The sequence below is a fragment of the Fodinicurvata sediminis DSM 21159 genome, assembly GCF_000420625.1.
Taxonomy (GTDB): domain Bacteria; phylum Pseudomonadota; class Alphaproteobacteria; order Kiloniellales; family DSM-21159; genus Fodinicurvata; species Fodinicurvata sediminis.
In genome coordinates this window covers 115,144-230,486 of record NZ_ATVH01000011.1, presented here as the reverse complement: position 1 = coordinate 230,486, position 115,343 = coordinate 115,144, and the positions used below count along the sequence as shown (strand labels likewise).

The window sequence follows — 115,343 nt, the reverse complement described above, 5'->3', positions numbered from 1 at the left end:
GCTTCAAGGACGAGTTGGATGATCTGGCGTTTTCGGAGCTAAACCCCGATGCACGAAACTCCATCATCGCCCGGCTTGAATACCTGAAAAGCTCGGATGATGACGTAACGGACAAGGTTGTAGAGGAGTTGGTTCAAGTCCTGAAGGATGAGAGCCTTGATGCCGGGGTTTTCGGGCGCGTGAAGGCGCCTTATTCAATCTGGCGAAAGATGCAGCATCGAAATGTCGGCTTCGAGCAACTGGCCGATATCGTGGCATTTCGCATCGTCGTTCAATCTGTTGGCGAGTGCTATCAAGCCCTCGGTGCGTTACATGGGCGCTATCCGGTCGTACCTGGGCGTTTTAAGGATTATATTTCCACCCCGAAGCCAAACGGCTATCAATCGCTTCATACTTCATTGATCGGTCCCTTGCGCCAACGCATTGAAGTCCAGATTCGCACGCAGGCCATGAATGATGTGGCCGAATTTGGTGTGGCTGCGCACTGGCGTTACAAACAAGCCCCCGATGCCCCGGAACTGCCGATGGAAGGACGCAAGTTCCGATGGATCCGCGAACTGCTGGATATTCTGGAGCACGCTTCCAATCCGGAAGAATTTCTCGAGCATACCAAGCTCGAAATGTATCAGGATCAGGTTTTCTGCTTTACGCCCAAGGGAGATCTGATTGCCTTGCCGAAGGGCGCAACACCCATTGATTTTGCCTATGCCGTGCATTCGGAGGTTGGCAACAGCTGTGTTGGGGCACACGTCAACGGCCGGATGGTTCCACTCCGCACAATCCTGGAGAATGGCGACCAGGTGGATATCGTTACATCCAAAGCCCAGAGTCCTTCACCGGATTGGGAGAGCTTTGTCGTCACCGGAAAGGCTAAGGCTGCGATTCGGCGTTTCATACGCCAGGAACAGCGCCAGCAGTTTATTAACCTTGGCAAGGAATTACTGGACCGTACCTTCCGCCAGGAAGGCTATACCCTGACGGAAAAAGGGGTGGCAGGCGTCCTGAAGAAACTCAAGGCCGACCAGGTCGCCGATGTCTATGCGGCCGTCGGCCAGGGAAATATCACGGCACGCGAAGTACTGGTCTCGGTCTTCCCCGGAGCGAAAGAAGAAGAAAAACCCAACAAGGTCGTTCCGATCAACCGGGCGCGTCGCGGAAAATCCGGTGATCACTCTATCCCGATCAAGGGGTTGATTCCGGGTATGGCGGTTCATTTTGCCCACTGTTGCCATCCGCTGCCCGGAGATCGGATCGTTGGAATCGTTACCACCGGCAAAGGTGTGACCGTTCACACGATTGACTGTGAGACCCTGCAAGCTTTCCACGACAGCCCGGAACGGTGGGTGGATATCAGCTGGGAGTATGATTCCAGCGAGGAGGGCTTCACAGGAAGATTGCATCTTATTGTGGCAAATGAGCCAGGAGCGTTGGGTTCGCTTTCGACCGTTATCGGTAAGAGCAAGGGAAATATCACGAATCTGAAGATTGTAAGTCGCTCCACCGATTTCTTTGAGATGTTGATTGATCTTGAGGTCAGCGATGTAAAACATCTGACGAACATAATTGCCGCTCTTAGAACAATGCCCGCCATTTCCTCCGTCGAGCGGGCGCGCGGATAGGCCACCGTGAAATAGACCGAAGCCAATTGTTTCGTCGTTATCATGTAAATCTCTAATGCTCTTCCGTCCTCGTTCTCCAATGCCATTACTGCAGCGACTGCGCAGCGCCATCTGGCCGCGACGCAGTTGGAAACGTTCTGCGCGCTATGTAGGGCACAGGTTGGGGCGCATTCCTTCGACGCCCTACAGCATTGCCGCGGGCTTTGCATCGGGTGCAGCGATTTCATTCACCCCGCTATTGGGCCTGCACTTCCTGGGGGGCGGCCTTATCGCACTCATCCTCCGGGGAAACCTGCTGGCTTCAGCGATCGGAACAGTTGTCGGAAACCCCTGGACTTTTCCCATCATTTGGGCCTGGACCTTCTCACTTGGTCGTTGGCTTCTGGGAGAGGCTGACATGATCGAGACGCTCCCACAGCATATCTCGATGAACTACATCTTTGACCATCCAAGCCAGGTCCTGCTTCCAATGATGGTCGGAAGCCTTCCCACAGCCCTTTTTATCTGGTTTTTTTGTTTCTGGTTTGTTCGCAGACTTGTCTCAGGCTACCAGAAGGCGAGACGCAAACGCTTGGAGAGAGGCCTGGCCAAAGCAGAAGCCAGCAAGATGGCAACCAGCAAGAAGGAAAAATCCCAATGAATTCGGTCAAGGCTTCGGGAAAGCCCAGGCTTGGGGTTAACATCGATCATGTGGCGACACTCAGGAATGCGCGTGGCGGTCTTCACCCGGATCCCGTGGATGCGGCCCGGGTTGTCGAGAAGTCTGGCGCTGATGGAATCACTGCCCATCTGCGGGAGGACCGCCGGCATATCCGCGATCGAGACATCACGCGGCTCAGTGAAGAAATTCAATTGCCTTTGAATTTCGAGATGGCAGCCACTCGTGAAATGCTCGAAATCGCCTTGGAGGTTTCGCCACACGCCTGCTGCCTTGTACCGGAAAAGCGCGAAGAGGTGACCACCGAAGGCGGTTTGGATGTCGCCTCCCAGATATTACAGTTGAAGGACTATATCTCCACGCTCTCGCAAGCGGGTATCCGTGTGTCCCTCTTCATTGATCCGGAAGCGTTGCAGGTGAAGGCGGCAGCGGAAGTGAAGGCACCGGTTGTCGAACTGCACACGGGGGCTTACTGCGAGGCTGTCTTTTCAGAAGGATTTGAGAGCACTGCTTCTAAACGGGAATTTGAACGCTTGAGGACTTCGGCAGACTTGGCAGCAGGCCTTGGACTCGAATGTCATGCCGGTCATGGTCTGAATTTCGATACAGCAAAGGCTGTTGCCGGGATTGTGCCCTTTGTTGAATTCAATATTGGTCATTTCCTTATTGGTCAGTCAGTTTTCGATGGCTTGCCAAGCGTCGTGCAAAAAATGCATGTCGCATTGGAAGAGGGCAGACATATTGTGCTGGCGGGAGGAGGATCTTGATCCTTGGCATAGGAAACGATCTACTGGATATAAGGCGGCTGGAAAAAACTCTGGCCCGTTTCGAAGAACGATTCACCCAGCGCGTCTTTACGGAAACAGAACGCAGGAAATCTGACCGCAGAGCTGAGCGGGCCGCCAGCTATGCAAAAAGATTCGCCGCCAAAGAAGCTGCCGCGAAAGCGCTGGGAACTGGTGTTCCCCGGAAAGGTGTCCATTGGCAGCACATTGGTGTGGTGAACGAGCCCAGTGGCAGACCCACACTGGATTTGAAAGGCGGTGCAGAAAAGCGCCTGATTGACATGACACCCCCGGGTATGACTCCACAGATTCATATCACGATCACCGATGATTATCCGTGGGCCCAGGCCTTGGTAATTATCTCCGCAGTTCCCACAGAGGATGACTAGCGCTATACCCTCGCGTTGTTAACAAGATTTCTAGGTGGGTGGGCCAAGGATGAATTCGACCATGACAAAAAAGAAAAGTGAAAGCGGGGGAATTGGCGAAACGCTAAGAACCGTTCTTTATGCCATTCTCATCGCACTTGTATTGCGGACCTTTGCCTATGAACCCTTCTCCATACCGTCCGGGTCGATGCTGCCCACACTGATGGTCGGAGACTATCTTTTCGTCTCCAAGTTTTCCTACGGCTACAGTCGTCATTCTTTTCCGATGAGCCTGGCCCCGATTGATGGAAGGGTATTTGCCAGTCAACCCGAACGGGGGGATGTCGCTGTCTTCAAGCTGCCCTCAGACAACAGTACCGATTACATCAAACGGATCATCGGCTTGCCTGGTGACAGGATACAAGTTGAGGAGGGGGTGCTGCAGATCAACGGAGATCCTGTTGAACGCGAGAAGCTTGGAGAAGGTATGGTACGAAGCGGTGGCTATCCCATACGAATTTCGGAGTATCTCGAAACACTGCCCAATGGCGTTACCCATCAAATCTGGGAACGCGGGGACGACGAGCTGTTTGACAACACTCCAGTCTTTACTGTCCCGGAAGACCACTTCTTTGCCATGGGTGACAACCGCGACAGCAGCCAGGACAGCCGCTCGCAGAATGTCGGTTTCATACCGGAGGAAAACCTGGTCGGCCGCGCTGAATTCATTTTCTTCTCGAACAATGGAGCAGCCCGCTTCTGGGAGATCTGGAAATGGCCCTCCGCCATACGCTTTGATCGCATTTTCCAGGCCATTGACTGAAACTCCGGAGTCCCCCGTGCATGCCCGCGATCTCGGCCAAGCGCATATCGGACCTTCTCGAACATGAGTTCTCTCAGCCGGAACTCCTGCAGGAGGCATTGACGCATTCAAGCCGTGGAGAAAACCGTTCCTATGAGCGTCTGGAGTTTCTGGGGGACCGAGTGTTGGCACTGGTTGTCTGTGAAATGCTGTTGCAGCGCTTTCCGAAAGAGCCTGAAGGCATGCTTGCCCGCCGCCTGGCAGCCTTGGTCAAGCAGGAGACCCTTCACAAGGTCGCATCCAACTGGCATCTGGAAGAACATGTCATTCTTTCAGGCGGGGAAGAGGACAGCGGTGGACGTCAGAATCCTGCCATCCTGGCGGATGTCTGTGAGGCCCTTTTGGGCGCGCTTTATCTTGATGGAGGCCTGGAGGCCGCCCGGCGCGTGATCGAGCGTGACTGGAAAGACCTTCTGAAGGCCGATATCAGCCCGCCACAGGACAACAAGACACGTCTGCAGGAATGGGCCCAGGCACGTGGTTACCCCTTGCCGGTCTATCGGGAGGTTGCCCGCAGTGGCCCGGCACACGATCCAGTCTTCACCATCGAGGTGGAGGTCGAGGGGTTGGGATCCGGGCAGGGCGAAGGACGATCGAAGCGCGTGGCTGAACAATCCGCGGCTAAGCAATTGCTGTCGCACCTGGAAGGGTAATCGACATGACAGAGAACTGTGGCTTGGTTGCCCTTGTCGGGCCGCCGAATGCTGGAAAATCAACTTTGATCAATCAGGCCGTGGGCGCCAAGGTTTCAATCGTCACACACAAGGCCCAGACAACGCGCACACGTGTTCGCGGTGTTGCCCTCAAGGGGGACTGTCAGATCGTGTTTGTTGATACGCCAGGCATATTCTCCTCCCCCAAGAGACGACTGGAGCGATCCATGGTTCAGGCAGCCTGGGATGCGGTTCAGGACTGTGACTTGGTGCTGTTCCTGCATGATTCCAATCGTGGACCTGATGATGCACGAACCCTGCATGTGCTGGAAAGACTGAAGCACAGCCGCACCCCATGTGCGCTTGTTCTCAACAAGATCGATTCCGTTCGGCGTGAAACGTTGCTTGGCCTGGCGGCCAAACTGAACGAGGCCGCAGCATTCGAGCAAACGTTCATGATTTCTGCCAAAAAAGGAGATGGTGTAACGGATGTCCTCGACTGGCTTTGCGAAAGGCTACCAGAAGGCCCCTGGTTGTATCCGGAGGATCAGCTTTCCGATCTTTCCGACCGATTGATGGCGGCAGAAGTGACGCGCGAAAAGCTTTTCCTGAACCTGCATGAGGAACTGCCCTATTCGCTAACGGTTGAAACCGAGAGTTGGGAGGTCTTCAACAACGGGGATATTCGTATTGAACAGACCATCTACGTCGAGCGAGATGCCCAGAAACGCATAGCGCTCGGTGCTCAGGGGGCAACCATTCGCAAGGTCAGGGCACAGGCACAACAGGAATTGGAAGCCTTGCTGGAGACCAAGGTTCACCTGTTCCTTTTTGTAAAGGTGCGTGAGCGTTGGGTGGACGACCCTTCCCGATACCGCGACTGGGGTCTTGATTACGATATCTGAGTTTCCTGTGTTCCAGGTGTTTGCCGCTTTTCAAAGCCGCCCTGCTGTCCCATTCTTTCATCATGATTGAATGGCAGGACAGAGGTATTGTTCTTGCGGTCAAACCGCATGGGGAAACGGCTGCTGTCGTGAATTTACTGTGTGAAGAGCATGGGCGTCACGCGGGCTTGGTGGCTGGTGGGCAGGGTCGGCGCATGACCCCCGTCCTCCAAGCGGGAAATCTGGTCCAAGTCAGTTGGCGGGCACGCCTGCCGGATCATCTTGGGCATTTCTCGCTTGAGCTCGAGCGTGGCTATGCTGCGCGCCTCATGGAAAATCCGGAAAGCCTGGTCGCTCTTCAATCCGCCGTGACCCTCTGCGATTATGCCCTGCCTGAACGTCAGGCGCATACGGCCATTTTCCACGGCTCGCTTGCGTTGATCGAAGCCCTGGACGGCGACTACTGGGGCGAAGTCTACATCAAATGGGAGCTGCTTCTTCTCAGTGAGCTGGGGTTTGGCCTGGATCTGGAGCGGTGTGCAGCAGGTGGCAGCAACGATCATCTTGCCTACGTGAGTCCGCGTAGTGGCCGTGCCGTCTCGCTCTCGGCTGGAGAGCCGTACCGACACAAGCTTCTTCCTCTTCCGGGATTTCTTTCCGGACGGGGAAAAGGGGGGCCGACTGAGATACGTGAAGGGCTGGAGATGACAGGTTATTTCCTGGAAAAGAACGTCTTTGCACCACGTGATCGCCCTCTGCCAGAAATTCGCACAAGGCTGGCGCAGCACTTTTCATCACGAGCCGCTTGAACTAGCCTGCCAAGCATCTAACGAGCTTATCCTGGACAAGAAAAAACGGATGTCTCAGTTGCACGCCATAGTGGTTGGCGCCGGCATAGTCGGTGTCTGCAGCGCTCTTCAGCTTCAGCGCAAGGGGATTCGCGTTACCTTGATGGAACGTGACGAGCCGGGGGCAGGGGCCTCTTATGGCAATGCCAGCGTACTGGCGAGTGAATCCGTCATTCCCATTTCCATGCCTGGAATGACGCGAAAGGTTCCAGGCATGCTATTGGATCCCATGGGCCCCTTGCGCATTCGCTGGTCGTATCTTCCCCGACTTGCTCCCTGGCTGTGGCGCTTTGTGATGGCTGGGCGGAAGACGGAGGCCGAGCGCATTACAAATGACCTGGCCAGGATTCTGGATGGATGCATCGAGGACTTCCGGCCTTTGCTGAAAGCGGCAGATGCAGAAAACCTTCTTGTGGAACGAGGTTGGATCGGCGCTTACCTTTCAGATTCCGCACTTGAGAACGCCCTCTATGCAACTGAACTGCAGAAGCGGAACGGCGTCTCTGTCAAGAAGATGAGCACAAGCGAACTCAGGGAGCTGGAACCGGCCTTGTCCCGGAATATAGCAGGGGGATACTACTATCCGGGCGTCGCGCATGTCGTTGACAGCCACAAACTGACAGTTCGCCTCGCAGAGCACTTTCTTGCCTCTGGCGGCACACTGCTCAAAGAATCGGCGAAAGACCTTCTCAAGGACCACAAGGGGACTGTCTATGCCGTCGCAACAGATAGTGACGAACATTCATGTGATGCACTCGTGATTGCCGCAGGTGCCTGGTCGCGCGACCTGGTCAGGAAGGCTGGTGTGAGGCTGCCACTGGATACCGAGCGTGGATACCATTACACGATCAAGCAGCCAGGAATCACCTTGTCCCGTCCCGTCTATGTGCCGGAGACAGGGTTGGCCTGCACCCCACTTGATGAGAGCATACGCCTTGCGGGCACAGTGGAATTTGGCGGGCTCAAGGCGTCACCTGACTGGAAGCGCGCAGAGGTGTTGGCGTCCCGAGGCAAGGAACTTTTCCCGGAACTTGATACGAATCATGGTTCTTCCTGGATGGGTTTTCGGCCATCGATGCCCGATTCGCTTCCTGTCATCGGCCCGGCGACCCCTGCGTCGAATGCCTACCTGGCATTCGGACATGGACATTTGGGCCTTACCCTTGCAGCCCGGACCGGGCGCATGATTTCCGAGATGATCTGCGGGGAGCCGGTATGTGTCGATCCCTATCCCTACCGCAGCATGCGATTCTGATTTCCACTTCTTGTCGTCTGAACCAGGCACGCCTACCATATGTGGCCTGCTAAGAAGAGGGGCCAATGACTTCTACCTCGTCCACAGAAAATTCCAACGTTTCCGATGTCCGCCTGGTGGATGCGCTGTCCGAGCGTTATCTTTCCTATGCACTGTCGACGATCATGTCGCGGTCCTTGCCGGATGTCCGGGATGGATTGAAACCCGTTCACAGACGCCTGTTGCATGCCATGCAACTTCTGCGTCTCGACCCGGAGCATGGCTACAAGAAGGCCGCTCGCGTCGTCGGTGATGTGATGGGTAAATTCCACCCGCACGGAGATCAGGCAATCTATGATGCGATGGTGCGCCTGGCCCAGGGGTTTTCGTTGCGCTATCCCCTGGTCGATGGGCAGGGCAACTTCGGCAATATCGACGGCGATAATGCAGCCGCCATGCGTTACACGGAAGCGCGACTGACGTCCGTGGCGATGCGTCTGCTGGAGGGTATCGATGAAGATGCCGTTGATTTTCGCCCGACCTACGATGGTGAAGCCCAGGAACCAGTGGTCCTACCGGCGGCCTTTCCAAACCTGCTGGCCAATGGCGCACAAGGCATTGCGGTTGGTATGGCCACGGCAATCCCACCCCACAATGTTTCAGAGATATGCAGCGCTCTTCGTCATCTCATTGCGCACCCTGACGCCGAAGTCGCCAAGCTTGTCGAATATCTTCCCGCTCCGGATTTTCCAACCGGAGGCATTCTTGTTGAAAGCCCGGACAGCATTCTTGAAAGCTATTCCACGGGACGTGGCTCCTTTCGGTTGCGTGCTCGCTGGGAGACGGAGTCCTTGAAGGGGGGGACATATCAGATCGTTGTCACGGAAATCCCCTATCAGGTGCCGAAAGCACGGCTGGTCGAGAAGATCGCGGATCTTCTGGCGGCCAGAAAACTCACTCAGTTGGCCGATGTTCGCGATGAATCCGATGAGAACGTACGCCTGGTTCTCGAGCCGCGCAGCCGGAATGTGGACCCGCAGGTCTTGATGGAATCTCTGTTCCGGCAAACGGACCTTGAGACCCGAGTCTCGCTCAACATGAACGTTCTGGATGCAGATAACACGCCGCGTGTCATGAACCTTCGCGAGGTTTTGCAAGCTTTTCTCGCGCATCGTGAAACTGTTCTCTTAAGGCGGACACGCAATCGTCTGGAACAGATTTCAAGACGCCTCGAGGTTCTCTCCGGCTATCTTATCGCTTTCCTGAATCTCGATGAGGTTATTCGCATCATTCGCGAGGAGGATGACCCCAAAGCGGAGCTGGTGCGTACCTTTGAACTTAGCGATACGCAGGCCGATGCTATCCTGAACATGCGGCTGCGCTCGTTACGTCGCCTCGAGGAAATGGAACTCAGGCGTGAACATGAGAGGCTCATTGAAGAACAGGCCGAATTGAACCGTCTCCTAGAGGACAGCCAGAAGCGCTGGAAGGTCATAGACAACCAGATTTACGAGCTTCAGGAAGAGTTCTCGACCGACACACCATTGGGACGGCGCCAAACTGAAATTGGCGAAGCCCCGGCTGCGGTGATTATCCCTCTCGAGGCAGTGATAGATAAGGAGCCAGTCACCGTACTCCTCTCCGAGAAGGGCTGGATACGAGCTCTCAAAGGACATCACGACGACCTTTCAGAGACACGTTACAAGGATGGAGACCGTGGGAAACATGCCCTTAAGGCCTATACCACGGACAAGATCCTGCTTTTCGCAACCAATGGTCGTTTCTATACACTGGGAGCAGACAAGCTGCCAGGAGGGCGCGGCTTCGGGGAACCCCTTCGTCTGAGCATCGATTTACCCAACGATCAGGATATCGTGGCCTTGAAGGTTTACAGCCCATCCGGCCAGATATTGCTGGCATCCGATGATGGCCGTGGCTTCGCTGTTTCCGAGGATGATGTGGTGGCCCAGACCAAGAACGGAAAACAGGTTCTCAACCCCGCCAAGGGCGCCGAGGCTTCGGTTTGCCGTCCAATTATGGACAGCGATGATTCCGTTGCCGTCATAGGGGAAAACCGCAAGCTCTTGATATTCCCGCGCAACGAGTTACCAGAAATGGCGCGTGGCCGCGGCGTCATTCTACAGCGCTACAAGGATGGTGGCCTGTCTGATATCAAGACTTTCCGGCTAGTGGATGGATTGACCTGGGCGGCTGGCCCCGGGCGCGTTCGCACGGAGAACAACCTGATGGAATGGCAGGGCAAGCGTGGGCAGTCGGGCCGCCTAGCTCCACGTGGTTTTTCAAGCTCCAACAGATTTGACTGATATCCAGGCATGACTTCAATGTAGCGAATGGCCTCAGCAGCAGGACAAGTCACATGCAACGCCGTGTCTTCCTGAAGAATAGCCTGCTTGGCGGCAGTGCTGCGGCACTCGGCGCCAGCATGACAGCTTTGCCGCGTCCGGCGATATCCGGAAACCGCAAGCAACTGCGCATGCAGACGGCTTGGCCGAAAGAAGCAAAAGGGCCGGGTGCTGGTGCTCTATACTTTTCAGAGTACGTGACGCTTCTATCGGAAGGACAACTTAGCGTTGAGCTTTACTGGGATACTCCGGAGCGCTCCGCCTTCGATGCCATGAATGATGTCCAGTCTGGTGAAATGGATATGGGGCATAGCGCGCCTTACTATTGGAAAGGCGCTCTTCCGGCTGCCGACTTCCTGTCTGGGATCCCATTTGGCTTCACATCCATGGAAATGGATGCCTGGTTGCAATTCGGTGGTGGGCAGGAACTTGCCGACCGAGCCTATCGAGATGTTGGGTGCAAATTCCTGGCGTGTGGTTCTTCGGGTCAGCAAATGGCGGGATGGTTCAGCCACTCAGTTTCGGAAATTTCCAGCCTATCCGACCTGCGTATCCGTATGCCAGGTTTGGGGGGCGAGGTATGCAAAGCAGCTGGTGCAAGTGTCGTGCTGCTTCCCGGTAGCGAGATTCCCAAGGCAATCGACTCCGGTGTCATTGATGCCGTCTCATGGATGGGGCCTTATGCTGATGACAGCCTTGGCTTGGCTCAAAGCGGCTGGTCTTATGGTTACCCTGGCTGGCAATCTCCATCCGTTCTACTCGATGCCTTTATCAGCCTCGATTTGTGGGGGCGCCTGAATTCGACAGAGCGAACCGTGTTGCAGACTGCAGCAAGACTTTCGCATCAAAAGACTCAAGCTGAATTCCAGGCCCACAATCACACTGCGCTCAAACGCATCATCGAAGAGCAGGGAATTGAACTCTTTGCATTCAGCGATCAGACGTTATCCGCTTTGGCTGATCTTTCGGGAGAAGTCATGAATGACCTTGCGGTCGCGGATTCCTTCAGTAACGAAGTTTTTCAGAGCATACTGCGCTTCCGGCAGAGCCTGCATGGCTGGTCGAAATACACGGATCTGGCAATGCTGCAAGCGCGACAATTGAAGTACAGTTTTCCTTCAGCCCAAGAAGATCAGTAAGGCTACAGGCGCTCCAAGTCTATCCAGCCATCCGTGCTCAAGGCTTCGATCGGACGGAAGTCCGTTTTGTATGCCATCTTCCGCGACTGCGCGATCCAATATCCCAGATAAAGGTAGGGAAGCCCTCGTTTCAGGGCTTCCTCGATCAGCAGCAGGATAAAATAGCGGCCAAGACTGCGCTTTTCGTCTTCGGGTGTGAAAAAGCTGTAAACGGCAGAAAGTCCATCATCGAGCACATCCATAAGGCAGGCGCCACGCAATTCACCGTTGGCATAACGAAGCTCCAGGACCTCGGTGCGAATGTTTGTGTCCTCGATCATGGCCCGGTAATCCCTGAAGGTCATCTCGGCCATTTCGCCGTCATGATGCCGGGTATTTAGATAGCGAGAAAAAAGCCTGTACTGCTCTCTTGTGGCCATGGCGGGGCGGAACATTGCTTCCAGGTCCGCATTCTTCCTGCGAATGCGTCTTTGCGACTTGCTTGGCGCAAAGCGCTCCACAGCAATCCTGACAGGCACGCATGCATTACAGCCCCTGCAGGCAGGGCGATAGGCATAGTGATGACTGCGCCGGAACCCTGCCTGGGAAAGGCGTGAGTGATGAGATCGCGCATTTCGCCCATGCAGATCCGTCAAGAGCTTGCGTTCGTAGCGTCCCGGAAGATAAGGGCAGGGCGCTTCAGCCGTCACCATGAAATGAAGTTCAGGGCGCGTTGTTTCCCTTGTACTCTCATTCACCGGTACAGCGGACAACTCTGGGGCAGGAGGGGACTCATGCGGCATTATTAGCTCACTCCATCGAGCATCTGCCAGCCCTTCAGGAAAGGAAGGCGTGGCCCCATTGCATGGCATCTAGCTGAAGAAATCCGCCGAGAGCTTGTTGCCAACGGAAATGATCCTTTGCTGCGTCCAGTCAAGAAACTCGTGCAATCCTCTGGACATGATGACGTCCACGCTGCTGTTATTCAGTACGGCACGCAGTTCATCCAGTTCATCAAGGGCATTTGCGCCGCCTTTCAGTTGAAACTTTTGCCTCAATTCCGTCAACTGGCTTTCGAACTGGCTTATGGAAGCATGTACGGAACGCGGAAAGGCATCGTTGAACAACAGGAAAGCGACAACATTCGGTACAGCAAAACCTGTCGGGTGAACGCGTCTGAAGGCATGGTAACCGGCAGCCGAACGCAGCAGAGCGTTCCACTGGCTGACATCGAGTGCCGAGCCGACGTCATGGAGGCTCGGCAAAAGCATGTGGTATTTTACATCCAGAAGACGCGTGGTCTGATCTGCGCGCTCGATCATGCGGCCTAGCTGGTAGAAATACCAACTTTCATCACGATAGAACGTTCCTTCCGTAATTCCCGTATGGGCCTGGCATTCCTGGCGTACCTGCATGCACAACCGAGAAAGACGGCCTTCTCTCAAGTCTTCTTCGCGTGTGCCCCGGATCCAGTTGCTGAATACATTCATATGAACCCACATCTCTGTGGAGATCAGGGGGCGCAGCGTACGGGCATTCTCACGTGCCGACTGTACAGCAGAGACAAGCGAGGAGGGATTGCGATTTTCCAGAACGTAGAAACGCAGCACATTCTCATCACCATAATCATCATAAACTTTGTCAAATCTATTGTTATCATTATATAATTCGACAATAGAGCGCCAATTCTGGCCACCTCGGCTGTCACGGCTGTAGGTTTCGTTGACATCGAGAATGCGCGCAAGATTCTCAGCGCGTTCAATATATCGCCCCATCCAGTAAATGCAGGCTGCCTGGCGCGAGAGAAGGGCCGTCATCGTCTCTATCCTTGGGATGAGCGAAGAACCCAAGTGTCCTTGGATCCTCCGCCCTGACTGGAATTGACAATAATCGAACCAGGACGAAGGGCGACACGGGTCAGTCCGCCGGGCAGGACCCAGGTTTCCTTGCCCGTAACTGCAAAGGGCCTAAGGTCAACGTGCCTTGGCATGATCCCATCATCCGAAAGGGTCGGGCAGACAGATAGATTGATCATGGGTTGGCTGATGTAATTGTCAGGCTTTTCAAGCAAGCTTGCGCGGCAGCTTTCCAGTTCTTCCCGAGATGCCTTGGGGCCAACCGTAATACCGTACCCTCCTGCCTCACCCACAGGCTTGACCACAAGTTCATCCAGATGGTCCAGGGTATACTGCAATCCTTCAGCTTCGCGACAGATGTGGGTTTCGACATTATCGAGGATGGGGTCTTCATCCAGATAGTAACGGATAATTCGCGGCATGTAGGCATATACGGCCTTGTCGTCTGCGACACCTGTGCCAACTGCATTGGCCAACGTTACATTTCCCCTTGCATAAGCCTCCATCAGCCCCGCACAGCCAAGAAGTGATTCAGAGTTGAAGGCCAGGGGGTCGAGAAAGTCGTCATTGAGGCGGCGGTAGATGACATCAACAGGGACAAGGCCCCTGATGGTTTTCATGAAGACCCGACTGTTCTCCACAACCAGATCCCGGCCTTCAACAAGGGAAACACCCATTTCGCGGGCCAGGAATATATGCTCAAAGTAAGCTGAATTGTAACTGCCCGGGGACAGAAGAACCACATGGGGGTGCGGGGCATGGGCAGGTGCCACTTCGACCAGGGCTTCATGAAGTTTCTGGCCATAGTTGGAGACAGGCTCTATCCCCGTACCCTCCATGAGATCGGGAAAGGCCCTTTGCATGAGGTGGCGATTCTCGACAACGTAGGACACTCCAGAGGGGGTCCGGGCGTTATCTTCAAGCACTCTGAAATGGCCATCGTCTCCACGCACGATATCTATGCCACTGACATGAACATAGGTGCCGTGGGGCACTTGCAGGCCACGCATCTCTGGCCGGTAATTAGGATTACCGACAATCAGTTCGTTGGGAACGATCCCGTCCTTGAGGATCTTTCCTTCATGGTAGATATCGTGCAGGAAATGGTTGATGGCGCGGACACGCTGGGTGACGCCGGATTCAATTTTTTGCCAGTCTGCAGCGTCGATGACTCTCGGCAACACATCAAATGGCAGTATCCGGTCTATGACATCCCTTTGTGTATAGACGGTGAATGTGATTCCCAGATTGTAAAGTTCTCGCTCCGCGTCCTGGGAACGCTGTCGAAGTCTTTCCGGATCAAGCTTCGACAGGCGTTCTATGATCGCCTGCGTATCAGGGCGCAAACCCTTCTGGCTGTTACCAAAAAGTTCGCAATAGAAATCGTTTGACTGATAGTCGGAAAACAGATTTTCCAGATTTTTATTCACCAGTGTGCTCACAGGACGATCGGAATGTTCTCATATCCAGTATGCCCCATCACCACAGAGTACGTAACCTGAATTCTATTCAAATGCCCGGATCATATGTTGCCTGGCGGAGTGCGCCGCACCACGACAAGGCTCGAAAAGAAGTCATGCATCAGGCGACGACGTTCATTGAAGAACGCAACGATCAGTATGATCCAACTGGTTACACCGATGCTGAGGTAGAACAGTGCGGTCATGACAAATGCCTGAATGTAATCCGGGGAACTTCCATCCTCGATATTCCGCACCTCCAGCCCCAACAGCCGCATTCCCGGTGTGGCACCATAAGCGCCTATGGTCAGGGTGTGATAGGCAAGGGGCAGTATCGCAATCCCTACGGCAACGAGCGGCATCAAGAGCCCAAGGGAAAGAATCCCAATGATCCATAGCACCATCCCCACCAGTCCCGTGAGTAAGGCCAGGAAGACAACGTCCATGAAATAACCCAGAACCCTTAGCAGAACGACGGATTCATAGAAACTGGGATCGCGTGCATTGAAATCCTTACCGTTTCGATTCCAACTGGCATCTTGCGTTGAAAGTGTAAGTGAGTTTTCCGGCATCTGCCCTTCCATCACGGTTCAATTTCACAAGATATCGGTATGGAAGATTTAATTTGCCAGTAGGGAAGGTGCAGGCAGTGGGGTATTGCGTGAATCGCTTTGCCGGCTTTCTTCGGTACCAGAGGGGGAGGACTCTCCAGAAGTGGGGCTATCTAGGCTATCGACCGCAACATTGGGCTTGTCCTGCTGCAATTCTCTGCCAGCCGCTTCTTCGATATCTGTGTCGTTTATGTCTTCCGGAACTGCAGCTGTGGTTCCATCGTCCTGCTTCAAGAGCACGATGGAAATGCGACGATTGCGCGGAGCTGTTGTGTTCTGGAGGTCAAGCGGTTCGGTATCGGCTTTCCCGACAACGTTTTCCACACGGCCTGCCGCCAGGCCGGCTTCGATCATGGCACGCCGGCTGGCGTTGGCACGATCACTGGAGAGTTCCCAGTTTCCGTAATCGTTTCCATTCTTATAGGGGGTGGAATCCGTGTGACCTGAGATCGAGATCCTGTTTGGAAGATTGCCTATGGCAGAGCTGACCATGTCCAACAAGCGAACCGTGTGCTCATGAGGTCGTGCGCTACCAGAAGGGAACATATCTGTGCCGTGCTGGTCGATCAACTGGATCCTGAGGCCCTCATCTGTCTGGTCGACCAGAAGGTTGTCCTTCAAGCCGGCCAGTTCGGGACGTTCCGCGATCTCGTTCATCAGTTCATCCCTGGCAGCGTGGAAGGCTTTCGCATCCTGCTCGGCACGTTGTTGCTTCAATGCCTTATCAGCTTCCGACAGGGTTTCCTGGTCCAGGGGTGAAGAGCCTGCACCCGAGCCATCGGACCCATTTGAGGTCTGCTGATCCTGGTCAGCTGCGGCGCCTCCTTCGATACGTGTCTCACGGGACGGCAGTCCTGTTCCAAACCCCATGGGGCTGCGATCATCCCGTGCAGCGCCATCTGCCGTGATCGTCTCCCCTCCGAGAATTCCATTGGAACCGCTCGAAGAATCAGTGGAGAAGGTGGTTGGGGTAAAGTAGTCCGCGATTCCTTCCTTCTGTTCTTCCGAGGTGCTGCTGATCAGCCACAGCAGTAGGAAGAACGCCATCATGGCCGTCACGAAGTCGGCATAGGCAACCTTCCAGGCGCCGCCATGATGCCCGTGCCCATGTCCGTTCTTCTTCTTCTTGATCAGAATTGGACGCTGGTTATCGCTATCCGCCATTCACGCCTTATCCAAATAATCCGCGGGGACCCGGGTGCTGAATAGCCTATCCCGAGACCCTGCGGACTTTTACAGATTGACGGTTAATAAGGCGTTACAGCCGTTTGACCTGGATGGGTGTGTTTACTGTCCAGCTCGTAGCTGCACGAACGCCTGTTCCAGGTCCTGGACCAGATCAGCCGCATCTTCCAGGCCGGCATGAAGCCGAAGGGTCGGACCGCGCCCGTTCCAGCTAGTGGCAGTTCGGTAATCGCTGGGATTTGTGGGAATGGCAAGGCTTTCGTATCCTCCCCATGAGTATCCCATGCCGAAGAGTTCAAGGCTGTTCAGGAAGGCTCCAACTGATTCGTCGCTCACCGGCTGGAGCTCCACTGCGAACAAACCACTGGCTCCCAGAAAATCACGCTTCCAGATTTTGTGTCCTGGGTCATCGGGCAATGCAGGATAGAACAGGCGTGAAACTTCCTGACGCTGAGACAGCCAATTGCAGAGCGCCAGCGCATTCTTCTGGTGGCGTTCCAGTCGAACGCTTAGTGTGCGTAAACCTCGCAGGGCAAGGTAGATATCATCCGGTCCACAGGCATAGCCAAGCAGGTCGGCTTGGCGTTGTGCAGCAGCTGTCGTTTCGTCGTTGGTGAGCACCAGCCCCAACATGGCATCGGAATGGCCGACGATATACTTGGTTCCAGCATGAACTGAAATATCAACACCATGGGCAAACGACTTGAAATACATGGGTGTTGCCCAGGTATTGTCGAGTATCACCTTCGCGCCATGCGCATGTGCCACTTCACTGATGGCGGGTATGTCCTGCATCTCGAAAGTCAGCGATCCTGGCGCTTCCGTATAAACCACACGTGTCTCGGGACGTAGCTTCCTTCGCAGGTCATCAAGATCGAGGGGGGCGTAGTAGTCCGTTTCCACGCCGAAACGTTTCAGGAAACCTTCGCAAAATCCCCGGGTCGGCGCATAGACACTGTCGGCCACCAGCAGGTGATCGCCAGCTTTAACCTGGGACAGGATCGAAACCACAACGGCTGCCAATCCGGAGGGCACGCAAAGGGCTGCATGCGCTCCCTCAAGTTCGGCGACCGATTCCTGAAGCGCAACATGTGTTTGCGTACCCCCGCGCCCGTAGTGAATCCAGTTCGGGTCGGAGCGATTCTGCGTAGCCTCCTTCATCTGTTCGACACTGTCGAAGAGTATCGTCGAGGCATGCACGACCGGTACATTCACAGCATGCCCGCCTTTGACCGTCGGTCGACGCCCGAGATGCGCCAATTGGGTATCGAATTTCATGCTGCTGTTTGAAGAAGCGCGATCTGTCTTGCTCAATGATATGTTCCGTATCTGTCGTGAAGCGGCATCAAGAAGCCGTGGATACCGCGGGTTTATGTCTGGTGATCATGTCCCGGGCATCGTGCCTTATATGATTGCGGCTCATTTCCTCTTCGAGGCGTTCATGGGTCACGATGCCTTTGTCCAGGCATTCAGCCAGGAGGGTGAAGAAGAAAGCTTCCTGCTTGGGGTCCGGGTGCCGGCGATACTGTCCGTGGTAAGGAGATAGACCCAGCACCTGTGTGCGAATGGACTGGACCCAGCTTTTTGGCTTGAGAAGCTGGAAGCGGCGGTTGGCCGAGACAAAGTCGACAGGAAGCCCTGTTTTCCAAGGCTGTGTCTGGCGCTTCGTGTTGTGGAGAAGCTTCGTATTGTCATCAAGGTGGTCCAGATCGTTCCAGCAGTTTTCAAGCAAACCTATGGTCGAGCGGTCCTCCTTGTGAAGGCAAATCCAGTCGGCATAGTCCAGCTCATAGTCGAACAGCTTCTGGAACTGATCCTCCGCTTTCCAATGGGTCAATTTTGCGCACTCCATCAGCATGACACTGGTGGCCATGCATTCCTGAGCGCCAGAGCGTTTCCCGGATCTTGTCCTGCAGAATATCGCCTTGCCCTGCATGTCCCTTTGCAGGAGTTCGTTGATATCACCCACGGCAAATATATCGGGGTCGATGACAACGGCTCGGCCTTCATAGTTCATAAGTTCCGGTGGAGTGAAACGGAGGGGTGTGAAGGATTGCAGGTCATCCATTCGCCAGACGCGCGACCCACCATTCCTCAAAAAAGGCTGCCCTTCCTTCTGTGTCAGAAAAGGAAAGTCCTCTGTCGAGATAATCCTGACATCGAATGCCTCCGGATTTCGCGAATTCCGCTTGAGAGAATACTGCGAAACCAACGCTCCGACCATCTGCTTGGGGTTGGTATGAATGAAAACACAGGCCTTTGACGACATGTGCGATGTCCCTTCTTCCTTGTTGGAAACTGGATAGCAAATGCGTGTGCCGTCCGCAAAGAAAACCCCCGGAACAAGGCTCCGGTCGAAGGGAGTTAGCGGCTGAACAGCTTCTTTATGGCTGCGGCAGCCCGGTCAAGATCCTGGTCAACGAAAGAGGGAGGCTCGACGAAGGACGTGCCCAGCATCACCGCGCGTCCCTGGCGTACCAGGCGATCATGTAGGTCAGGCAAGCGGCGTGGATAACCGATCAGCCCTCGGTCACTTAGGAATTCCCCCAGCCAGCGCCATGCTTCACGTCCATGCAGGAGGTCCGTCATTCTCTCGTAAAGTGAGACAATTGGGCTGCGGCGGTAGGGCAGGGGATAGATGGCAAGCGGGCGTCCAAGCCGGGCAACCTCAACCATCATGGAAATACTGTCGCCGGTCACCACGAACCTGTCGGCACAGGCCAGTAGACCAAAATAGGGATTGTCACCCCGGCCGTCCTCCCATCGATACAGTCTTGCATTCGAAGGAAGTCTGTGCGCCAGAGTGTCACCGACTACACGCGGTGTTCGGCGACTCGTCGTAATGTAAATCGTACCGTTCGACAGGTCTGGCGTCTGGGAAAGTTTCTGCAAGAACTCTTCAGTGGCCTCTCCATCAAACCGGAATGGGCGCGTCTGTCCGCCAACCAATACAGCTGTGAGGGGGCGTGGAAGTGCATCCATCACACCACTCCAGCCCTGCTTGCCCTGCTCGAGGCGTTCCATGTCAGCACGCATGAGTGGCAGGTCCAGAGTCAGGACATTCGATCGGTCCGGCAGTCTGTATTGGGGTGTACCCACCACCAGATCGAATTCGTCAAAATATTTCTTGGGACGTCCCACAATGACGACCTTTGTTCGTCCGCCCGACTGTCGCTTGATCCAGAGCGCTGCCATTGATGGACGCCGGCCAATGGTCAGCACCAGATCAGGCCAGGGAGGCTCAAGTTTGTCTGATGCCTGCCTGTCCAGATGATACAGGGAAGGGCGGAAACGGGGTTTGCCGTATATATACTGTGAACGAAACCGAAGGTTTCGTCTTTCAACAGGCCAACCCAATGCTCTCGCCAGAATTTCGACCTGCGCGTTATCGCCGAGCTTGTCACCTATAACCAGCCAGACACGTGGCGCAGCCCTCTCTGCATTGCTGCTGGCAGAAGTGTTCATGAAAAGTCCCCTGCCGTTTCGACCGCGCTGATTCTGGTTATAAGAAGCATTTTATATTTCATTTGATAAAAATATGATCAAAACTATAGTTTGTATTGAACGAAACGTTACACGCCGAAGCTCGAACCTGTTCACTGTTCGCAAAAGAACATAAAAGCCGGGGGCATATGAAGAAAGCCGTTCTTTTCGTGCTGGGAACCAGACCGGAAGCCATCAAATTGGCCCCCGTCATCAGAGCCCTGAAAGAACAGAACCTGGCAGACATTACGGTACGTGTCTGCAGCACAGGCCAGCACCGTGAAATGCTGGCCCCTGTTTTGGAACTCTTTGACATTCGTCCAGACTACGATCTGGACATCATGCGGAAAGATCAAAGCCCCGCACGCTCACTTGCAAGAGCGATCAAGGCATTGGACGTAGTGTTGAACGAAGACAGACCTGATCATGTGGTTGTTCAGGGCGATACCACCTCCAGCCTCGCCGGGGCGCTGGCCGCCTTCTACAATCGAATTCCTGTTTCCCATGTAGAGGCCGGGCTTCGAACGGGGAACCTTGCCGCGCCTTTCCCGGAGGAGGGGAATCGGCAGATTATCTCCAGGGTTACGGACTTGCATTTTGCCCCTACGGCTCAGAATCGACGGGCACTGATTGAGGAAGGTGTCAACGCTCAAAGGATTCACGTTACCGGAAATCCGGTTATCGATTCCCTGCTACAGCTGGAACAGCACTGGCGTAGATCACCGGCCGTCAAGCTTGACCTGGCCCGCGATCTGCAAGCACGACTTGGTCAGCACCCGGATCACCCCTTCATTCTGGTAACCGGCCATCGCCGCGAGAACATGGGGCAGGGTTTTCGCAATCTGGCGCAGGCCTTGAATCGGATTGCTGTGCACCACCCCAAAATTCCGATCCTCTTTCCCTGGCACCCTAACCCGCGGGTAAGGGCAGATCTTAGCGAAGAACTTGAGATCTGGCCTAGCATCAAGCTTTGTTCACCATTGCCTTACACGGATTTCGTTTACACCCTGAGCCGTGCTTCAATTGTGTTGACCGACAGTGGTGGTGTTCAGGAAGAGGCACCGGCCTTTGCTAAGCCTGTCCTGGTCTTGCGTGAGACGACGGAAAGGCAGGAAGCGGTTGAGGCCGGAACGGTCAAACTTGTAGGCACGCGACCTGAGACCATCCTGGCTGAAGTCAACAAGCTTCTGCAGCAACCGGACTACTACCGAAGCATGGCGAAGGCGGCCAACCCTTATGGTGATGGAAAGGCTGCGGTTCGTATCGCTGACATAATCCAACAGAGCTTCGGGCCTGTCCAGGGAGAAGCAGCCCTGGTTGGCTGAGCCAGCATGGCAAACCGCTCAAACCAGCTTCAATGTACTGCCTATTCGAAAAGCACCTGATTGTCGCTACTATGGGCAACCAGAACTGTCTGTGAGTGTGATTGCGGAAAGCCATGACTTCGGAAAATCAATCAGCAACTCTGCCCGGTCTTTTCGAGCAAGAAAGAGCGGTGGACGAAATATACAACTTTGCCCAGGATTCTACTTTGTTGCGCAATTTCGTGGGCAACCAGGACCACCAGATTATAGCCCTCATAGAACAAATCACGGAGCAGGCGCCGTTTCGAAGAATGAGCACGCCTGGCGGTCGGCAAATGTCTGTGGAAATGAGCAATTGCGGACATTTCGGATGGGTCACAGACAGGAAAGGATATCGTTACTCCGCTAAGGACCCCCAGAGTGAAAGCCCGTGGCCCGCTATGCCAACAGGCTTTCAGGAATTGGCGACGGCGGCGGCCAGAAAGGCAGGCTTCGAAGGCTTCCATCCTGATTCCTGTCTGATCAACCGTTACCAGCCAGGTGCTCGCCTGGGACTTCATCAGGACCGGGATGAAAGAGATTTCTCCGCACCCATCGTGTCGGTTTCCCTGGGCCTTCCGGCCATATTCCTGTTTGGCGGTGCAAAACGCAGCGAGAAACAGACACGCATTCCGCTGGAACATGGCGATGTTCTGGTCTGGGGTGGGACCTCTCGCCTGAACCATCATGGCATACAGCCTTTGGAGGAGGGTCGGCATTCCCTCTTGGGGGCATGCCGCATCAACCTGACATTTCGAAAAGCCAGCTAGAGCTGACCGGATCAACGTGCAAAGTGGATCTTGTTGAAGGGCCTGCGGAATTCGGAAACATCCTTGGCGACGGTCTTGACCGGACGCCGTTGTGCCAGGATATCGGCGATGAAATCAGCCAACTGCGGCATATCCCGTTCCTTCATTCCCCAGCGTACAATCTCGGGACTACCAAGGCGAAGTCCATTCATGTCTCCGGGCAGGGCTTCTATGGGCAACCCGATACCGCAGGTCAGAATATTGCCTTTCCTCAACTGTCTTGCAGCCGTCTGGCCGCCTCCCAGACTGGCTGCTTCAAGCGCAAACTGCTGTGATCTCGTGATACCTTTCTCCAACCCGAAGACAGGCAGGTTGCGCTCTGCCAGAGCGCGGGCCAAGGCTTCTGCTACCCTAACCATGGTTGCAGCATAGGCGCGGCCGTGATCTCTCCAGTCCAGGAGTGTCATGGCCAACGCTGCTGACTTGGCTGCATCGAAATTTGCTGTAAGTCCGGGGAAGGCTATGGAATCGAGTTTTCTTGCCAATTCACTTTCGTTCGTCAGGACCATCCCGGCCGGGGGACCAGCCAAGGATTTGTAGGTGCTCATTGTCATGACATGAGCTCCCTCCTGCAGTGGCTGTTGCCAGGCGCGTCCCGCAATCATGCCGGACATATGTGCCGCATCAAACAGGACCCATGCATCCACTTCATCAGCAATTGCACGGATTTCAGAGATTGGGTGGGGAAAAAGGTTCAGGCTGCTTCCAATCGTAATGACCTTCGGATTGACCTGCCGGGCCAGGCCTCTCAGTCCATCAAGATCCACAGTGTAGTTCCGGGCGTCCACCGGGGCGGGATGCGTCACGACGCCATAAAGTCCAGCCGATCCGTCCTTGTGATGTGTGACATGCCCGCCCAGCATCTCTGGAGATGCAATGATAGTGTCACCCGGCTGAGCCATGGCCATGAAGGCATAGAGATTGGCCATCGCCCCTGAAGGCACGCGAATCTCGGCATAGCGGGCTTCGAAAATCTGACTTGCCAATTCCGCGGCCATGACCTCGATCTTCTCGACGGCCTCAAGTCCCATCTCGTACTTGTCACCCGGGTACCCAAGGGAGGGGCGGGCTCCCAGTCCTTGCGACAGCAACGCCTCGGCCCTCGGATTCATGGCATTGGTGGCTGGATTGAGGTTTATGCATTCCGCTTCATGTATGATTCGATTCTGGCGCACCAGCGCATGCAGCTCCGCCTCAAGAGAATCGCTCGTTCTTTCCCCAAAATCCTTTGCAAGGACCTGTATGTAGTCTTCACAATCTTCAGGAACCCAAGGGCGTCTTTCCAGCATCTGCCACATTTCCTTTTCCAAAACCCGATTGCTGGATAGTGAAGCCAGCCTTCACTGCAAATTCAATCAATGATTTATCCACGAATCGGGATAGCATTCAGGAAAGATATTTCTTTCAAGGGGAAGCGGCGTCATGGCCAAAAGGGACACCGACATAGCGCGCGCAGAAAGATTCTGCAGCAGCCTGGGACTGCGTAAACCAATCCTGCTGGCACCGATGGCCGGAGCCTGTCCACCCCAACTCTCGGCAGCCGTTGCCGATGCCGGAGGGTTGGGGGCCTGCGGCGCCCTACTGATGCAACCCGACGCCATACAGAAGTGGGCCGCCAATTTCCGCTCACGCAGCAATGGTGGTTTTCAGATGAATCTCTGGATACCCGATCCCCCACCGGTGAGGAACAGTGTTCATGAAGCAGCAATCTGTCGTTTTCTGTCCGAGTGGGGGCCGGACGTAGAACCTGAGGCAATCGAGATCGCTGCACCGGACTTTTCAGAACAATGCGAGGCCATGCTGGAAGCCGGCCCCACAGTCATCTCCTCCATCATGGGGCTTTATCCACCGGAGTTTGTGCGTCGAATGAAGGAGAGGGGCATTCGCTGGTTTGCAACCGTGACCACTGTTGCCGAGGCAAAAGCGGCGGAAGAAGCCGGCGCGGATGCGCTTGTTGCTCAGGGCATGGAGGCAGGCGGACACCGTGGTGCATTCCAGGCGGATTCTGCCGAGACGGCCATGATCGGACTGTTCTCTCTGCTACCAGCCGTGGTCGATGCCGTGGAAGTACCTGTCATTGCCACTGGCGGCATAGCGGACGCACGCGGTGTTGCCGCGGCCCTACTGCTTGGAGCTTCCGCCGTCCAGATCGGTACGAGTTTTCTGCGAACTCCGGAAGCGGCATTGCCTTCTGGCTGGAGCGAGGGGATCGGCCAGGCCAACCCCGAGGACACCCGGCTGACAAGGGCTTTCTCCGGTCGGGCAGGGCGCAGCCTGGTCAACGACTACCTGCGCGCAGCCCACGCTCCAGATGCTCCGGAACCTGCGCCCTATCCAGTCCAGCGCAGCCTTACCCAGGCCATGCGCAGCCAAGCGGCAAAAAGCAATGATCCTTCTCGAATGCAGAGCTGGGCCGGGCAATCAGCGCGCCTGGCACAGGCATGTCCAGCAGCGGATATAGCTGACGCTTTATGGAATCAGGCTGAGGAAATTCTTTCCTGATATCTCGTTTCAAGGAATGAATTTTGAATGGAGAGACTGGGCTCCAACACTTTCTGGTGGCGAGACCAGGTTGTACTGTCTGGCACGTGGTCTGCAGGAAATGATTGTCACTTGCGTATGACTGACCATGTCAGTTGCGTGCCGCAAACAGCACCAGAAGACCCGCCGCCATTACACCAGCCAGCACCAGCCACGCTTCATTGGTTGCCATCGTGAGAGCGGCAGCTTCGACGAGGGGCTGGGCCATGGCAATATCTTGCGAGGATGGTGCCCCTCCTGACGGCGGAAGCAGATCGAGCGGTACGCCAACGAATTTTGCTGTCTCGACGTCACCTGCCATTAGCTTGCGTCCAAATGCATCGGCATGATGTGGCGTGCGCTGCCATAAAATTGTATCCGTCATCGCGATACCGATGGCACCACCGAGATTGCGCATCAGATTGAACAGTGCACTGCCATCGGGAACTCGAGCCATATCAAGTTTTCCCAGAGCCAATCGTGTCGGCGGTATGAGGCACAACATGATGCCAATGCCACGGACGACCTGTGGCCAGAACATCTCTTCATAATCGGTTGTGGGTGTTTGCCAACCGCTCATGGCGAGTCCCGCCGAGAAGATCGCGAGGCCAGCCGCTGTTAAAAGCCGCGCATCCACCCGCAGTTCGAGTTGGACAACTGCAGGGGCGGTGATGAGCTGTGAGATACCTGTCACCATCATCACCAGCCCGATCGCCAGGGGATCATGATGCCGTACGAGGCCAAGGAACATCGCCATCAGATAGACGGCCGAGAACAGCCCGATTCCGAACAGGAAACTTATTACGCTCGCAACGGCAAAGTTCCGCTCTCCAAAAAGTTGCAAATTAACGACGGGATCGCCAGAGCGTAGCGATCGTACCAGGAACCCGAGGCTCGCGAGCAGGAAGATGACTGCAAGTGGTAGTGCTGGAGCCGTCAACCAGCCCTGTTGCGGCCCTTCCTTAAGTGTGATTTCAAGAGCCGTCAGCCCGATGGCGAGGCAGCCAACGGCAATCCAGTCGATCCGCCACACCACGCCCCAGCAGCCGCGCTCGCGCGGTGCCAGGAACGCGACCACCACCACCGCCAGCACACCGGGCCCAACGTTCACGAGGAACAGCCACATCCAGCTGTAAGTCTCTGTAATGTAGCCGCCAATTGTCGGTCCAAGGGTCGGTGCCAGAACCGCCATGGCGCCCGCAATCGTGGTCGCTGCTCCCTGGCTGGATTTTGGAAACATGAGGAAGACAGAAGAGAACACCAGCGGAATCAGGCAACCGCCTGCGAAGCCCTGTACGATGCGTGCAGCCACCAGGCTCTCGAAACCCGTTGCGAGCGCACAGGCACTCGAGGCGAGCGTGAAAGTCGAGAGCGCGATCAGGAACAACCCCCTGAGCGACAAGGCGCGCGTCAGCAACCCGGTCAACGGGATGGCGATCACCTCGGCAATGAGATAAGCTGTCTGCACCCAGCTCATCCGATTATCTGGGATATCGAGGGCCTGGGCAATTGCTGGAAGCGATGTCACCACGATCTGGATATCGAGGATTGCCATGAACATGCCCAGGCACATGGCAAGAAAACAGATCCAGACAGCCAAGCCGGCAGGCGGAGCGGCACTTTCTGTCGGCGTAGACGGGTCAGTCATCGGTGCATTTCCGCTTCGGCCAACGCCAGCGTCTCGGCGCGAATGCGAACCCAAAGCACTGCCGCATTAAGTACGGTAAAGGCAATTGCGATCAAGGGGTGGCCGAGCGCCATCGGCAGCGCGATCACCTCGGCTATCACAATCAAGTAATTGGGATGGTTGACAAAGCGATAGGGGCCGCGACGCACCCGCGCCTCGCCCGGCACAACGATAATCCGAGTTGTCCAGCGTTCTCCAAGTGTCGAGATGACCCACACCCGCAACCCTTGCAGCACACCAAACACAGCCAGCCATACCAGATTGACGGGCGCACTGGCAGCCATGATCCACAACGCCGACAGCCATGCCGCATGCAGGATAACGATTGCCGGGTAATGACCGGGCGACTTCTCGATGCCACCACGTGCGAGCAGGCAGGCTGTATTACGGTTAGCAAGTGCAAGTTCAGCGAGGCGCTGTAGTGTGACAGCAGCCAGAACGACTGTGGCGAAAGTCATCATCGGCCTCTCAGGACCGGACGGTGACGGGGACGGTAACAGCGCTGAATCCAGGCCCCAGTGCTGACATCAGGTTGAGGCCGGCACTCGAAGGTTTTGCCAACAAGCGATCGAGGACGAACAAGACAGTCGGCGCGGACATGTTTCCATGGTCGCGAAGTACGTCGCGCTCAAGATCAAGCGAACCCGGCTCGATGCTAAGCGCAGCCTCCAGTGCCTTCAGCACTTTCATCCCACCAGGGTGGAAGCCGAAGCGAGCAATGTCCTGGCGTGTCAAAGACAATCGATCCAGGGAGTTATGCAAAACGTAGGAAAATTGATTCCGTACGAACGACGGAATGTCGCGATCAAACACAACTTCAAGTCCTTCGCTAGTGACGTCCCAGCCCATGATATGAAGCGTCTCAGGCCATGTGTAATGACACCCTGACCCCACGATGTGCCGGTCATCCGGCCGCGCTTCAGTGAGCACTGCAGCGGCCGCGCCATCTGAGAAAAGGGCTGTGGCAACAATGTTTGCCTTGGTCAGTGTGTCCTTGCGAAATGACAGTGTGCAGAGTTCTACGGCAACGACCAGAATGCATCCACCAGGATTGGCACGAGCCAATTGAACGCCTAGCGACAAACCGCTGAGGCCTCCTGCACACCCCAGTCCGAAAACGGGTATTCGAAGGACGTCTGGCCTGAATCCGAGTTCGACAGCAACCTGTGCTTCCAGTGTCGGAGTGGATATCCCTGTCGAACTCACCGTTATGATGGCATCAACATCAGCAGCCGTGATGTCCGCGGCTGCCAAGGCGTTGCTGGCAGCCTGAGCGAAAAGCTGGCTTGCAACATTGACGTAGGCTGCATTCCGCTCATCCCACCCATGCGATTCAAGATACCAGTCGAGCGGCATCGCGATCGGCCGGCTATCAATCCCCGCATTGGCAAACACCGGTGAAAAACGATCGAAGTCTGGGAATCGGTTTTCAAAAATGTCGCGCGCCAGAGTGAAGGCGTCGGATTGCAACAGCCGGTGCTGGGGCAGGGCCGTGCCAAGCCCTATCAGGGCAATATCAACCATTCCGAAGGGCCCCTGAGCTTATCGGCAGATAGCTGACAGTCTATTCTGATCACATGGTTTACGCATCAGGTGACTTGGGAGTGCCCAGAATGCCTCGGCGAATATGTGTAACCCATGTCTCGGGTATCAAATGTAAACCATCTGTCCAGAACGGACCTCAGGCAAGTGGCGGAGGGGGTGGGATTCGAACCCACGAGGGGCGTTCACCCCTGCCGGTTTTCAAGACCGGTGCAATCGACCACTCTGCCACCCCTCCGGCACCACCTTTCTAAGCAGCTCACCCCAGTTCGACAAGAGTATCGAACGGTGAGGAAAGATGTTTCCTATCCTGTACGTTTTGCTGCGGCTTCGTCGGCAAACTGCATGATACGAGAGTTGGGCAGTAAGATGCTTACAATGGTCCCTTTGCCCGGGGTCGTATCGATCTTCAGTTCACCATCATGCAGCTCGACGAGCTTCTGCGCCAGGGGCAAGCCAAGACCTGTGCCTTCAAATTTGCGGCTCAGTGAACTGTCCAGCTGGGTAAAGGGGGCGAGGGCATCTTCGACCTCCGCCGGTTCCATACCAACTCCCGTATCCTGAACATAGAGACAAAGATCTCCGTTAGCCTGCCGATAGGCGCCAACTTCGACCCGCCCTTCGGCCTCGGTAAATTTGATCGCGTTGGACAGCAGGTTCAGGATGACCTGACGCAGACGCAGCACGTCACCATCGATCAGGGGCAATGAATCCTCAATCTGAACAGTTAGATCAACGCCGCCACTTTGTGCTCGGTCCGACATCAATCGCACCACAGCCCGTATCAGGCGTTCGAGATCTACCGGTGCATGATCAAGCTCAATCTTTCCTGATTCAGCTTTCGCCACATCCAGGACATCATTGATCAAGGCCAGCAGATGCTGGCCGCTGTCATTTATGTCCGCCGCATATTCCCGATAGCGCGCATTGCCCAGAGCTCCGAACGTTTCGTTACGCAGCAACTCGGAAAAACCGATAATGGCGTTCAGCGGTGTACGCAGTTCATGGCTCATGGTCGCAAGGAATTCCGTCTTGCTGCGGTTGGCGCGCTCAGCCACATCCCTGGCCTGCGCCAGTTCTGTAGTCCGCTCAGCCACGCGTGCCCGGATCAGGGCATTCTGCTGTAGAAGTACGCCGATCAAGAGAGAGATAAGAAGGCTGAGCAGGGATCCTGTAGCAGAAATAACCCAACCGAGTTCTTCGCGTACCTGTTTTTCGAATTCGGGCAGCATATCCCAGCGAAAGCGCAAACTGGCTTGCCCATGAACCAACCCGTAATCGAAAGTTGCGATTGTATCCTGAGGTGGCGCCTCCGGCCCCTCGAGCAGATTGTTTTGAACGGATGTTCCCTGTGCATTGCCCCGCTGCTCCAGCCTGAAATCCAGCCCTTCCGGTGCTGCATTCTTGAGGTTATCGAACAGGTTCGAGATATCCAGCAGGCCAACCAGAACGCCCTCCGCGCCTCCGTTCTGAACAGGTAGAGTCATGATGCTCCACCAGCGCTCGCTATGGCGAAAAATGCGGCTCATCACGGCTTCGCCTTTTCCGCTCAATGCCTGATAGATGGCACTGCGCACATGCTCCTCGCTGGCCAGATCGGTACCACGCAGAAAGATGCTGGGAATGCCCGTCGTCATAGTGATAACGGCATGCTGTCGTTTGCGCGGGGCGCCTTTGGCTGGATTCAGGAAGGAAATAAGCTCGAAACCCAGTTTCTCTTCCAGTTCACGCCGCGCCCCCAAAGTGACGATCTCGGCAAAGGCAAGATTATCAAAGCCATACGCCAATTCGCCACGGTTCAAGCTGTGCTCAAGCCTCGCGAACTCTGCAATCGTAACGTCATCTGAAGCATTGAACAGTGAAGAGGTGGCTATGAGAAAGCTTTCCGCTTGTATCAGGGTCTGATCCACCAGTGCCACAAGCCGAGAAGCTTCTCTATCCGCCCTGGATTTCCACTGTTGTTCAACGGCTTCTTCAACCCGGCCCCCAATGAAGAAGGACAAGGCCGTGCCGAGGATAAAAAGTGAAAAGGCGGAGAGCCACAGTAGCCCCCGCTTGCGGTTGTGCGAAACGATCATGCCCAGACTTTAACGCAAAAAACTTATCAATCCTTACCTAAATCAAGGTTTATCACTGAGAATACCGCAGTTTCAGCGAATGCAGCGTTGCCAGGAATCCAGCTTTCATGGCACTAAGAAGGGGCAGTTCATTCAGGCAGGGGTTCCATGATCAATCTTGTTCCGCAGTTGCGACCACTTATTTTGTTTTCCTTCCTTGCCATGGTTGGGGGAGGCTGCAGTGCGTCTGCCGTTGATGAACAGTCACGGGGCCAGACAGCGGCAACGTCAACAAGTACGTCGTCACTCGCAACCGCTATGGATCCCTCATTCAAGGAGTGGGTCGCCGAACTGCGCGACCAGGCGTTGGATGAGGGCATTTCCCCGAACACCTTTGATCGGGCTTTCGAGCGTGTCCGTCCATTGGACAGAGTGATAGAGCTTGACCGCAGCCAGCCGGAGTTCACTCTGAGTTTCTGGCGATACATGTCCAATGCCGTGAATGACCGACGTATCGAACAAGGACGCGAACTCCTGCAGCAACACCGCCCACTGTTACAGAGAGTCGAGCAACGCTATGGCGTACAGCCACGTTTCCTGGTGGCATTCTGGGGCCTGGAAACCAACTATGGCGGGACATTCGGCAATTTTCCGGTCATTTCCGCCCTGGCAACCCTTGCTTATGACGAGCGTCGCAGTGCGTTCTTCCGCGAAGAACTCATGCATGCCTTGAAAATTCTGGATTCCGGGGACATCAGCCCCGAGCGCATGGAAGGATCCTGGGCCGGAGCCATGGGGCACCTGCAATTCATGCCTTCCACCTATACAGCCTACGCTACGGATGCGGATGGCGACAGTCGACGGGACATCTGGGGCAGCATGCCGGATGTTTTCGCTTCGGCCGCCAACTTCCTGAGCTCCATAGGTTGGCGTGGTGACGAAACCTGGGGGCAGGAGGTTCGTCTTCCAGCAGATTTCGACTGGTCTCTGGTTTCCATAGAAACCATGCCCGAAACACTAAAGACGATCGACGAATGGAAAGCTATTGGGCTACGCGGAGCCGATGGGGCAACCTTGCCGGTCGATAATCGTGAGGCTGCCGTGATTCTGCCGGCGGGAAGCGATGGCCCAGCCTTTCTCGTCTATCACAATTATACGCGTATCCTTCAATGGAACCGCTCCATCCTATATGCTGTTGCCGTGGGCTACCTGGCAGACAAGCTGGTTGGTGGGCCAGACCTGACTGTATCTGCCCCCCAGGAGGATGTGCGCCTGAGCGTTGATCAGGTGGAAGAAATACAGTCTCGGCTTGGACGGCTTGGCTTCAATGCTGGGCCTGCGGATGGCAAGGTCGGGCCCATGACCCGCAATGCAATTCGGGAATACCAGAAAAGCCGTGACATACCCGCAGATGCCTTTCCCAGCAGGAAGCTATTGCGGCAAATCCGCTCTGAGGAATGAAGTGATCGGTTTGGTGTATTCTATGCAAGAATGTACTTACTCTGCCTCCACTGAGAGGTGAATCGGGGGATTTCGAGGATGTCATACAAACGCTTGCCTCTTGCTTTTCTGGTTCTGGGCACCGTCGGGCTGATTGCGGCAGGGTGCTCCGAAGTCCAGATGGCTGCACACACCGCCAAATCTGTTCGAGACGGTGGTGGTTCCGGGCAAATCGGATCATACAAGGTTGGTCAGCCTTATCAGATCAGTGGTGTCTGGTATCACCCGACGGTGGACTACGAATACAACGAGACCGGGATTGCCTCCTGGTACGGTCCCGGGTTTCATGGCAAGGCCACAGCTAATGGCGAGCAGTATGACCAGAATTCACTTACGGCTGCGCACCCGACCCTGCCGCTTCCCAGTATGGTACGGGTGACCAACCTTGAGAACGGGCGCTCCCTCAAGCTGCGAATCAACGACCGCGGCCCATTTGCCAATAATCGCATCATCGACATATCAAAACGCGGCGCCCAGCTCCTGGGCTTTGAAAAACAGGGAACAGCAAAGGTTCGCATCACCGTTCTGGAAAATGAAAGTCGTCAACTCGCCGCAGCAGCACAGGGGAAGAAGGCACCTGAGCCCGTTGTCCAGCAGGCTGTTTATAGGCCTGAGGATCTTCAGCCAACCAAACAGCAGGTGGCGGCTGCTCCGGTGTCGCGTGTCAGCACTGAGCGTCTTTCCTCGTCTTCAAACCAGGAGGAAGCGCCCGAGCCGGATGGAATCGTTTCCCAGGAATCTGTCAGCTCCAGCGATCTTTACATTCAGGCAGGTTCATTCACCGAGTACACCAACGCCACACGCCTGGCAGATCGTTTGTCGACCCACGGGGACGTGCGTATAGCGCCCGTTTCAGTCGATGGCCGTGATTTCTATCGCGTGCAGATTGGACCTGTCGCTTCGGTGGGGGATGCGGACGGCCTTTTGGAGAACCTGATTTCCAATGGTTACAAGCAATCCCACGTCGTTGTTCAGTAGGTCACATTTCAGACTGTTTTTGTGAGTAGGCTTTCCGTTCCGATGGGAACAGAAGCCAAAGAGGAATAATTGATGCCAGCCTTGCCTCGGTATACCGCTCTCATATCCGGACTCTTTCTGCTTTCATTCGTCATTGCGCCCTTGGCAAAGGCGTTTGAAACGGAAGCACGTGAGGCCATTCTCCTGGATCATGAAACCGGCAGCGTCCTTTTCGAAAAGCAGGCTGACAAGGCGATGCCACCAGCGTCCATGAGCAAGATCATGACGGCTTACATGGTCTTTGGTCGACTGGAGGAGGGACGCCTTTCCATGAATGACACACTGCCCGTCAGTGAAAAGGCCTGGCGGAAAGGTGGCTCCAAGATGTTCGTCGAAGTGGGCGAAGAGGTCGCGGTCCGGGACTTGCTGCGCGGCGTTATCGTCCAATCCGGGAATGACGCCTGTATCGTTCTCGCCGAAGGCATTTCAGGCAGCGAGGAGGCTTTCGCGCGTGAAATGACCGAAGTGGGCCGGGAAATAGGACTGCAGAACAGCACTTTTGCCAATGCAACCGGGTGGCCCCATCCTGATCATCGCATGTCAGCACGTGACTTGGCCACTCTTGCAAGCCACATCATCGAGGAATATCCCCAGTACTATGAAATCTATTCGGAAACGGAGTTCACTTGGAACGACATCCGTCAGGGAAACCGTAATCCGTTGCTTTACAGGAATATCGGTGCGGATGGGCTGAAAACAGGACACACAGAAGAAGCCGGCTACGGCCTGACGGCTTCGGCTGTACAGGATGGTCGCCGTCTGATCATGGTGGTGACTGGCCTGGACAGTGTGAACCAGCGCGCCGAAGAGGCCAGCCGCTTGCTGTCCTGGGGATTTCGCGAGTTCGAAAACTTCAATCTGGCGGAGAAGGACGAGCCTATCGATGAGGCCGCTGTATGGCTGGGTGCCGAGGCGACGGTCCCCCTGGTTGCCGAAGACGAACTCGTTGTAACCTTGCCGCATGCGGCCCGAGATGAACTGGAGGCCCGCATCGTATATGAAGGCCCTGTGCCTGCGCCGATAGAAAAGGGCCAGATGATTGGAACCCTGATATTGTCCGCACCGGGCATGCCGGAACAGGAAATACCGCTGCTTGCCGCAAAGGATGTGGACAAGGCCGGCTTGTTTGGGCGCCTCTTTGCCGCGGGGAAATATCTTGTCCTTGGAAATCCGTAGAATTTTATGGAGCAGGGGCGGTTCATATCGATTGAAGGCGGCGAGGGTGCAGGCAAGTCAACACAGATCCAGGCACTCAGCCAGAAGCTCGACAGCCTGGGATTGGCCGTCAAGTGCACACGCGAGCCTGGCGGCAGTGCAGGAGCCGAGGAAATCAGGCGACTGCTTGTTGAAGGCCTGGCCGGACGCTGGGATGCCACCAGTGAAGCTCTTCTGGTCCTGGCGGCGCGAAGGGATCACTTAACCAAGACTGTCTGGCCAGCCATGGAAGAGGGAACCTGGGTCATCTGCGACCGTTTCCTTGATTCCACTTATGCCTACCAGGGGTACGGTCACGGGCTGCCCCTGGACAGTCTGGACCAACTACATGCATTTACGCTGGGAGCATTCCGGCCGGATTTGACGATTCTGATCGATCTCCCGATCGAAGATGGCCTCAGGCGGGCCCACAGCCGTCAGGATCGGGAAACCCGTTTCGAAAGCCTGGAGCGGGCGTTTCACGAGCGGGTGCGCCATGGATTCCTGGAGAGAGCTCAGCAGGATCCGGCGCGCTTCATCGTTCTTGACGGCTCTCAATCACTTGAGCAGGTCTCCGATCAGATGATTCAGGCTGTCCTGTCCAGGTTCGAACTGTTTGTTGAAGAATGAAAAAAGGCAGCAGCACGCCAGACAAGGAAGAGGCGGAAGCCCTTCATCCACGCAACACGAACGCTCTGTTGGGTCAGGAAACAGCGGAGGATACCTTTTGCAAAGCCATGGAAAGTGGAAGGCTCCCTCATGCCTGGTTGATCTCCGGCCCGAGAGGAGTCGGCAAGGCAACCCTTGCCTATAGGGTCGTCAGGTATCTCTTTGAGGAAGACAACACCGAGGACGCGGGCTTGTTTGGAGGGGGCGTGGAACCAGGCGCTCAAGCGTCAACCGGATTGGAGTTTCCAGAAGACAGTCCAGTGTTCAAGCAGATTGCCTCGGGAAGTTTCCCCGACCTTCGTGTGCTGGAACGCCGTCCGGACAAGGATGGACGAATCAAGCGTGATATTCCGGTGGATGAAGTCCGCCAACTTGGGGCATTCCTGCACATGACGGCAACGAATGGAAGTTGGCGCGCCGCCATCCTGGATCCGGTAGACGAACTTGGGCAGCAAGGGGCGAATGCCTTGCTGAAGAGCCTGGAAGAGCCGCCGGAGAAGACGCTGCTTCTGCTGATCAGCCATAACCCCGGTCGCCTGTTGCCGACCATTCGTTCCCGTTGCCGACAGCTCTCCCTGCCGCCGCTTGAGGCCACGGTTGTCGAGCAGCTTCTGGAACGCCATCTGCCAGATCTGCATAAGGACGAACGAATCCTGCTGACTTACCTGTCCGAAGGCAGTATCGGTCGCGCCCTCGACCTGAATCAGGCTGGAGGTGCCGATCTCTATATCCAGATGGTTGAGATGATGGGTCAACTTCCCGCCTTGGATAGCCACAAGCTTCACGCGATCGGGGACAACCTGGCAAGGGACAGCCAGGGTATCCTGTTCCGGACCATGAGCGAACTTATGCTCTGGTGGCTGGGGCAACTCGTCAGGCTAAGGGCAACAAGAAGTACGCCTATCGGTATCCTGGAAGGGGAAGGTGAGATCATGCAGCACCTTTCCTCGAGACGCGAACTTGCGGACTGGATGAGGCTATGGGAAAACCTCACCCAGCTCTTTCAGCAAACCGAGCAGGCAAGCCTGGATCGCAAGCAGGCTTTCATAACGGCTTTTGGACGCCTGCAGGGCATGGCAGCCTGAAACATGTTTTGGGCTGAACGTTTGAGTTCGTGCTTTAGCCAGTCGGGAGTCGACAAGAAGAAATGACGCGTGATCAGGATCGCTACTACGTCACTACACCTATCTATTACGTGAACGATGTTCCTCACATCGGGCATGCCTATACAACGCTGGCCTGCGACGTCCTGGCCCGTTTCATGCGCCTCGATGGACGAGAGGTCCACTTCCTGACCGGCACTGATGAGCATGGCCAGAAGGTCGAGAAATCGGCACGCAAGGCCGGCGTGGAACCCCAGAAGTTCACGGATGATGTCAGCGAGAACTTCCGCGCCCTTGCGCGCCAGATGAACTATTCGAATGATGATTTTATCCGTACGACGGAATCCCGCCACAAGGAAGCCGTGCAGGCTATCTGGAAGGCCCTTGTCTACTCCGGCGACATCTACCTTGGCAGCTATTCGGGATGGTACGCCGTCCGGGATGAGGCCTTCTACAATGAAGACGAACTGACGCGGGACGAGGAAGGGCGCATGATCGCGCCTTCAGGCGCAGAAGCCGAATGGCTGGAAGAACCTTCCTATTTCTTTCGTCTGTCGCGCTGGCAAGAGCCACTGCTGAAGTTTTATGAAGAGAACCCTGATTTCATCGGCCCGGAGAGCCGCCGAAATGAAGTCATGTCCTTCGTAAGGGGCGGCTTGCGCGATCTTTCAGTAAGCCGGACGACCTTCAACTGGGGAATAACTGTGCCGGACGATCCCGATCATGTGGTCTACGTTTGGCTGGATGCCCTGACCAACTACATCACGGCCGTCGGTTATCCGGATACCGACTGCGAGTCCTTCCGGAAATTCTGGCCCGCCGACGTTCATATGGTGGGCAAGGATATCCTGCGCTTCCATGCCGTTTACTGGCCGGCTTTCCTGATGGCGGCCGATCTGCCCTTGCCGCGCCGCATCTACGCACATGGCTGGTTGATGAATCGCGGGGAAAAGATGTCAAAATCGCTGGGAAATGTCCTGCGGCCACAGGATATGGTCGAGCGTTATGGCCTGGATCCCGTGCGCTATTACCTGTTGCGTGAAGTTCCTTTTGGCTCTGATGGCTACATCAGCCACGAGACCATGGTGGCCCGCCTAAACGGAGACTTGGCCAACGATCTCGGAAACCTGGCGCAGCGTGTCCTGTCCATGATCCACAAGAATTGCGATGCGTCCGTGCCGACCCCCGGTGAATATCAATCGTCAGATCGTATCTTATTGGACAAGGCGGCTGGTGTCCTGCAGACGGTCCGGCAGGAATTTTCGCAACAAACCTTCCACCGAGGTCTCGAGGCCATATGGCAAATCGTGGGTGATGCCAATCGATACGTTGACGAGCAAGCTCCCTGGGTGCTGCGCAAGACCGATCCTGAGCGCATGGGAACCGTGCTCTACGTGCTTGCGGATACAATTCGCCGACTGGGACTGATGATCCAGCCCGTCATGCCGGATGCCATGAGCCGTCTCCTGGATCAGTTGAATGTCTCTGGAGAGCAACGCAGCTTTGCTTACATGGAAGCAAGCCTGCAGCCAGGGGAAGTGCTGCCCAAACCGGAAGGCATCTTTCCGCGTTATGTTGATTCTGAAGAAAGCCAGAAAACAACCTGATATGCTTGTAGATTCACATTGCCACTTGGATTACCTGGAACACGATGGCGCAGCGCTGGACGATATCGTTGCCCGTGCGCATGCAAATGGTGTCGAGCGCCTGGTAACCATCTGTACGAAGCTTTCCGAGTTTGACCGGGTACTTGGGATCGCACGGCGCTATCCCGGTATCTACTGCTCGGTTGGTGTTCATCCCCATGAAGCCGGCCAAGAGGGCGTAGAACATGCCGATCGCCTGCTTGCGTTAACAGACGATCCCAAGGTGGTCGGAATTGGCGAAACAGGACTGGACTACTACTACGAAAACAGCCCGCGCAAGGCACAACAGGTATCCTTTCGCGCCCACATCGCAGCTGCACGTGAAAGCGGCTTGCCCTTGATCGTCCATGCCCGCGATGCAGATGACGATACAATCGCCATCCTGCGCGAAGAGCACAAGGCCGGTGCCTTTCCCGGTGTGATTCACTGCTTTACGGCTGGACCTGCGCTTGCAGAAGCTGCATTGGATATTGGCTTCTATATCTCCCTTGCCGGTATCGTGACCTTCAAGAAAGCGGAGAATCTGCGTGAGACTGTTCGCAATGTTCCCATAGACAGTCTTCTTGTCGAAACGGATTCGCCTTTCCTGGCACCGATTCCCAAACGCGGAAAGAGAAATGAACCTTCCTATGTGGTTCACACGGCGGAGAAACTCGCTGAAATCAAGGATATGACACCCGAAGACTTGGCAAGGCGCACCACCGAGAATTTCGATTGCCTCTTCAGTAAGGCATCTACCAGAGAGGCCAGTCCTTCCGCATGAAGGTGAAGATTCTTGGGTGTGGCGGCTCAGGTGGCGTCCCTCTGGCGACTGGCAAGCCAGGAGGGGATTGGCGTTCCTGCAGCCCGGACAATCCCCGGAACAGGCGCCGCCGCTGTTCGGTGCATCTCGAAACCGGGCAGGGGACGGGCATATTGATCGATACGGCGCCCGATCTCCGTGCCCAGGTACTCAGTGAAGGCGTTCAACGGATCGACATGGTGCTCTTCACGCATGATCATGCCGATCACACACATGGCCTCGATGACCTGCGGGCCTTCGCCTATGGTCGGGAACATCCTATCCCGGCCTACATGTCACGTGACACACATGAAAGCCTGACACCAAAATTCTCCTACGCTTTTGAATCCACACACACAAATAGCCGTCTTTACCCGGCAATGCTTTCGGACAGAGTCTTTGACTACGGTGAGTTCGAGGCAGAAGGAATCCCGATCACGGCAATCCGGCAGTCACACGGAAATATCGAGACGACGGGCTTTCGAATCGGCAAGTTTGCCTATTCCACCGATGTGGTAGATTTCCAGGATAAAGAACTGGAAAAACTGAAAGGTATCGATGTCTGGATTGTTGACAGCCTGCGCCAGGAACCGCATCCAACCCATGCCCATTTCGAAAAGACACTGGAATGGATCAGGCAGATACGGCCACGACAGGCCGTACTGACCCACATGAATCACACGATGGATTATGAGCGCGTGAAACAGCTTTGTCCCGAGGGAGTGGAGCCAGCCTATGACGGCATGGTTCTTCAGTGTGACGGGTGACAGCTGGAGCGCTCAACGACATTGAGGCACTGGAGCCGCCATCCAGTCCGAACTGGCACTTTGCAGGTCCTCAAGGACTTCGGGAAGATATCAGGGGTAGCACTGTTCCAACCTACGGACTTGATGCCCATACGCTTCGGGACAGTTTCAGGACCATCGTTCTCGGAAAGCCACGGACACTCTGTTTATATAGCGCCAACAGCAATGACGAAGCCGACGTTTACGAACAGAGAACCATGTTGTTCGGCTTCAAGGATATTATCCAGGTCTGGAATGTGCAGGTGAATGAGAATCCCGTCTCATGCAGTCTTGTGATCTTCAGCCGTTCCGTTACTGGACACTATGATTTCGGAGTTAACCGAAGGCGCGTGCGCAACTGGTTGTCCGAACTGCACAGGGCACTAGCCTAAGGAAAACTGTGATGAAAGTATTTTCCATAATATACATTATGCGAAAAATATATGATGGCATGCGCAGCGTTTATCTCGACATGAGAATGCCCCTCTTCGTTATGCTCCTCGTTCTGTGCAGCACGCAATTCCAAAGCACTTCTGCGCAAGACAGCCTTTCACTACCCGGAATCATAGGCAGCGATAATCGTGTTCCAATCGACAGCTCGGCTTGGCCCTGGACGTCCATAGGGCGTGTCAATCGAACCGTTGGCGGCTTTTGCACAGGTACCCTGGTAGCCCCGCGTCATGTGCTGACGGCCGCACATTGCATGTTCGATTCCAGGAACGGTCGTCCATTGGCACCGGAAGAGGTTCATTTCGTCGCCGGCTACAAGAGAGATAATTATGTCGCCCACTCCAAGGCAAATCGCATTCACCTTGCGGACGGTTTCCAGTATGGAAACTCGGACGGAGATACGCTTTCCAATGATTGGGCACTAATAGAGCTGCGAGAAGACATCCCGCTTCGCCCATTGTCTTTTCACGAATTCACGCGTGAAGGACAGAACCTTCGGCTGCCGGCAAATCCGTCCATTCTGAGAGCCGGATACAGTCAGGACCGAGCCCATCTCCTCGCCGCTCATAGTGGATGTTCCGTTGAAGGCACGGCCGAGAGTGGACGTATCCTCCTTCATAACTGCGACGCGACTCGCGGAGATTCCGGTTCTGCCCTTTTGTTGAAGTCGCAGGAGGGCGATTACAGGATCCTGGGTGTCAGCGTGGCGGTGCGCCAGTATGGAAACCAGAGTTATGGCGTTGCGGTCCCTTCCCTCAATTTCAGTGAAGAGTTGAGTGCCAGGGGGCTGTTGCCCTGAATGACCGCCATGACTGGAAGAAAGGTGTTCACGTGAACCGCAACTCACCCCCCTATTCGTGTCATAAGTCGAACATAGAGCGGCTTCTTCAAGTCATGGCAGAACTACGGAATCCCGATACTGGATGTCCCTGGGATCTGCAGCAGACATTCAAGACCATCGCCCCCTATACACTCGAAGAAACCTATGAGGTGATCGAGGCCATAGAAAACAACGATATGATCGCCCTGAAAGAGGAACTGGGCGATCTGCTGTTCCAGGTGGTGTTTCATGCGCGCATGGCCGAAGAAACCGATCACTTCACATTCGACGATGTTGCGAGAACGATTGCGGACAAGATGCTTGCGCGTCACCCCCATGTTTTCAGCCCAGAGGAAAACGGCATGGGCAATTCCCCTTCCTTGGATCAAAACTGGGAAGCGATGAAAGCTGCTGAACGACAGGAGAAGGGGCAACTGGAACTCTTCGATGATATTCCAAAGGCCTTACCGGCCCTTGTTCGTGCCCGGAAAGTGCAATCGCGCGCAGCTCGCACCGGTTTTGACTGGCCAGAACTTCAACCAGTTCTTGATAAGATAATAGAGGAATGTCATGAACTTAAGGATGAAATTTCTTGTGATTCCTCAAGAGAGCGTATCGAAGAAGAGGCAGGCGATTTGCTGTTTTCTGTCGTCAATCTGGCACGACATCTGAAAGTCGATCCGGAAAGCACGCTGAATCGAGCCACTGCGAAATTCCAGAAACGTTTTCTTGCAATGGCTGCTCTTCTGGAATCACAAGGCGTCGATCTTTGGGAGACCCCCCTCGGTACCATGGAAGCGGCCTGGCAAAACATAAAGAAACAGTCCTGAAGTCACCCTCGACAAGCTCGAGCACATCCAAATCATCTGTATGGATAGCGAAGAATGTATCAAAGACATAACGCCCGGAATCTCGTTGCCTTCATTACTGGCGCCACAGCCGGCTTTGGAGAGGCAATTGCACGCCGCTTGGTGGCTGAAGGCGCCAAAGTCGTCATCACGGGACGCCGGCAGGAGCGCCTCGATTCCCTGAAGGAGGAGCTTGGTGACCAGGCCTGCGCCCTGCCCCTCGATGTTCGCGATGAAGCCTCGGTGCAGGCTGCCGTTACAGCCCTGCCCCAGGAATTCTTCCGCATCAATCTGCTGGTCAACAATGCCGGCCTTGCACAGGGCGGAGAATCTGCCCAGGACGCAGAGTTGAAGAACTGGCAGACAATGGTGGAAACAAACGTTACAGGCTTGTTGCAGATCACACACGCCTTGCTGCCCGGAATGACCGAACGCAACGAAGGACATATCATAAACATCGGCTCCGTTGCAGGGAATTACCCAGCCCCTCGAGGAAATGTCTATGCTGCAACCAAGGCCTTTGCCAATCATTTCTCGCTGACTTTGCGCGCGGATCTTGGGGGAACGGACCTGAGGGTTACCTCCATCGAACCCGGCATGGCCGAGACAGAATTCTCGAAAGTCCGCTTCAAGGGCGATGAAGATAAGGCTCGAGCCACATACGAAGGTTTGAAGGTGCTCAGTGCGGAAGACATCGCCGAAGCCGTCTTCTGGTCCGCAACCCTGCCGCCGCACATGAACATCAACCGTATAGAAGTCATGCCCACGGCACAGTCGTTCAATAACTTTGCCCTCTATCCATCCAGCCAATAACACTGGATGCACAGTATCTATCCGGAAGAAAGCAGACTGTCTTTCAGACTGTTCCAGCTTGATTGATCCGAAGCCAGCAGAAGTGGGCCCGGGTCGGTTTCGCCGATATCATAGGCCTTTCCAGTCGGCAGGTGCCGGGCATGCCCGCCCAGTTCTTGGTAGACTAGGACGCCAGGCGCATGATCCCAAGGCTTTGTTCTGGTGAAAAGGGAAAAACTGCTATTGCCCTTCGCCAGCCTGATATACTCATGGCCAGCACACCGCAGGCTTTTCAGGGTTTTCAGTTTCGCGCGGTTTCTTTCAAAACGCCGGCGCAATTCCGCATTTCCATGGTGTCCGAAGTGCAGACTTCCAATCAAATTCTGGGGGTTTGAAACTGGCTTCAGGGCTGGGAGCTGCATCCCATTGATCCAGGCCCCCTTGCCAGCCTGTGCCTGCAGCAGGACATCCTGGACCGGTGCATAAATCCAAGAGGACTGCAAAGCTCCCTGATCGGCAAGCGCAACCATCACGGCAAAGCACTCATTGCCCCGGGCGAAGTTCGACGTGCCATCAACAGGGTCGATGATCCAGACAGGCTTCTGAGTAGACAGCTCGTCCAAACCCTCCGGTTTTCGCTCCGTTGCCTCTTCTCCGACCACGACCGAGCCTGGCAAGAGCGAGACCAGCCGATCGGAGAGGAAATCCTCCACTTCCTCATCGGCAATCGTCACCAGGTCGCCTTTCACCTTTTCACGAATATCCTCCTCCCGAAGCTTGCGAAACCTGGGCAGGATCAACTCTGCAGCCGCCTGCCGCACGAGTGTCGTTACCTTGTCTGGATCGGAAAGAGACATAAGAACCGTTTTCGTGTGAGCTGTCCAAAAGAAACAGAGCCGCAGGATAACTCCTGCGGCTCTGCATAACCAACGGGTGCTGTGAGAAAAGGCTTAGAAGCCCATGCCCATGTCACCCATGCCGCCCATTCCGGGAGCACCGCCGGCAGCGGCACCGCCGCTGTTATCCTTGGATTCCGGCTTCTCGGCAATCATGGCTTCGGTTGTGACCATCAGGCCAGCGATGGAAGCTGCATCCTGCAGGGCCGTGCGCACGACCTTGGTCGGGTCGATGATGCCGGCCTTCACCAGGTCGGTGTATTCACCCTTGTAGGCATCGAAACCGTAGTTCTGATCCTTGCTTTCAAGAAGCTTCCCGGCGACCACGGCGCCATCAACGCCGGCGTTCTCGGCAATCTGACGAACCGGACCCTGCAGGGCCTTGCGGACGATGTCCACGCCGACCTTCTGGTCATCGTTGGCCACCTTGACCTTGTCGAGGGCCTTTGTGGAGTGAAGAAGCGCGACACCGCCACCCGGGACAATGCCTTCTTCGACGGCTGCGCGCGTGGCGTGCAGGGCGTCGTCGACGCGATCCTTCTTCTCCTTCACCTCGGTTTCCGTAGCACCGCCGACGCGGATCACGGCAACGCCTCCGGCCAGCTTCGCCAGGCGTTCCTGCAGCTTTTCACGGTCGTAGTCCGAAGATGTTTCCTCGATCTGCGCCTTGATCTGATTGACGCGGGCTTCGATCTGCTTCTTCTTGCCGACACCATCGACGATGGTGGTTTCGTCCTTGGTGATGGACACGCGCTTGGCGCTGCCCAGCATGTCCAGGTTCACGTTCTCGAGCTTGATGCCCACATCCTCGGAGACAACCTGTCCGTCGGTCAGGACGGCGATGTCTTCGAGCATGGCCTTGCGACGATCGCCAAAGCCCGGTGCCTTGACGGCCGCGACCTTTAGGCCGCCGCGCAGCTTGTTGACCACCAGAGTGGCCAGGGCTTCGCCCTCGACGTCCTCGGCAATGATCAGCAGCGGTCGGCTGGACTGAACCACCGATTCGAGGATCGGAAGCATGGCCTGCAAGTTGGAGAGCTTCTTCTCCAGAATGAGAATGTAGGGGTTCTCCAGCTCGCAGAACATCTTCTCGGAGTTGGTGACGAAATAGGGCGAGAGATAGCCGCGATCAAACTGCATGCCCTCGACGACCTCGAGCTCGGTCTCGAGCGACTTGGCTTCCTCGACCGTGATGACGCCTTCGTTGCCAACCTTCTGCATGGCCTCGGCGATCATGTCGCCGATTTCCTTGTCGCCGTTAGCCGATATGGTGCCAACCTGGGCAATCTCGCTGGAGGCGGAAATCTTGTTGGACTGCTTGCGCAGGCTTTCGACAACGGCCTTCACGGCCTCGTCAATGCCACGCTTCAGGTCCATTGGATTCATGCCCGCGGCCACGGCCTTGGAACCTTCACGCAGGATCGATTGCGCCAGGACTGTCGCTGTCGTGGTACCGTCACCGGCCGTGTCGTTGGTCTTGCTGGCGACCTCACGGACCAGCTGGGCGCCCATGTTCTCGAACTTGTCGGAAAGTTCGATTTCCTTGGCCACGGAAACACCGTCCTTGGTGCTGCGCGGTGAGCCGAAGGACTTGTCGAGGACCACATTACGGCCCTTCGGGCCAAGGGTCACCTTGACCGCATCGGCCAGGGTATCAACGCCGCGCATCATGCGCTGACGTGCATCACCGCCGAATTTCAGATCTTTGGCTGCCATTCTCGGTTTCTCCTTGAGACTTGTTGGTACTGATTATCTGTGTTGGATGCGATTCTTCGGGTGGGCGGTCAGCTCATGACGCCCATGATGTCGTTTTCCCGCATGATCAGCACATCCTTGCCGTCAACCTTGACTTCCGTACCGGACCATTTGCCATAGAGCACGGTATCGCCTTCCTTGACATCAAGCGGGACAGCCTTGCCGTCATCGCCACGGGCACCAGGCCCGACCGCGACTACCTTGCCCTGCATCGGCTTTTCCTTCGCCGTATCGGGAATAATGATCCCGCCTACGGTTTTCTCTTCCTGGTCTAGCGGCTCGACGACGACGCGGTCATGCAGCGGCCGAAATTTCATCTGCTTTTCTCCTCGTTAAGGATTTGTGGTGACGACGGTTACCTAATGAATGAAAGCTTTAAGCACTCATCCGCATAGAGTGCTAACAAATCCGGCATACTATTCAGACCCAAGGGTGAGTCAACCGTCACAGAAGACTTTAGAAACCCCTTGTGTCAGGCCCTGTAGGCCTTCAGGCGAGCAGCGTTTGCCGGATCAAGTGACACGCGGATATGTGCTTTGCTTTCGTCATCATGACGGGACACGACCCTCCCATGCTCATAGCACCAAGCCAAGGTCGCACCGTCCTTCAGATCTATTGCGAGAGATAAGAGCTCATCCTGCTCACGCAACCTTTGTTCTATAATTTCCTGAAGAAAATCTGTGCCCTCCCCCGTCACGGCCGAGACCATGACTTGGCCAGGCCCACGATCGGCCAGGGCTTGCCAGCTTTCGCGTTGCTCCTGGTCCAACAGGTCGATCTTGTTGAAAACCTCGATCAGGGGCTTGGCGTCTGGGGCATCCTCTCCAGTAACCCCCAGGTCGTGCAGCACCTGAAGGACACTCTGCTTATGTAATTCCGTTTCAGGGTGGGAGACATCACGCACATGCAGAATGACATCAGCAGCCACCACTTCTTCCAGCGTGGCCCGGAATGCCGCGACAAGATCGGTCGGCAAGTCGGTTATGAAGCCAACCGTATCCGACAGTATGGCCTCCAGCCCGGATGGCAGTTGTATTCCACGCATGGTGGGGTCAAGCGTGGCGAACAACTGATCTTCCGCTTTGACTTCAGCCGAGGCCAATCGATTGAAAAGCGTCGATTTCCCGGCATTTGTATAGCCGACAAGCGCAATCACCGGATAGGGAACGCGCTGACGTGCAGAACGGTGCAGCGATCGCGTACGGCGCACCTGCTGGAGCGCTTTCTTCAAGCGAACGATTTGCTCATCCAGCATACGCCGATCGAGTTCGATCTGGCGCTCGCCAGGCCCGCCCATGAAACCGGCCCCACCCCTTTGCCGTTCCAGGTGTGTCCAGGATCGTACAAGGCGTGATCGCTGGTAATTGAGCGCCGCCAACTGTACTTGCAGTCGCCCTTCCTTCGTGCGGGCACGCGCTCCGAAGATTTCCAGGATCAGTCCGGTTCTATCGATGACCTTGCAATCCAGCTCGCGCTCCAGGTTGCGCTGCTGGACAGGGGTCAGAGATGAATCGACAACGACGACAACGGCGTGTGTTTCCTGCACTGTATCGCGCAGTCGTTCTATGACACCCATGCCCAGCAGCGTGGCTGGTCTGGGCTTGTCCAGACGAATCACTTCCGCGTGCGCCACCTGAAGGTTGATCGCGGCCGCCAGGCCCACTGCTTCCTCCAGGCGCGCATCTGCATGGCTCTGCGCCATGCCAGACTTCTTCTCGACAGGATGGACAACAAGGCAAGTTTCACCCTCAATCACCCTGTCTTTCGCGGGGCCGCTTTCCTCTTTACGTACCCTTTCTGTCAAACGCGTTCCTTGTCAGGCTTCCTCGCCGCTTTCCTCGGCTTCCTTTTCAGCTGGTTCAAACAGCTGTAGTGGGCCGCTCGGCATGATTGTTGAGATGGCATGCTTGTATACAAGCTGGGAATGCGCGTCGCGGCGCAACAACACACAGAAGTTATCAAACCAGGTAACGATCCCCTGCAGCTTCACGCCATTTACCAGGAAGACTGTGACCGGAATCTTGTTCTTTCGGATGCTGTTCAGGAAAACATCCTGCACATTCTGGGACTTCTCGCCGGCCATTGGTATTTCCCCCTTTCCTTAGGTCAATTGATTTTCTTTCACGGGGTTTGCTGCTTATATCTGTCAGCGCTGTCAACGCATCGTTTACCAGATAATGGTCATTCGCGATATGGCAGAAACACCTCCGGAAATCGCCGCGTAAGTCCCTAGATAGGGATTTATTCCAGCAGCGCCAATAGACAGCGGTAATCAGAAACATGAAAGTGGGGTTCAGCCTGAGGGAATTCTCCCTCGGCCGGAGGCTCCGGGCGCAGGAGAATCCCCATGCAGCCTGCATTCCCGGCGCAAAGCAGATCCACATCGGTGTCCCCGATGAACCAGACATCCCTTCCCGGAGAGATTCCGGAGCCTTCCAGCGCCATCTGGACGGGATCGATGGCCGGCTTGTCCCTTTCCGCGTCCGTTGCCCCAATGACCTTCGAGAAAAAGGGGGACCAGCCGAGGTGCTCGACTTCACGACGCAGCAAGGGGCCTGATTTGTTGCTGACAATACCCAGGTAAAGTGCGCGCCCGTGAAGATCTGCCAACAGATCTGTTGCACCTTCTATCGCTGTCAGCTGCTCCAGGTGCTGCGCCTTGAAGGCATCATAGAAGACATCCAGCGCTTCATCGGAATGCGCGCCAAAAAGACCTGGAAATGCCTCACGTGCAGAGACACGCACGTTCTGTCGCACTTCCTCCAATGACCATGGCGGCAGACCAAAGTTTTCAAAGGTCACATGCAGTGCAGCGTGAATGGTCGGCCACGTATCGACAAGCGTATTGTCCCAATCAAAGAGCAACGCCCGTGGTAGGTTCTGATCTCCAGCCATGCCTCAGGCACTGGTGATGTGATTCAGATAGGCTTCGCGGAGATTCAAGGTCACGGAACCGGGCTTGCCGTTTGCGACAGAGCGTTCATCTATCCGCGTGATGGGTGTTATGTGATTCGTGCTGGACGTCAAGAAGGCTTCGCGTGCTTCATAGGCCTCTTCAAGCGTGAATGGACGCTCTTCGAACTTCACCCCTGTTTCCCCTGCCACATCAAGAACCCCTAACCGGGTAATGCCGTTGAGGATGTCATGATTGGCCTTGCGCGTAACGAGGACACCGTCTTTGGTCACGATCCAGGCATTGGTGGAAGAGCCTTCCGTTACCGTTCCATCTTCCTCCACCATCCAGGCCTCGAACGCCCCTTCTTCAACGGCAGCCTGCTTCGCCATGCAATTCGGAAGCAGGGAAATCGACTTGATATCGCGGCGGCGCCAGCGGATATCCGGCACGCTCTTGACCGACACGCCTTCCTCGAGAACCTTGGCGCCTTGAGGCTTCGTCTGCTTGGCGGTCACGACGAGCGCAGGTTTCACGTTTTTCGGGTACTTGTGATCCCTGGGAGCTACCCCTCGTGTGACCTGCATGTAAACGAAACCATTGGTCAGGCGGTTGCGCTCGATGACCTTTGCACAAACGAGCTGGAGTGCACGGCGGCTCATGGGCATGGGAATGTCCAGCTCCGAGAGCGAATACTCCAGACGGTCCAGATGGCGCTCCTCATCGACCAGTTTTCCGGATAAGACGGGCACCACTTCGTAAACGCCGTCGGCAAACTGATAGCCACGATCTTCGATATGCACGAAGGCATCGTTGTGTGGCACGTACTGACCGTTGACATAGGCTGTGCGAGGCATGGCTTTTCTATCCCAGATACAACTTCTGTGGTTCCCCGGAGGGCTCAGAAGAATTCGAGCTTCACGGAGAAGAGACGTTCAACCTTCTTCACGGCGGCCGGCTTGGCAAAGAGCACGACGAGGTCGCCTGCTTTTATGACCGTCTTGCCCCGCGGAATGATGACTTCTTTATTGCGTAAGATGGCACCAATCACAACACCATCCGGAAGCGGCGCATCGCGCAAAGCTTGATTTGTCAGCGCCGAGGTCTCCAGAACCTCGGCTTCCAGAACTTCACCGACACCGTCGGAAAGCGAATAGGCCGAGCGAATCCGGCCCCGGCGAACATGCTGAAGAATCGTGGACACCGTGATGGCACGCGGACTGACAATGGTGTCGATACCAAGACCGCTGACCAACTGGTTATAAGAGCTGGAATTGATCAGCGTTATGGCCCGGTGGCAGCCCTGTTTCTTGGCCAGAAGTGAGGCCAGAATATTGACCTCGTCCTCGTTCGAAACGGCAATCACGGTTTCCGCTGTGCTGATATTGCTTTCGTTCAGTATGTCCAGCTCCACGGCATCGCCGTGGATGACGACAGAACGGGAGAGGCTTTGCGCAACGCGTTCTGCCCTGCCCTTGTCGATTTCAATCAGCTTCAACTGTACCTGACGGTGCTTGTCCTCAACACGCTGAGCCAGGTTCAGGCCGATATTGCCGCCACCGATCAGGACGACACGCCGCGCTTCCTTTTCTTCATATCCAAAACTCATCATTGCCCGGTCGAGATGGTCATTATGGCAGACGAAGTAGACATCGTCGCCGGGCTGAAGCTGATCGTCGCCTCCCGCCACAATCACGCTGCCATTGCGATGAATCGCCAGAATCAGAATATGCAGTTCCGGGAAGAGTTCGGTCAGCTGGCGCAACGGCGTATTGATGATCGGCGTTTCATCGCGCACATGGACACCAATCAGACTGATTTTGTCCTTCAGCATGGAAAGTGCGTCGAAGGCGCCGGGAACTCTCAAACGCCGCTCAATGGCCTTGGCCACCTCAAGCTCCGGCGAAATGATGACATCGATTGGCAGATTGTCCGTCGAAAACAGGTCCGACCAGACAGGGTTCAGGTAGCTCTGGTGCCTGATGCGGGCAATCTTCGTCGGAATCTCGAACAGGGAATGGCCGATCTGGCAGGCCACCATGTTCACTTCATCGGCATAAGTGACGGCCACGATCATGTCGGCATCCCGCGCCCCAGCCTTCTCGAGGACATCGGGATGCGACGCGAAGCCAACCACCCCACTCACATCAAGAAGATCACTGATCTTCTGAATCAGCTGCGGAGACTGGTCGATTATCGTCACATCCGCATTCTCGCTTGCCAAATAGCGCGCGATATTGAAACCAACCTGGCCGGCGCCACAGACAATCACTTTCATGGGCGAACCCCTTCATTATGCCGGTTCAAGTCGCTAGCGCTCGGGATTGATGCCCAGAAGCCGAAGCTTGCGATGCAGTGCCGAGCGTTCCATCCCGACGAAGGATGCAGTGCGCGAGATGTTGCCGCTAAACCGATTGATTTGCGCTTCCAGGTACTGTTTTTCAAATTTCTCACGCGCCTGACGCAAAGGCAGCGCGAGAATATCGCTGTTGCTCGCACCGGACAACACGGCAGAGGATTTTGAGGTGATTTCAGATGGCAGCATGTCGGCTGCAATTGGCTCCGATGCACTGCCGGGCGCCATGATCAGCAACCAGTCTATCATGTTTCGCAACTGCCTGACATTTCCCGGCCAATCATAGGTCTGAAGCATGGCCATGGCATCTTCACTGATTTCTCGTACGGGCAGTCCTGAATTGTCCGAGGTCCGCGACATGAAGTAGCTGCTTAGATGCGGTATGTCCTCCCTGCGCTCGCGAAGTGAAGGGACCTTCAGCGGCACCACGTTCAATCGATAATAAAGATCTTCGCGAAAGCGACCTTCCCCGATCAATTCCGAGAGATCACGATTGGTCGAGGCAATCACACGCACGTCCACCTCTACCCGGCGGCTGCCACCGACTCTTTCAAAGGTCTGCTCCTGAAGGACGCGAACGATCTTGCCCTGGGTTTCGAGAGGCATATCGGCAACCTCGTCAAGAAACAGGGTTCCGCCATGTGCGCGTTCAAACGTACCAACCTTGTTGGCACTGCCTTCCCCTATACTCTCGCCTTCCTGACCGAAAAGCTCGCTTTCCATTCGGTCCGGATGCATGGTCGCGCAATTCAGCACAATGAATGGCCCATTGGCACGGCGTGAATTGGCATGAAGCTGGCGGGCCACGACTTCCTTTCCTGTTCCGGCAGCACCTGTAACCAGGACTCGGCTTCCGGTGGGAGCGACCTTCTGAACGGACTGGCGTAGCTGGTTGATCGCCGAGCTCTTGCCGATCAATTCCGTTTCCGGCACCCCGCGCAGACGCAATTCCTCATTTTCACGCCGCAAGCGTGAAGCCTCTATTGCGCGCTCCACAATGAGTAGCAGGCGATCGGCCTTGAAGGGCTTTTCGATGAAGTCGTAGGCACCGATCTTGATGGCCTTGACAGCCGTCTCGATCGTGCCGTGGCCACTGATCATGACGACTGGAACACCGCTGTGCTCTCGTTCGATCGCCTCCAGCAATTCCAAGCCATCCATGCGAGAGTTCTGCAGCCAGATATCAAGGATAACAAGATGTGGGCGGCGTGTGCGGAGCGACTCCAGTGCCGCGTCACTCTCTGCCACGCTGCGGGTCTCATAGCCCTCGTCCTGCAGGACGCCTTCGATCAGAAGGCGAATGTCAGCTTCATCATCGACGATCAGAATATCGTGAGCCATGTCACATCCTTGCCAAGTTATCCGATGACGGATCAGTCGAGTGGAGCGCCTGGCCCCGTCCTTGCTCTGGTTTCGGGAGTTGCAGCCTGATCAGGGCACCTCCCCCCTCACGGTCGCTCAGGGCGATATCTCCCCCGTGATCCTCCAAGATCTTCTTCACGATTGCCAAACCAAGCCCCGTGCCACCATCACGCGTGGTGACATAAGGCTCGGTCAGTCGTTCTCGCTGGCTTGCCGGCAGACCGCGCCCATTGTCGGCAATCGTTATCACCCAGTGCTCGTTCTCACCACCAAGTGTGATCTCTATGCGCCCAGGTTCAATATCCTCTCGGCCATCCTCCCGATTCTGCTGCTGTCGTTCGACAATGGATTCGGAAGCGTTCTTGATCAGGTTGGTCAGGACCTGGCGCACCTGTGCTGGATCAACCTGACAGCCGGCCGGTTCCTGGGGAAGTTCTGTTGCAATCTCGATTTCGCTGCCGGATGCCTTGTAGAGATTGATTGCCTCCTGAATCAGCTGCCGCAGATCATGTTCGGCCATGGCCGGTGTTGGCATCCTGGCGAAGGAAGAAAACTCATCCACCATGTGTCCGATATCACCGACCTGACGCACAATGGTCTCGATGCAGGCGTTGAAGGTCTCGGGATCCTGATCGATCTGCTTCAGGTATTTGCGCTTGAGGCGTTCTGCAGACAGCTGGATCGGTGTCAACGGGTTCTTGATTTCATGCGCAATTCGGCGCGCCACATCGGCCCAGGCCGCCTTTCGTTGAGCCGACAGCAACTCAGAGATGTCATCGAACGTCACCACATAACCGATGATATTTTCGTCATCCTGTTCGGCCGCGATGCGGACAAGAAAGGTCCGGCTGTAGCCATCCCGACGCGTCAGGGTTACCTGCCGTTCATGCACCTTGCCAGGACGCCGGCTGGCAAGGTCGATCAGGAAACGGACATCCCGGGACAGATTGCTCAGGCGGCGGCCATGCAGTTGAGTTTCACTAAGCGACAACAGCTCGCAGGCTGAACGGTTGGCCACGGTTACGCGGTGATGCCGGTCCAAGCCGATCACACCCGCCGACACACCGGACAGGACCGTCTCAATGAAGCGCCGACGCGCCTCGATCTGCCAGTTTGCCTTGAGGAGCTCTTCCTGCTGGTGCTGGAGCTCAGATGCCATGCGATTGAAGGCCATGGCCAGTGAGCCAACCTCATCATCGGGATCGAAACGGTCCACGCGTGCACTCAGGTCACCGGCGCCCACCTTGTCCGCCGCCAAGATCAAATGTCCGATTGGCTTGCTCAAGCGATCGGCAAAAGCCAGTCCCACCCAGGCCGCAGCCAAGAGCAGCAGGATGGCGACGATAAAGAAGATCAGCGCGAAGGTCACAAGAAGGCCTGCACGCTCGCCTTCCAGCTGTTCGTAGAGCTGAACGGCTGTGGAAGTCTTCTCCAGGTGCGCAAGAACCTCAGGGTCTATCAGCCGTCCGATCAAGAGGTAGGTGTCAACATAGATGTCCAGCTTGATGAGCGCGCGGACACGATTGTCATTCTCATCGGTCAGGATGACGGCACGGGCTTCGCTTGCTCTCTGGAATGCCGATTCAGGAACGTCGGGTTTGACCTGGAACAGGGATCCCACCCCGACCTGGGCCATGATCCGGCCCGAGGGCTGGAAGACGGTTGCCTCTGTCAGCGAGCGTACAGCCGCCTGGTTGGCCACGAACTGGGCAAACTGATTTGGGTCCATGGACAGCATGCGCCCCGATCGGTTCAGATCGCTCGCCATGGCCTGAACATCAGACATGATGTTCCGCTTGTGCTCTTCTTCATAGGCTTGGGCAACCTGCAGGGATTCCCGGATTGCTGTGCTGACACGATCACTGAACCAGGACTGCAAGCCAAACTCGAAAAGCAGGACGGCAAAGATCACAATGATCATGCTGGGCAGGACGGCAACCAGGGCAAAAAGGCCCACCAGTCGCGAATGCAGCCGCGCACCTGCAACCGCACGCCTGCGCTGGACCCAAAGCTGGACCAGGCGGCGTATGATCAGAACTCCCAGAAAAACCAGGAAAACAAGGTCGAGGACAAGCAGGAGCAGGATGCTGCGCGGATCCCCTGCCCCGGGCAACCGCCCGGTCATCGCAGCAAAGGTCGCGATGCCGCTCAGCACGGCCGCGACCAGCAGGATTATCGATAGCTTGCGCTCCAGGCCATGACGACGTGCCCAGGCCCTGAAGCCCTGATACAGGCGGGCCGGAAGCTTGCGCTTTTCCTCAGGCAGGGAATCGGATTCGTCCATACAGCATCCTTAAGCCATATAAGCGGATGCCTTCAAGCAATTGTTGCAGTGAAGCAACAGTCTATTTCGCCCCCTTGACGATCTCGATCTCGAGATCGCTGATCTTCTTGCGCAGTGTATTCCGGTTCAGTCCTAGAACCTTTGCCGCCTTGATCTGATTGCCGCGCGTTGCGTCCAGTGTCAGTTCTATCAAAGGCCTTTCGATCTCACGCAGTACACGATCATAAAGACCCGAAGCCGGCAACTCCTCGGCATGGGCATCGAAATAGTCCCGTAGCACCTGTTCAACGACACCACCGAGTGATTTGGATGTCGCAGGCTGTGTATTTTCGGACACGGCCAATTCACTGAGTTCGTCGCGTACGATCTCGGCGGTTATCACATCCTGGCTATAAAGTGCCATCAGTCGGCTGACGAAATTCTCAAGCTCCCGCACATTGCCCGGCCACTTGTGGGACTTGAGAAGCTCCATGCCCTCCGCCTCGATCGCCTTGGCGGCCAGGCCCTGTCTTTCCGCTTCCTGCATGAAGTGATGGACAAGTTCGGGAATATCCTCCCTGCGTTCACGAAGCGGCGGCAGGCGTATGGGAACAACATTCAAACGATAGAACAGGTCATCCCGAAACAGGCCGCCTCGAACCATCTGCCGTAAATCGCGGTGGGTCGCTGCAATGATTCGTACATTGGCACGAATGGCGGTGCGCCCGCCCACTGTCGTGTACTCACCCTCCTGCAGGACTCGCAACAAGCGGGTCTGTGCCTCAAGGGGCATGTCCCCGATCTCGTCCAGGAACAACGTGCCCCCCGAAGCCTGCTCGAAACGGCCGGCAGAGCGCGTGGTTGCTCCGGTGAAGGCGCCCTTCTCGTGGCCGAAAAGCTCACTTTCAATCAGCTCCCTGGGTATTGCAGCCATATTGACCGGCACAAAAGACGCATGACTGCGCTTTCCATAGTCATGCAAGGCGCGCGCAACCAATTCCTTGCCGGTCCCGGATTCGCCATAGATCATCGCGGTCAGGTCCGTGCTCATCAGACGGGCGACAACGCGATAGACTTCCTGCATGGCTGGAGAACGGCCGATAAGCGGCAAGTCTTCCTCGGCCTGGCCACTCTCTTCTGACAGTGCAGATGCCGCTCGTGGTTCTGTCAGTGCGCGATCGACAACCTGTATCAGTTCTCGCAGATCAAACGGTTTCGGAAGATATTCGAAAGCCCCTCTTTCAGTGGCCTTGACTGCAGTCAGCAGGGTTTTCTGCGCACTCATAACCAGAATGCGCAGGTCAGGCCTGAGTTTCTTGATCCTGGGAATAAGATCCAGGCCATTTTCATCCGGCATGATAACATCGGTAATGACCAGATCGCCCTCGCCCGCCTGGACCCACTGCCACAGGGATGCGGCCGTACCGGTTGTGCGGACCTCATAGCCTTCCCGGCCCAGTGCCTGTGTAATGACTGTCCTGATGGCACGATCATCGTCCGCGACCAGCACCGTTGCCTTGGTCATGAGGCGGGCTCCTGTGCATCGGCCATGGGCAGCATCATGCGAAACAAGGTTCGCCTCTGTTCGCTATCGACTTCGATCATGCCGCCGTGGTCATCAACAATCTTTGCCACCAAGGCCAAACCCAATCCCTTGCCGCCTGGCTTGCTGGTCACAAATGGGTCGAACAGGCTTGATTTCATATCTTCGGATATTCCTGGACCATTGTCCTGCACCCCTACCATCAAGGGCAGGTCCACGCGTGCCTCGCCACCGGGAAGTGCCAATCTGACGCCCTGTTGATAACCTGTGCGCAACTGTATTTCAGGCGCCGCAGGATCTGCAGCTTCGGCGGCATTTTTGACCAGGTTCAGAAGGGCCTGGATAAGCAGGTCCCTGTTCCCGAGAACCGGAGGGAGCGACGGATCGTACCTTTCGACAAAACGAACCTGATGCGCAAATCCGTTTTCGGCCAGGCGTCGGACGTGCCCCAGCACTTCATGAATGTTCACGGGCTTGCGCTCGATCGGTTTCTGGCTGGAGAACATCTCCATACGATCCACGAGGCCAACAATCCGATCCGATTCCTCGCAGATGAGACGTGTCAACTCCCGGTCTTCTTCTGCAACCGAAGTCTCCAGTAACTGTGCCGCACCTCGGATACCGGACAGAGGATTCTTTACTTCATGCGCCAACATGGCGGCCATGGCGGTCACGGATCGCGCTGCATTGCGGTGAACCTGCTGATCCTCCATGCGACGGGCCATGGACCTTACCGACAGGCAGACCGCAATTGCACCCGGCTTTTCGGGGATAGGGGATAGTTCCGCCGCAACCAGGTGCGAGCCGATCCGTGGCGATTCCAGTGTTATATCGGTTTCGGAAACGGAATAGCCTCGATTACGAACCTGCTCGGCCAGACTGAGCAAGGGGCTATCCGAGGGCAGAACCGAGGTGATCGGCTGGCCCGTCAGAACTGCGGCCGAGGTGGCCAGCAATTGTTCAGCAGCCAGGTTCAGTGAAGCCACGCGATTATCTGGCTCCAGGACGAGAACCGGAAGCGCGAGCGCACTGAGAACGGCCGAGGAATCCAATTTCCCGGTATCGGGGCTGATCTGAACCTTCGTGCTTTCAGTCATCAAGCCGCAATCGCTTCCATATTGTCCGCAAAGAGCTGGTGGATCTCTGTATGGACCTGGGAAGGGTCTGATATCTTGTTGATCCGCTCGCGGCAGCTGTTGGCGCCGCGCAGGCCATGAAGGGACCATGCGATATGCTTGCGTGCAATGCGCACACCCTGCTTCTGGCCGTAGTGGGACAGAAGGGCATCGTAGTGCGTCATAAGGGAGTCCCGTCTCATGCCAAGATCGGGTTCATTTCCATAGCTTCCTGTCCGCAGGTAGTCCTGGATCTGGCTGATGAGCCAGGGGCGGCCGCAGGTGGCGCGGCCAACCATGACTCCCTGTGCCCCGGATTTGTCCATGGCAACGCGCGCGTCCTCAGGACTGGCGATGTCCCCGTTCACGATCACCGGCAGCCGAGTGGCGCGCACCACCTCTCTTACGGCCTGCCAGTCTGCTTCGCCGTTATAGAGCTGGCAGCGTGTCCGTCCATGAACTGTTATCAACTTGATGCCACAGGATTCGGCGATGCGCGCCAGGTTTGGTGCATTGCGATTATCGTCATCCCAGCCCAGCCGCATCTTGAGGGTCACCGGCACATTCACGGCTTCCACAACAGCTGACAGTATGTCCCCCGCCAGCTTCTCATCGCGCATCAGCGCCGAGCCCGCCAGCTTGTTCACCACTTTCTTGACAGGACATCCGAAGTTGATGTCGACCAGGGCAGCGCCCCGATCCTGGTTCAGGCGCGCTGCCTCTGCCATTGTCGACGGGTCGCATCCGGCCAGCTGAACCGCCATCGGGCTTTCCTCGTCGCACCCCGTGGCCATCTTCATTGACTGACGGGTCTGGCGGATCATGGCCTCGCTGGCGATCATTTCCGAGAAAACCAGGCCACAGCCCCACTGACGAACCAGTTGTCTGAAAGGCTGGTCGGATATTCCAGACATGGGCGCCAGAAAAACCGGGTCCTGAATAGTGATCTTGTCTATGGAAATGCTCATTGGATAGGCAATCTTGTCCTGTGCCTAAATTCTGTGCGAATTGATAGGCATTCAATCGGGTCCTGTACAGATGATTCTGAGTTCCAGGAACTCAGACCAGCAGCACTCCCGTCACAAACTTCACCCCTGGATAAGCCAAGCTCAACAGAAGGTACCCCAACAGGACCCAACGGCCGGCGCGGCGCCCTCGGAGACCAGCATACCATTGCAGGTAAATCACGATTGCGATCAAGGCGAATGCTGCGAGCGAGAAAAGCGTCTTGTGATTCGAGTCCAGCAGGTAGCCCCCATGAATGTATTGCAAGGCCATGCCGCTGAGTATGCTAAGGCCCAGCACCACTTCGCCAACTACAAGAAGGCGCCGTTCAAGCCACTCGGCTTCAGCCAGGGCTGGAAGCCGACCAGATAGTGTCCCGGCCTGCTTCTTCTTCAACCCGCGTTCCTGCAGGAAAACCGCCAAAGCGGAAACAGCCGCCAGAGTAGCAAAGGCATAAGCTCCCAATGCGCCAATGATATGAACCAGTAACCAACTTTCCAGATTTGCCGAATAGGCAGAAGCAGTGCTGACCTGGTCGATCAAGAGTGCGAGCAGGGCAAGGCCCAACAGATAAGGCAGTAGCAGAACCGCCAGTTGTTCCGCTTCCCTCCGACAGATGCAGAGCAATAGGTATACGAGAAGACTCGACGCAACCGAAACCCAAAGAGTAAAAGAAAAGCCGCTATCCCAGCCATCCGATACGCGAAGGATCAGATAGCACGTTACCGCGCTGAAGGCGGCGAGCAACAAGACGAGGAACAGCAGGGAGTTCTCCTGCTGCCCCCTGCGCCACGATAGTAATGTGACTGGCAGCAGTGAGAGGACTGCAACAGAAGAGATCAATGACAGATTCGACATGATTGCCATTCATACATCATTCAGAGGCCAGAGCGACAGCCCGCGATCGAATTGGGTCATCGAAAGTGGCTAAGTCTGAAATGCCCAAGATCGCCGTTCTTGTCGTCGCCGCTGGACGCGGAGAAAGGCTGTCCCAGGAAAGACCGAAACAGTACCTGCCGCTCGGTGACGCCTTGGTCCTGACACATACACTGCGTTGCTTTACTGAACACCCTGGAACCGCGCAAATCCAGGTCGTCATTAATCCAGACCATCAGGACCTTTATGAAAAGGCCAGCCAGGGCTTATCACTGCGCCCCGCCATAGCGGGCGGGAGAACGCGTCAGGATTCGGTTCGAGCCGGACTTGAGGCCTTGCGTGATCTTGAACCCGACATCGTGCTCATTCACGATGCAGCACGTCCTTTCGTATCAGGGTCTCTGATCGAACGCGTCTTGAGCGGCCTGGACCACCACGCAGGCTGTATTCCTGTTGTGCCGGTCGCGGACACCCTGAAGCGGCGCAGTTCGACGAACGAGTTGTCATCGGGACCGGAGCGAACAGAACTTGTTGCCGCCCAGACACCGCAGGGCTTCCAGTATGCGGAGATTGTTGCTGCGCACAGCACGTGTGACTCAAGCAACCTGACAGACGATGCTGCCGTTGCAGATGCAGCCGGACTGAAAGTGACTTCAGTCCGGGGAGATCCGGACAACTTCAAGATCACCCTTCCTGATGACCTGCAACGAGCGGAAAAGATGGCCAAGTCAGGCAGCGAGACACGAACCGGATTTGGATTCGATGTTCATCGCTTTGGTCCAGGTACGGCTGTGGTTCTTTGCGGCTGCAGCATTCCGCACGATTCCGGGCTAGTTGGACATTCCGATGCGGATGTTGCCCTTCATGCCGTAACAGATGCTATTTTCGGTGCCCTGGGTGACGGTGATATCGGAAGCCACTTCCCACCCGATGATCCACGCTGGCGCTCTGCAGACTCCGCGCTGTTTCTTCAGGAGGCCGACCAACACCTAAAGCAACGCAAGGGACGCTTGATTAACCTGGACCTGACACTCATCTGTGAAACACCCAAAATCGGCCCTCACAGAGACAGAATGCGTGCCAATCTCTCCCGTCTGCTCAACATATCCGAATCACGTATTGGCGTGAAAGCAACGACAACCGAGAAGCTCGGCTTCACGGGGCGCAAGGAGGGAATTGCCGCTCAAGCAATCGTAACCCTCGAACTTCCAGCTTTGGCATGAAAGACGTGACTCCTTTGAACAACCAGTTGCGCCATCGCACGGCCCACTGCCTGGCTCTCTGGTTTGGAGCGGGACTGCTGCGCCCGGCTCCAGGGACCTGGGGGGCGCTTGCCGCCCTTCCCCCCGCAGCCCTACTGGCTTGGTTTCTGGGCTGGCCGGGGCTGCTCGTGGGCACCCTGCTTCTTACCGTACTGGGGTTCTGGGCTTCGGGACTCTATATTCGGGACACGGGACGTCACGATCCCAAGGAAGTGGTCATAGACGAGGTGGCCGGCCAGTGGCTGGCTCTGATACCGGTTGCCACCTACTGGGAACTATATCCAGCGGCGTTTCTGTTCTTCCGCTTTTTCGACATCGCCAAGCCATGGCCGGCCAGTTGGGCGGATCGAGACCTTCCTGGAAGTCTTGGTGTCATGACAGACGACCTCTTTGCGGGTGGATACAGCTTTATTGCCTGCCTACTTCTAATGCTGGCAATTGGATGATACCCCATGTTCGACAATGACCTTCTGACGGCAGCCGCAAAGCTATTGGATGACTGCCGAACTCAGGGAATTCGCATCACGACAGCCGAATCTTGTACAGGCGGACTGTTGGGGGGTCTCTTGACGGAAGCTTCCGGGTCATCCGATGTCGTCGACTGTGGCTTGATTGTCTATTCCAACGCCGCAAAGGAACGTTTGTTGGGCGTGCCCCCGGAGGTAATCGAGAGTTTCGGAGCCGTCAGTTACGAAACCGCCGTCGCAATGGCAGAAGGAGCCTTGGACAAAAGCCCCAATGCACAGCGGGCCATATCGATTACGGGAATCGCTGGACCTGGAGGCGGTAGCACTGAAAAGCCGGTGGGCTTGGTTCACTTCGCTCTGGCGGGAAGCCAGCTGCAGACATGGGCGATGCATCAGGTGTTTCCGGGGAACCGTCATGCCGTCCGACATGCGAGCCTGAGGCATGCACTGTCACTGCTTCAGGAATCGATCGCTCAGGCATGAAGGGATATCACGAGCTTTACAGGGTCACACTGGCGGACACGCTGCTATTTCTGATCGCTGTCCTGGCAAGCGTCCGATTTGTCCTGCCCTGGTTGTTGCAGACTTTTTCTCAAGGTTTCAGAGCCCTTCCGGAATCGACGGGATCACAACTTCAATTGGTGCTGGTTGGCTTCCTGTTGCAGTCCCTGATCATCCTGCTGATCCTGTTCCTGGTCATTATCCTTCGCCGCGGGCTGTCCCTGAAAGCCCTTGGTTTTGTTCCCAGCGATCAGAGTTGGATTCTCCGTGGCGTTTTGCTGGCCATCGCAGCGATTCCAGCTGTTGCGGTCGTGAACATCATTGTCAGCAGCTTCAAGGGCGCACCTCTGGATAATCCGCAAATGGACCTTCTCAACCCAGGTCAGTTGAGTGTAGGCTCGATTCTGCTGACCCTGGTCGCTGCCGGACTGGTCGCGCCCATCGTCGAAGAGGTCGTCTTTCGAGGGTTCTTCTATGGCTGGCTGAGAACACGCTATGGGCAATGGGTTTCGATGGCTGTCAGCGCAGGCCTCTTCTCCATGCTGCACGGAATAGCCATTCTGATCCCTGCCCTCTTCGTGGTCGGCCTCATGTTGGCCTGGATCTACGAGAAGAGTGGTTCCCTATGGCCTGCCGTTGTCATGCACAGTGCATTCAATTGCATCATGTTGGGACTGCTGTACTCGGCCTTGTTCAGCGGTGCTGCCTAGATAGGCCTATCAGCCGTAAAGTTCTTTCGCCCGTCCCTCGAATGCGGCGACCATCCTGCGGACGGCCTCGTTGAACAGCGGCTGCATGACCCGCTGGAGCAGGCGAGAACGAAATTCGAAGTCCACATAGAAATCGATCAGGCAACCCTCTTCATCGGGAATAAACTTCCAGTGATTGTTCAGGTACTTGAAGGGGCCTTCCACATAACTGACATCGATCGTCAGGTTTTCTGCATCTTCTTCGTGCAGTTCCACGCGGCTGGTAAAACGTTCGCGCAGCATTTTGAAACCAATCACCAGATCGGCATAGATGACGTTGCCTTCCTGCGACTTGACCCGTGAAGCCAGGCACCAAGGCAAAAATTCCGGATAGCTTTTTACATCCGCCACCAGATCAAACAGCTGACGCGGCGTGTAAGGCACTTTCCTTTTTTCCGCATGAACGGGCATGAAGGCGCAATCCGGGTCAATCAGGGTTCAGGGAACAGCTCGGAAATACAGGGATCGGGGCCAAGCCCAGCATTACCGGGCATACTGCATCGGGGGCTTCGACTCCGGGCTAGGCAGAAAGCGCAAGACGTTCCTCTCGTGCTTTCCGCAAACGCTGGAAATCTTCATCGGCATGATAGGAACTGCGTGTCAGAGGCGACGCCGAAACCAACAGGAAACCCTTGTTGTAGGCACGACGTTCGTACTCGGCGAATTCATCAGGCGTAACAAAGCGATCAATCGGATGATGCTTTGCCGTCGGTTGCAGGTACTGACCAATGGTCAGGAAGTCCACCTCTGCTGAGCGCAGATCATCCATGACCTGAAGAACTTCATCGCGCCCCTCACCCAAACCGACCATGATGCCGGACTTGGTAAACATCGAAGGGTCAATCTGTTTTACCTTGTCCAGCAGGCGGATGGAATGGAAGTAGCGCGCACCTGGCCGGACTTCCGTATAGAGCCGCGGGACCGTTTCCAAGTTGTGGTTGAAAACGTCAGGCTTGGCCGCAACGACAACTTCCAGGGCATCGTCCTTGCGACGGAAATCAGGAGTCAGAATCTCGATTGTCGTGCCTGGAGAAGCCTCACGAATGGCCTGAATGGTGTCTGCGAAATGCTGGGCACCACCATCCTCCAGATCGTCCCTGTCCACGGATGTGATCACGACATGCTCGAGACCCAGCTTCTTCACGGCCGCTGCAACATTGAAGGGTTCAAGCGGATTCAGATTGTCGGGTCGGCCGGTCGCGATGTTGCAGAAACTGCAGGCACGCGTACAGATTTCGCCCATGATCATCATGGTGGCATGTTTCTTTGCCCAGCATTCCCCGATGTTCGGGCAGGCCGCTTCTTCACAGACGGTGGTCAGCTTGTGTTCACGGACGATCTGACGCGTTTCGTTGTATGCCTTGGAGGTTGGCGCTTTGACGCGCAGCCATTCAGGCTTGCGTCTTTGCACCGGATTATCCGGCTTATGCGCCTTCTCGGGGTGACGTTCGCGGGATTTGGTTTCCAATTCAGACATGGCTCTAGAAGTGGATGGCTTGACCGTAAGCGTCAAGCACACTCTCGTGCATCATTTCGGAAAGCGTTGGATGCGGGAAAATGCTGTGCATCAGTTCCTGCTCCGTCGTTTCCAGGTTCATGGCAACTACGTATCCCTGGATCAGTTCTGTAACTTCGGCCCCCACCATGTGAGCACCCAGCAACTGACCCGTCTTCGCATCGAAGACGGTTTTCACCATACCCTCTGTTTCGCCGAGGGCAATGGCCTTGCCGTTGCCGATAAAAGGAAAATGGCCAATCTTGGTCTCGTGCCCGGCCTCCTTGGCTTGTTCCTCGGTCAAGCCGACACTGGCGATTTGCGGCTGGCAATAGGTGCAGCCGGGAATGAGGTTCTTGTCCATGGGGTGTGGATTGTTACCCGCGATCTTCTCGACACAGATGACGCCTTCATGGCTGGCCTTGTGTGCCAACATTGGAGGCCCTGCCACATCACCTATGGCATAGACACCCGGCTCGTCGGTGGCCCCATAGCCATCCGTCTTGATCAATCCGCGATCCGTCTTGACCTTGGTGTTGTCGAGACCGAGGTTCTCGATATTGCCCTGAACACCGGCAGCAGAGATCACGCGGTCCACCTTGATCTTCTGAGACTTGCCCTTTTCGTCCTCGACGGTACAGGTCACATCGTTCTTGCCTTTGTCCGCTTTCGTCACCTTCGCACTGGTCAGGAACTTGATGCCTTGCTTCTCAAGCTGCTTGCGCGCGAAGGCGGATATCTCCTTATCCTCCACCGGAAGGATTTCGGGCAGCACCTCGACCACGGTTACCTCTGCGCCCATGGTGCGATAGAAGCTGGCAAACTCAATGCCGATCGCGCCGGAGCCGACGACAAGAAGGGATTTCGGCATGGTCTCGGGAACCATGGCTTCGAAATAGGTCCAGATCAGCTTCTTATCAGGTTCAATACCGGGAAGAACTCTGGGACGCGCGCCGGTTGCCAGGAGGATGTGCTTGGCCTGATAGTCCCCTACCTTCTTGCCGTCCTTGCTGACATCGATCTTGCCATTCCCGGCCAGCTGACCTTCACCGTCTATGACGGTAACCTTGTTCTTATTGAGCAGATGCCCGACGCCGCTGTTGAGCTGCTTGGAAACATCGCGAGAGCGTTTGACGACTTTTGCAAGATCAAACCCAACCTTGTCAGCCGACAGCCCGAAATCTCCGGCATGGTTCATGTGCCCATAGAGTTCCGAGGTTCGTAGAAGCGCTTTGGTGGGAATGCAGCCCCAATTCAGGCAGATGCCACCCAAGTGTTCACGCTCTACCACGGCCGCCTTCATGCCAAGCTGGGCAGCGCGAATAGCAGCAACATATCCACCCGGCCCACTGCCTATGACGATCAGGTCGTATGAATTCTCCGCCACGGCTTTATCCTTTCTGCCTTATAGCAGCATTGTCATGGGGTCTTCGATCAGCTTCTTGAAGGCGGCCAGGAACTCCGCCCCCACGGCACCATCGACGGCGCGGTGGTCCACGGAAAGCGTGCAGCTCATGACCGTCGCGATGGCAAGCGCACCATCCTTGACCACTGGACGCTGCTCGCCGGCGCCTATGGCCAGAATACAGCCCTGTGGCGGATTGATAACGGCATCGAAATGCTTGACCCCGTACATGCCCAGGTTGGAAATCGAGAAGGTGCCACCCTGGTATTCTTCGGGTTTCAACTTGTTGTCGCGGGCCTTCTGAGCCAATTCCTTCGCTTCGCGGGCAATGGTCGAAAGTCCCTTGCCCCCGGCATTCTTGATGATCGGCGTGATCAATCCGGCGGGTGTGGCCACCGCCATGGAAATGTCGGCATGATCATAATAGAGCATACCGGACTCGTCATAGGAGGCATTGGCCGCAGGGACCTTCTGCAAGGCCAGAGCAACCGCACGGATGACGAAGTCGTTGACCGAAATTTTCCCGTCTTCGTTCTTCTCGTTCAGCTCCTTGCGGACCTTCAGCAAGGCATCCAGTTCGCAATCTATGGTCAGGTAGAAATGCGGTACCGTCTGCTTGGATTCCGTCAAGCGGCGCGCAATCGTCTTGCGCATGCCTGAAAGCGCTTCCTGCTGGTAGGATAGGCCAAGCATGTCCGCCATTTCCTTGGCGCCCGGCCCCGCAGCTGCAGCAGGTGCTGCAGCGGTCGGTGCAGCAGCTTCCCGTGCGGGTGCAGCCTCTGCTTTCCCAGCACCGGTTTCCAGCGCCTTTTCGATATCAGCCTTGACGATCCGCCCATTGGGTCCGGAACCCTTGAGTTGCGCCAGATCAAGTCCCGACTGTTCAGCCATGCGCCGCGCCAAGGGACTGGCAAAGATCCGGCCGCCCTTATCGGCACCTTTTTCCTGATTCGTTCTCTTCTTGGAAGCGGCTTCCGGAGCCTGCTTGGCCGAACTCTGGTCATCCTCGGCTTTGGCCGTGGAGCTGTCCTTCTTCTCTTCCTTCGCCTGTTCTTCCTTGGCCGGTTCCTGTCCACCCCCCTGTTGGGCCTCCTTGACGGCACCTTCCAGGGCCGATTGATCCTCACCCTCATCCAGAAGGATGGCGATAACATCGTTTACGGCAACATTCTCTGTGCCATCCTGCACCAGGATCTTGCCCAAGGTGCCTTCATCGACGGCTTCGACCTCCATGGTCGCCTTGTCGGTCTCGATCTCGGCAAGCACATCGCCTGCCGAAACCTCATCCCCTTCCTTCTTGTGCCACTTGGCAAGCGTACCTTCCGTCATTGTCGGTGACAGCGCCGGCATCAGTATGTTCGTAGGCATTTCCTGGTCTTCCCTTCCGGCCCGTTATCAGCGATAGCACACACCCTTTGCCGCATCGAAGATAACTCCGGATTGCGGCAGGGCCAGTTTCTCGAGATTTGCAGCATAGGGCAGCGGCACGTCCGCACCTGTTACCCTGACGACAGGTGCATCCAGCCAGTCGAAGGCCTCTTCCATCATTATGGCAGCGACCTCCGAGCCCATACCCGCAACCGGCCATCCCTCTTCGGCCGACACTATGCGATTTGTCTTCTGCACGGACTTCACGATGGTTTGCGTGTCCAGAGGCCTTAACGTCCGGAGGTCAATGACTTCAGCCTCCAGCCCTTCTTCCTCCGACAAGCGCTCTGCAGCCTCCAGCGCCCGGCCGACCATGATCGAAAAGGCGACGATCGTGACATCGCTGCCTTCGCGCACCACCTTGGCCTTGCCAATCGGAACGGTCCAATCGTCGCTCTTCGGCACCTCGAAGGATTGGCCATAGAGAATTTCATTCTCCAGGAAAACGACGGGATTGGGGTCACGGATTGCGGACTTCAACAGGCCCTTGGCATCCCCGGCCGACCAGGGCGAGACCACTTTCAGTCCAGGTATGTGAGCGTACCAACTGGCATAGCACTGGGAATGCTGGGCGGCCACGCGCGATGCCGCACCGTTGGGACCTCGGAACACGACCGGGTTTTCGATCTGGCCTCCAGACATGTAGAGCGTCTTGGCTGCCGAGTTGATGATCTGGTCCATGGCCTGCATGGCAAAATTGAAAGTCATGAACTCGATGACTGGACGCATGCCATACATGGCTGCACCAACACCAAGGCCGGTGAAGCCATGCTCGGTAATCGGCGTGTCGATCACCCGTTTGGGTCCGAACTCAGCCAACAGGTTTTGGGTGACCTTGTAGGCACCTTCATACTCAGCAATTTCCTCACCGAGCAGGAAAACGCGATCATCCTGACGCATCTCCTCGGCCATGGCATCGCGCAAGGCTTCACGAACCGTCTGCTTTTCTGTTGGGCCGTCCCACTCGGGTTCCGCGGCCGGCGCCTCCTCCTTCCGGGGCTGTGCCGGTACCTTTTGGTCAGCGTCCTCATCCGAGGAATCAGGCTCCTGCGCTGCAGGCTTGTCATCCCCGCCCTTTTGCTTGTCAGCACCACCTGCTGTTGCCTGCTCAAGTGCAGACTTGTCCTCGCCCTCATCCAGCAGCAGTGCAATGACTTCATTCACTGCAACGTTATCCGTGCCTTCGGCAACAAGGATCTTGCCAAGTGTTCCTTCATCGACGGCTTCGACCTCCATGGTCGCCTTGTCGGTCTCGATTTCCGCCAGGACATCGCCGGCTGAAACCTCGTCACCTTCTTTCTTGAGCCATTTGGCCAGCTTGCCTTCCGTCATGGTCGGGGAAAGTGCTGGCATCAGAATCTCTGTGGGCATGTTATCGCTCCGGAAATGCTCTGCCGGGCCGCTGTCAGCGGCCGCGTTCCTGTTTATTCAGCCGCTACAGCTTCGATATAGACATCCGTCCAAAGCTCTGAGGGATCGGGCTCCTCACTGTTCTGGGCGAATTCGGCAGCCTCGCCGACGACCTCCTTGACCTTCTTGTCGATCTCCTTGAGGTCGGCCTCCGAAACGATCTCGTCCTGAAGCATGACCGTACGCAGCCTCTCGATGGGATCCTGCTCCGTGCGCATCCTCTGGACTTCTTCCTTGGACCGGTATTTTGCTGGATCGGACATGGAATGCCCACGATAGCGATAGGTCAGCATCTCCATTATGTAGGGGCCCTTTCCGGAGCGGACGTGTTCCAGGACCTTGTCGCTGGCTGCCTTGACGGCAAGCACATCCATTCCGTCCACCTGAACACCCGGAATGCCGTAGGCCTGTCCCCGATTGTAGAGTTCAGTGGACTTGGCTGAAGAGCGTTCGATGGAAGTTCCCATGCCGTACTTGTTGTTCTCGATCACGTAGACGACCGGAATTTTCCAGAGAGCAGCCATGTTGAAGGATTCATAGACCTGTCCCTGATTGAGGGCACCGTCGCCAAGATAGGTTACACAGACACCGTCCTCTCCAGCATAATTCATGGCAAATCCTATGCCGGTTCCGATCGGAACCTGGGCACCGACAATGCCATGTCCGCCATAGAACTTCTTGTTGCGGCTGAACATGTGCATCGAGCCGCCCTTGCCCTTGGAGTAACCGGTACGACGGCCTGTCAACTCGGCCATCACGCCCTTTGGATCCATTCCGGTCGCAAGCATGTGACCATGATCGCGGTAAGAGGTCACGACAGCGTCTTCATCGCCCTGGGCAGCCTGCATGCCAACAACCACGGCTTCCTGGCCGATGTAGAGATGACAGAAGCCTCCAATCAGGCCCATTCCGTACATCTGCCCCGCCTTTTCCTCGAAACGGCGGATCAGGAGCATCTCTTCATAGAGATTCAGCAGACTCTCCTTGCTTTCCTTCTTCGCGAGTCCGGCCTGGCGTGAAACACCGCCCTTCTGGGAGCTACGAGTCTGGGAGCTGCGAGCCGTTGTCGTTTTCTTCCGGGGAGATTTGCTCTGGGAACTCTTGCTGCTCTTGCTTCCCGAATCAGAGGAGGAAGCGGACGTCGATGTTTTACGCCCTTGTGATGCGCGGGTGGCCATTTGCGTTTCCCCTTGGTCGCCTTTTGTCAGGGTCTGTCTTTCAAGACACTTTCAAACCAAGGTAGGGCGAAAGATTGCCAGAGGCAAGTTATTCATCAAGCCATTGAAAAGTAGTTATATTATTGTTTTTAACTGGAAAACAGTTAATCAGCGTCTGTACGTGTACGCTCTTCTGGCAGGTATATGACCACTTCATCATCGCGTAAGTAGTTCAGGACGCTGCGTGCTCTTTCTTCAAGCATGTCAGGATCGAGGCTACCTGGCTTTAGCAATGAAACCTTATGCTCCCATGCCATCCGGCGATCGGCTAGATCCTGAGCGACAACTTCGGTTTCCTCAAGCTGCTGGGTGAGCTGCAGGTAGGCAAGAAGACCGCGATCGCCCTGTATCGCATGAAAAACGAAATAGGCGACAACACACGCGGCCAACACCTGAGGGGCCACCTGTCGTATCCGGTCACGAATTTCGTTTAGAACTGCCATGGAAAGATGGAATCATGCGGCGACTCGGTCGTCAAAAGGAAAATGCGTTCCTCAGCAATTTCCTCCCTAGACCTGTGACCAGAAAGACTCGAAACCTGCGGCAGTGTGTGCTGTCAGCGCAGATTCCATGCTTCGCGCTTATCAGCGGAAAACGCTTTTCCCTGGAAAGCGGGCCTGGCGTCCTAGTTCTTCCTCAATCCGGATCAGCTGATTGTATTTGGCCAAGCGGTCCGAACGAGAGAGCGACCCCGTCTTGATCTGCCCGCAATTGGTGGCAACGGCCAAGTCAGCGATAGTCGTATCTTCGGTTTCGCCCGAGCGATGCGACATGACAGCACCAAAGCCATGACGCATTGCGGTCTCTACGCAATCGAGCGTTTCCGTCAGGGTTCCAATCTGGTTGACCTTCACGAGGATCGCGTTACCAGCGCCGTCCTGTATTCCCTGCTGTAGTCGACGTGTATTCGTGACAAACAGATCGTCGCCGACCAGCTGAACCTGGCCGCCGAGTTGCTCGGTCAATAGGCGCCAGCCCTCCCAATCATCTTCAGCCATGCCGTCTTCTATGGAAGCGATTGGATAAGCTTCGACCAGTTCCTTCATGTAATCTACCATTTCCGAAGCCCCGAGGCGACGTCCCTCACCACTCAGGTTATAGCCCCCCTTCTCGAAGAACTCCGTTGCGGCACAATCCAGGGCCAGGACAACATCATCGCCGGGCTTGTACCCAGCCTGCTCGATCGAAGCAGTGATGAAATCCAGTGCTTCACGACTGGACCGGAGGCCTGGTGCAAAACCTCCTTCATCCCCGACATTCGTATTGTGTCCTGCGCGCTTCAGTGCCGCCTTGAGCGCCTGGAAGACCTCTGCGCCTATACGAACGGCTTCACGAATGCCAGCAGCGCCGACCGGGGCGATCATGAATTCCTGAAAGTCTATCGGGTTGTCGGCATGCGCGCCGCCATTGACGATGTTCATCAAGGGCAGCGGCAGGTTCGAAGCATAAGCGCCGCCAACATAGCGATAGAATGGAAGCCCGCTGTCCTGTGCGGCCGCCTTGGCTGTCGCCAAGGAAACGCCAAGAATTGCGTTGGCCCCGAGGCGGGCTTTGTTTTCGGTCCCGTCTAGCGCAATCATGGTGGCATCGATCTCGCCCTGGTTGCTGGCATCCAGGCCAGATACGGCATCGAATATCTCGTGATTGACGGCATTCACGGCATTCTGGACGCCCTTCCCGAGATAGCGTGCGCTGTCCGAGTCACGAAGCTCCACAGCCTCGTGAGCGCCCGTCGAGGCCCCAGAGGGTACGGCCGCGCGACCAAAGGCCCCCGTTTCCAGGATCACATCCACTTCGACGGTTGGAGTGCCGCGTGAATCCAGGATCTCGCGGGCATGAATATCGGTAATGGCGCTCATTATTGTCCTCTGGATAGCTTATTTCGACTGCACGACAGCAAGGCGCTGGCAGATCGCTTCAGGTCAGTTCGACCGGATTGTCCTTGGCCAGCCGGTCAAAGGCAACAAGTGTTTCCAGCAGTCCGTGAAAGTCCTTCAGGTGAACCATGTTCGGTCCGTCGCTCGGTGCATTGTCCGGATCCTGATGCACCTCCATGAAGACCGCCGAAACACCGACAGCTACTGCGGCACGGGCAAGAACGGGAACGAACTCCCGTTGCCCCCCCGAGGTTCCGCCCTGACCGCCTGGCTGCTGAACAGAATGCGTTGCATCAAAAACAATCGGGCAACCGGTCTGCGACGCCATGATCGGCAAGCCACGCATATCCGAAACAAGTGTATTGTAGCCGAAGGAAACACCGCGCTCGGTCAGGAGTACACGATCATTGCCACTGGCACGCAGTTTCTCTGCAACATTGCGCATATCCCACGGGGCAAGGAACTGCCCTTTCTTGACATTCACGGCGCAACCGGTTTCTGCGGCAGCAACGAGCAGGTCCGTCTGCCGGCAAAGAAAGGCTGGAATCTGAAGGACATCAACTGCCTCTCCGACGGGCGCGCACTGAGCGGCATCATGCACATCCGTCAGAACGGGACAGCCGAGCGTTTCCCGAACCTCTGCCAGGATAGGCAATCCCTCCGACATACCGACACCACGGTTGGATTTCAGGCTCGTACGGTTCGCTTTGTCGAAGGACGACTTGTAGATCAATCCGACACCAAGAGAATTAGTGATCTCCTTGAGCGCCTGGCTCATTTCCAGGGCATGTGCACGGCTTTCCATGGCACAGGGGCCGGCAATGACGCTCAGGGGGCGGTCATTTGCAATGTTCAGGTCGCCTATGGAAACGGTATTTGGCGCAGACATATCGCTTTGGTCCTTTCCGGCTACATGAGGCGCGATTGCTCAACAGCCGCCTTGATGAAGGATGTGAATAGCGGGTGTGGGGCAAAGGGTTTCGATTTCAGTTCAGGATGAAATTGAACGCCAATAAACCAGGGGTGGCTCGGTAGCTCGACAATTTCAGGAAGGCTTCCGTCCGGTGACAGTCCGGAGAAGACCAATCCGGTCTGCTCGAGAGCCTGCCTGTGGTAGACGTTCACTTCATAACGATGCCTGTGGCGCTCACTGATCTGCTGAACCCCATAGATGCTTTCAACCTTGCTTCCGTCCTGTAGCACGGCCGGATAGGCTCCAAGGCGCATGGTTCCACCCATATCTCCGGAAGCTGTACGCGTTTCAACTTCGTTGCCACGAAGCCATTCGGTCAGCAAACCGACAATCGCAGGATCGGCAGAACCAAATTCACTGGACCCGGCTTGGGGCATATCGGCCATGTTGCGTGCAGACTCGATAACCGCCATCTGCATGCCTAAACAGATTCCAAAATAGGGCACTTTGTGCTCACGCGCAAAGCGCACCGCCTCGATCTTGCCTTGCGTTCCACGCTCTCCAAAGCCTCCAGGAACCAGAATACCGTTCACATCCTCCAGTTCGTGAATGCGAGTCTTGTCCTCGAAAATCTCTGCATCCAGCCACTTGATCTTCACACGGACACGGTTGGCGATACCGCCATGGATCAATGCTTCATTCAGTGACTTGTAGGCATCGATAAGGCTGGTGTACTTGCCCACGACACCAATCGAGATCTCTCCGTCTGGGTGACGTACGGTATCCGTGATCTGGTCCCAGATGGACAGGTCAGGCTCCTCATCACCCAGCCCGAAGTGGCGGCAAACGACGGTGTCCATGCCTTCCTCGTGATAGGCACGCGGCACGGCATAGATGGTATCAACGTCAAGCGCCTGGATGACGGCTTCTTCGCGCAGGTTGCAGAAAAGCGCCAGCTTGCGCCGGGCATCCCAATCAATCTCATGTTCGGAACGACAAACCAGAATATCAGGCTGGATTCCCACTGCCTGCAGTTCCTTGACAGAGTGCTGGCTGGGTTTTGTTTTCAATTCACCGGCTGAAGCAATGTAGGGCACGAGCGTCAGGTGCATGTAGAGCGTGCTGGATGGCCCCAGCTCGTTGCCCAATTGTCTGATGGCTTCCAGGAACGGGAGGCTTTCAATGTCACCAACGGTTCCACCGATCTCACAAATGATGAAGTCTTCGCCCTCGATATCGCTGCGGATGAATTCCTTGATTTCATCCGTTACGTGCGGAATGACCTGAACTGTCGCTCCCAGGTAATCTCCGCGCCTCTCCTTTGCCAGGATGCGAGAGTAAATCTGGCCAGTCGTCACGTTGTCCGTTCGCCGGGAAGACACGCCCGTGAAACGCTCGTAGTGCCCAAGATCCAGGTCCGTTTCCGCACCATCATCGGTGACATAGACCTCACCATGCTGATAGGGACTCATGGTCCCAGGATCCACATTTAGATAGGGGTCGAGCTTGCGCAGCCGGACCTTGTATCCACGCGCCTGAAGCAACGCACCGAGCGAAGCTGAAGCGAGACCTTTGCCGAGGGATGAAACCACGCCGCCGGTGATGAAAATAAACCGCGTCATGGGCCTTTACTATCTTCGCAATGGCCCTTTACGGCAAGGGCATATTGATAACCACTTGCCGAGGGCACGAGTTGTTGAACTTTAGAGGATGACGCAACACACTGGTCGCGTCGAATGACAAGCTACGGCGCCCTGGCCGACACAGAACTGGAACCTACTGGATCGGAACACTCGGGTCAGAAGAACCGTCGCCACCATCATCCGCTTGTCCGGTAGCTTCGCCTTCATCTCCAGTGGCACCCTCATTCTGCAAACTTGGCGTATCGCTGTCCTCGCCGATATTGTCGAGAATGGACGTTGGCTCGGTTTGTGTACCCGCCAGAATGCTCAGAGTTATGCTGGTCGCCATGAAACAGACCGCAAGCACGGCGGTCGTGCGGCTAAGAAAGTTGGCGGACCCGCGGCCTGTCATGAAGCCGCCCATGCCGCCGCTGGCGCCACCGCCTCCACCGCCTCCAATACCCAGTCCGCCGCCTTCGCTTTTCTGAAGCAAGACGACGCCAATCAGGGCCAATACGATCAGGAGGTGTACGATCAACAGAATCTGCATCATGACGGAAAAGGGTCCATCAAATTGTGAAGCGGGTTTGGCTATGTGCGCGGGCAGCTATGTAACCTGTCAGGCCTGTGGTTTCTAGGGACAAGATGTGGCGATCGCCCAAAAATCTTCCACTTTTAGGCTCGCGCCTCCAACAAGTGCACCATCCACATTGTCCAGCGACAGCAAATCAGCTGCATTTTCCGGCTTGACGGACCCTCCGTAAAGCACGCGGACCCCTTGAGCAAGGCCAGACCCGTAACGTTCCGCCAAATGGCTGCGAATCCCTTCATGTGCATCAATGACGTCCTGAACAGCAGCAGACTTTCCGGTCCCAATCGCCCAGACCGGTTCATAGGCAATTACCAGTGATGTTGCATCTCGCCCCTTCATATCGGGCAGGCTGCCTTTCATCTGGGAGTGCAAGACATCCTGGGTCTGCCCCTGCTCCCGCTGGGAATCCGTCTCACCAATACAGACGATGGGAGTGAGCCCGGCCTGCAGAGCCGCGTTTGCCTTGGCACGCACAATGGCGTCGCTTTCTCCATGGTTCTGCCGACGTTCGGAATGCCCGACAATCACGTATCCACAGCCAACATCACTCAACATCCCGGCACTGATGTCACCTGTATGCGCGCCGGAAGTTTCCGAATGACAGTCCTGGGCGCCAAGCGCAATTCCGGTTCCTCCCAGAATGGGACGAATCTGCGACAGGAGCGTGAAGGGCGGGCATATCAACAACTCGCAGGATCGGCCTGTTTCATTTCCGAATTCCATGGCGCGAAGTCTGCGGTCGACAATACCCTCGGCCAAACGTAACCCTTCGTCGCTCAGGCCATTCATTTTCCAGTTACCAGCAATCAGCTTCTGCCTCATTGCAACTCCCATGTGTTGTCGTGTTGCCTGTCTAGCACGCAGCTCTTCCATTCACCAGAACATGGATATGATATTGCTCCGTAGCAGCACCCTTTCTAAGATGCCGCGCCATTGCCGAGACAACAGGATCGGCACCCGATCACAATACCTGGCCGTAACTGGAATCCTGATTCATGGGCAAACTGCGTGGCATCATTGCCAAGATATCTCTCTTCGTGCTCCTTGGACTTCTGATCCTGAGCTTTGCACTCTGGGGCGTGGGAGACATCTTCCGCGGACAGCAAGCCTCTGACAACGTTGCCGTTGTCGGCGAGCGCGAAATTTCCAGCAACGCCTACCGCCAAGCCTTCATGCAGGCCTACAATCGGCAAAGGCAGATCCTGGGGGAAGACTTCACGATTGATATGGCCAGGCAGATCGGACTGGACCGCCAGGTGCTGGAACAATTGATCGCAGATGAACTCTTGATTCAGCATGCAGCCAAGCTCGGTCTGGTCACCACGGACAAGCAGATACAGGAAGTGATCGTATCCACGCCGTCATTCCAGAACAGTGAGGGCGAGTTTGACCGACTGCAATTCCAGCAACTCCTGCGCAGCAACCAGATGAGTGAGGCGCAACTCGTTGCGTCATTGCGTCAGGACATTCCTGTCAATCAGATATCCTCAGCCTTGGCTGCACCACTGAGTGTTCCCCAGGCACTTAAGGAACAGATCAAACAGTATCGAGACGAGCGGCGTATCGCGGATTACATCGTCATTCCTCGCGCAAGCATGAGTGACGTTGAGGCGCCCGATGAAGAAACGCTGCGCAGTTTCTATGAAGAACGACGCGATGAATTCATGGCGCCGGAATATCGGCGGATTTCCTATATCCACCTGTCGCCTGATGTTGTGCGAGACACCATTGGTGTTGATGAAACCAGGCTGCGCGACGAGTTTGAAGCCAGGAAGGACGAGTTCAGCGTTCCGGAAGAGCGCTCCGTCGAGCAGGGTCTCTTCGATAACCAGGAGGCAGCCCGGGAAGCCTATGAAGCACTAGAGGCGGGAGGGGACTTTTCGACCGTCATTGAGGAAACCAGTGGAGATTCCCCCATCGAATTGGGGTTCGTTCGCTCGGATGACCTGCCTGACAGCCTTGCCAATGACGTCTTCGATCTTGAGGAAGGAGAGGTTACACCACCGCTTGAGAGCTCTTTTGGCTGGCACATCATTCGCGTAAACGAGATTCGCGAAGGCAACGAGCCCGAGTTCGAAGAGGTTCGCGATCAACTGCGTGAGGAAGTCATCGAATATGAGGCTGTCGAAGCGACAGTCACCCTGGCGAACGACTTGGATGACCTGCTTGCAGGAGGGGCTCCCCTGGAAGAAGCCGCTCAGGAGATGAACCTGGATGTCCAGGTTATCGAAGCCGTTGATTCCGAAGGACGCAACCGGGAAGGCGAAACTATCGAGAACCTGCCTGATCGCGAAAACTTTCTTTCGGAAGCTTTCAGCCTCTCCGAGGGCCAGGAAAGCCTGTTGATCGAAACCTCCTCGGGGGACAGTTATTTTGTCCTGCAGGTCGATGCTGTTGAAGACCCTGCTCCCCGCCCCTTCGAGGAAGTTGCCAATGAGATTGAAGGCCTATGGATTCGTGAGCAGCGCGAGGACCAGGCCTATGCGCTTGCAGAAGAGTTGGAATCACAGGCCGCAGCAGGTGAGTCGCTTGAGGACCTTGCAGTAGAAAACGATCTGGAAGTACAGGAAACCACAGCCCTGCTGCGCTCCGATGATGGCCCCTCACGCGATCTTGTTTCACAGCTCTTCTCGCTTGCTGAGGGAGAGATTACCCTCAGCCAGGGATCGCGAGGTCCCATCGTTGCCCGTTTGAAAGAAATTGTTCCGGCTGCAGCCGAAAACGCGAATGAAGAGGACGGTGTAGAGCTTGAGACCGAATTGCAGCAGGGACTGGGCAATGACCTTGAGACGCTTTTCCGCCGTGGCCTGGAGAATGAGTATGAGGTCACGATAAACGAAGACCGCCTACAGCGTGCCATCCCATCCTATTGATTCGTGAAGGAAGCCCGTTCCATGCAGACCTATCCCGCGTTTGAAGAATTCAGGAAGAACCTGGAAACCGGGACACCGCAACTCGTTTGGACGACTCTTGTCACGGATCTCGAAACACCTGTATCGGCGTTCCTGAAGCTTGCTGATAGCCTGCCCTATTCCTTCCTGTTTGAATCCGTGGAAGGCGGCTCGACCATTGGCCGGTATTCCTTCATCACCTTGAAGCCGGACCTGATATGGAAAGCCTATCAGGGAGCATCGGAAATAAACCGCCAGGCACTTGAGAAACCCGATGCCTTTGAGCAGGAAAGTGGTAATCCGCTGGACAACCTGAAGCGCCTGGTTCGCGAATGCGAAGTCGATCTGCCCGAGCATCTGCCGCCCATGGCGACCAGTCTGATCGGCTACGTCGGTTACGACATGGTACGTTACATGGAAAAGCTGCCAGAGGAGAACCCTGATACTCTAGGGCTGCCGGAATCCTTCTTTGTCAGGCCTACAGTCACTGCCGTCTTCGACCGGGTTGAGGATGTTGTGACGATCCTGACCCCTGTCTGGCCGGCGGAGGAAATCAGTGCGGAAGAGGCCCATCAAGGAGCTCTTCAGCGGCTTCAAGCAATCATGGAGGATTTTGATAAGCCTCTAAACCGCAAGACAGAGCAAACAGACTTGCCACCGGTAACGCTGGATGTTGATGCCAACATCCCCAAGGAGCGCTATCTGGAGATGGTCGAGCAGGCGCGCGAATACATCGCGGCTGGCGATATCTATCAAGTTGTGCTTGGACAGCGATTCTCGGTTCCCTTCGACCTTCCGGCCTTTTCGCTCTATCGGGCCTTGCGGAGACTGAACCCCTCGCCTTTCCTGTTTTACCTGAACTTCGGTGACTTTTCCCTTGTTGGATCGTCCCCGGAGATACTGGTCAGACTGCGAGATGGAACAGTCACAATCCGCCCCCTTGCCGGCACACGCAAACGCGGCGCAACGCCGGCTGAAGACCGGGCCCTTGCAGAGGATTTGTTGAGCGACCCCAAGGAACGGGCAGAGCACCTGATGTTGCTCGATCTGGGACGCAATGACGTGGGACGCGTCTCGAAGATTGGTTCAGTCAAGGTGACCGAGAAATTCCAGATCGAATATTACAGCCATGTCATGCACATATCCTCGAACGTCGAGGGTCAGATTGCACCGCAGTATGATGCCATCGATGCCTTGATGGCCGGTTTTCCGGCCGGGACGGTTTCCGGCGCTCCGAAAGTTCGGGCCATGGAGGTCATCGAAGAACTGGAATCGGACCGTCGGGGTTTCTTTGCAGGTGCCATTGGATATTTCGGCGCCAAGGGCTCGATGGACACCTGCATTGCTCTCAGAACGGCATTGGTCAAGAATGACCGCATGTATGTTCAAGCTGGCGCCGGCGTCGTGATCGACAGTGATCCTGAATCCGAGTATCAGGAGTGCAGAAACAAGGCGCGCGCCTTGATACGTGCTGCCGAGGAAGCCTTGCGCTTTGCACAGAAAAACTGAGCAGCACATTGCTAGTCGGTTGCGCGTCAAGGGGACTGATCTATATGACTGGAATATGATCGAAACGCTGCAATCCCCTCCTCTTGAAGAGAACGAATCCGGTCAGATTCGAAATGTCGGTGTTGAACTCGAGTTCAGCAGTCTTTCTGCACTTCGTTCGGCCGAATTGATCCAGAAGCGTTTCGGTGGGGAAATCATCAGTCAGGACCCACATTATTTTGAAATCAAGGACACAAGTATCGGCGATTTCGAATGCAAACTCGATGTCCGCTATGCCCATCATTCCGAAGATAAGGAAGGAACGGCAAAAAGACTTCTGGGCGGCCTGGTCAAGGAAGAGAAACTTGACGACATGTTACGGCGTACGGAGGCATTTATCGGGGATCTGAGTGAAGGTTGGCTGCCGACAGAGATCGTCGGACCACCAATTCCCTATACAAAGATTCCGCAAATGGATGAATTGGTCGGTGACCTCATCGACGAAGGCGCAGAGGGTACGGAAGGCTCCTGGGCCTACGCATTCGGCGTTCAGTTGAACCCCGAAATTTCGGCCAGCGATGCAGACTATCTTCTGAGGCATCTCCAGGCCTATTGCCTGCTGTCGGACTGGTTGCGGGAAACCATAAGCATCGATGTCACCCGGCGTATCCTGCCCTTCGTCGATCGCTTCCCTGTTGCTTACGTTAAATTGATCCTCCAAAAAGATTATCAACCTTCGCGAGAGCAACTGATTGACGATTACCTAGAGTACAATCCGACCCGCAATCGTGAACTCGATATGCTGCCGCTCTTCCGCTACCTGGACGAACAGAGGGTCATGAGGCAGATAACAAGCTCACTGGTGAAAGCCAGACCGACCTTCCATTACCGACTTCCAAATGCATCATTCAACAAACCGGGCTGGAGTGTGACTGGCGAGTGGAATCGATGGCTGAAAGTCGAAAAACTGGCCCATGCAAGAGACAAGCTTTCCGATATGGCCCGGGCCTTTCTGGAAAACCAGAATAAACTGTTTCACAGCAACTGGGCCAGAATGTCGGCGCAGTGGCTGGAACAGTGAACTGCCGTGAAAAAACCCCTTATAGCTGTTACCAGTTCCCGTCGTCGTGCCCTGTTTACGGCAAACCTAAACAGATTCGCTCTATGGCGTGCGGGCGCCTCGTCCATCCGTCTGTATCCAGGCAAGAGCTGTGATCCACATCAGATTGACGGCTTACTGATCGGTGGCGGGGACGATATTGATGTCCGTCTCTATGACCATGACCTGTTCCTGGAAACACGTATAGATCCGGAACGCGATCGTATGGAAATCAAGCTGCTTGAGTATGCCCTCAAGCACAGTCTGCCGGTGTTCGGAATTTGCCGAGGCGCCCAGATCCTTAACGTTTTCCTGGGCGGTAATCTAATCCAGGACATCTACCAGAAGTACGAAGGCCTTCGCAGGCAAAGCACAACTCTGCCCAAGAAGTGGATCGACATTCACAAGGAAAGCAAGCTTGCTGCTATCCTGAAACAGGATCGTTGCCGCGTTAATTCCTTGCACCATCAGGCCATAGATCAGCTTGGTCGCGGACTGACGACCGTTGCACATGACGAAGCCCGCATTATTCAGGCCGTAGAGAACAAGGCTGAGCGTTTCCTTGTTGCTGTCCAGTGGCACCCTGAACTGTTGGTCTTCGACAGCGCCCAGCAGAATCTGTTCCGAACTTTCGTTGGGGCCGCACGCCAGTACCAAGAGGCACGTCAAAAGCTGTGAGTGAGATTCGCAAATCGGCAGGACAATCGCTGCTTCTCTGGTTTTATCGCAATCGTGGTTGGCTCAAGAAATCAGCAACAGCATTGCTTTTGATCAGCGGGCTCGCAGCGTATTTCCTTTCCGGCCTTCAGGAAAAACTGACGCTGGATTTCTTTGTCGAGCATCTTGAGCGTATGCAGAATTTCGCCCGCGCGCACCCGATAAAATCCGGATTCTTGTACCTCGCTTTCCTGATTGTGGTGACAGCCTTCAATGTGCCAGCTGTCGCTGTCGTCACCGTTACCAGCGGCGCCGTCTTTCCGATCTGGCAAGCCGGTATCTATTCTTCCTTGGGCCCCACTCTGGGCGGGCTTCTGCCCTATTGGGCGGCTCGCTATACCTTCCGTGATAGTTTTTCGCGAATAGCCGGAACAAGGGCGCAGTCCCTGGAGGGCGCATTTCGAGAAAACGCGCTGTTATACATGATTGTTCTAAGGTTGCTGCCTGTAATGCCGGTCTGGCTGGTCAACATTATTGCCGGATTGTTGAACGTCAGGCTCAAGACCTATGTGATCGGAACCGCGATAGGTGGGCTGCCCTGTACACTGGTTTGGGTTATTCTTGGCGACGGAATTGGACAGACTTTGAAAGACGGACAAAGCATTACACCTTCGGCCCTTCTTGAGCCAAAGATCGTGGCAGCTCTGACAGGCCTGTCACTACTGGCGCTTGGTGCTGCTTTCTTCAGGCACTTCCGGGGGCGTCGCAATGGATAAACCGGCAATTCGTTCATAGGTATCGGTCACTATCGAACTGACCGGAACAAGCGTGAAGCCGCGTTGCTTGAGGTCTTCATGCCATTCGGCAAGAACCTCCAGTGTTACTTCGTGCGGATGCCCGATCCCGACCGCACTGCCATGCTCGAGTGCTATATTCTCCAACAGCGCCAGCTGAGCTTCTACGAACGATCGAGTTTGTTCGTGATCGAGAAAAACATCGCGGCCGACAGAGGGAATGGACAGTTCGCGCGCAACCTCCAGGGCAACCGTATCCGAAGATGTTTTCGAATCGACAAACAGAAGGCCACGCCTTTTGATTTCCCCCAGAACTTGCTCCATGGCTTGCCGGTCAGCTGTCAGACGGCTCCCCATATGGTTGTTTACGCCCACGTATTGCCCAAAACGTTCTAATGCCCATTCCAGATCCTGCTGTCGCTCTTCAAGAGCCTGATCAGATTTCAGTGCCCGTGGACCGGGATCGATGTCGCCATTCATCGGTTCCATGGGCAAGTGGAGCATGATCTCGTGGCCATTTACCTGGGCCTCGGCAATCAATTCCTCCACGTTATCTGCGTAGCTCAGATAAGAAAGAGTGAAAGGCGGAGCCAGCTTGGCTGCCTTTCTTGCCGCAGGCCTGTTCACCCCAACATCGTCAATGATGATTGCAATGCGTGGTGTCCCATCCGGCTTTTCCGCAGCTACGCTGTAAGTCTTCCATGGGGAAGCACTCACAGCTGCCGGCTTGGTCCCACCTAAATCGGGGGGCGGCAACACTTCAGGTCTATCCGGTTGTTTGGCTTCGGGGATTGGCCATATACCAGCCACTTCACCAGGCGATGCGACCGGGTTCAATTGCTCGGTCCGACCTTCGACTAGATTCTGACTTTCCCGATCCGGTACTTCGTTTCCGGGAAGGCCAAATGCGACCGCCACTCCCAGGGTAAGCAGGATTCCTAAGCCAAAAATGGTGATACGCTTACCCGTCATGAGTATCGGTCTCCGATAGGAACTTTATTGACGCAGCTTATGTAGAGCTTAACGCCCGCCAAGGCGCCGGGTAAAGCCCGGGACAGCTTGCCGTCTCAGGTTTCAGCCTTCTTTCCGCCTACGCCATCTTTTGCAAGCTCTTTGAGAATTGGACAATCCGGCCTTCCATCTCCATGGCATTTTTCCATCAAGTCGAACAGTGTGTCACGCATGTCGCTCAATTCCTCGATTTTCAGTTCAATCTCCTGCAAGTGAAATCGGGCAAGAGCCTTGACCTGGGCGCTGCTGCGCTGCCTGTCCTGCCAGAGGGCCATAAGTTCCGAAACCTGTCGAACGGAAAAACCAAGGCTTCTGGCGCGTTGTATGAATCGAAGAATTTGCACTTCCCTGCCGGAATACACACGATAGCCGCTTGATGTGCGCTCTGCCGGATCAATCAGGCCCACGGACTCATAATAGCGGATCGTTTTTGCAGGTACGCCGGATTTCCTGGCAGCTTGTCCGATGTTCATGACTTGCCTTCCCTGCATGATGAATGGTGGTACAAAGGTAATACATTGAGTTCACGCGTCTAATAAGGTCAAATGCAGCCTGGTTTGAATACGGTGCCCCCTGTCTGCGCCGGCCTTTGAATTCGTCACAATGGGTTCCAAAACGCCATGTTCGTCCTGATCGATAATTACGACAGCTTTACTTACAATCTGTACCACTATCTCGGGGAAATAGGGGCCGAGTCCGTCGTCTATCGGAATGACGCGATCTCACCGGACGAAGTCATGGCCATGGATCCGGAAGGAATCGTGTTGTCACCTGGCCCGTGCACGCCCAGTGAAGCAGGAATCTGCCTGGACTTGATCGCCAAGGCTTCCGGACGCATTCCCATTCTGGGTGTTTGTCTGGGACACCAGGCCATCGGCCAGGCCTTTGGTGGAAGAGTTGTGCGCGCACCCATGCCCTTGCATGGAAAACTCAGCAGTGTATCCCACAAGAACAGCGATGTTTTCGAGACATTGCCCTCCCCCTTCAACGTTACACGCTATCATTCCCTCCTGCTGGACAGGGACAGTATGCCGGATGAACTTGAGATAACCGCCGAGACGGATGACGGGCTGGTGATGGGCTTGCACCACCGCGACAAGCCCTTGTATGGCGTACAGTTCCATCCGGAATCCATCGCTTCGGAATACGGACATGAATTGCTTGCCAATTTCGTGAAACTGGCTCGCAGAACCAACGCTTGAAGGACGACTCTGTGACGAAGGACATGACGGACTTAAAGCAGCTTATCGGAACTGTTGCCGAAGGCGTACCGCTCGATGAAATCCAGGCGGAAACGGCTTTTGATGTCATAATGTCGGGGGATGCCACTCCGGCCCAGATCGGTGGATTTCTGATGGCTTTGCGGGTGCGCGGTGAAAGCGTCCCCGAAATCATTGGTGCAGCTCGGGCCATGCGCGGGAAAATGCACGCAATCGATGCGCCACCTGATGCGATTGATACCTGCGGCACGGGCGGAGATGCCAAGGGAACCTTCAACATCTCGACAGCAGCTGCCTTTGTTGTCGCGGCCTGCGGTGTACCTGTGGCCAAGCATGGCAACCGCGCACTGTCCTCGAAAAGCGGGGCCGCGGACGTTCTGACAGCGCTTGGTGTGAACATTGAAGCCGAGACTGAACTTGTCAGCCATGCTCTGAGAGAGGCCGGAACCTGCTTTCTCATGGCGACCCGCCATCACAGCGCCATGCGTCATGTGGGGCCCGCACGTGTGGAACTGGGGACACGGACCATATTCAATATCCTGGGTCCACTGTGCAATCCAGCGCGCGTCAAGCGACAGATACTGGGCGTCTTCAATCAGGATTGGTTGATGCCCTTGGCCGAGGTCCTGAAAGGACTGGGACATGAAAAGGCCTGGGTCGTCCATGGTGAACATGGCTTCGACGAATTGACTTCGGCAGGGCTCACCCACGTGGTCTCTCTGAATTCAGGACACATCGAAGCGTTCGACATCGACCCCAGGGATTACGGCTTGCGTTCAGCAGCCCCTGAAGAACTTCGAGGCGGGGATGCAGAGCAGAATGCCCAGGCCTTGCGTGCCTTCCTGAAGGGAGCGCCGGGAGCGCTTCGGGACACCATCCTGTTGACGTCTGCAGGGGCTCTGGTAGTCGCGGACAAGGTGGAAACCCTGTCCCAGGGCCTCGAGATGGCAGCCGAAGCCGTAGACAGTGGACGGGCCGCATTGGTTCTGGACAGGCTCGTGTCAATTACCAACACGGAGCCTAAGCAGTGAGCGACGTTCTTGAACAGATTTGCAGTGAAAAGCGCAAGCACATAGAAGAGCGAAAGCAGCTTCTATCTGTGGACGAGCTTGACAAGATCATAGCTGCCAACGGGAAAGCCCGTGGCTTTCACCGCGCTTTGAAGGAGAAGGCCGCCGATTCAGGCTATGGACTGATTTGCGAAATCAAGAAAGCATCTCCCTCTAAAGGTCTCATCCGCAAGGATTTTGATCCTGCGGAACTTGCTGAAGCCTATACGCGTGGTGGCGCAACCTGCCTGTCCGTCTTGACGGATATTCCCTATTTCCAGGGCAGCGACGATCATCTGAGAATGGCTCGTACGGCAAGCTCCCTGCCCGTCTTGCGCAAGGACTTCATGCTTGAGCCCTACCAGATCCTCGAATCCCGTGCACTCGGCGCCGATTGCGTGCTTCTGATCCTGGCGGCTCTGTCCCAGAAACAGGCCGAGGAACTTGAGCGACTGGCCATAGATCTGGGTATGGATGTATTGCTCGAGGTCCATGACGAACTGGAGCTGGATCGGGCTCTCAACCTTCATTCTCCGCTGATTGGCATCAACAATCGTGATCTCAAGACTCTGGAAGTCGATATTGAGACAACAGAAAAACTTGCGCCGAAGATTACAGAGGATCGTTTCCTGATCGCGGAAAGTGGGCTTTACCAGGCCAGTGACCTGCACCGCCTTGCCAAGGCCGGCGCACGCGGCTTCCTGATCGGGGAATCCTTGATGCGGCAGGATGATGTAGAGGAAGCCGCACGCGCCTTGCAGCCCGAGGAAGCGGGACGTCCATGAACAAACTGACCCACTTCGATGATGAGGGGCGGGCCCGCATGGTCGACGTTTCCGACAAGGCGGAAACAGAACGCATTGCGACCGCCATGGGGGAAATCCAGGTCTCTGCCGAAACGGCGCAACGCATAGCGGAAGGCACGATCGGCAAGGGCGACGTTCTTTCCGTCGCACGCCTGGCCGGCATCATGGGGGCCAAGCGCACACCCGACCTCATACCACTATGTCACCCCCTGTCACTCAGCTCCGTATCAGTGGAACTCTCCCTGGACCAGCAGCAGAGCAAGGTGCTGATCGAGGCAACCTGCAAGCTTAAGGGACGCACAGGCGTCGAAATGGAAGCCCTGACTGCCGTTAACGTTGCTGCCTTGACTGTTTATGACATGTGCAAGTCCATGGATCGCGGCATGGTCATTGGAAACATACGGCTGACCCACAAGTCAGGAGGAAAATCAGGTACATATGAGGCCAGCCGATGATTGCAGTCGAGGAAGCTCTAGAGAGGATCCTCGAGAATATAGCGCCCCTGCCGGCGGAACAGGTCTCGCTTGAGCGTGCACGCGGTCGCGTACTGGCGCATCCCGTAAAGGCGCGTGTCAGTCATCCCCCACGAGCTGTATCCGCGATGGATGGTTATGCCGTACGCGCTGACGACCTGCAGAAATGCCCCACTGAACTGGATATCATCGCTCACATTGCCGCTGGCGAAAGCTTTGACGGCACGCTTCAGGCCGGACAAGCCGTTCGCATATTCACGGGGGCCCAACTTCCTCCTGGTGCCGACGCCATAGTGATACAGGAAGACACCGAGGCGCTGGAGCAATCAAAAGTTCGAATCCACCAGAGCATTCCCATCGGCCATTACGTTCGTCCCGAGGGCCTGGATTTCCAGGTTGGCGATACGGGAATTACCACGGGAAAGCGCCTGAATGTCCGCGATATTGCATTGACAGCCGCCATGAACGTCCCCTGGCTTCATGTCTACAGAAAGCCCCGGGTTGCGGTCCTGGCCACCGGTGACGAAGTCGTCATGCCTGGCGAAATTCCGGGGCCCGCACAGATCGTAAGCTCCAACGGGTTGGCACTGTGCAGCTTCATAGAAGCCTGTGGTGGCACTGCGTTGAATCTTGGTATAGCACCGGACAACGCCGACACACTCAACAGCATAATTGCGGGCGCCAGAGGAGCTGATCTTCTGGTGACGACCGGCGGCGCTTCGGTGGGCGAGCATGACCTGATTCGAAGCGGCCTGAGTGATTTGAAGATGGATTTCTGGAAGATTGCAATGCGTCCCGGAAAACCTCTTCTGTTTGGGCAGCTTGGTCCAGTTCCGATGCTTGGACTGCCGGGCAATCCTGTTTCAACACTGGTTTGCGCCATGGTTTTCCTGAGACCATGCCTGGAAAGGCTTCAGGGGCTAGAGGGCCATGATTCCTTCCAGGAAAGGGCCATTCTGGAAGAGGACCTAAAGGCCAATGACCGACGCCAGGATTATGTCCGTTCAAGCCTTGGACGGGATGCTGACGGCCGGCTCACAGTCAGGCCAGCTTCACGCCAGGACAGTTCGATGCTTTCAACCCTGGCACAAAGTACAGCCCTGATCGTGCGCCCCCCCCATGATCCAACACGCGAAAAGGGAGAAATGGTTTCCATTCTACGTCTGGATAACCAAGTCTATCCGATCTGATAATCATACTCTGACAACAACCAAGGGAGGCTGCCATGGAAATGACCGGTGAATATCGTATTGAAGCGCCCCGCGATATAGTGTGGGAGGCTTTGAACGATCCGGATATCCTCAGGAATTGCATTCCTGGATGTGAAGAGCTCGAGAAGACTGATGAGCATTCCTTCGAAGCCAAGGTCAAGGCGAAGGTCGGCCCCGTGAATGCCAAATTCACAGGATCGGTATCCTTATCGAACATGAATCCGCCAGAGAGCTATACGATCAGTGGCGAAGGAAAGGGCGGCGCTGCAGGCTTTGCCAAAGGCAGTGCCGATGTCCACCTTCAAGCTGAAAGCGACCAGGTGACCACACTGACCTACAAGGCGGAAGCAAAGGTGGGCGGCAAGCTGGCACAGCTCGGTTCCCGCCTGATCGACGGGACCGCACAGAAGATGGCGAGTGAATTCTTCTCAGAGTTCGAACGCCAGGTCTCCGAGAAATATGCGCTTTCCACTTCTTCCCAGGAAGCAGCTGAAACCACAACAGACAGTGGCGCCGCAGCAGGTAGTGCGGCAGATGAGAAGACTGTCCCTTCCCCAGATTCAGGGGCAGCGGCTGAGTCGACCGCATCTGCCGGTTCGGTTGAAGAGACGGCAGCCCCAGCCCAGACATCACACACCAAGGCAGACAAGGATGAGAAACAGCAGGATGCACCATCCTCTTCACAGACGCCTGGCGGGCTGCCTCCGGCCGTCTGGATTGGGGGCGCAGCCATCATTATCGTCCTTTTGCTCATCCTTTTCGTTTAACTCACCAGGCAGCACCCTGCCCCACTTGACCGCCTAAGAGAGGAAGCACAAACTCATTCTCACAATGCCCCGTGATGGAGGGCCAAACCGCAAGGTATAGCGGGATAAGAATACAGGCGGCTTAACCATTACCGCAAAGAACAGCTGGAGAGACGTCAATGCTCACCGTTTCCATGACCGTCAACGGGACGGAAGTCACGAAATCCGTTGATCCGCGTACCCTGCTCGTCACCTTCCTGAGAGAACATCTGAACCTGACTGGAACGCATGTTGGCTGTGATACCAGCCAATGCGGCGCCTGCGTGGTTCACGTCAACGGCCAATCGGCCAAGTCCTGCACCATGCTGGCAGCTCAGGCCGAGGGCGCGGACGTCACCACCATCGAAGGCCTGGCAGAAGATGGCAACCTTCACCCCATGCAAGCGGCCTTCAAGGAGCATCATGGTCTGCAGTGCGGTTACTGCACACCCGGTATGGTCATGAGCGCGCTTGATCTGCTGAAGCATAATCCGGAGCCGTCTGACGAAGAGGTTCGTCACTGGCTGGAGGGCAACATCTGCCGCTGCACCGGATATCAGAACATCGTGAAGGCCATTCAGTCGGCTGCACAGGAAATGAGGAGTTGAAGCCATGCCAGACACAGGAATTGGCGCCTCCGTCAAGCGCAAAGAAGACTATCGCTTTCTGACAGGTAAGGGGCACTACACCGATGACATCAACAAGGCGGGCCAGGTCTATGCCTGTTTTCTGCGCTCACCGGTGGCCCATGCAAAAGTAACGTCCATAAACGCTGACGAAGCCCGCAAGGCCGACGGCGTCGTGGCCGTCTTTACAGGCCAGGACATGGCCGACGACGGTGTGGGCTCCCTGCCCTGCGGTTGGGTCGTCACGGACCGTCATGGTGAACCGCACAAGGCCCCTCCACACTATCCATTGGTGCGCGACAAGGTGCGCTATGTCGGTGATCAGGTTGCCATGGTGATTGCGGAGAGCCTCTCCCAGGCCCGTGAAGCCGCGGACTTGATAGAGGTCGATTACGAGGACCTTGATCCCGTCATCGACATGACCACGGCCGAAAACGCGGATCCAATACACGAAGAAGCCCCTGGAAACCTCTGTTTCGATTGGGAATTGGGCGACCAGTCTGCCGTGGATGAGGCCTTTTCAAAGGCCGATCGTGTGGCAAAGCTGGATCTGGTCAACAACCGGCTGATTCCCAACGCCATGGAGCCGCGCGCTGCCATCGGCGAATACGATTCCGGATCGGACAGCTACACCGTTTATTCGACGAGCCAGAACCCGCACCTGTTGCGGCTGATCCTCTGCGCCTTTGTCTTGAACCTGCCCGAAACGAAGGTGCGTGTCGTGGCGCCGGATGTGGGCGGAGGATTCGGCTCGAAAATCTTCGCCTACGCTGAAGAGACGGCCTGTACCTGGGCGGCCCGAAAGGTTGGGCGCCCCGTCAAGTGGACAGCCGAACGCGCGGAAAGCTTCCTGACGGATGCCCATGGGCGCGACCATATCACCCATGTAGAACTAGCACTCGATGAAGGTGGCAAGTTCCTGGGCCTCAAGGTCGATACCAAGGCCAATCTTGGCGCTTATCTTTCCAGCTTCTCGACCTGCGTTCCAACCTATCTTTATGCCACCCTACTGGCTGGCCAGTACACCACGCCCGCAATCCACTGCAACGTGAAGGGCATCTTTACCAACACAGCGCCCGTGGATGCTTATCGTGGGGCTGGACGCCCCGAAGCCACCTATGTTGTGGAACGCATTGTCGAGGTCGCGGCACGGGAACTCGGGATGGATCCGGCCGAGCTGCGCCGCAAGAATTTCATACAGCCAGACCAGTTCCCCTACCAGACGCCCGTGGCCCTGAACTACGACACGGGGGATTACGAGCCGACGCTGGATAAGGCGTTGGAAATGATCGACTACACTGGATTCAAAGAAAGGCGTGCCGAGTCCGAGCGAAATGGAAAGCTCCGCGGAATTGGCTTCTCGGCCTATATCGAGGCCTGCGGACTGGCACCGTCGGCTGTCGTCGGTTCTCTGGGAGCCGGTGTCGGCCTCTGGGAATCAGCCCAGGTTCGCTTCAACGCGACTGGCACTGTGTCCATATTTACGGGGTCACACAGTCACGGACAGGGCCACGAGACCACCTTCTCGCAATTGGCCGCCGACAAGCTGGGCATTCCATACGAGAATGTGGAGATCGTTCATGGTGACACCGGCCAGATTCCCATGGGCATGGGAACCTATGGCTCCCGCTCGCTGGCTGTAGGCGGGTCCGCCATATCAAAGGCCTGTGACAAGGTGATCGAGAAGGGCCGCAAGATTGCAGCTCATCTCATGGAAGCCAGTCCCGAGGATGTGGAGTTCAAGGACGGACAGTTCACAGTTTCGGGCACGGACAAATCGAAGGCCATGGCAGAAATCGCGTTCACCGCCTATGTCCCCCACAACTATCCGGAAGGCCTGGAACCCGGCCTGGACGAAACGGCCTTCTATGATCCCCTGAACTTCACCTACCCTGCTGGCGTCCATATCGCGGAAGTCGAGATCGATCCGGATACCGGCATCACGGAGATCAAGGACTGGGTCGCCGTCGATGATTTCGGGCGCATACTCAACCCGATGATCGTTGAGGGTCAGGTTCACGGCGGCATAGCTCAAGGTGTCGGTCAGGCGCTTTATGAGAACTGTGTATATGACAAGGACAGCGGCCAGCTGGTTACCGGGTCTTACATGGATTACTGCATGCCGCGGGCTGACAATTTCCCAACCTTCCGTGTTGGCATGACGACAAGTGAATGCACCCATAATCCACTTGGCGTGAAGGGCTGTGGTGAAGCAGGTGCCATTGCCGCACCAGCGGCCCTGATGAATGCCATTACGGACGCGCTGGATCAGGAAATCGACATGCCAGCAAGTCCCGAAAAGGTCTGGCGAATTGCCCAGGCAAAAACCAGACAGGCGGCTGAATAAGGGAGGCCAGACGGATGTACAATTTTGACTATCACCGCCCGAGTTCCGTGGACGATGCGGTGCGTGCACGAGGTGGCAGCGAGGACGCAACCTTCCTTGCCGGGGGGATGACCCTGCTGCCAACCATGAAGCAACGCCTGGCAAGTCCCTCGGATATCGTGGATCTCAGCGCCATACAGGATATGACTGGCGTTTGCGAGGATGACGGACGTATTGCGATCGGGGCCATGTCAACTCATGCAAGCGTCGCTTCCAACGCGCTCGTCAACCAGAAGATACCTGCCCTGGCGAAGCTCGCCGGTGGAATAGGAGACCCTCAAGTCCGCAATCGCGGCACTCTGGGCGGCTCCATTGCCAATGCGGATCCCTCGGCTGATTATCCGGCCGCGGTCCTGGGGTTGGGCGCCACGGTAAAGACGAACAAGCGCGAGATCAGCGGCGACGATTTCTTCGTGGATATGTTCGAAACCGCGCTCGAAGAAGGCGAGCTTATCCTTTCGGTGAATTTCCCCGTCCCGGATAAGGCCGCCTATGCCAAGTTTCCAAACCCCGCGTCTCGCTATGCCATGGTTGGTGTCTTCGTAGCCGTTGTCGGAGGGGAAACCCGGGTCGCCGTTACAGGAGCCGCTCCAAGTGCGTTTCGCGTGCCGGAGATGGAGGCTGCACTGAGCAACAATTTCTCTGAGGACGCCATACGCAATGTTAATGTCCCTGCTGATGGAATGAACAGCGATCTGCATGGTTCAGCTGAATACAGGGCACACTTGGTAAACGTCATGGCCCGCAGGGCCATGAAATCTCTTTCCTGAACACTTGCACCTGCAGGAACGCTTTTACCAGGCCGGGCCCCTACAGGGTCCGGCCTGATTTCTAGGGCCTCGAAGCGGTATCATGTCCCGACGGAAGAAAGGTCTTTTCACTGTTCTGGCACTGCTTGGTGTCATCCTGATTGCCAGTGCAGGCACCGTTGCCCTGCGCAAGCCAGTCTTGCAATGGGCTGCGGATCATTACCTGCAGCAAGCTGGAATTCCTGCCAAGTTGACGGTTGCCGAGGTTGGTTTGAAGCAGGCTGTTATCGAAGATCTGCATATCCGCAACGAAATGTTGGAACGTATCTCAGCAGACCAGCTGATCATACGCTACAACCCGGGAGATCTGCTTTCCGGCGTATTACCCGAATTGGAGCTTCATGGCCTCGATGTCTTGCAGGAACACACCGACCGCCAAAACAATGGGTCGAGCGCAAGCCTCGATGGTGAAGGCGCCCCTCAAGAAGATTCGATACCTTCCCCCCAGGACCTCGTCGGAAACTGGGAAGTATCCGATATCCAGCTTCAAAATGCCGAGTACACCCTTGTTCATGAAGGAAAACGCTACAGTCTTTCAATGGATGCTCTTCTGCGCAGGACCAGCTCGGGAAAGCATGACCTGCAGCTGACTTTTCACGAGATCGACGACAGTGAGTCGCGTGTCACTGGGACTATTGCGCTGAACCTGACTGACCTGCTTCCGGTGGCCATGGAGGGCAACCTGGAAGTGGCCGTGCCCAAGATGGGTATAGAGGGAGAAATGTCCTTCTCCGGCCGGGAAATCTCCGACTCCCCTGACCTGAATCTGAACGGCACGGTGCAAATCACAAAGGGCGAGTGGGAAGATTGGGTGGACGACCTGCCTATTCAGGATGAGCAGATGCAGGGTATTCTTTCCCTGAATGGCAATCTGCGCTTACCGGAGGCCACAGTCCTGGCTGGTGCTTCGGAAGGCATTGAAGACTGGGTTAAAGCTATCTACGCAAAGGGAAAGATCGGTCTGGAGGTCTCGAAGCTTTCAACGCCCATCGACCGCCGTTTCATGGACGCTTCAATGTCTGCCGACTTCTTGCTGGAGGGTGCAAAGTACGCCCTCTTCCCAAAGGATCCGGCGCGACTGTCCCTGACGTCCAAGAAGCACAAGCCGGGCCTCAGACCTGATGGCGCCAAATCGGGAACTGAGGAACTTCTTGCGGATAGCTATAGCCTGCACTTGTCGGAGGCCCCGGGGGATCGAGCTTTCATTGAAGTAAGTGGGCTGGACGGAACGCCCCGCATCGAATTTTCAACAAATGCTGAACTCGAGGGAACACAAGGCGAGCAACTTTCTGGACGTTTGTCCGGGCATATCCTTCCAAAGGAGAAACAGCTTAAAGCCAGGGTTGAGAACCTTCTTGTCGAGAGCCTTCCCCTCAAGCAGCTTGGAACACACAGGATCAGTGGATCTGCCAGCCTTTCAGGTACCTTTGAAAGCTACAATGGACATGCAACGCTGTCAGCGGTGAGTGAAGGCTTCAGCACGCCTTATGCCAGTACTGGAAGGAGCACAGCCGAACTGTCCATAGAATTCAGCGGCGAGACGAGCCGGAAACTGGAGGTCGCTGTCCTGGAACCCGGGACAGTCAATGCAAAAGGTCTATCGCTGCCGGCCGGCCTGGAGATTCCGGAATCAGAGATCAGGATCGACCAACTGACCGCACTGTTCCTGCGTAACGAGGGGGATTCTGATTTCAACCTGGGAATCAACGGTGCAGCAGAACTCAAGGAACAACGGTTCCGGCAGTTCCGGGCAAATGGCGCCCCTCTGACGGGTCAACTGCAGCCCTTGTCCGTTGATTTTGAAATGACGCACGACACCAGCTTGCCGTCCGGACAATCCCCTGCTTTCAGTGCCACCGGAAATCTAGAGGAGACAACCCTGGATGAGCCTGCGTTGAGCCTTTCAGGCTTGGACTTCGAAGCTCAATACCCTCTGCCACAGCAAGATACACCTCTGCTTCAAGTGAATAAGGGACTTATGAGCAGCACCGCTGATCCTCCCCTTTTCACGCCGCTGGAACTGACCGGGCAGGTGTTTCTCAGAAGCGAGTCTCTGGTCTATTCGCTTGCGGGCGAAAATCCGTACAGCAAGGCAAATATTATCGCTGAGGGATCACACAGTCTGGAAACCGGCAATGGTGGACTGAATTTGTCCCTTCCGTCCCATCGTTTCCTGATTGATGGACTGCAGCCTTCGGGATTGTTTCCAGTGCTTGATATGCTTGATGAAGTCGAGGGCGATGCTGCGCTCAACCTCAATATTTCCTGGAATGACTACGGACTGAACGGCCGTGGCCAGCTTTATCTTAATGGTCTTGATTTTGATGTTTTCGACACATCGATCAAGAACCTGGACAGTGCCCTCGGGGTCGGAAGCTTATTGCCTTTGCGAACGGCCGAACCACAGGCCTTCAGGATCGAAACCGCAAGCATAGGCAATATTCTGCTCTCGGAGATATCGGGCCGTCTTGAACTTGCAAAGGGAGAAACGAACCTTCCTGTCGTAATTATCGAGAATCTGCACGCCGCCTTTGCGGAAGGGGACCTGAGAATCGATAGCAGTGAGTTCGATCTTTCCAATAATCGCCACAACCTGGTTTTAAGGCTCGAAGATATCAGTATCGCACAACTGGTTGACCTGATTGATATAGAAGATCTGGATGCAGACGGGCGCTTTACAGGGGAAATACCTGTCACCATTAACGGCGGTACGTTCGAAATTGCAGATGGTCACCTGGAATCCTCCCAGAACGGCCAGATTTCATTCAAGTCTGAGAAGGTCCGTTCTGCCCTCGCCTCTGGCGGACAAGCCGTGTCCCTGATGATGGATGCTCTGGAGAATTTCCATTACGACAGGCTGCGCTTGGACATTCACAAGCCCGCTGAGGGGGAAAGCCGTCTGGCCATCAAACTCGAGGGCCAGAATCCGGATGTGCTCGATGGCCACCCCTTTGATCTGAATATAAATTTGAGTGGGAATCTCGCCCCTCTTCTCCAGGCAATCTCTGAAGGGCGGCGCCTCTCCCGCAACATTCTGGATGATATGCTTGAACTTGTGCAATGACCATTAAGCCACCACAATTAGAAGACAACCTGCATGTACTGCACAATCTTCAACGGAAGAAAGCTTTGAAGTGACCAGACTGCACAAAGACTCCTTCGGGATCCTGACAGCCGTACTTGCACTGGGGTTGCTGGCCGCCTGCCAGCCCACCGTAAGAGTCGAGGCCCCGAAAGACCCGATCACGATCAACCTGAACGTCAAGCTCGATGCCGATGTTCGTGTCCGCCTGGAAGAACAGGCGGAAGAGGATATCGAATCCAATTCCGACATCTTCTGAACGGACGAACGGTGGTATTTACGGGAAACAGAGCATGAATATGCGTAGGACTCTTCTTATTGCACTTCTGGCCATTCTATTGGGCAGCTTCAGTCCGGGCACCGGTGCCTGGGCACAATCCGCGCAGGAGCTTCGCAGCAGTGGGGATGCCGGTGAGCGTTGGGATGGCTTGATGGAAGCACGCACGCCCTCTGCGGAGCGTGCAGTGAACGACATCAACAAGGAACGCCTCGAGGTCTATAGGGAACGCGCTGAGCAACAGAACGCCCCTGTTCAGGAAGTCGGCAAGGTCTATTTTGAACAGATCATCCAGAAAGCCCCAAGCGGGACCTGGGTCAAGAAGCCAAACGGCGAATGGACACAGAAACCGTGAACGATAGTGCTAACCATTATTCCTCCCCGCTTCCCGATAGTGTCGAAGCAACGCTGAATCTTCTGGAGCAGGGTAATTACGTAGCGGGCAGAAACCTCGCCACCATGGTGTACTTGGCCCTTAAGCTGAAGCGCCCCCTGTTCCTGGAAGGAGAAGCCGGTGTTGGCAAGACTGAGTTGGCCAAGGTTCTGTCGGCGTCCTTGGGCCGGCGCATGATTCGCTTGCAGTGCTACGAAGGACTGGATTTGGCGAGTTCCGCCTATGAATGGAACTACCCCAGGCAGATGATCGAGATTCGCCTGGCTGAGGCAACCGGACATTCCGACGATCGGGCTTCGTTGGTATCGGATATCTTTTCCAAAGAGTTCCTGATCGAGCGTCCCTTGTTGCAAGCCCTGAAACCGGCCCCGGAAGGGCCACCTATCCTGCTGATCGATGAACTGGATCGCACGGATGAACCCTTCGAGGCCTTTCTTCTGGAACTGCTGTCCGATTTCCAGATATCGATTCCAGAGCTTGGGAACATAAAGGCGAGCGAACCGCCAATCGTGATCCTGACCTCAAACCGAACCCGTGAAATCCATGACGCGCTCAAGCGACGCTGCCTCTATCACTGGGTTGATTATCCGGACATGGAGCGCGAGCAGAAGATCCTGGCATCTCGAGCTCCAGGCGTTCCAGCCAGCTTGAGCCGTGAGATCGTTTGCTTTGTTCATGCGTTGCGTGACGCCAACCTGTTCAAGTCACCCGGCATTGCGGAAACCATCGACTGGGCCGAAGCCCTGGTTCAACTCGACATGATCAGTCTGGACAGCTCAGCCATCGATGACACGCTCGGTGTGCTTCTCAAGTATCAGGATGACATAGCCAAGATTGAGGGCAGCGAGGCAACCCGCCTGCTACAGAAGATCAAGCGGGATGTTGCCACAGCGCAGTAAGGCCTGGCCATGCAACAAAGCGGACCCTTTGCAGGAATCTTGAACGCGGGCCAGGTTGATTCCGAGACATCTGGCAGTTGGGAAGAGACCGGATCAGGACGACTTGCAGAGAACATCCTGCGCTTCCTGCGTGTCCTGCGCTCGGCGGGCATTCCGGTTGGAACATCTACAGCACTTGAGGTCTTTGAAGCCGTACAGGCGGTCGGTCTTCGGCAGCGGGAAGATTTTTACTGGGCGCTTCATGGAGTCTGCCTCACCCACCGGGATCAACAGGAGATCTTTGACCAAGCTTTCGAGGTTTTCTGGCGCAATCCGCACCTTCTGGATCGCATGCGTTCGCTTTTCCTGCCGACAATGTTCGATGAAACAAGCGAGAACGATCCGGGAAAACCGCTCAATCGTCGTGTCGCCGAGGCCATGCAATTCGACCAGAATGAGCAGGAAGAAAAGGAATCGGAAAAGCAGGAAATTGAACTTGATGCAGCCTTGACCTGGTCACAGAAGGACAGCCTGCAGAATCGTGACTTTGAGCAAATGTCACAAGAAGAGATCCAGGAAGCCAAGCAGCGCATAGCCCGCATGCGCATGCCGTTTGAAAGGCTTCGTACACGACGCTTCAAGGCAGCGGCCACACCCGGGCGCATTGATCTACGCAACAGCCTTCGGCAATCGCTCCGCAGTGGCAGTGAAACCATGCGCTTTTCCTGGCGAAAACGCCGCGAGCGGATTCCCCCTCTCGTCATCCTCTGTGACATCTCGGGCTCCATGAGCCGCTATTCACGCATCTTGCTGCATTTCATGCATGCCACCACGGGTGAGCGGGAGCGTGTGCATTCATTCCTGTTCGGAACGCACCTGACCAATGTGACCCGTTCGCTCAAGGAAAAGGATGTCGATATTGCACTCGATGATATCGGACACACTGCACAGGACTGGGATGGGGGGACGCGCATCGGAAGCTGTCTCTCCGACTTTAATTTTCATTGGTCACGTCGTGTACTGGCACAGGGTGCCACTGTCCTGCTGATCACGGACGGCCTGGACCGTGAGGACAACACCTTGCTGGAAAAGGAAGCCGAGCGGCTACACAAGTCCTGTCGTCGCCTGATCTGGCTCAATCCCTTGCTCCGTTACGATGGTTATCAACCCAAAACCGGCGGGGCCCGAGCTCTTTTGCCGCATGTCGATGACTTTCTGCCGGTTCATAATCTGGAAAGTTTGGGGCAGCTGGCTGATGTCCTGCAAAGCAGTGCCATGTCCCGGCCCAGCCCGGCAAAGATCTGGAAGGAGGACTTGGTGGGATGACGGAAAATCCACTCTATGCCGCGAGCGATGAAATCCTGGGACTCGCAGAAAGCTGGCTCGATCAGGGGCGGACTGCAGCCTTGGCAACAGTTGTCGGCACCTGGGGCTCTTCTCCCCGCCCCGTAGGAAGTCATCTTCTGGTGGACGAAGCCGGAGACATGATGGGTTCAGTCTCAGGTGGATGCATCGAGGGGGCGGTGGTTGAAGAAGCCAAACAGGCAATGAAGGACGGAGCGCCCCGCCTGCTAGAGTTCGGTGTCACGAATGAGGATGCCTGGGAGGTGGGCCTTGCTTGTGGCGGCACCGTACGCGTTTACGTGGAGAAGCTGGTGTCTGATCAATGAAAGGGTCACTTCTGAAAAGCTTGCGCAGGGCCATGCAGTCAAAGGTACCTGCCTGTCTCGTGACGAATCTGGAGTCGGGCCAACAATTGCTGCTTCTTCCCGAGCAGCTAGAAGGCGAGCTGAAGCTGCCCGATGGCCTGATGGAGGAGGCGCGAAACGCCCTTTCCCAAGGAAAAAGTGGCCTGATGAGTGACAAACGGCATTTTGCCGAATGTCATATGCCCCCAGCTCGTCTTATGGTTATTGGTGCTGTCCATATCGCCCAGAAGCTGTGCCCGATAGCGGACCAGATGGGTTATGAGGTCACACTGATCGATCCTCGGCAAGCGTGGGGAACCCAATCACGTTTTCCCGGCCTGAAGATTCTCCAATCCTGGCCCGATGAAGCTCTGGAAGGTCTCGACCTCGACAGCCGCTCTGCTGTCGTCACACTCACACATGATCCCAAGCTGGATGATCCCGCCCTACTGGTCGCGCTCGAGAGCCCTGCTTTCTACATTGGTGCACTGGGGTCCAACCGAACGCATCAAAAACGCCTCCAGCGTCTAAGTGAGGCTGGTATGGATCAGGACACACTCTCTCGTATACATGGTCCAGTTGGCCTGTCCATTGGCGCACAGAGTCCTGCGGAAATTGCTGTCTCCATTCTGGCAGAGTTGACAGCTGTTTTGCGCAATACTGCAATCCCCGGAAAATCCGGAAGGAGCGGATGAGATGAAATTTGGCCAGATGCCCGTAAGTCAGGCCGAAGGCACGCTGCTTGCCCATTCCCTGAAACGTGGCTCCGTCAGCTTCAAGAAAGGGCGTCGTCTCAGCAGCGAAGACATCGAGGCGCTTCGTCTGGCCCAAATTGAAGAAGTCACGGTTGCGCAGCTGGAGGACGGCGACGTTCACGAAGATGAAGCAGCCGAAGCCCTTGCCTCCTCGCTTTCTGGTGATGGCACTGCATTGACCAGTGCTGTAACGGGTCGCTGCAATATTATGTCCTCAAGTCGCGGGCTCCTGCGCCTTGATACCAAGCTGATCAACAGCGTGAACCGGATTGATGAAGCACTAACTGTCGCAACGCTGCCGGCGTATGAAGTGGTGGAACCACGGCAGATGATGGCGACCGTGAAGATCATTCCTTTTGCGGCATCCCGGCAATCCCTGCAGAGATGTCAGGAACTCTGCCAAGAAGCGGGTGAAGCGCCCGTACAGATTGCCTCTTTCCAGCGCAAGAAGGTCGGCCTGATCCAGACCAGTTTGGCTGGCATGAAGGAGAGCCTTCTTGATAAGACACAGTCAGCACTCAACCATCGTCTCCGGCAATTGGGCAGTCCCGATGTCCGAGAGATACGCTGTGTCCATGAGGAGGAAGAGGTTGCCGCCGCGATCTCACGACTGGCTGCAGAAAAACTGGATATCCTGCTGATATCCGGGGCCTCCGCGATTATCGACCGCAAGGACACCATACCAGCCGCCATCGAGCGTTCTGGCGGACAAGTCAATCATTTCGGTATGCCAGTTGATCCTGGAAATTTGCTGCTGCTCGCCGAAATCGAGGGAATCGATGTCATCGGTTTGCCTGGCTGCGCGCGATCCCCAAAGCTGAATGGCTTTGACTGGGTTCTACAACGCCTTTGTGCAGACCTGCCTATTAAACCCGATGATATTTCCGGGATGGGTGTGGGGGGCTTGCTGAAGGAAATTCCCTCACGCCCTATGCCCCGGACACAAGCTGTCTCTCACGACGAGACAGAACGCCTGCCCAAGGTCACGGCCCTTGTTCTGGCGGCGGGTCAATCACGGCGTATGGGACGAATCAACAAGCTGCTTGAAAAGGCAAACGGCAAAAGCCTTTTGGAAGCCACTATCGATACGGCCCTGGACTCCCAGGTGTCAGACTGCCTGGTTGTCACGGGTTACGAAGCCGACAAGATCCAGACCAACCTCAAAGACAAGGCGGTGCGCTTCATCCATAACCCGAAATACGCCGACGGGCTCAGTACATCTTTGCAGGCTGGCCTGGCTGGATTGGAAGAAAACACCGATGCCGTCATTGTCATGCTGGCCGACATGCCAGAGGTCAGCAGCGAAGTCCTGAATCGTTTGGTGACGAGCTACAATCCTGTCGAAGGACGTGAAATCTGCGTCCCCACCTGGGAAGGCAAACCTGGCAATCCGGTATTGATCGGAAAGGAATTCTTCCCGGAAATTATGGAGATTTCCGGCGATATCGGGGCTCGTCGTTTGCTCGGAGACTATCCCGACCGTGTGGCCGAAGTGGATGTCAAGGATGCCTCGGTGCTCGCCGATATCGACGCCCCCCAAGACTTGGAAGCATTGCGCCAGCGAATACAAGAAGCGTGAGATGTCACCATTGAAAAAACCGGCGCCCTAAGGGCGCCGGTTTCTTCTTGTGCGTTAAGCCGTATGGCTTACTGCATCACGATCTCAACACGACGGTTGAGCTGCTCGCGAACTTCCGGGCCAGTCGGAACGGCCGGCTCGGAGAAGCCACGACCGGCAACCGAGATTGCATTAGCCGGAACGCCGCGGTCCACGAACCAGTCGCGAACCGATTCGGCACGACGCAGAGACAGCGCCATGTTGTACTCGGCCGAGCCAACAGTATCGGTGTGACCGGTCAGAGCGAAGCCCTGAGCTTCTTCCGCTTCGGCAGTCTCGAGAACGTCGACCAGAGTTTCGGCCGCATCCGGACGGATGTTGGAACGATCGAAGTCGAAGTAAACCACGAACGATTCGGGGGCTTCGGGCTCGGGCTCAGGCTCTTCGGCCATCTGTGGTTCGCAAGGATAGGAAGAATCCTGGATCACGGCCTTGCCGTTGGAGGAGCGAATCACGTTCTCCGGCTGGATGTTCGTGACGACATTGCACCAGCCATGCTCGCGGTCATCGACCTGAGCGGAGAGGGCCGGGTTTGCCGCAAAGCCCATGGTGAGGCCGACGGCAGCTGCTGTAGCGAAGCAGGTGTTTCGAAGTAAGGTCATCTTTGGAGGTCCCCCTGGTTGGGTTGATAAACTCGTTTGCTCAGGGTTGCGAGGAACCCCATGCGGACGGATCACACCGAAAATCATGCAACAACATAACTTCTGAAGTCCACTAATGGAAGTTCCATTATTGAATTCCCGTATAGTGCATGGGGATGTGCGACTTTAAAACCACAGTCCCCTGTAACTTCTTTGCACTCTCTACCATAACCCGTGTTCAGAATCATCCGATTCTTGAGTTTTTAAGAGGGCTTAGCAGCCTCTACCCAGGATGGGCTCGTCGAGCGCAGGCAAGCACACTAAACGGCGTCGAACGCATCTGTCACCTTTGCGTAACACTTGAGTATCGTTCTGCAAGCCACGATCAGTGCTCCATCTTTCAGCGAACGCCAAATATTTAGGTAGGCATTCATGTATTGTCTAGGTCTCGCCAAAGCTTTTCTTAAGCGAACTTATAAATGCCATACCCAAGACAGCAGAATGGATCAGCTTTAGTTAAGAAAAGATGAGCGCCTAAATCCCGTGACGAGCTGTTCCTGATGAGAACGGACTGGCTGGCGCTGGCGTCATTCAAGGGAGGTGGTGTCCCCAACGGGAGACTAAGAAGCTATACCATGCAAGGCGTTGATATCACTGCGGAGTTTCGACTCTCGTAACCGGCTAATGTACGAAGCGGTGTACACTGAGGGCTACACGCAGTCAACGCGATTCGCGGTAACGAATCGGGTAGCTCACTCGTCGTCTGAGAGCCAGTCGTAAAAGTAGATTCTTACTTCTCCTTCTCGAATCTCGACATCATCAATGCAGTGCGGCCCGAAAACCCACCGCTGATGCAAATCCTGCTCAATTACAGCATCTGACAGCCCGCATTTTCGGGCCGCACTGATATACTGGAGTGCTTCACTCGCAAGCTCAGTATCACTGCTCATTTGAGCGGGAATCTCGTCGTAGCCGTATATACCGATGACATTCATGCCGCGCCCTCCCAATCATTGCCGTTGAGAGCCTGCAGGCACGTGCTAACCGTCGTCTCGTTGCCGGGCTGGATTTCATACCATTTTCCACCAGCCGATAGCAACAGATAGTGCTGCTCAAAAGAGCGCTTACGCTTCGTCAAGACTTTGTACACGCCGGGCGATGTCGGCATTTCAAAGTGCATGACACCACTCCGCTTTGAGTTCGAGCGATTGTCTTTAATCATGCGCATCTGATTAGAGTAAATCGACGCATCTCTCTCTCGAGATTTGACCTCGAAAATTCGCGTCCCGATCTCTGCATCTCCGCCGTTCACAATCTGAATCTCTGGAGTAGACGGCGGCTCACACTCGACAAGCTCATATTCTTTCTCCGCTTCCTCACGCATGCGCTCCATTTCTGCATGCGCGTCGATAGAATCATGCAACTCGTCAAAGCGGTCTTGCATGTCAGAGAACTTGCCTTCGAACGCGAGAGCGCGACGAATAGCATTCGTGCGATGCAGACCAGTTGAGATATCTCGCTCAGCGAGCGTGAGCCACTTCAGAGCTTCCTCGCGCTCTGAATCGAGCTTTTCGAGAACGCGAACCGGCTCGTAAATCACGGTCGTGCCGAACTTAGTTTTCTCGCTCTTATCCAGAACCTCGACGTTAGCAACGTCGTCAACCTGCAGGTCTCCCGACACGTCGTTGATGAGCACTTTTGCAGCTCTTTTGCCGACGCGACATGTAAACCACTTTCTGCCGCGCTTCGTGATAGTCAGCTTGACTTCACGTGTTCCATCAGTTGCTTCAATCACACTCATTTCACCTTTCCTCTTTACTAATGTGATCATAGTAATAGACCCCGACTGACTCGTCATAGTACACACGCCAGCCTCTTTGGCGCTGCGTATACGCGAAATCCCTCAGCCATTCCTCTGCTTCATCATGCGAAACGGGACCGTAGATCGGCTCGAAATCAGAAGCCTCGGAAATGTCTTTTAGCTTGAGCTTGCAGAGACAAGACCTGTCCGGGTTGTCGGCAATCACATAAGCGTCATGCTGGGCCGTATTCATGCCACTTCTCCTTATACTGAAAGTCGAATCGAATAGCCGCAGCGCCGCATAAGTGGCAGCAACAAGGCTTCTAACTGCTCAGCATCGAGCGCAGATACGACTCCCCAAAAAGTGCGCTCTTTGGAAAGCTCATCAGCGAGCCAAGCGTAATCCATCTCGTGCAACACGATCTGCAGAAGCACGATTTCTGTGGAAGACAGCACGCCGTGAAGATGTGTTGCTCGCTCCACGAATTCGCTGGAGCCAAGTTCATCTCGAAAAGCAAGCATGGTGTCCTGAAAGTCCGACCAGGTCTCGCACTCCGAGATATCCGCGCCCAGCCGCGATGTCATTTCAGCAGCTCGGCTTTCTCGGAATCGAATAAAATCATCTTTTGTCATAGCTTTTTTCCTTTCGGTCAAAACCGCAATACATGAACGCGTGATTGCGAACATACATAAATGAGACCATAAAAATGAAATTTGATCAAGAACTATTTTCCTTGTTACTTTAATTATGTTTTTCCTTACATGAGTCCTTAAATATTTTTACTTTTCCTTTCACTAAAGGATTTATAGAAATTTTCCTAAAGGGATTTTTTACTTTTCCTTGCCTTCACAAGGAAAACTCAAGGAATTGAGTTCTGCAGAATCCTTGTGAGCAAAGAATTATCCTTGTGACGGCAAGGATTCTGCGGTGAGTTTTGCCGTGCCGCCATTCGATATCATCGAACCGCCCGCCAAACCTCGGCAGCGGCGCCCCCGTGGGCCTCTGCTGCGATACCTGATTCCTCTCCGTCGCCCGCCATGCGGCGGGCTCGGAGAGTTTCGAGCTGCGGTTATCCTTAAAATGATCTGGATTTCAGGGCTTGCTGTTTCTGCGCATACGCAACGTAGTCATCGAATCCATGCACCTCTTTACCTTCGGCTTCACGCTCTTCAGCCCACGCTTCATAGGATTTCTGAGCTTGCGCGAGATGCCTACCGCTCAAGCTCTCTGTTCCGCCGCTCTGATGGAACCATGCGCTTTGCTGACCACGACCGCCGCCGCCATCAGAGCCGCCACCACCGGCTTTCGTGATGCCGCTTGCGCCGCCTTCACCGGGGCCGGAACCGAGACCGCCGCCAGAATCTGAGCCACCGGGGCCGCTCGATTTTTTGATACCTGGCAGACCGCCGCCGCCGCCATCAGAGCCACCGCCGGGAGCACCGGGCTTGCCACCGACAGCGATTGCAGCGCCTACAGCCGCACCCATAGCGCGCCCCTCAGTCGCGCCGTCGGCTGCTTGTCCGCCCCAATAGCGAAGCAATCTATCCGGAATCTCATGCACTGCCGACAGCACGCGCGTAACAACTTGCCATTGCAGCCAAACCATAAGCGTTAAGCCTACAAGAATGCCGCCGAACCCGAGCGTGAACCCGCCCTGACTGCCGATGAAAGCCGCCGCAAATGTACTGTTCACAAGGCCTAGGGCAACCGGCAGCAAGTAATAGCTTAGCATCAGCGCACCTACGGTGAAAATCGGCCTCAACACAGCGTTTGCGACTAAGATCAGCCCCGGCCTGAAAACCGCATGAATAAATTCGCGGCCATCGAGACGGACGGCAAGCAGGCACACGATCGGGAGAGCAATCGCGAGTTCAATTACCGCAAAGAAGAACGTCAGAGCAGCAAACACGACTGCAATGTAAGGCAGCATAGGCAGTAGATACGCGTAGACAGCACCGATCCCGTATGCCCACCAAATCCACGGTCTGACAAAGCCTTCGGCCCACTGATACGCGCCATCCAAGCCTGCAATGCTGGCGGCAGTGTTGTTGGCAGCGATGCTCGCAGCCAACCCTATTCCAATCCCTGCCTCCGCGCCGCCGGTAAGAATATGACCGAGGCTCATCATCGAGCCGAGCGGGTCGCTATCGCCAGTTTCTGTGAATCCCAGCATCACTTCTGCAAGCGGCCGCGTAAGAGGATTCAAGATCTTCGCAATGATTCCCGACGATTCGTCCCCCGGCACCGTGAGCAAATCGCCCGTGAGCATTGGCACGCGGCCTTCCTCATTCCACTGTGCATCGAGCCGGGCAGCGAGATTCTGCCACTCTTCCGGAAGCTTTTTGCCGCTCAGCCAGCCATCCGATGAATCCGGATTTGTGCGTTCTGGAGGCTCAGCAGCCAAAGCGGCGACTTCGCCGTGAGCCGCGCTCAGTGTGCGCCAGAGCGAACCGATCGCGGTCCAGCCCTGCTCCCGCACTGACTCAACAATCTCAATACGTGCCGCCCTCTGTTTCTCCGCGAGATACGTAGACGCCTCCTCCGTAACAGCCGAATCGTACTCCTCCGCAGCCGTCTGGAGCTGGGGAATCAGAGGCTCGGTCGGCCAGACGCCGCCGTTTGGCACGGAGCCAGCCGCCAGAGCGACCGGAAGCCCACTTTCGCGCACTGCCGACACGAGATCTGAAAGCGCTATGATCCGGGCATCTCGATACGTCTGCAGCGGTTCGGAATCCTCGCTTTCAGCCGGGAGTGCCAAGCTTCCGCACTGGCCCGGGTACTGCCAGTACATCGAGTCCGAAAGTCTTTCCTCGCGATCCTGCTGTTCAATATCTTCGTACAGATCGCCGCGCGAATCTTGATAGAGCCACTGCGCATCAGGATTCCTACTGCCGCCGACCGGTGGCAAAGGCATATCTGTGAAATCCACAGGCTTTTCGCTGCTCGAATGCCAGCCATGCACCAGAGCGCAGGATTCCGATTCAAGAATCTGACGCGCAAGTGTGATGCCACCGACCGTTGGCGGCACACCGAAAGACCCCACCGGCCCTTTTTCCTCACCGCCCAGCTCATCGACGCCGAGCACTTCGGCAACAAAAGTTGCGCCGAGATCCGTTGCAGTGTCTGACGACCACTGCAACACCTCTGACACAGCCACCTGCGCGCCGTTGAGCCCTGTCGGACTGGCAACCGGAACCAATGCCGCAAATGCGATTGCAAAGCGCGTAATGGCCCAAGGTCCGAAATACGCGCCATCCGCCGTTAATGTAGACTCCCCCGACTGCGCGGCGTGCACGATCGAAGCGAGTATCTGAAATCCCGTCACGCCCGTTGCGGCAAGCACGAGAAATGTACTGAGTTGCCTCAGCATCTCGCTGCCCGCCGTACTGTTCTCGATAGGAAAAATGAGGTGTATCGCCCGCAATGCGGCGTCAGGCTCAGCCGCTGATCCCGCGACAGCGGCATAACTCACGGCGGGCAGCAAGACGGCTCCGGCGGAGAGCATGACAAGGACCGTTGCCAGCCCCCTGCCCGCGCCCGGCTCACTTGGCGGCACGAATGCACCTTCCCGCCACCACTCAGCCCAGCCGCCCACGCGACCAGTTCTCAGATGATAGTGTGCGATCCCGGCGCGCATTGCGAGCAGCCCAGCGAGAGCAGATAAGGCCATGCTCACGAGCGCTATACTGAAAGCGGAATCATCGCCGCGCAGAGCGCCTGGCGCAGCCAGTATCCCCATGCAAGCCGTCAGGGCACCCCCGACCACATATGCCGACCACGCGCGCCAAATTGCCTGCAACGACGGTGCATGCCCTTTATCACGCGCACCACCGCGTGCACGCGCGAGCCGCAGGAGTGATCCGAGCGCCCAGCCATGATATCCCGCGCTTGCCTTCACAGCGCGCGCGGGAGCATCGGCAGCGACGGTCAGAGCAGCGATTCCACGCCCGATTTTTCCGAAAATAGACATGCTCACCGCCCCGCGCGCGGCGGCGCGCTGTCGTCAAAATCGATGCTGTCTAAGTCGATATCAGCGGTCTCGCTGTAATCCGGCTCTTCTTCCGGCTCCGGATCGCTCGCAAGCCGAATCCCACGCGGAAGCCCCGGCTCTGGCTTCCTAAGATCCGGATACTCCGCAAGCACTTTCTCACCGCGCTCCCGCAACAGCTTGAGCTCACGACGCTGCACAACAACGCCAATGTGCGAGCCGATTTTATCAATCCATTCAAGCGCTTGCTGCACCGTCGCTGCATTCACAGCGGCAATCAAAAGCATGTCGAGATCGTCGAGATGGCGGGGCGACTGGCGGTCAGGCTCTTCAGTAAAAGTTTTATAAGCGATGTATCCACGCAGAATCCGAGCCTGCGGCGACGCGGCTACCCGCCGATGTGCACGCCGTTTTTCCGCACGGTACTCTTGCTCCCATTCGCGAATGCCGTAGTGACCTGCTTGAAAAAAATTCAAGTTGTCATCCCGTTCCATTATCGCCCCCCGTTTCCTCCAGAATCTCAAACAAAGTGCCGCGCAAGCACTCGATATCTGTCTTGCGTGTGATGTGCGGCCGAATCAGTTTTTTCAGCTGCTCGACTTGCGACGCAGAAAGCGCTTCAGCAGCCCGCAACAGAGCCGCCCCAATCGTGATTTTCTGTTGCGCAGCGCGTTTGCGATCCATCGCATTCATCTCCCGCTTTAATTTTGAAACCCGTGCACGTGCTTTGCGCTCACGCTCGCGCGCAACTTCCAATTTCTTAGTCAGCTCTTCAGTGTTTTCGGTATTCGTCAACAAATTTTGCGTCATCACGAACCTCATTAGTTGCTCTACTTAAATTGTGGTGAGATTCGTTTGAAAAAATCAATGGTACCGTTGCAAAAAAATGAGAGCCGACCTTACAATAGATGACGCAAGAGATTTAATGATTACCAACTAGTCTCGCCTATATGTCGGAGTGACTTGCTTGCACAAGTAACACCGACAGCGAGCGGGGGCTTCGCCCCTCGACCCCCACAACAGGAGCCGCCAATGTCTGCACACCCCGAGTCTCTATTTCATGTCGAATTCGGCGCAGTGCAGCCTTCGCGCGGCGACAACTTGTGCAAAGTTTCCGCATACAACGCGTGCAGCAAATTGCGTGATCTCCGCGACGGCTCGGCCACTACATTTGACTTCACACGCAAGCAAAATGAGCACGAGGGCGGCTGCATAATGCTCCCCGATGGCGCCTCGCCGGAGCTTCAAGAACCTGAGAAACTTTGGAACGCCGCGCAGACTGCTGAGACGCGCAGAGATGGTCAGCCCGCACGGCTAATTGAGTTCTCAATTCCGCGACAGATTCCGCCAGAAGATCGCCTTGATTTTGCGCGTTCAGTAACACGGCCCTGGGTTGAGCATGACGGAGCAGCGGCGCAGATCGATCTTCATTGCCCGCTTGCTTCAGACGGCCAGGAACAGCCTCACGCTCACGTGATTCTGAGCCGACGTGCGCTCAACGAAGACGGCTTCGCAAAGAAGAAATTGCCGAATGATCCATGGACACAAAATCGTGGCCGCGACATGCGCGCAGCCGTGTCATCACGCATGAATCAATGGCTTGAGCAGCATGAGATCTCGACACGCGTCGATCACCGCTCGCACAAAGAGCGCGGCGACGACACCCCACCCGAACCGAACGTTTCGCGCCGCGCCGTCGAAGCTTGGAAGAACGCACCGGACGATGCCGAGGTATTCCCCGAGATCATCGCACAACGAGATACGCGCCTTGCCCTACGCGCTGAATCCCATGAGCTCACCGCCGCCGAATCTGAAATTTCGGATATCAGGTACGAACTCGGCAGCCGTGCTCCGGGCATGCGAAATCGCCGCCGAAAGCCGCGCCTTGACCCTGCCCGCCTGCCCAAGGTCGGTGGGCAGATCGTGGACGTATCGCACGACGATAAGAGCGCTGTGATCACGCTCAAATCCGGCTCGGAAATCCGGGTGCGACCGGAGCGCATGATCATTCGCGGCCGCGCAGATGACCGCGCTATTGCCGCCCTAGCCGACCAGGCCCGGCAGCAGGGTTGGCAGCATGTCGAGTTGACCGGAGACCAGAGATTCCGTGAGCGCCTAGCAGCAGCTCTTGAGCTACGAGGCATCGAGCACGACCACGACAAACAGCCGTCACAGACTGCGCATAAAGCCGCCGTTCTTCACTCACCGGAGCATCTGAAGAAAGTCCGCGCTCGGGACGCTGAAAAGCTGTCACCTGCGCCCGAATTTGTGCCACCGTGGGAACGAAAACGTCGGCGCGAAATGGGACGGCCCTAATTGGAGCAATTACAGCAATTATGAAAGAGGAACAGTATGTTAATGGATATTGTGACAGAGATTGCTATAGGGATAGCTATAGGAATTTTTACGGGGCTTGTCAGCGGCACTTACACGGGCCTTGTAGTCGCGCGTTACACACGATTCAGAGATCTGCGCGACGAAGCGCTAAGAGTTGTGCGAGGAATTGAGTACTGTTGCGTAGACGATGAATCAGTAAGAACAATATCAGGCTATAACCACCAAAGGATGCTTGATATAAGTAGCGACCTAATTGCGGCTAATCAAAAAAAGGTTAGCCAGAATTTCTTAGATTTGGACAAAGAATTACTCAGCACGATTTCCAGAGCTAAAAATAATGGTATTGCATTTTCAGAAATGAAAGATATTGATAAAAAAGCACAAAAAAAGGTCAGAAAAGCAACACCAAGCCGCCTCACACTCTTATCACCATGGCCAGAAATATAGCTTCTGTGAGATAAGACTTTGTGACAATAGAGCCACTGAGTTGACCCCGTTTACACACATTCATTTTCCGCCATCTTGCGCAATGGGGGGCGCGTCTGGCGGAAAATGAATGCTCCGCTTCGCTACGGTCTACCTGTCGGCAGACTGGAAAACGGGGACAACTCGGCTACGTCAGAGCCGAAATAATCCGGTCAACATTCCGGACAACTAATGTCCATCCAAGCGCCAAGAATCCCAACGGCAGGACAATCCCGAGCGCTGTGATCACCCCTACGACCGAGCTACCCCCGTCTATAGCCGCCGGAATAATCCAATGGTCAAACGGCAGCGTCAGACCGACCGCCAGCACTGGCACCAGCAACAACAGCAGTAGCACAGCCGACACCGCCCGGCAGTATCTCAGAATACTCGCAATCCTCATGATCCCGTTCCCATACAATTAAGGTTTCCTCAATTGTACGGCGTCGGGTTGCAAGCGAGGAAGAGGAAAGATTTTTGCGATTTCGGGGTGATTCTTTGACACGTGCCAGTCGATCTAAAAAAATTTTCGATCGTCATAGTTGACGTATGCAACTGATCCGGACGAGCATAATAGTAAAAGCCGCAATCAACGGGGCGGTAACCCCTCCTGCGGCTTTTACATCATCATCGTTTATGAGGTCATCATGTCAGCGCCGAATCCCAAAGTCAAGAGTAACAAAAATTCTCTAAGCGACAAAAATTGGCAAGAATATTATGATTCTAAATATAAGCATCACTCAGAACGCAATCGCGCACGTAAAGAAGATCGCCGCGCTCGCGAGCGCCGTCGCAAACGCGAGTTCATCGACCCCCTTGCAGCACGTGATCATGATGAACGCCGCGATCTTGAAGAAAAAGCAGGACTGCGCGATCTCGCAATTCAGAATGCACGGAGTAAAAACGATTCCGTACGTAGTCGACTAAAATACGGATTTCTGTGGCTAGGCGGCGCTGTCGGGGGGGATGCGCGCTATTATCAGCCGCGCTTCAGATATCATGGTCTGGTCAGTGATGAGCATGAGCTACTGAAACTTTTTGTGCAGTATACGCCGCGGGCTGGCGTTCATAGGGTTAAGCGTGATCGTCAAACTGGGGCTTTCATCAGTGAGCGTAACCAGCACACGCTGAGAAGCGGGCACACGAAAGCTGAATCTGAATCTGGAGATTCAAAACTCTTAGCGCTCGATGATGAATATATAACAGCAAATGCGCGTATGCGCGGACTCATCCGAATCGATCTAGACGCAGATTTCGCGACCACAGACGCTGTGCTGTCAGCATGCGATGCAGCGAAGATCCCGCATCCGAATATCATTGTTGGCTATGTTGATCGTGACGGACGCATGATGCATCCGCACTTGCTCTATATGCTGCATGACCCCGTCGCGTTCTGCGGCAAGGCAAAGAGCGAGTTTAAAGCTCTCTGGCATAAAGTTTCGCGCGGTCTCACGCACGCTTTGGCCCCTGTCGGGGCTGACTCTGGTGGTTTGAGTAATCCGCTGCGGACAAAGAATCCTCTGTGCCCTGCTTGGACACGCCGCATCGGTGCTCAGCAGCCGTATTCGCTGTCGCAGCTTGCGCGCTATGTAGATCTCAGCGTGACAGACGAAGCGCTGTTCAGCAGTCATCAAGACATTCCCGCGCGGTCAGCATGCACGATCACAGATCCCGAAAAGCCGTCTATGCAGCTTTTCAACGAATTGCGACTGTTCGCTCGCGATATCGCCCCCGCTCGCATCGCTGCTGGAGCCAATGAAGACGAATTCTATACTGAGATCATTATTACTGCGCTCGAAATCGCAGCGCGCACAGGTAGCACAGAAGCCGACGCACGCAAGACAGCAGCCAGCGTAGCAAAATACAGCTGGTATAAAGCACGCAATGCGAAGCCGACGCTGTCCGCTGAAGAGCTTCATTCGCGGCAGGCCACGGCAGCGCAGCGGACAGCTGAAGTTAAGCGCTCAAAGACGTTCAATGCAATCATGTCGGCTTACAATCAGTTGCAAGCTGACGGTGAACAACCGACTCAGAAAGCTGTTGCAGCGGCTTCTGGTAAGAGTGAACGGACAGTGCGGAATCATTGGCAAGCCATGCTTGATGCAGTTGCTGAGAACGCAGCAGGAACGGCAGTCGAGGAACCGGCAATTAGCTCTTCTTCTGTTAAAAAGAAGCGCAGCTCAGACGACTTTGAAAACCAACATCATGGAAACAATGAAACCAAAGTTTTTGCCGAAGGGAAACCCAAGCCGCCTGACTTCAACCTGATCACACTGAATCGGAATCCGAAACGGCCAACATCCCCCAGCCGTCGAGAGATGCTGTATCAGGCATGGCGGAATTCCAAGAATGCGGCTTAGCTGGGACACGGCCCACCGAAAACGGCCATAAATTGCCGCTGAGAGGAATTCCCTGCCTTCGGTGAGCATGCACCCGTCACATGGTCAGAATTCCTCTGAGAAAGGCTCTGACGGCCTCATAAGGCAAATCCATCTTCTGAACTACCGGCCTTTCAGGATTATTATCAGTATCTGGGAGGTCCGTTAGACATTAGCATCAAGGGTTCCCGGATTGTCGGCCAGACTGTCAGCGCCTTTCCTGGATCCTTTGGTCACGTCCCCACCCCCACATCCAACATTCAGAGCAGCCGCTCCTATTACAGGCTCAAAATTAATTGTATGCAGAAGAATATACACTGCAGGATCCAAGGAGCTGAAAATCGGGGACCGCTACTTCCCCCCCCCATAAGGGGGCTGACAGTGGCGCTCCGGGAACCCGATTTTCAGCATCGTCTCTTGTCATACTTCCTCGGGCCTTCACTCTTCTCTGACCGACCTAGCCGGTCGGACCAATTGTTCTCAAGGGATTACTGCCGCCAGAATTCAGGCATTACCAATATGGCCAGGGTCAGGACTTCGAGCCGCCCCATTATCATGCCAAGGCTGAGCAGCCATTTCGCTGCATCGGGTAGACTGGCAAAATTTCCCGCCGGGCCGATAACTGGCCCGATTCCAGGACCCACGTTGGCCACGGCCGTGGCCGCGCCACTAAAGGCCGTCTGGAAGTCCAGGCCCATGAGGCCCAGTGCCATGGCAAGCGCTGCAATTGTCGAGACAAAGAGCATCATGAAACTTGCCACGGAATGCATGATTTCTTCGTCGATGGGCTTGCCACCGAAACGCGCGAAGAAGACACCATGCGGCGTGATCATGCGCTTCTCGGATATGGAAAAAAGCTGTGCCAGCACCTGCAAGCGATAGATCTTGAAACCGCCCGCCGTCGACCCGGAACAGCCACCAACGAAGATCAAGAAATAGAAGGCGACCACGGCAAACGGCCCCCAGAGTGTATAATCATCCGTGGCATAGCCGGTCGTGGTGACCACCGAGGTGACATTGAAGGCAGCTAATCGAAGGGAGTCCAAAAGGCCCACGCCCTGGGCGAAGACAAGCCAGAAAGCCAATAGGAGTGTCACTCCCAGAAGGAAGGCCACCAGGGTACGGACCTGACTGTCCCGGTACAGCAGGTAGGGCCGCCCGCGCAACATCTGAATGTAGAGCACGAAGGGCAACGCTCCGGCCAACATAAACAAAGTGCCCAGCCACTGGATCAGCGGCTGCTGGAAATGCCCCACAGAGCCATCCGAGGTCGAGTAACCGCCCGTGGAAATGGTCGTCATGGCATGGTTGATGGCCTCGAAACCATTCATGCCCGCTGCGGCATAAGTCACTGCGCAGAGAAGGCTGAGGCCGAGATAGACCGAAATCAGCAGCTTGGCGAAGTCATTGGCGCGAGGCACTACCTTATCGGAACGATCCGAGGATTCCATGCGGAAAATCTGCATGCCGCCCACGCGCAGGAAAGGCAGGATGGCAATGCCCATGGCGATGATACCGATACCGCCAAGCCACTGCAGCATCGAGCGCCACAGCAGCAAGCTGGGAGCCATCTCGTCGAGTCCGGAAAGAACGGTGGAGCCCGTTGTGGTCAAGCCGGAGACGCTTTCAAAGACAGCATCCGCTGGTGAAAGCCCCAAGTCGGACCAGAGCAGTGGCAGGGATCCCATCAAAGGGAGTATCGACCAGGCCAGGCAGGTCAGTAGCACCGCCTGTCGACGGCTCAACTCGATCCGCTCGGGACGCTGGCTGAGGATCAGGATTCCCGCCAGGAATATGGCTGTTCCCAAGGACGCCAGGAACCCGAACCACTCACCATCTCCAGCCTGCAAAGACAGCAGGGCTGGCACTCCCATGGCACCCGCAAGCGCCAGAATCAGGAAGCCCAGGATGAAACCGACCGGGCGAAAGTCCATGTGCCTTACTCTGCTATCTGCTCATAAGCAGTAGAAGCTCTATACCCTAGTCACGGGTTTTAAAAGAGAAACGAAGAACGAGGAGAAGGCGCTGGCGCACAACCGTCGTGAGCCAGCACGAGTGATAATAACCGCACTACCAACACCTCTTACAGCGTCTGGACGGCAGAGGATTATTCCTCTGTCATCATTTTGGGATGCCGGGGAATCGGGGTCGTACGCAGATGGGTTTCGATCTCGGCCACAATCTGCTCGTATGTCTCGGGACGACCCTGAAGATTGAGTGTCCATGGGCGCCCGGGATGTAAAACATCCCACCTTGGCCGAAGACCGGCATGCCTTCCCTTCCCGGGATTGTGATTCCCGAAGCCATCGATGAATTTATTCCACAGCGGCGCGAATTTGGAGATCAACAAGGCCTCGCCAAGCGAAATGAAGTGTTGTTCAACGCTGAGGTACCGGCAGAAGAAGTCCCATGTCTCCAGATTCTCCGCCTGCTGGATGCTTTTCCGATGGTCCTTTAGGCGCTTGAACAGGACGGCTCCCGGAGGGTCATCCAGATTATCGGTCCCTTTACGCGAGCCCTTGGGCATGGCTTCGCCCACGTAAATGGGCCATTCGAAGCGTCCTTCTTTGTTACGCTCGGCCATTGGCCGGTAGGGCTCGAATGGGCCAGTGTAGTAAAGTGCGTACACTCCAGCGCCCTCAAAGGACTCGAGGTCATCCAGCCGAACAGGATCCCGTTCTAGAAGAGCCTCCGCGACACTCGCGCCGAGATTCCGTTTATCAAGAGGGTTGTAATGCTTTTGTGAACTCATGCGTTCCCCGCGACGGTCATTTCATCCACGGATGATCCGTCGCGTTTGGCGAGTCGTTCAAGTTGGAATCCGGCGAGTTTTTCAGCGACGGCCGATGTAACGACATGCGCCAAGGTCACGGGAACGGCATTGCCTAGTTGGCGCATCGTCTCTGTCCACGATCCGTGAAAGACGTAGCCATCCGGAAATGTTTGTAGGCGTGCGCTCTCTCTAACCGTGAAGTAGCGAACACTGCCATCCGCCTTCACCATCATGTTTTCCCCGCCGGGAACGCCATGATCGCCCGCCTTCAAGGTTTTTGCGGGAAGGTCCTGAGGGCTTCCCGTGTGTCCCGGATAAGACCGGGCCCCCTTCTGGTAGACATGATCTCGGTGAATGCCGCGTGATTTCTCGGGGTCCGGCAATCCCACGAGCGCATCACGCACCGTTTGCCACGGGAGCATGTCGGGAGGCGTGTTTCTGGACCGTAGACGTTCGACCTTGTTCGCGGTCGTCCTGTTCATCGCCGGGCGTTCTTTTCGGGCCACCTCGTGACGTTCCCAATAATCCCCCGTGACCCACTGATCCACGAACAGGGCTTCATGGGAATGCGTTTCGGTTGGAAAGTTCCAGCGAATCCCCAAGTCATTCCGAAAACCAACGATGAAGACGCGCTCTCGGCGCTGGGGAACGCCATAATTGGCGGCGTTCAAGACCCGGAATACAACATCATAGGTCAAGCCATGGTGACAGCCCGATGTCTTCTCCTGCTCTAGCCTAGCAAGGTGCTCAATCCAGTCCTCTCCGTCGCGTGGAGCTATCTCCGGGAACGAAAGCTGAAGGAGGATATAGTTAAAGTAGTTCGCGAAGGATTCCCGCGTAAGGCCCTTGACGTTCTCGACAACAAAGGCCTTTGGCTTGACTCGACGGATCACGTCGGCGGTTGCCGGGAACATGTCGCGATGATCCGAGTGAGAACGATGCTTGCCCCCCATTGAGAAGGGCTGACAGGGCGGACCACCGGAAACCAGATCAATGTCTTCCGGGATGCCCGAAAGGTCGAAGCGGCGAACATCCCCTTCCACCAAGGGCCAATCCTGCACAAGCGGATAACCACGCTCTTGGTTCTCTCGAATGGTGTCACACGCCCAGCGATCCCACTCCAGCACGCCCAAGGGCCGGAATCCCGCCAGAGATACCCCCATTGCCAATCCGCCCGCACCGGCGAACAATTCAAGCGCGTCCATTAGCTGTCCTCCCCGTCTAGAAACGCGATTATGCGGCGCGAAAGGGATGCGTCTTGTTTGGTCTCGCACTCCCAAATGACCAGCACGCCCCAGCCATCACGCTCCAAGGCCTCCTGATTACGTAAATCACGTTCCCGATTCTTTTCCAGCTTCGTTTTCCAGAATTCCTCTCGTGACTTCGGAAGGCGCGCGAGATGGCACCCTTCGTGGCGGTGCCAGAAGCACCCGCTCACGAAAATCACCTTTCCGCGCCCGGGGAACACCAGGTCGGGACAGCCTGGCAAGTCCCTTCGATGCAGCCGGTAGCGATATCCAAGCGCGTGAACCATGCGGCGCACGCGCATCTCGGGCTTGGTGTCCTTGCCTTTAATGCGCGACATCCGCTTGCTTCTTTCCTCACGCGATAGAGTGTCCATGAAGAGACATCCTTTTTGAGCAAGCGGCAGTGAGATTAAGTATATCCGGGGTATACTTGCCGCGTCCACTACTTGTGATAAGCTTTACACACAATTCAAAATGGTAGTGCGACGTTAGGAAGTACAATGACGGCAAGCCCGGAACTAGTAACTATCCTAAATCGGATTATTGAAGATGAGGGACTGGAGGACACAAAACGAGGGAACAGGATATATGAATGTCTTGAGGAGAAAATTGAATATTACGATATGATAGATGGATTACAAGTAAATATTTCCAGCGGATTTGAAGACATTCACGATCAACCATTTGTATCAATTGTCTCAAATTTCATCACAATAAAAGACTTCGATCAAAAAGTGAGCGAGTGTGGCCTACCAAAATCATACAAATCTCTCAGGTATGATCACTATACAGCTCTTTTTATCTTGGCTCTTGGCATATATTCAAAAAATACGGGAAGACAAGCAGAGCTCAAGCAATTGTGTGAAAATTATAAAGAATACCAGAACAAAGTTACCCAAGCCGTTGAAGGTAACTGGAGCTGCGAAAGGCTCAGGAACGAGTTGGACGGCCTTGAACTAGAACTCATCCCGCCCGCCAGCAGCACAGAACCATAGCCAACAATAGCGGCTCGAAGATCACCTGAGCGGCTTCAGTGGTGGCCAGACTTCGGCAATCTTCTTCGGAAGCGGCGCATCTCTCATGAGATGCATGCGGTCTTCCGGAATCCCGTCGGGTCCATACTCTTCGGCTACGCTCTCATGGGCATGTCCGAGAATCACGTCTACATCGCGCCGATCGAGATGCTGACGCAGCCAATCCTTCGCGCTGTGCCGTAATGAGTG

General features: G+C 55.6%; 110 protein-coding genes and 1 tRNA gene (2 of these 111 only partly in view). 56 read left to right on the top strand and 55 right to left on the bottom strand.

The features are described 5' to 3' along the window. The 11 genes from G502_RS0102340 to G502_RS0102290 all read left to right on the top strand — a co-directional run. Positions 1–1,619 carry the 3' portion of a RelA/SpoT family protein gene (locus G502_RS0102340; RefSeq protein ID WP_026988979.1) on the top strand. Its footprint begins 532 nt before the window's first position, so only the last 1,619 of its 2,151 coding nucleotides appear in the window; its start codon lies beyond the left edge, outside the window; its stop codon occupies positions 1,617–1,619. Between the two features lie 55 nt (positions 1,620–1,674). Continuing rightward, positions 1,675–2,259: a DUF2062 domain-containing protein gene (locus G502_RS0102335; RefSeq protein WP_022727050.1), complete on the top strand. Its 585-nt coding sequence runs from the start codon at positions 1,675–1,677 to the stop codon at positions 2,257–2,259. After that, positions 2,256–3,044, top strand: a complete 789-nt coding sequence (locus G502_RS0102330) for a pyridoxine 5'-phosphate synthase (protein WP_022727049.1) — start codon at positions 2,256–2,258, stop codon at positions 3,042–3,044. Before G502_RS0102335 ends, G502_RS0102330 begins: the two co-directional genes overlap by 4 nt. Beyond that, complete coding sequence (gene acpS / locus G502_RS0102325) at positions 3,041–3,451, top strand: holo-ACP synthase (protein WP_022727048.1); 411 nt, start codon at positions 3,041–3,043, stop codon at positions 3,449–3,451. Before G502_RS0102330 ends, acpS begins: the two co-directional genes overlap by 4 nt. A 61-nt stretch (positions 3,452–3,512) precedes the next feature. Then, entirely contained in the window at positions 3,513–4,253 is a 741-nt protein-coding gene (gene lepB, locus G502_RS0102320) for a signal peptidase I (RefSeq protein ID WP_026988977.1), read from the top strand. Between the two features lie 20 nt (positions 4,254–4,273). Next, a complete protein-coding gene (gene rnc / locus G502_RS0102315; protein ID WP_022727046.1) occupies positions 4,274–4,945 on the top strand; it encodes a ribonuclease III in 672 nt (223 codons plus the stop codon). A gap of 5 nt (positions 4,946–4,950) precedes the next feature. Next, complete coding sequence (era, locus tag G502_RS0102310; protein WP_022727045.1) at positions 4,951–5,850, top strand: GTPase Era; 900 nt, start codon at positions 4,951–4,953, stop codon at positions 5,848–5,850. Positions 5,851–5,912: 62 nt separating this feature from the next. Continuing rightward, a complete protein-coding gene (recO, locus tag G502_RS0102305; protein ID WP_245560712.1) occupies positions 5,913–6,638 on the top strand; it encodes a DNA repair protein RecO in 726 nt (241 codons plus the stop codon). Positions 6,639–6,687: 49 nt separating this feature from the next. After that, complete coding sequence (locus G502_RS0102300; RefSeq protein WP_022727043.1) at positions 6,688–7,932, top strand: NAD(P)/FAD-dependent oxidoreductase; 1,245 nt, start codon at positions 6,688–6,690, stop codon at positions 7,930–7,932. Between the two features lie 65 nt (positions 7,933–7,997). Further along, the gene (gene parC / locus G502_RS0102295; protein WP_022727042.1) at positions 7,998–10,235 is read left to right on the top strand and encodes a DNA topoisomerase IV subunit A; all 2,238 of its coding nucleotides are present in this window, start codon (positions 7,998–8,000) and stop codon (positions 10,233–10,235) included. A 53-nt stretch (positions 10,236–10,288) separates the two neighbouring features. Then, positions 10,289–11,413 carry a TRAP transporter substrate-binding protein gene (locus G502_RS0102290; protein WP_022727041.1) on the top strand — a complete coding sequence of 375 codons (1,125 nt, stop codon included), beginning with the start codon at positions 10,289–10,291 and terminating at the stop codon, positions 11,411–11,413. A 2-nt stretch (positions 11,414–11,415) separates the two neighbouring features. On the opposite strand, the gene G502_RS0102285 is transcribed toward G502_RS0102290, so the two are convergent. From G502_RS0102285 to G502_RS18270, 8 genes are all read right to left on the bottom strand, one after another. Further along, positions 11,416–12,195, bottom strand: coding sequence for an arginyltransferase (locus G502_RS0102285; protein ID WP_081649645.1), 780 nt, complete (start codon positions 12,193–12,195; stop codon positions 11,416–11,418). 69 nt (positions 12,196–12,264) lie between these two features. Further along, on the bottom strand, positions 12,265–13,209 hold the full coding sequence (locus G502_RS0102280; RefSeq protein ID WP_022727039.1) for an alpha-E domain-containing protein: 945 nt from the start codon (positions 13,207–13,209) through the stop codon (positions 12,265–12,267). Between the two features lie 5 nt (positions 13,210–13,214). Beyond that, positions 13,215–14,690 (bottom strand): circularly permuted type 2 ATP-grasp protein, encoded by a 1,476-nt coding sequence (locus G502_RS0102275; protein ID WP_022727038.1) that lies wholly within the window; start codon positions 14,688–14,690, stop codon positions 13,215–13,217. Positions 14,691–14,770: 80 nt separating this feature from the next. Then, complete coding sequence (locus G502_RS18280) at positions 14,771–15,280, bottom strand: RDD family protein (RefSeq protein WP_022727037.1); 510 nt, start codon at positions 15,278–15,280, stop codon at positions 14,771–14,773. A gap of 48 nt (positions 15,281–15,328) precedes the next feature. Further along, entirely contained in the window at positions 15,329–16,483 is a 1,155-nt protein-coding gene (locus G502_RS18275; RefSeq protein WP_022727036.1) for a flagellar motor protein MotB, read from the bottom strand. A 123-nt stretch (positions 16,484–16,606) separates the two neighbouring features. After that, entirely contained in the window at positions 16,607–17,782 is a 1,176-nt protein-coding gene (gene metC / locus G502_RS0102260; RefSeq protein WP_022727035.1) for a cystathionine beta-lyase, read from the bottom strand. A gap of 67 nt (positions 17,783–17,849) precedes the next feature. Beyond that, the gene (locus G502_RS22510) at positions 17,850–18,377 is read right to left on the bottom strand and encodes a hypothetical protein (protein ID WP_211217786.1); all 528 of its coding nucleotides are present in this window, start codon (positions 18,375–18,377) and stop codon (positions 17,850–17,852) included. Between the two features lie 491 nt (positions 18,378–18,868). After that, positions 18,869–19,969: a mitochondrial fission ELM1 family protein gene (locus G502_RS18270; RefSeq protein WP_022727033.1), complete on the bottom strand. Its 1,101-nt coding sequence runs from the start codon at positions 19,967–19,969 to the stop codon at positions 18,869–18,871. 167 nt (positions 19,970–20,136) lie between these two features. On the opposite strand from G502_RS18270, the gene wecB reads away from it, so the two are divergent. Both wecB and alkB read left to right on the top strand, forming a co-directional pair. Beyond that, positions 20,137–21,312, top strand: a complete 1,176-nt coding sequence (gene wecB / locus G502_RS0102245; protein ID WP_022727032.1) for a non-hydrolyzing UDP-N-acetylglucosamine 2-epimerase — start codon at positions 20,137–20,139, stop codon at positions 21,310–21,312. A 113-nt stretch (positions 21,313–21,425) separates the two neighbouring features. Further along, positions 21,426–22,100 (top strand): DNA oxidative demethylase AlkB, encoded by a 675-nt coding sequence (gene alkB / locus G502_RS18265; protein WP_022727031.1) that lies wholly within the window; start codon positions 21,426–21,428, stop codon positions 22,098–22,100. A gap of 11 nt (positions 22,101–22,111) precedes the next feature. On the opposite strand, the gene glyA is transcribed toward alkB, so the two are convergent. Then, positions 22,112–23,428 carry a serine hydroxymethyltransferase gene (gene glyA, locus G502_RS0102235; RefSeq protein WP_026988970.1) on the bottom strand — a complete coding sequence of 439 codons (1,317 nt, stop codon included), beginning with the start codon at positions 23,426–23,428 and terminating at the stop codon, positions 22,112–22,114. Positions 23,429–23,561: 133 nt separating this feature from the next. Between glyA and G502_RS0102230 the strand changes: the two genes are divergently transcribed. Continuing rightward, positions 23,562–24,641 (top strand): NAD(P)H-dependent flavin oxidoreductase, encoded by a 1,080-nt coding sequence (locus G502_RS0102230; protein WP_022727029.1) that lies wholly within the window; start codon positions 23,562–23,564, stop codon positions 24,639–24,641. Positions 24,642–24,771: 130 nt separating this feature from the next. On the opposite strand, the gene G502_RS0102225 is transcribed toward G502_RS0102230, so the two are convergent. From G502_RS0102225 to G502_RS21250, 5 genes are all read right to left on the bottom strand, one after another. Continuing rightward, a complete protein-coding gene (locus G502_RS0102225; protein WP_026988968.1) occupies positions 24,772–26,307 on the bottom strand; it encodes a DHA2 family efflux MFS transporter permease subunit in 1,536 nt (511 codons plus the stop codon). After that, positions 26,304–26,807: an isoprenylcysteine carboxyl methyltransferase family protein gene (locus G502_RS0102220; RefSeq protein ID WP_022727028.1), complete on the bottom strand. Its 504-nt coding sequence runs from the start codon at positions 26,805–26,807 to the stop codon at positions 26,304–26,306. Before G502_RS0102220 ends, G502_RS0102225 begins: the two co-directional genes overlap by 4 nt. Positions 26,808–26,814: 7 nt before the next feature. Continuing rightward, positions 26,815–27,870: a type III polyketide synthase gene (locus G502_RS0102215; protein ID WP_022727027.1), complete on the bottom strand. Its 1,056-nt coding sequence runs from the start codon at positions 27,868–27,870 to the stop codon at positions 26,815–26,817. Between the two features lie 166 nt (positions 27,871–28,036). Then, positions 28,037–28,126, bottom strand: a tRNA-Ser gene (locus G502_RS0102210). Positions 28,127–28,193: 67 nt separating this feature from the next. Next, positions 28,194–29,966, bottom strand: a complete 1,773-nt coding sequence (locus G502_RS21250; protein WP_022727026.1) for a sensor histidine kinase — start codon at positions 29,964–29,966, stop codon at positions 28,194–28,196. Positions 29,967–30,263: 297 nt separating this feature from the next. Here G502_RS21250 and G502_RS18255 point away from each other — a divergent pair, with 297 nt between their 5' ends. The 12 genes from G502_RS18255 to G502_RS0102145 all read left to right on the top strand — a co-directional run bounded on the left by G502_RS18255 (position 30,264) and on the right by G502_RS0102145 (position 41,571). Then, complete coding sequence (locus G502_RS18255; protein ID WP_022727025.1) at positions 30,264–31,406, top strand: lytic murein transglycosylase; 1,143 nt, start codon at positions 30,264–30,266, stop codon at positions 31,404–31,406. A gap of 78 nt (positions 31,407–31,484) precedes the next feature. Continuing rightward, positions 31,485–32,423: a septal ring lytic transglycosylase RlpA family protein gene (locus tag G502_RS0102195; RefSeq protein WP_026988967.1), complete on the top strand. Its 939-nt coding sequence runs from the start codon at positions 31,485–31,487 to the stop codon at positions 32,421–32,423. A gap of 72 nt (positions 32,424–32,495) precedes the next feature. Continuing rightward, positions 32,496–33,638 carry a D-alanyl-D-alanine carboxypeptidase family protein gene (locus G502_RS0102190; protein ID WP_022727023.1) on the top strand — a complete coding sequence of 381 codons (1,143 nt, stop codon included), beginning with the start codon at positions 32,496–32,498 and terminating at the stop codon, positions 33,636–33,638. A gap of 6 nt (positions 33,639–33,644) precedes the next feature. Further along, positions 33,645–34,286, top strand: coding sequence for a dTMP kinase (gene tmk / locus G502_RS0102185; RefSeq protein WP_022727022.1), 642 nt, complete (start codon positions 33,645–33,647; stop codon positions 34,284–34,286). After that, positions 34,283–35,410: a DNA polymerase III subunit delta' gene (locus tag G502_RS18250; RefSeq protein WP_022727021.1), complete on the top strand. Its 1,128-nt coding sequence runs from the start codon at positions 34,283–34,285 to the stop codon at positions 35,408–35,410. The genes tmk and G502_RS18250 overlap by 4 nt, the downstream gene beginning before the upstream one ends. 62 nt (positions 35,411–35,472) lie before the next feature. Next, a complete protein-coding gene (gene metG, locus G502_RS0102175) occupies positions 35,473–37,035 on the top strand; it encodes a methionine--tRNA ligase (protein ID WP_022727020.1) in 1,563 nt (520 codons plus the stop codon). Between the two features lies 1 nt (position 37,036). After that, positions 37,037–37,837, top strand: coding sequence for a TatD family hydrolase (locus G502_RS0102170; protein WP_022727019.1), 801 nt, complete (start codon positions 37,037–37,039; stop codon positions 37,835–37,837). Then, complete coding sequence (locus G502_RS0102165) at positions 37,834–38,622, top strand: MBL fold metallo-hydrolase (RefSeq protein ID WP_022727018.1); 789 nt, start codon at positions 37,834–37,836, stop codon at positions 38,620–38,622. The genes G502_RS0102170 and G502_RS0102165 overlap by 4 nt, the downstream gene beginning before the upstream one ends. 236 nt (positions 38,623–38,858) lie before the next feature. Beyond that, positions 38,859–39,032 carry a DUF1499 domain-containing protein gene (locus tag G502_RS22860; RefSeq protein ID WP_022727017.1) on the top strand — a complete coding sequence of 58 codons (174 nt, stop codon included), beginning with the start codon at positions 38,859–38,861 and terminating at the stop codon, positions 39,030–39,032. Between the two features lie 11 nt (positions 39,033–39,043). Continuing rightward, positions 39,044–39,889, top strand: coding sequence for a trypsin-like serine peptidase (locus G502_RS18240; protein WP_022727016.1), 846 nt, complete (start codon positions 39,044–39,046; stop codon positions 39,887–39,889). A gap of 32 nt (positions 39,890–39,921) precedes the next feature. Further along, positions 39,922–40,740 (top strand): nucleoside triphosphate pyrophosphohydrolase, encoded by an 819-nt coding sequence (mazG, locus tag G502_RS0102150; protein WP_022727015.1) that lies wholly within the window; start codon positions 39,922–39,924, stop codon positions 40,738–40,740. A 54-nt stretch (positions 40,741–40,794) separates the two neighbouring features. Continuing rightward, entirely contained in the window at positions 40,795–41,571 is a 777-nt protein-coding gene (locus tag G502_RS0102145; RefSeq protein ID WP_022727014.1) for an SDR family NAD(P)-dependent oxidoreductase, read from the top strand. Between the two features lie 17 nt (positions 41,572–41,588). Here G502_RS0102145 and G502_RS0102140 read toward each other — a convergent pair whose 3' ends face one another. From G502_RS0102140 to ccsA, 14 genes are all read right to left on the bottom strand, one after another. Beyond that, positions 41,589–42,407 carry an inositol monophosphatase family protein gene (locus G502_RS0102140; RefSeq protein ID WP_022727013.1) on the bottom strand — a complete coding sequence of 273 codons (819 nt, stop codon included), beginning with the start codon at positions 42,405–42,407 and terminating at the stop codon, positions 41,589–41,591. 93 nt (positions 42,408–42,500) lie between these two features. Next, positions 42,501–44,162 (bottom strand): chaperonin GroEL, encoded by a 1,662-nt coding sequence (groL, locus tag G502_RS0102135; protein WP_022727012.1) that lies wholly within the window; start codon positions 44,160–44,162, stop codon positions 42,501–42,503. A 68-nt stretch (positions 44,163–44,230) separates the two neighbouring features. Continuing rightward, complete coding sequence (gene groES / locus G502_RS0102130; protein WP_022727011.1) at positions 44,231–44,518, bottom strand: co-chaperone GroES; 288 nt, start codon at positions 44,516–44,518, stop codon at positions 44,231–44,233. Between the two features lie 155 nt (positions 44,519–44,673). Continuing rightward, positions 44,674–45,903 (bottom strand): GTPase HflX, encoded by a 1,230-nt coding sequence (gene hflX / locus G502_RS0102125; RefSeq protein ID WP_081649681.1) that lies wholly within the window; start codon positions 45,901–45,903, stop codon positions 44,674–44,676. Positions 45,904–46,017: 114 nt separating this feature from the next. Continuing rightward, on the bottom strand, positions 46,018–46,284 hold the full coding sequence (gene hfq / locus G502_RS0102120) for an RNA chaperone Hfq (RefSeq protein ID WP_022727009.1): 267 nt from the start codon (positions 46,282–46,284) through the stop codon (positions 46,018–46,020). Between the two features lie 158 nt (positions 46,285–46,442). Then, positions 46,443–47,096 (bottom strand): HAD family hydrolase, encoded by a 654-nt coding sequence (locus G502_RS0102115; protein WP_022727008.1) that lies wholly within the window; start codon positions 47,094–47,096, stop codon positions 46,443–46,445. 3 nt (positions 47,097–47,099) lie between these two features. Further along, entirely contained in the window at positions 47,100–47,951 is an 852-nt protein-coding gene (locus G502_RS0102110; RefSeq protein ID WP_022727007.1) for a D-amino-acid transaminase, read from the bottom strand. A 44-nt stretch (positions 47,952–47,995) separates the two neighbouring features. Next, on the bottom strand, positions 47,996–49,372 hold the full coding sequence (trkA, locus tag G502_RS0102105; RefSeq protein ID WP_022727006.1) for a Trk system potassium transporter TrkA: 1,377 nt from the start codon (positions 49,370–49,372) through the stop codon (positions 47,996–47,998). Between the two features lie 33 nt (positions 49,373–49,405). Then, a complete protein-coding gene (ntrX, locus tag G502_RS0102100; protein ID WP_022727005.1) occupies positions 49,406–50,791 on the bottom strand; it encodes a nitrogen assimilation response regulator NtrX in 1,386 nt (461 codons plus the stop codon). A 1-nt stretch (position 50,792) separates the two neighbouring features. Continuing rightward, positions 50,793–53,096, bottom strand: coding sequence for a sensor histidine kinase NtrY-like (locus G502_RS18235; protein ID WP_022727004.1), 2,304 nt, complete (start codon positions 53,094–53,096; stop codon positions 50,793–50,795). A gap of 61 nt (positions 53,097–53,157) precedes the next feature. Beyond that, positions 53,158–54,600 carry a nitrogen regulation protein NR(I) gene (gene ntrC, locus G502_RS0102090; protein WP_022727003.1) on the bottom strand — a complete coding sequence of 481 codons (1,443 nt, stop codon included), beginning with the start codon at positions 54,598–54,600 and terminating at the stop codon, positions 53,158–53,160. Continuing rightward, positions 54,597–55,715: a two-component system sensor histidine kinase NtrB gene (locus G502_RS0102085; RefSeq protein WP_022727002.1), complete on the bottom strand. Its 1,119-nt coding sequence runs from the start codon at positions 55,713–55,715 to the stop codon at positions 54,597–54,599. The genes ntrC and G502_RS0102085 overlap by 4 nt, the downstream gene beginning before the upstream one ends. Beyond that, the gene (gene dusB / locus G502_RS0102080) at positions 55,715–56,701 is read right to left on the bottom strand and encodes a tRNA dihydrouridine synthase DusB (protein ID WP_022727001.1); all 987 of its coding nucleotides are present in this window, start codon (positions 56,699–56,701) and stop codon (positions 55,715–55,717) included. The genes G502_RS0102085 and dusB overlap by 1 nt, the downstream gene beginning before the upstream one ends. A gap of 91 nt (positions 56,702–56,792) precedes the next feature. After that, positions 56,793–57,596, bottom strand: coding sequence for a cytochrome c biogenesis protein CcsA (ccsA, locus tag G502_RS0102075; RefSeq protein WP_026988965.1), 804 nt, complete (start codon positions 57,594–57,596; stop codon positions 56,793–56,795). An 80-nt stretch (positions 57,597–57,676) separates the two neighbouring features. Between ccsA and G502_RS0102070 the strand changes: the two genes are divergently transcribed. Genes G502_RS0102070 through G502_RS0102055 form a run of 4 tightly spaced genes read left to right on the top strand, consistent with a single transcriptional unit; the run spans position 57,677 to position 60,554 of the window. Beyond that, entirely contained in the window at positions 57,677–58,837 is a 1,161-nt protein-coding gene (locus G502_RS0102070) for a bifunctional 2-C-methyl-D-erythritol 4-phosphate cytidylyltransferase/2-C-methyl-D-erythritol 2,4-cyclodiphosphate synthase (protein WP_022726999.1), read from the top strand. 5 nt (positions 58,838–58,842) lie between these two features. Further along, the gene (locus G502_RS0102065; protein ID WP_245560696.1) at positions 58,843–59,322 is read left to right on the top strand and encodes a phosphatidylglycerophosphatase A family protein; all 480 of its coding nucleotides are present in this window, start codon (positions 58,843–58,845) and stop codon (positions 59,320–59,322) included. 6 nt (positions 59,323–59,328) lie between these two features. After that, the gene (locus G502_RS0102060; protein WP_022726997.1) at positions 59,329–59,826 is read left to right on the top strand and encodes a CinA family protein; all 498 of its coding nucleotides are present in this window, start codon (positions 59,329–59,331) and stop codon (positions 59,824–59,826) included. Then, positions 59,823–60,554, top strand: a complete 732-nt coding sequence (locus G502_RS0102055; protein WP_022726996.1) for a CPBP family intramembrane glutamic endopeptidase — start codon at positions 59,823–59,825, stop codon at positions 60,552–60,554. Before G502_RS0102060 ends, G502_RS0102055 begins: the two co-directional genes overlap by 4 nt. Before the next feature lie 9 nt (positions 60,555–60,563). On the opposite strand, the gene G502_RS0102050 is transcribed toward G502_RS0102055, so the two are convergent. From G502_RS0102050 to tpiA, 12 genes are all read right to left on the bottom strand, one after another. Next, on the bottom strand, positions 60,564–61,004 hold the full coding sequence (locus G502_RS0102050; protein ID WP_022726995.1) for a type II toxin-antitoxin system RatA family toxin: 441 nt from the start codon (positions 61,002–61,004) through the stop codon (positions 60,564–60,566). Positions 61,005–61,113: 109 nt separating this feature from the next. After that, entirely contained in the window at positions 61,114–62,070 is a 957-nt protein-coding gene (gene lipA / locus G502_RS0102045; protein WP_022726994.1) for a lipoyl synthase, read from the bottom strand. Between the two features lie 4 nt (positions 62,071–62,074). Continuing rightward, a complete protein-coding gene (gene lpdA / locus G502_RS0102040) occupies positions 62,075–63,475 on the bottom strand; it encodes a dihydrolipoyl dehydrogenase (protein WP_022726993.1) in 1,401 nt (466 codons plus the stop codon). Positions 63,476–63,493: 18 nt separating this feature from the next. Then, complete coding sequence (locus G502_RS0102035; RefSeq protein WP_022726992.1) at positions 63,494–64,861, bottom strand: pyruvate dehydrogenase complex dihydrolipoamide acetyltransferase; 1,368 nt, start codon at positions 64,859–64,861, stop codon at positions 63,494–63,496. A gap of 27 nt (positions 64,862–64,888) precedes the next feature. Continuing rightward, positions 64,889–66,292 carry a pyruvate dehydrogenase complex E1 component subunit beta gene (locus tag G502_RS0102030; protein ID WP_022726991.1) on the bottom strand — a complete coding sequence of 468 codons (1,404 nt, stop codon included), beginning with the start codon at positions 66,290–66,292 and terminating at the stop codon, positions 64,889–64,891. A 53-nt stretch (positions 66,293–66,345) separates the two neighbouring features. Then, positions 66,346–67,509, bottom strand: a complete 1,164-nt coding sequence (gene pdhA / locus G502_RS18230) for a pyruvate dehydrogenase (acetyl-transferring) E1 component subunit alpha (RefSeq protein ID WP_022726990.1) — start codon at positions 67,507–67,509, stop codon at positions 66,346–66,348. Between the two features lie 143 nt (positions 67,510–67,652). Then, the gene (locus G502_RS0102020; RefSeq protein WP_022726989.1) at positions 67,653–67,991 is read right to left on the bottom strand and encodes an FtsB family cell division protein; all 339 of its coding nucleotides are present in this window, start codon (positions 67,989–67,991) and stop codon (positions 67,653–67,655) included. A gap of 141 nt (positions 67,992–68,132) precedes the next feature. Next, positions 68,133–69,407 carry a phosphopyruvate hydratase gene (gene eno, locus G502_RS0102015; protein WP_022726988.1) on the bottom strand — a complete coding sequence of 425 codons (1,275 nt, stop codon included), beginning with the start codon at positions 69,405–69,407 and terminating at the stop codon, positions 68,133–68,135. A gap of 58 nt (positions 69,408–69,465) precedes the next feature. After that, a complete protein-coding gene (kdsA, locus tag G502_RS0102010; RefSeq protein WP_022726987.1) occupies positions 69,466–70,314 on the bottom strand; it encodes a 3-deoxy-8-phosphooctulonate synthase in 849 nt (282 codons plus the stop codon). A gap of 20 nt (positions 70,315–70,334) precedes the next feature. Further along, positions 70,335–71,960, bottom strand: coding sequence for a CTP synthase (gene pyrG / locus G502_RS0102005; protein ID WP_022726986.1), 1,626 nt, complete (start codon positions 71,958–71,960; stop codon positions 70,335–70,337). 154 nt (positions 71,961–72,114) lie between these two features. Further along, the gene (secG, locus tag G502_RS22800) at positions 72,115–72,513 is read right to left on the bottom strand and encodes a preprotein translocase subunit SecG (protein WP_022726985.1); all 399 of its coding nucleotides are present in this window, start codon (positions 72,511–72,513) and stop codon (positions 72,115–72,117) included. A gap of 81 nt (positions 72,514–72,594) precedes the next feature. Next, complete coding sequence (gene tpiA, locus G502_RS0101995; protein ID WP_322098836.1) at positions 72,595–73,425, bottom strand: triose-phosphate isomerase; 831 nt, start codon at positions 73,423–73,425, stop codon at positions 72,595–72,597. 122 nt (positions 73,426–73,547) lie between these two features. Between tpiA and G502_RS0101990 the strand changes: the two genes are divergently transcribed. The 5 genes from G502_RS0101990 to G502_RS21840 are packed head-to-tail and all read left to right on the top strand — an operon-like array spanning position 73,548 to position 79,463. Then, entirely contained in the window at positions 73,548–75,425 is a 1,878-nt protein-coding gene (locus G502_RS0101990; RefSeq protein ID WP_022726983.1) for a peptidyl-prolyl cis-trans isomerase, read from the top strand. Positions 75,426–75,446: 21 nt separating this feature from the next. After that, on the top strand, positions 75,447–76,952 hold the full coding sequence (trpE, locus tag G502_RS0101985) for an anthranilate synthase component I (RefSeq protein ID WP_022726982.1): 1,506 nt from the start codon (positions 75,447–75,449) through the stop codon (positions 76,950–76,952). Between the two features lie 55 nt (positions 76,953–77,007). Further along, positions 77,008–78,012, top strand: a complete 1,005-nt coding sequence (locus G502_RS0101980) for an amidoligase family protein (protein WP_022726981.1) — start codon at positions 77,008–77,010, stop codon at positions 78,010–78,012. A gap of 6 nt (positions 78,013–78,018) precedes the next feature. Continuing rightward, the gene (locus G502_RS0101975) at positions 78,019–78,708 is read left to right on the top strand and encodes a gamma-glutamyl-gamma-aminobutyrate hydrolase family protein (protein ID WP_022726980.1); all 690 of its coding nucleotides are present in this window, start codon (positions 78,019–78,021) and stop codon (positions 78,706–78,708) included. Continuing rightward, positions 78,705–79,463: a TVP38/TMEM64 family protein gene (locus tag G502_RS21840; protein ID WP_155957774.1), complete on the top strand. Its 759-nt coding sequence runs from the start codon at positions 78,705–78,707 to the stop codon at positions 79,461–79,463. The genes G502_RS0101975 and G502_RS21840 overlap by 4 nt, the downstream gene beginning before the upstream one ends. On the opposite strand, the gene G502_RS18220 is transcribed toward G502_RS21840, so the two are convergent. Together G502_RS18220 and cueR are read right to left on the bottom strand one after the other, a co-directional pair. Continuing rightward, positions 79,407–80,453 (bottom strand): divergent polysaccharide deacetylase family protein, encoded by a 1,047-nt coding sequence (locus G502_RS18220; protein ID WP_081649641.1) that lies wholly within the window; start codon positions 80,451–80,453, stop codon positions 79,407–79,409. The two genes, G502_RS21840 and G502_RS18220, sit on opposite strands and share 57 nt — an antisense overlap. Before the next feature lie 95 nt (positions 80,454–80,548). Then, positions 80,549–80,965, bottom strand: coding sequence for a Cu(I)-responsive transcriptional regulator (gene cueR / locus G502_RS0101960; RefSeq protein ID WP_022726977.1), 417 nt, complete (start codon positions 80,963–80,965; stop codon positions 80,549–80,551). A gap of 147 nt (positions 80,966–81,112) precedes the next feature. On the opposite strand from cueR, the gene G502_RS0101955 reads away from it, so the two are divergent. The 17 genes from G502_RS0101955 (at position 81,113) to G502_RS0101875 (ending at position 98,510) form a co-directional block, all read left to right on the top strand. Continuing rightward, a complete protein-coding gene (locus tag G502_RS0101955; RefSeq protein ID WP_026988962.1) occupies positions 81,113–81,694 on the top strand; it encodes an anthranilate synthase component II in 582 nt (193 codons plus the stop codon). A gap of 23 nt (positions 81,695–81,717) precedes the next feature. Further along, positions 81,718–82,743, top strand: coding sequence for an anthranilate phosphoribosyltransferase (trpD, locus tag G502_RS0101950; protein WP_026988961.1), 1,026 nt, complete (start codon positions 81,718–81,720; stop codon positions 82,741–82,743). Beyond that, the gene (trpC, locus tag G502_RS0101945; protein ID WP_022726976.1) at positions 82,740–83,546 is read left to right on the top strand and encodes an indole-3-glycerol phosphate synthase TrpC; all 807 of its coding nucleotides are present in this window, start codon (positions 82,740–82,742) and stop codon (positions 83,544–83,546) included. The genes trpD and trpC overlap by 4 nt, the downstream gene beginning before the upstream one ends. Beyond that, positions 83,543–84,022 carry a cyclic pyranopterin monophosphate synthase MoaC gene (moaC, locus tag G502_RS0101940; RefSeq protein WP_022726975.1) on the top strand — a complete coding sequence of 160 codons (480 nt, stop codon included), beginning with the start codon at positions 83,543–83,545 and terminating at the stop codon, positions 84,020–84,022. The genes trpC and moaC overlap by 4 nt, the downstream gene beginning before the upstream one ends. Beyond that, positions 84,019–85,230, top strand: coding sequence for a molybdopterin molybdotransferase MoeA (locus G502_RS0101935; RefSeq protein ID WP_022726974.1), 1,212 nt, complete (start codon positions 84,019–84,021; stop codon positions 85,228–85,230). The genes moaC and G502_RS0101935 overlap by 4 nt, the downstream gene beginning before the upstream one ends. A 35-nt stretch (positions 85,231–85,265) precedes the next feature. Beyond that, entirely contained in the window at positions 85,266–86,018 is a 753-nt protein-coding gene (locus G502_RS21835; RefSeq protein WP_022726973.1) for an SRPBCC family protein, read from the top strand. A gap of 158 nt (positions 86,019–86,176) precedes the next feature. Further along, positions 86,177–86,644: a (2Fe-2S)-binding protein gene (locus G502_RS0101925; RefSeq protein ID WP_022726972.1), complete on the top strand. Its 468-nt coding sequence runs from the start codon at positions 86,177–86,179 to the stop codon at positions 86,642–86,644. Between the two features lie 4 nt (positions 86,645–86,648). Then, positions 86,649–89,009 (top strand): xanthine dehydrogenase family protein molybdopterin-binding subunit, encoded by a 2,361-nt coding sequence (locus G502_RS0101920; protein ID WP_022726971.1) that lies wholly within the window; start codon positions 86,649–86,651, stop codon positions 89,007–89,009. A 14-nt stretch (positions 89,010–89,023) separates the two neighbouring features. Then, entirely contained in the window at positions 89,024–89,818 is a 795-nt protein-coding gene (locus G502_RS0101915; RefSeq protein ID WP_022726970.1) for an FAD binding domain-containing protein, read from the top strand. An 82-nt stretch (positions 89,819–89,900) separates the two neighbouring features. After that, entirely contained in the window at positions 89,901–92,921 is a 3,021-nt protein-coding gene (locus G502_RS0101910) for an intermembrane phospholipid transport YdbH family protein (protein ID WP_022726969.1), read from the top strand. A 70-nt stretch (positions 92,922–92,991) separates the two neighbouring features. Beyond that, a complete protein-coding gene (locus G502_RS0101905; protein ID WP_022726968.1) occupies positions 92,992–93,198 on the top strand; it encodes a YnbE family lipoprotein in 207 nt (68 codons plus the stop codon). A 34-nt stretch (positions 93,199–93,232) separates the two neighbouring features. Then, positions 93,233–93,571 (top strand): YdbL family probable chaperone protein, encoded by a 339-nt coding sequence (locus G502_RS0101900; protein WP_022726967.1) that lies wholly within the window; start codon positions 93,233–93,235, stop codon positions 93,569–93,571. Then, a complete protein-coding gene (locus G502_RS0101895) occupies positions 93,553–94,509 on the top strand; it encodes an AAA family ATPase (RefSeq protein WP_022726966.1) in 957 nt (318 codons plus the stop codon). Before G502_RS0101900 ends, G502_RS0101895 begins: the two co-directional genes overlap by 19 nt. Positions 94,510–94,548: 39 nt before the next feature. Next, complete coding sequence (locus tag G502_RS18215) at positions 94,549–95,814, top strand: vWA domain-containing protein (RefSeq protein WP_051152008.1); 1,266 nt, start codon at positions 94,549–94,551, stop codon at positions 95,812–95,814. Beyond that, entirely contained in the window at positions 95,811–96,158 is a 348-nt protein-coding gene (locus tag G502_RS0101885; RefSeq protein ID WP_026988958.1) for an XdhC family protein, read from the top strand. The genes G502_RS18215 and G502_RS0101885 overlap by 4 nt, the downstream gene beginning before the upstream one ends. A gap of 59 nt (positions 96,159–96,217) precedes the next feature. Next, positions 96,218–96,871: an XdhC family protein gene (locus G502_RS0101880; protein ID WP_245560695.1), complete on the top strand. Its 654-nt coding sequence runs from the start codon at positions 96,218–96,220 to the stop codon at positions 96,869–96,871. Between the two features lies 1 nt (position 96,872). Beyond that, positions 96,873–98,510, top strand: coding sequence for an NTP transferase domain-containing protein (locus G502_RS0101875; RefSeq protein WP_022726964.1), 1,638 nt, complete (start codon positions 96,873–96,875; stop codon positions 98,508–98,510). A gap of 68 nt (positions 98,511–98,578) precedes the next feature. On the opposite strand, the gene G502_RS21240 is transcribed toward G502_RS0101875, so the two are convergent. The 8 genes from G502_RS21240 to G502_RS0101835 all read right to left on the bottom strand — a co-directional run bounded on the left by G502_RS21240 (position 98,579) and on the right by G502_RS0101835 (position 105,730). Further along, entirely contained in the window at positions 98,579–99,151 is a 573-nt protein-coding gene (locus G502_RS21240; protein WP_245560694.1) for an OmpA family protein, read from the bottom strand. Positions 99,152–99,882: 731 nt separating this feature from the next. Beyond that, positions 99,883–100,125, bottom strand: coding sequence for a hypothetical protein (locus G502_RS0101865; protein WP_022726962.1), 243 nt, complete (start codon positions 100,123–100,125; stop codon positions 99,883–99,885). Then, positions 100,122–100,931 carry a hypothetical protein gene (locus tag G502_RS0101860; RefSeq protein ID WP_022726961.1) on the bottom strand — a complete coding sequence of 270 codons (810 nt, stop codon included), beginning with the start codon at positions 100,929–100,931 and terminating at the stop codon, positions 100,122–100,124. Before G502_RS0101860 ends, G502_RS0101865 begins: the two co-directional genes overlap by 4 nt. 1 nt (position 100,932) lies before the next feature. Beyond that, the gene (locus G502_RS0101855; RefSeq protein WP_022726960.1) at positions 100,933–101,184 is read right to left on the bottom strand and encodes a WW domain-containing protein; all 252 of its coding nucleotides are present in this window, start codon (positions 101,182–101,184) and stop codon (positions 100,933–100,935) included. 11 nt (positions 101,185–101,195) lie between these two features. Next, positions 101,196–101,564 (bottom strand): hypothetical protein, encoded by a 369-nt coding sequence (locus tag G502_RS0101850; protein WP_022726959.1) that lies wholly within the window; start codon positions 101,562–101,564, stop codon positions 101,196–101,198. 443 nt (positions 101,565–102,007) lie between these two features. Next, positions 102,008–104,902: a DotA/TraY family protein gene (locus G502_RS22770; protein WP_040487477.1), complete on the bottom strand. Its 2,895-nt coding sequence runs from the start codon at positions 104,900–104,902 to the stop codon at positions 102,008–102,010. 2 nt (positions 104,903–104,904) lie between these two features. Next, positions 104,905–105,414 carry a hypothetical protein gene (locus G502_RS0101840; RefSeq protein WP_022726957.1) on the bottom strand — a complete coding sequence of 170 codons (510 nt, stop codon included), beginning with the start codon at positions 105,412–105,414 and terminating at the stop codon, positions 104,905–104,907. Further along, positions 105,401–105,730: a hypothetical protein gene (locus G502_RS0101835; protein ID WP_022726956.1), complete on the bottom strand. Its 330-nt coding sequence runs from the start codon at positions 105,728–105,730 to the stop codon at positions 105,401–105,403. Before G502_RS0101835 ends, G502_RS0101840 begins: the two co-directional genes overlap by 14 nt. A 222-nt stretch (positions 105,731–105,952) precedes the next feature. Between G502_RS0101835 and G502_RS0101830 the strand changes: the two genes are divergently transcribed. The 3 genes from G502_RS0101830 (at position 105,953) to G502_RS21830 (ending at position 110,082) form a co-directional block, all read left to right on the top strand. After that, positions 105,953–107,236, top strand: coding sequence for a MobA/MobL family protein (locus G502_RS0101830; RefSeq protein WP_022726955.1), 1,284 nt, complete (start codon positions 105,953–105,955; stop codon positions 107,234–107,236). A 42-nt stretch (positions 107,237–107,278) separates the two neighbouring features. Beyond that, positions 107,279–107,704 carry a hypothetical protein gene (locus G502_RS22200; RefSeq protein ID WP_155957773.1) on the top strand — a complete coding sequence of 142 codons (426 nt, stop codon included), beginning with the start codon at positions 107,279–107,281 and terminating at the stop codon, positions 107,702–107,704. Between the two features lie 665 nt (positions 107,705–108,369). Further along, positions 108,370–110,082: a replication initiation protein gene (locus tag G502_RS21830; RefSeq protein WP_155957772.1), complete on the top strand. Its 1,713-nt coding sequence runs from the start codon at positions 108,370–108,372 to the stop codon at positions 110,080–110,082. A gap of 506 nt (positions 110,083–110,588) precedes the next feature. Here G502_RS21830 and G502_RS0101810 read toward each other — a convergent pair. From G502_RS0101810 to G502_RS0101795, 4 genes are all read right to left on the bottom strand, one after another. Next, positions 110,589–112,034 (bottom strand): TrkH family potassium uptake protein, encoded by a 1,446-nt coding sequence (locus G502_RS0101810; RefSeq protein WP_022726950.1) that lies wholly within the window; start codon positions 112,032–112,034, stop codon positions 110,589–110,591. A 173-nt stretch (positions 112,035–112,207) separates the two neighbouring features. Beyond that, positions 112,208–112,852 (bottom strand): Eco29kI family restriction endonuclease, encoded by a 645-nt coding sequence (locus G502_RS18195; protein WP_022726949.1) that lies wholly within the window; start codon positions 112,850–112,852, stop codon positions 112,208–112,210. Beyond that, a complete protein-coding gene (locus tag G502_RS0101800; RefSeq protein ID WP_022726948.1) occupies positions 112,849–114,078 on the bottom strand; it encodes a DNA cytosine methyltransferase in 1,230 nt (409 codons plus the stop codon). The genes G502_RS18195 and G502_RS0101800 overlap by 4 nt, the downstream gene beginning before the upstream one ends. Next, positions 114,078–114,494: a very short patch repair endonuclease gene (locus G502_RS0101795; RefSeq protein ID WP_022726947.1), complete on the bottom strand. Its 417-nt coding sequence runs from the start codon at positions 114,492–114,494 to the stop codon at positions 114,078–114,080. The genes G502_RS0101800 and G502_RS0101795 overlap by 1 nt, the downstream gene beginning before the upstream one ends. A 126-nt stretch (positions 114,495–114,620) precedes the next feature. Between G502_RS0101795 and G502_RS0101790 the strand changes: the two genes are divergently transcribed. Beyond that, on the top strand, positions 114,621–115,115 hold the full coding sequence (locus G502_RS0101790) for a hypothetical protein (RefSeq protein WP_022726946.1): 495 nt from the start codon (positions 114,621–114,623) through the stop codon (positions 115,113–115,115). 21 nt (positions 115,116–115,136) lie between these two features. On the opposite strand, the gene G502_RS0101785 is transcribed toward G502_RS0101790, so the two are convergent. Beyond that, on the bottom strand, positions 115,137–115,343 hold the end of the coding sequence (locus G502_RS0101785) for a site-specific integrase (protein ID WP_022726945.1). Its footprint extends 1,272 nt past the window's final position; only the last 207 of its 1,479 coding nucleotides appear in the window; its start codon lies beyond the right edge, outside the window; the stop codon is at positions 115,137–115,139.

What these genes read in the sequence shown, in the direction of transcription:
- G502_RS0102335 (WP_022727050.1), top strand. Translation starts at nt 1,675, where the DNA reads ATGCTCTTCCGTCCTCGTTCTCCAATGCCATTACTGCAGCGACTGCGC.
- G502_RS0102330 (WP_022727049.1), top strand. Translation starts at nt 2,256, where the DNA reads ATGAATTCGGTCAAGGCTTCGGGAAAGCCCAGGCTTGGGGTTAACATC.
- lepB (WP_026988977.1), top strand. Translation starts at nt 3,513, where the DNA reads ATGACAAAAAAGAAAAGTGAAAGCGGGGGAATTGGCGAAACGCTAAGA.
- rnc (WP_022727046.1), top strand. Translation starts at nt 4,274, where the DNA reads ATGCCCGCGATCTCGGCCAAGCGCATATCGGACCTTCTCGAACATGAG.
- era (WP_022727045.1), top strand. Translation starts at nt 4,951, where the DNA reads ATGACAGAGAACTGTGGCTTGGTTGCCCTTGTCGGGCCGCCGAATGCT.
- recO (WP_245560712.1), top strand. Translation starts at nt 5,913, where the DNA reads ATGATTGAATGGCAGGACAGAGGTATTGTTCTTGCGGTCAAACCGCAT.
- G502_RS0102300 (WP_022727043.1), top strand. Translation starts at nt 6,688, where the DNA reads ATGTCTCAGTTGCACGCCATAGTGGTTGGCGCCGGCATAGTCGGTGTC.
- parC (WP_022727042.1), top strand. Translation starts at nt 7,998, where the DNA reads ATGACTTCTACCTCGTCCACAGAAAATTCCAACGTTTCCGATGTCCGC.
- G502_RS0102290 (WP_022727041.1), top strand. Translation starts at nt 10,289, where the DNA reads ATGCAACGCCGTGTCTTCCTGAAGAATAGCCTGCTTGGCGGCAGTGCT.
- G502_RS0102285 (WP_081649645.1), bottom strand. Translation starts at nt 12,195, where the DNA reads ATGCCGCATGAGTCCCCTCCTGCCCCAGAGTTGTCCGCTGTACCGGTG.
- G502_RS0102280 (WP_022727039.1), bottom strand. Translation starts at nt 13,209, where the DNA reads ATGACGGCCCTTCTCTCGCGCCAGGCAGCCTGCATTTACTGGATGGGG.
- G502_RS18280 (WP_022727037.1), bottom strand. Translation starts at nt 15,280, where the DNA reads ATGCCGGAAAACTCACTTACACTTTCAACGCAAGATGCCAGTTGGAAT.
- G502_RS18275 (WP_022727036.1), bottom strand. Translation starts at nt 16,483, where the DNA reads ATGGCGGATAGCGATAACCAGCGTCCAATTCTGATCAAGAAGAAGAAG.
- metC (WP_022727035.1), bottom strand. Translation starts at nt 17,782, where the DNA reads ATGAAATTCGATACCCAATTGGCGCATCTCGGGCGTCGACCGACGGTC.
- G502_RS22510 (WP_211217786.1), bottom strand. Translation starts at nt 18,377, where the DNA reads ATGGCCACCAGTGTCATGCTGATGGAGTGCGCAAAATTGACCCATTGG.
- G502_RS18270 (WP_022727033.1), bottom strand. Translation starts at nt 19,969, where the DNA reads ATGAACACTTCTGCCAGCAGCAATGCAGAGAGGGCTGCGCCACGTGTC.
- wecB (WP_022727032.1), top strand. Translation starts at nt 20,137, where the DNA reads ATGAAGAAAGCCGTTCTTTTCGTGCTGGGAACCAGACCGGAAGCCATC.
- alkB (WP_022727031.1), top strand. Translation starts at nt 21,426, where the DNA reads ATGACTTCGGAAAATCAATCAGCAACTCTGCCCGGTCTTTTCGAGCAA.
- glyA (WP_026988970.1), bottom strand. Translation starts at nt 23,428, where the DNA reads ATGCTGGAAAGACGCCCTTGGGTTCCTGAAGATTGTGAAGACTACATA.
- G502_RS0102230 (WP_022727029.1), top strand. Translation starts at nt 23,562, where the DNA reads ATGGCCAAAAGGGACACCGACATAGCGCGCGCAGAAAGATTCTGCAGC.
- G502_RS0102225 (WP_026988968.1), bottom strand. Translation starts at nt 26,307, where the DNA reads ATGACTGACCCGTCTACGCCGACAGAAAGTGCCGCTCCGCCTGCCGGC.
- G502_RS0102220 (WP_022727028.1), bottom strand. Translation starts at nt 26,807, where the DNA reads ATGATGACTTTCGCCACAGTCGTTCTGGCTGCTGTCACACTACAGCGC.
- G502_RS0102215 (WP_022727027.1), bottom strand. Translation starts at nt 27,870, where the DNA reads ATGGTTGATATTGCCCTGATAGGGCTTGGCACGGCCCTGCCCCAGCAC.
- G502_RS21250 (WP_022727026.1), bottom strand. Translation starts at nt 29,966, where the DNA reads ATGATCGTTTCGCACAACCGCAAGCGGGGGCTACTGTGGCTCTCCGCC.
- G502_RS18255 (WP_022727025.1), top strand. Translation starts at nt 30,264, where the DNA reads ATGGATCCCTCATTCAAGGAGTGGGTCGCCGAACTGCGCGACCAGGCG.
- G502_RS0102195 (WP_026988967.1), top strand. Translation starts at nt 31,485, where the DNA reads ATGTCATACAAACGCTTGCCTCTTGCTTTTCTGGTTCTGGGCACCGTC.
- G502_RS0102190 (WP_022727023.1), top strand. Translation starts at nt 32,496, where the DNA reads ATGCCAGCCTTGCCTCGGTATACCGCTCTCATATCCGGACTCTTTCTG.
- tmk (WP_022727022.1), top strand. Translation starts at nt 33,645, where the DNA reads ATGGAGCAGGGGCGGTTCATATCGATTGAAGGCGGCGAGGGTGCAGGC.
- G502_RS18250 (WP_022727021.1), top strand. Translation starts at nt 34,283, where the DNA reads ATGAAAAAAGGCAGCAGCACGCCAGACAAGGAAGAGGCGGAAGCCCTT.
- metG (WP_022727020.1), top strand. Translation starts at nt 35,473, where the DNA reads ATGACGCGTGATCAGGATCGCTACTACGTCACTACACCTATCTATTAC.
- G502_RS0102170 (WP_022727019.1), top strand. Translation starts at nt 37,037, where the DNA reads ATGCTTGTAGATTCACATTGCCACTTGGATTACCTGGAACACGATGGC.
- G502_RS0102165 (WP_022727018.1), top strand. Translation starts at nt 37,834, where the DNA reads ATGAAGGTGAAGATTCTTGGGTGTGGCGGCTCAGGTGGCGTCCCTCTG.
- G502_RS22860 (WP_022727017.1), top strand. Translation starts at nt 38,859, where the DNA reads ATGTTGTTCGGCTTCAAGGATATTATCCAGGTCTGGAATGTGCAGGTG.
- G502_RS18240 (WP_022727016.1), top strand. Translation starts at nt 39,044, where the DNA reads ATGAAAGTATTTTCCATAATATACATTATGCGAAAAATATATGATGGC.
- G502_RS0102145 (WP_022727014.1), top strand. Translation starts at nt 40,795, where the DNA reads ATGTATCAAAGACATAACGCCCGGAATCTCGTTGCCTTCATTACTGGC.
- G502_RS0102140 (WP_022727013.1), bottom strand. Translation starts at nt 42,407, where the DNA reads ATGTCTCTTTCCGATCCAGACAAGGTAACGACACTCGTGCGGCAGGCG.
- groL (WP_022727012.1), bottom strand. Translation starts at nt 44,162, where the DNA reads ATGGCAGCCAAAGATCTGAAATTCGGCGGTGATGCACGTCAGCGCATG.
- groES (WP_022727011.1), bottom strand. Translation starts at nt 44,518, where the DNA reads ATGAAATTTCGGCCGCTGCATGACCGCGTCGTCGTCGAGCCGCTAGAC.
- hflX (WP_081649681.1), bottom strand. Translation starts at nt 45,903, where the DNA reads ATGGCGCAGAGCCATGCAGATGCGCGCCTGGAGGAAGCAGTGGGCCTG.
- hfq (WP_022727009.1), bottom strand. Translation starts at nt 46,284, where the DNA reads ATGGCCGGCGAGAAGTCCCAGAATGTGCAGGATGTTTTCCTGAACAGC.
- G502_RS0102115 (WP_022727008.1), bottom strand. Translation starts at nt 47,096, where the DNA reads ATGGCTGGAGATCAGAACCTACCACGGGCGTTGCTCTTTGATTGGGAC.
- G502_RS0102110 (WP_022727007.1), bottom strand. Translation starts at nt 47,951, where the DNA reads ATGCCTCGCACAGCCTATGTCAACGGTCAGTACGTGCCACACAACGAT.
- trkA (WP_022727006.1), bottom strand. Translation starts at nt 49,372, where the DNA reads ATGAAAGTGATTGTCTGTGGCGCCGGCCAGGTTGGTTTCAATATCGCG.
- ntrX (WP_022727005.1), bottom strand. Translation starts at nt 50,791, where the DNA reads ATGGCTCACGATATTCTGATCGTCGATGATGAAGCTGACATTCGCCTT.
- G502_RS18235 (WP_022727004.1), bottom strand. Translation starts at nt 53,096, where the DNA reads ATGGACGAATCCGATTCCCTGCCTGAGGAAAAGCGCAAGCTTCCGGCC.
- ntrC (WP_022727003.1), bottom strand. Translation starts at nt 54,600, where the DNA reads ATGACCAAGGCAACGGTGCTGGTCGCGGACGATGATCGTGCCATCAGG.
- G502_RS0102085 (WP_022727002.1), bottom strand. Translation starts at nt 55,715, where the DNA reads ATGACTGAAAGCACGAAGGTTCAGATCAGCCCCGATACCGGGAAATTG.
- dusB (WP_022727001.1), bottom strand. Translation starts at nt 56,701, where the DNA reads ATGAGCATTTCCATAGACAAGATCACTATTCAGGACCCGGTTTTTCTG.
- ccsA (WP_026988965.1), bottom strand. Translation starts at nt 57,596, where the DNA reads ATGTCGAATCTGTCATTGATCTCTTCTGTTGCAGTCCTCTCACTGCTG.
- G502_RS0102070 (WP_022726999.1), top strand. Translation starts at nt 57,677, where the DNA reads ATGCCCAAGATCGCCGTTCTTGTCGTCGCCGCTGGACGCGGAGAAAGG.
- G502_RS0102060 (WP_022726997.1), top strand. Translation starts at nt 59,329, where the DNA reads ATGTTCGACAATGACCTTCTGACGGCAGCCGCAAAGCTATTGGATGAC.
- G502_RS0102055 (WP_022726996.1), top strand. Translation starts at nt 59,823, where the DNA reads ATGAAGGGATATCACGAGCTTTACAGGGTCACACTGGCGGACACGCTG.
- G502_RS0102050 (WP_022726995.1), bottom strand. Translation starts at nt 61,004, where the DNA reads ATGCCCGTTCATGCGGAAAAAAGGAAAGTGCCTTACACGCCGCGTCAG.
- lipA (WP_022726994.1), bottom strand. Translation starts at nt 62,070, where the DNA reads ATGTCTGAATTGGAAACCAAATCCCGCGAACGTCACCCCGAGAAGGCG.
- G502_RS0102035 (WP_022726992.1), bottom strand. Translation starts at nt 64,861, where the DNA reads ATGCCTACGAACATACTGATGCCGGCGCTGTCACCGACAATGACGGAA.
- G502_RS0102030 (WP_022726991.1), bottom strand. Translation starts at nt 66,292, where the DNA reads ATGCCCACAGAGATTCTGATGCCAGCACTTTCCCCGACCATGACGGAA.
- pdhA (WP_022726990.1), bottom strand. Translation starts at nt 67,509, where the DNA reads ATGGCCACCCGCGCATCACAAGGGCGTAAAACATCGACGTCCGCTTCC.
- G502_RS0102020 (WP_022726989.1), bottom strand. Translation starts at nt 67,991, where the DNA reads ATGGCAGTTCTAAACGAAATTCGTGACCGGATACGACAGGTGGCCCCT.
- eno (WP_022726988.1), bottom strand. Translation starts at nt 69,407, where the DNA reads ATGAGCGCCATTACCGATATTCATGCCCGCGAGATCCTGGATTCACGC.
- kdsA (WP_022726987.1), bottom strand. Translation starts at nt 70,314, where the DNA reads ATGTCTGCGCCAAATACCGTTTCCATAGGCGACCTGAACATTGCAAAT.
- pyrG (WP_022726986.1), bottom strand. Translation starts at nt 71,960, where the DNA reads ATGACGCGGTTTATTTTCATCACCGGCGGCGTGGTTTCATCCCTCGGC.
- secG (WP_022726985.1), bottom strand. Translation starts at nt 72,513, where the DNA reads ATGATGCAGATTCTGTTGATCGTACACCTCCTGATCGTATTGGCCCTG.
- tpiA (WP_322098836.1), bottom strand. Translation starts at nt 73,425, where the DNA reads ATGGAAGAGCTGCGTGCTAGACAGGCAACACGACAACACATGGGAGTT.
- G502_RS0101990 (WP_022726983.1), top strand. Translation starts at nt 73,548, where the DNA reads ATGGGCAAACTGCGTGGCATCATTGCCAAGATATCTCTCTTCGTGCTC.
- trpE (WP_022726982.1), top strand. Translation starts at nt 75,447, where the DNA reads ATGCAGACCTATCCCGCGTTTGAAGAATTCAGGAAGAACCTGGAAACC.
- G502_RS0101980 (WP_022726981.1), top strand. Translation starts at nt 77,008, where the DNA reads ATGATCGAAACGCTGCAATCCCCTCCTCTTGAAGAGAACGAATCCGGT.
- G502_RS18220 (WP_081649641.1), bottom strand. Translation starts at nt 80,453, where the DNA reads ATGACGGGTAAGCGTATCACCATTTTTGGCTTAGGAATCCTGCTTACC.
- cueR (WP_022726977.1), bottom strand. Translation starts at nt 80,965, where the DNA reads ATGAACATCGGACAAGCTGCCAGGAAATCCGGCGTACCTGCAAAAACG.
- G502_RS0101955 (WP_026988962.1), top strand. Translation starts at nt 81,113, where the DNA reads ATGTTCGTCCTGATCGATAATTACGACAGCTTTACTTACAATCTGTAC.
- trpD (WP_026988961.1), top strand. Translation starts at nt 81,718, where the DNA reads ATGACGGACTTAAAGCAGCTTATCGGAACTGTTGCCGAAGGCGTACCG.
- moaC (WP_022726975.1), top strand. Translation starts at nt 83,543, where the DNA reads ATGAACAAACTGACCCACTTCGATGATGAGGGGCGGGCCCGCATGGTC.
- G502_RS0101935 (WP_022726974.1), top strand. Translation starts at nt 84,019, where the DNA reads ATGATTGCAGTCGAGGAAGCTCTAGAGAGGATCCTCGAGAATATAGCG.
- G502_RS21835 (WP_022726973.1), top strand. Translation starts at nt 85,266, where the DNA reads ATGGAAATGACCGGTGAATATCGTATTGAAGCGCCCCGCGATATAGTG.
- G502_RS0101925 (WP_022726972.1), top strand. Translation starts at nt 86,177, where the DNA reads ATGCTCACCGTTTCCATGACCGTCAACGGGACGGAAGTCACGAAATCC.
- G502_RS0101920 (WP_022726971.1), top strand. Translation starts at nt 86,649, where the DNA reads ATGCCAGACACAGGAATTGGCGCCTCCGTCAAGCGCAAAGAAGACTAT.
- G502_RS0101915 (WP_022726970.1), top strand. Translation starts at nt 89,024, where the DNA reads ATGTACAATTTTGACTATCACCGCCCGAGTTCCGTGGACGATGCGGTG.
- G502_RS0101910 (WP_022726969.1), top strand. Translation starts at nt 89,901, where the DNA reads ATGTCCCGACGGAAGAAAGGTCTTTTCACTGTTCTGGCACTGCTTGGT.
- G502_RS0101900 (WP_022726967.1), top strand. Translation starts at nt 93,233, where the DNA reads ATGAATATGCGTAGGACTCTTCTTATTGCACTTCTGGCCATTCTATTG.
- G502_RS0101895 (WP_022726966.1), top strand. Translation starts at nt 93,553, where the DNA reads ATGGACACAGAAACCGTGAACGATAGTGCTAACCATTATTCCTCCCCG.
- G502_RS0101885 (WP_026988958.1), top strand. Translation starts at nt 95,811, where the DNA reads ATGACGGAAAATCCACTCTATGCCGCGAGCGATGAAATCCTGGGACTC.
- G502_RS0101875 (WP_022726964.1), top strand. Translation starts at nt 96,873, where the DNA reads ATGAAATTTGGCCAGATGCCCGTAAGTCAGGCCGAAGGCACGCTGCTT.
- G502_RS21240 (WP_245560694.1), bottom strand. Translation starts at nt 99,151, where the DNA reads ATGACCTTACTTCGAAACACCTGCTTCGCTACAGCAGCTGCCGTCGGC.
- G502_RS0101865 (WP_022726962.1), bottom strand. Translation starts at nt 100,125, where the DNA reads ATGAATGTCATCGGTATATACGGCTACGACGAGATTCCCGCTCAAATG.
- G502_RS0101860 (WP_022726961.1), bottom strand. Translation starts at nt 100,931, where the DNA reads ATGAGTGTGATTGAAGCAACTGATGGAACACGTGAAGTCAAGCTGACT.
- G502_RS0101855 (WP_022726960.1), bottom strand. Translation starts at nt 101,184, where the DNA reads ATGAATACGGCCCAGCATGACGCTTATGTGATTGCCGACAACCCGGAC.
- G502_RS0101850 (WP_022726959.1), bottom strand. Translation starts at nt 101,564, where the DNA reads ATGACAAAAGATGATTTTATTCGATTCCGAGAAAGCCGAGCTGCTGAA.
- G502_RS22770 (WP_040487477.1), bottom strand. Translation starts at nt 104,902, where the DNA reads ATGTCTATTTTCGGAAAAATCGGGCGTGGAATCGCTGCTCTGACCGTC.
- G502_RS0101840 (WP_022726957.1), bottom strand. Translation starts at nt 105,414, where the DNA reads ATGGAACGGGATGACAACTTGAATTTTTTTCAAGCAGGTCACTACGGC.
- G502_RS0101835 (WP_022726956.1), bottom strand. Translation starts at nt 105,730, where the DNA reads ATGACGCAAAATTTGTTGACGAATACCGAAAACACTGAAGAGCTGACT.
- G502_RS0101830 (WP_022726955.1), top strand. Translation starts at nt 105,953, where the DNA reads ATGTCTGCACACCCCGAGTCTCTATTTCATGTCGAATTCGGCGCAGTG.
- G502_RS22200 (WP_155957773.1), top strand. Translation starts at nt 107,279, where the DNA reads ATGGATATTGTGACAGAGATTGCTATAGGGATAGCTATAGGAATTTTT.
- G502_RS21830 (WP_155957772.1), top strand. Translation starts at nt 108,370, where the DNA reads ATGTCAGCGCCGAATCCCAAAGTCAAGAGTAACAAAAATTCTCTAAGC.
- G502_RS0101810 (WP_022726950.1), bottom strand. Translation starts at nt 112,034, where the DNA reads ATGGACTTTCGCCCGGTCGGTTTCATCCTGGGCTTCCTGATTCTGGCG.
- G502_RS18195 (WP_022726949.1), bottom strand. Translation starts at nt 112,852, where the DNA reads ATGAGTTCACAAAAGCATTACAACCCTCTTGATAAACGGAATCTCGGC.
- G502_RS0101800 (WP_022726948.1), bottom strand. Translation starts at nt 114,078, where the DNA reads ATGGACGCGCTTGAATTGTTCGCCGGTGCGGGCGGATTGGCAATGGGG.
- G502_RS0101795 (WP_022726947.1), bottom strand. Translation starts at nt 114,494, where the DNA reads ATGGACACTCTATCGCGTGAGGAAAGAAGCAAGCGGATGTCGCGCATT.
- G502_RS0101790 (WP_022726946.1), top strand. Translation starts at nt 114,621, where the DNA reads ATGACGGCAAGCCCGGAACTAGTAACTATCCTAAATCGGATTATTGAA.